This window comes from Sphingopyxis sp. UBA6723 (assembly GCF_002454115.1).
GTDB lineage: Bacteria > Pseudomonadota > Alphaproteobacteria > Sphingomonadales > Sphingomonadaceae > Sphingopyxis.
Map to the genome: position 1 here is coordinate 301,295 of NZ_DKIH01000011.1, position 113,917 is coordinate 415,211.

At 64.6% G+C, this 113,917-nt stretch carries 108 protein-coding genes and 1 tRNA gene (2 of these 109 cut by a window edge); 62 read left to right on the forward strand and 47 right to left on the reverse strand.

Annotated elements, in window-relative coordinates; genetic code table 11:
• The 5 genes from B4F07_RS12475 to B4F07_RS12495 all read right to left on the reverse strand — a co-directional run.
• A protein-coding gene (locus B4F07_RS12475; protein ID WP_293700208.1) for an autotransporter domain-containing protein crosses the window boundary here: on the reverse strand, positions 1-2,708 show its 5' portion. The gene continues 718 nt to the left of window position 1, outside the view; only the first 2,708 of its 3,426 coding nucleotides appear in the window; the start codon lies at positions 2,706-2,708; its stop codon lies off the left edge, out of view.
• A gap of 279 nt (positions 2,709-2,987) precedes the next feature.
• Positions 2,988-3,482, reverse strand: a complete 495-nt coding sequence (gene rpsI / locus B4F07_RS12480) for a 30S ribosomal protein S9 (RefSeq protein WP_293700207.1) — start codon at positions 3,480-3,482, stop codon at positions 2,988-2,990.
• Positions 3,482-3,961: a 50S ribosomal protein L13 gene (rplM, locus tag B4F07_RS12485; protein WP_293700938.1), complete on the reverse strand. Its 480-nt coding sequence runs from the start codon at positions 3,959-3,961 to the stop codon at positions 3,482-3,484. Before rplM ends, rpsI begins: the two co-directional genes overlap by 1 nt.
• A 181-nt stretch (positions 3,962-4,142) precedes the next feature.
• Positions 4,143-4,946 (reverse strand): hypothetical protein, encoded by an 804-nt coding sequence (locus B4F07_RS12490; RefSeq protein WP_293704825.1) that lies wholly within the window; start codon positions 4,944-4,946, stop codon positions 4,143-4,145.
• Positions 4,943-5,992, reverse strand: a complete 1,050-nt coding sequence (locus tag B4F07_RS12495) for a COX15/CtaA family protein (protein WP_293700204.1) — start codon at positions 5,990-5,992, stop codon at positions 4,943-4,945. Before B4F07_RS12495 ends, B4F07_RS12490 begins: the two co-directional genes overlap by 4 nt.
• 105 nt (positions 5,993-6,097) lie before the next feature.
• Here B4F07_RS12495 and B4F07_RS12500 point away from each other — a divergent pair, with 105 nt between their 5' ends.
• The 6 genes from B4F07_RS12500 (at position 6,098) to galU (ending at position 11,024) form a co-directional block, all read left to right on the forward strand.
• A complete protein-coding gene (locus B4F07_RS12500) occupies positions 6,098-7,090 on the forward strand; it encodes a M48 family metallopeptidase (protein WP_293700203.1) in 993 nt (330 codons plus the stop codon).
• Between the two features lie 53 nt (positions 7,091-7,143).
• Complete coding sequence (gene msrA / locus B4F07_RS12505) at positions 7,144-7,680, forward strand: peptide-methionine (S)-S-oxide reductase MsrA (protein ID WP_293700201.1); 537 nt, start codon at positions 7,144-7,146, stop codon at positions 7,678-7,680.
• A gap of 172 nt (positions 7,681-7,852) precedes the next feature.
• On the forward strand, positions 7,853-8,365 hold the full coding sequence (locus tag B4F07_RS12510; RefSeq protein WP_293700200.1) for a YfiR family protein: 513 nt from the start codon (positions 7,853-7,855) through the stop codon (positions 8,363-8,365).
• Entirely contained in the window at positions 8,362-9,579 is a 1,218-nt protein-coding gene (locus B4F07_RS12515; RefSeq protein WP_293700198.1) for a diguanylate cyclase domain-containing protein, read from the forward strand. The genes B4F07_RS12510 and B4F07_RS12515 overlap by 4 nt, the downstream gene beginning before the upstream one ends.
• A gap of 16 nt (positions 9,580-9,595) precedes the next feature.
• Positions 9,596-10,096, forward strand: a complete 501-nt coding sequence (locus B4F07_RS12520; RefSeq protein WP_293700196.1) for an OmpA family protein — start codon at positions 9,596-9,598, stop codon at positions 10,094-10,096.
• A 64-nt stretch (positions 10,097-10,160) separates the two neighbouring features.
• A complete protein-coding gene (gene galU, locus B4F07_RS12525; protein WP_293700194.1) occupies positions 10,161-11,024 on the forward strand; it encodes a UTP--glucose-1-phosphate uridylyltransferase GalU in 864 nt (287 codons plus the stop codon).
• Positions 11,025-11,061: 37 nt separating this feature from the next.
• Here galU and aqpZ read toward each other — a convergent pair whose 3' ends face one another.
• Together aqpZ and B4F07_RS12535 are read right to left on the reverse strand one after the other, a co-directional pair.
• Entirely contained in the window at positions 11,062-11,787 is a 726-nt protein-coding gene (aqpZ, locus tag B4F07_RS12530; RefSeq protein WP_293700192.1) for an aquaporin Z, read from the reverse strand.
• 98 nt (positions 11,788-11,885) lie between these two features.
• Positions 11,886-13,163: a methyl-accepting chemotaxis protein gene (locus B4F07_RS12535; protein WP_293700190.1), complete on the reverse strand. Its 1,278-nt coding sequence runs from the start codon at positions 13,161-13,163 to the stop codon at positions 11,886-11,888.
• Positions 13,164-13,368: 205 nt separating this feature from the next.
• On the opposite strand from B4F07_RS12535, the gene B4F07_RS12540 reads away from it, so the two are divergent.
• Positions 13,369-13,674: a hypothetical protein gene (locus B4F07_RS12540; RefSeq protein WP_293700188.1), complete on the forward strand. Its 306-nt coding sequence runs from the start codon at positions 13,369-13,371 to the stop codon at positions 13,672-13,674.
• Between the two features lie 152 nt (positions 13,675-13,826).
• On the opposite strand, the gene B4F07_RS12545 is transcribed toward B4F07_RS12540, so the two are convergent.
• On the reverse strand, positions 13,827-14,495 hold the full coding sequence (locus tag B4F07_RS12545; RefSeq protein WP_293700186.1) for a S24 family peptidase: 669 nt from the start codon (positions 14,493-14,495) through the stop codon (positions 13,827-13,829).
• 127 nt (positions 14,496-14,622) lie between these two features.
• Between B4F07_RS12545 and B4F07_RS12550 the strand changes: the two genes are divergently transcribed.
• Both B4F07_RS12550 and B4F07_RS12555 read left to right on the forward strand, forming a co-directional pair.
• The gene (locus B4F07_RS12550; RefSeq protein WP_293700184.1) at positions 14,623-14,886 is read left to right on the forward strand and encodes a hypothetical protein; all 264 of its coding nucleotides are present in this window, start codon (positions 14,623-14,625) and stop codon (positions 14,884-14,886) included.
• Entirely contained in the window at positions 14,883-15,209 is a 327-nt protein-coding gene (locus B4F07_RS12555) for a hypothetical protein (RefSeq protein WP_293700182.1), read from the forward strand. The genes B4F07_RS12550 and B4F07_RS12555 overlap by 4 nt, the downstream gene beginning before the upstream one ends.
• Positions 15,210-15,220: 11 nt before the next feature.
• Here B4F07_RS12555 and B4F07_RS12560 read toward each other — a convergent pair whose 3' ends face one another.
• Complete coding sequence (locus tag B4F07_RS12560) at positions 15,221-16,048, reverse strand: hypothetical protein (RefSeq protein WP_293700181.1); 828 nt, start codon at positions 16,046-16,048, stop codon at positions 15,221-15,223.
• Between the two features lie 59 nt (positions 16,049-16,107).
• Positions 16,108-17,316, reverse strand: a complete 1,209-nt coding sequence (locus B4F07_RS12565; protein ID WP_293700179.1) for a TIGR04063 family PEP-CTERM/XrtA system glycosyltransferase — start codon at positions 17,314-17,316, stop codon at positions 16,108-16,110.
• A gap of 65 nt (positions 17,317-17,381) precedes the next feature.
• Between B4F07_RS12565 and B4F07_RS12570 the strand changes: the two genes are divergently transcribed.
• The 8 genes from B4F07_RS12570 to B4F07_RS12605 all read left to right on the forward strand — a co-directional run bounded on the left by B4F07_RS12570 (position 17,382) and on the right by B4F07_RS12605 (position 23,977).
• Positions 17,382-17,537 (forward strand): hypothetical protein, encoded by a 156-nt coding sequence (locus B4F07_RS12570; protein WP_293700177.1) that lies wholly within the window; start codon positions 17,382-17,384, stop codon positions 17,535-17,537.
• Positions 17,530-18,912 (forward strand): putative O-glycosylation ligase, exosortase A system-associated, encoded by a 1,383-nt coding sequence (locus tag B4F07_RS12575; RefSeq protein ID WP_293700175.1) that lies wholly within the window; start codon positions 17,530-17,532, stop codon positions 18,910-18,912. The genes B4F07_RS12570 and B4F07_RS12575 overlap by 8 nt, the downstream gene beginning before the upstream one ends.
• Positions 18,913-18,949: 37 nt before the next feature.
• The gene (locus B4F07_RS12580; protein WP_293700173.1) at positions 18,950-19,960 is read left to right on the forward strand and encodes a DNA topoisomerase IB; all 1,011 of its coding nucleotides are present in this window, start codon (positions 18,950-18,952) and stop codon (positions 19,958-19,960) included.
• An 88-nt stretch (positions 19,961-20,048) separates the two neighbouring features.
• Positions 20,049-21,191 carry a mechanosensitive ion channel family protein gene (locus B4F07_RS12585; RefSeq protein ID WP_414711704.1) on the forward strand — a complete coding sequence of 381 codons (1,143 nt, stop codon included), beginning with the start codon at positions 20,049-20,051 and terminating at the stop codon, positions 21,189-21,191.
• A gap of 94 nt (positions 21,192-21,285) precedes the next feature.
• Positions 21,286-21,744 carry a MaoC family dehydratase gene (locus tag B4F07_RS12590; protein WP_293700170.1) on the forward strand — a complete coding sequence of 153 codons (459 nt, stop codon included), beginning with the start codon at positions 21,286-21,288 and terminating at the stop codon, positions 21,742-21,744.
• 160 nt (positions 21,745-21,904) lie between these two features.
• Positions 21,905-23,086 (forward strand): acetyl-CoA C-acyltransferase, encoded by a 1,182-nt coding sequence (locus B4F07_RS12595; protein WP_293700168.1) that lies wholly within the window; start codon positions 21,905-21,907, stop codon positions 23,084-23,086.
• A 1-nt stretch (position 23,087) separates the two neighbouring features.
• Complete coding sequence (locus B4F07_RS12600; protein WP_293704826.1) at positions 23,088-23,672, forward strand: carboxymuconolactone decarboxylase family protein; 585 nt, start codon at positions 23,088-23,090, stop codon at positions 23,670-23,672.
• Between the two features lie 17 nt (positions 23,673-23,689).
• On the forward strand, positions 23,690-23,977 hold the full coding sequence (locus B4F07_RS12605; RefSeq protein ID WP_293700164.1) for a putative quinol monooxygenase: 288 nt from the start codon (positions 23,690-23,692) through the stop codon (positions 23,975-23,977).
• Between the two features lie 210 nt (positions 23,978-24,187).
• On the opposite strand, the gene soxR is transcribed toward B4F07_RS12605, so the two are convergent.
• Positions 24,188-24,658, reverse strand: coding sequence for a redox-sensitive transcriptional activator SoxR (gene soxR / locus B4F07_RS12610; RefSeq protein ID WP_293700162.1), 471 nt, complete (start codon positions 24,656-24,658; stop codon positions 24,188-24,190).
• A 167-nt stretch (positions 24,659-24,825) separates the two neighbouring features.
• Between soxR and B4F07_RS12615 the strand changes: the two genes are divergently transcribed.
• On the forward strand, positions 24,826-25,272 hold the full coding sequence (locus B4F07_RS12615) for a VOC family protein (RefSeq protein WP_293700161.1): 447 nt from the start codon (positions 24,826-24,828) through the stop codon (positions 25,270-25,272).
• A gap of 57 nt (positions 25,273-25,329) precedes the next feature.
• On the opposite strand, the gene B4F07_RS12620 is transcribed toward B4F07_RS12615, so the two are convergent.
• Positions 25,330-26,109: a transglutaminase-like domain-containing protein gene (locus B4F07_RS12620; protein WP_293700159.1), complete on the reverse strand. Its 780-nt coding sequence runs from the start codon at positions 26,107-26,109 to the stop codon at positions 25,330-25,332.
• A gap of 132 nt (positions 26,110-26,241) precedes the next feature.
• Between B4F07_RS12620 and B4F07_RS12625 the strand changes: the two genes are divergently transcribed.
• On the forward strand, positions 26,242-27,492 hold the full coding sequence (locus B4F07_RS12625; protein ID WP_293700157.1) for a TCR/Tet family MFS transporter: 1,251 nt from the start codon (positions 26,242-26,244) through the stop codon (positions 27,490-27,492).
• On the opposite strand, the gene B4F07_RS12630 is transcribed toward B4F07_RS12625, so the two are convergent.
• Positions 27,465-28,226, reverse strand: coding sequence for a competence/damage-inducible protein A (locus B4F07_RS12630; RefSeq protein ID WP_293700156.1), 762 nt, complete (start codon positions 28,224-28,226; stop codon positions 27,465-27,467). The genes B4F07_RS12625 and B4F07_RS12630 overlap by 28 nt on opposite strands.
• Positions 28,227-28,330: 104 nt before the next feature.
• Here B4F07_RS12630 and B4F07_RS12635 point away from each other — a divergent pair, with 104 nt between their 5' ends.
• Positions 28,331-28,966, forward strand: a complete 636-nt coding sequence (locus B4F07_RS12635) for a glutathione S-transferase family protein (RefSeq protein WP_293700154.1) — start codon at positions 28,331-28,333, stop codon at positions 28,964-28,966.
• A 110-nt stretch (positions 28,967-29,076) separates the two neighbouring features.
• Here the strand turns inward: B4F07_RS12635 and B4F07_RS12640 are convergent, their stop codons facing one another.
• Entirely contained in the window at positions 29,077-29,973 is an 897-nt protein-coding gene (locus B4F07_RS12640; protein WP_293700153.1) for a DUF2785 domain-containing protein, read from the reverse strand.
• A 77-nt stretch (positions 29,974-30,050) separates the two neighbouring features.
• Positions 30,051-30,779: a Bax inhibitor-1/YccA family protein gene (locus B4F07_RS12645; RefSeq protein ID WP_293700152.1), complete on the reverse strand. Its 729-nt coding sequence runs from the start codon at positions 30,777-30,779 to the stop codon at positions 30,051-30,053.
• Between the two features lie 139 nt (positions 30,780-30,918).
• Between B4F07_RS12645 and thpR the strand changes: the two genes are divergently transcribed.
• The gene (gene thpR, locus B4F07_RS12650) at positions 30,919-31,533 is read left to right on the forward strand and encodes an RNA 2',3'-cyclic phosphodiesterase (protein WP_293700937.1); all 615 of its coding nucleotides are present in this window, start codon (positions 30,919-30,921) and stop codon (positions 31,531-31,533) included.
• Here the strand turns inward: thpR and B4F07_RS12655 are convergent.
• Positions 31,443-31,925, reverse strand: a complete 483-nt coding sequence (locus B4F07_RS12655; protein WP_293700150.1) for a low molecular weight protein-tyrosine-phosphatase — start codon at positions 31,923-31,925, stop codon at positions 31,443-31,445. The genes thpR and B4F07_RS12655 overlap by 91 nt on opposite strands.
• A 107-nt stretch (positions 31,926-32,032) precedes the next feature.
• On the opposite strand from B4F07_RS12655, the gene B4F07_RS12660 reads away from it, so the two are divergent.
• Positions 32,033-33,628 (forward strand): spinster family MFS transporter, encoded by a 1,596-nt coding sequence (locus tag B4F07_RS12660; RefSeq protein ID WP_293700148.1) that lies wholly within the window; start codon positions 32,033-32,035, stop codon positions 33,626-33,628.
• Between the two features lie 28 nt (positions 33,629-33,656).
• Here B4F07_RS12660 and B4F07_RS12665 read toward each other — a convergent pair whose 3' ends face one another.
• A complete protein-coding gene (locus B4F07_RS12665) occupies positions 33,657-34,229 on the reverse strand; it encodes a superoxide dismutase family protein (RefSeq protein WP_293700146.1) in 573 nt (190 codons plus the stop codon).
• 154 nt (positions 34,230-34,383) lie between these two features.
• Between B4F07_RS12665 and B4F07_RS12670 the strand changes: the two genes are divergently transcribed.
• Positions 34,384-34,911 (forward strand): Imm26 family immunity protein, encoded by a 528-nt coding sequence (locus tag B4F07_RS12670; RefSeq protein ID WP_293700145.1) that lies wholly within the window; start codon positions 34,384-34,386, stop codon positions 34,909-34,911.
• Positions 34,912-35,177: 266 nt separating this feature from the next.
• Here B4F07_RS12670 and B4F07_RS12675 read toward each other — a convergent pair whose 3' ends face one another.
• The 4 genes from B4F07_RS12675 to B4F07_RS12690 form a co-directional block, all read right to left on the reverse strand.
• On the reverse strand, positions 35,178-35,603 hold the full coding sequence (locus tag B4F07_RS12675; protein WP_293700143.1) for an ExbD/TolR family protein: 426 nt from the start codon (positions 35,601-35,603) through the stop codon (positions 35,178-35,180).
• Positions 35,604-35,638: 35 nt separating this feature from the next.
• Positions 35,639-36,160, reverse strand: a complete 522-nt coding sequence (locus B4F07_RS12680; protein ID WP_293700141.1) for an ExbD/TolR family protein — start codon at positions 36,158-36,160, stop codon at positions 35,639-35,641.
• 122 nt (positions 36,161-36,282) lie between these two features.
• The gene (locus B4F07_RS12685) at positions 36,283-37,095 is read right to left on the reverse strand and encodes a MotA/TolQ/ExbB proton channel family protein (RefSeq protein ID WP_293700139.1); all 813 of its coding nucleotides are present in this window, start codon (positions 37,093-37,095) and stop codon (positions 36,283-36,285) included.
• 60 nt (positions 37,096-37,155) lie between these two features.
• Complete coding sequence (locus tag B4F07_RS12690) at positions 37,156-37,809, reverse strand: energy transducer TonB (RefSeq protein ID WP_293704827.1); 654 nt, start codon at positions 37,807-37,809, stop codon at positions 37,156-37,158.
• 267 nt (positions 37,810-38,076) lie between these two features.
• Between B4F07_RS12690 and B4F07_RS12695 the strand changes: the two genes are divergently transcribed.
• The 3 genes from B4F07_RS12695 (at position 38,077) to B4F07_RS12705 (ending at position 41,282) form a co-directional block, all read left to right on the forward strand.
• A complete protein-coding gene (locus B4F07_RS12695; protein ID WP_293704828.1) occupies positions 38,077-38,958 on the forward strand; it encodes a hypothetical protein in 882 nt (293 codons plus the stop codon).
• Between the two features lie 111 nt (positions 38,959-39,069).
• Positions 39,070-40,389, forward strand: a complete 1,320-nt coding sequence (locus B4F07_RS12700) for a homoserine dehydrogenase (RefSeq protein WP_293700137.1) — start codon at positions 39,070-39,072, stop codon at positions 40,387-40,389.
• 59 nt (positions 40,390-40,448) lie between these two features.
• Entirely contained in the window at positions 40,449-41,282 is an 834-nt protein-coding gene (locus B4F07_RS12705; RefSeq protein ID WP_293704830.1) for a hypothetical protein, read from the forward strand.
• Here B4F07_RS12705 and B4F07_RS12710 read toward each other — a convergent pair.
• Positions 41,279-41,680, reverse strand: a complete 402-nt coding sequence (locus B4F07_RS12710; RefSeq protein ID WP_293704832.1) for a hypothetical protein — start codon at positions 41,678-41,680, stop codon at positions 41,279-41,281. The genes B4F07_RS12705 and B4F07_RS12710 overlap by 4 nt on opposite strands.
• 136 nt (positions 41,681-41,816) lie before the next feature.
• Between B4F07_RS12710 and glpX the strand changes: the two genes are divergently transcribed.
• Positions 41,817-42,788: a class II fructose-bisphosphatase gene (glpX, locus tag B4F07_RS12715; RefSeq protein ID WP_293700132.1), complete on the forward strand. Its 972-nt coding sequence runs from the start codon at positions 41,817-41,819 to the stop codon at positions 42,786-42,788.
• Positions 42,789-43,008: 220 nt separating this feature from the next.
• On the opposite strand, the gene B4F07_RS12720 is transcribed toward glpX, so the two are convergent.
• Positions 43,009-43,497 (reverse strand): flavodoxin family protein, encoded by a 489-nt coding sequence (locus B4F07_RS12720; protein WP_293700130.1) that lies wholly within the window; start codon positions 43,495-43,497, stop codon positions 43,009-43,011.
• 65 nt (positions 43,498-43,562) lie between these two features.
• Here B4F07_RS12720 and B4F07_RS12725 point away from each other — a divergent pair, with 65 nt between their 5' ends.
• The 10 genes from B4F07_RS12725 to B4F07_RS12770 all read left to right on the forward strand — a co-directional run bounded on the left by B4F07_RS12725 (position 43,563) and on the right by B4F07_RS12770 (position 57,244).
• Complete coding sequence (locus B4F07_RS12725) at positions 43,563-45,524, forward strand: alkyl/aryl-sulfatase (RefSeq protein ID WP_293700128.1); 1,962 nt, start codon at positions 43,563-43,565, stop codon at positions 45,522-45,524.
• Between the two features lie 158 nt (positions 45,525-45,682).
• Positions 45,683-46,213, forward strand: coding sequence for a PH domain-containing protein (locus B4F07_RS12730; RefSeq protein ID WP_293700127.1), 531 nt, complete (start codon positions 45,683-45,685; stop codon positions 46,211-46,213).
• Positions 46,210-47,733: a PH domain-containing protein gene (locus tag B4F07_RS12735; protein WP_293700125.1), complete on the forward strand. Its 1,524-nt coding sequence runs from the start codon at positions 46,210-46,212 to the stop codon at positions 47,731-47,733. The genes B4F07_RS12730 and B4F07_RS12735 overlap by 4 nt, the downstream gene beginning before the upstream one ends.
• Positions 47,730-49,499 (forward strand): single-stranded-DNA-specific exonuclease RecJ, encoded by a 1,770-nt coding sequence (recJ, locus tag B4F07_RS12740; protein WP_293700124.1) that lies wholly within the window; start codon positions 47,730-47,732, stop codon positions 49,497-49,499. The genes B4F07_RS12735 and recJ overlap by 4 nt, the downstream gene beginning before the upstream one ends.
• Positions 49,500-49,591: 92 nt before the next feature.
• Positions 49,592-49,667, forward strand: a tRNA-Glu gene (locus B4F07_RS12745).
• A gap of 455 nt (positions 49,668-50,122) precedes the next feature.
• On the forward strand, positions 50,123-52,849 hold the full coding sequence (locus B4F07_RS12750; protein WP_293700122.1) for a TonB-dependent receptor plug domain-containing protein: 2,727 nt from the start codon (positions 50,123-50,125) through the stop codon (positions 52,847-52,849).
• Positions 52,850-52,970: 121 nt separating this feature from the next.
• Entirely contained in the window at positions 52,971-54,533 is a 1,563-nt protein-coding gene (locus B4F07_RS12755; protein WP_293704834.1) for a sodium:solute symporter, read from the forward strand.
• Positions 54,526-55,422, forward strand: coding sequence for an N-acetylmuramic acid 6-phosphate etherase (locus B4F07_RS12760; RefSeq protein ID WP_293700118.1), 897 nt, complete (start codon positions 54,526-54,528; stop codon positions 55,420-55,422). The genes B4F07_RS12755 and B4F07_RS12760 overlap by 8 nt, the downstream gene beginning before the upstream one ends.
• Positions 55,419-56,162, forward strand: a complete 744-nt coding sequence (locus tag B4F07_RS12765; RefSeq protein ID WP_293700116.1) for a GntR family transcriptional regulator — start codon at positions 55,419-55,421, stop codon at positions 56,160-56,162. The genes B4F07_RS12760 and B4F07_RS12765 overlap by 4 nt, the downstream gene beginning before the upstream one ends.
• Entirely contained in the window at positions 56,159-57,244 is a 1,086-nt protein-coding gene (locus B4F07_RS12770; RefSeq protein WP_293700115.1) for an acyltransferase family protein, read from the forward strand. Before B4F07_RS12765 ends, B4F07_RS12770 begins: the two co-directional genes overlap by 4 nt.
• An 11-nt stretch (positions 57,245-57,255) precedes the next feature.
• On the opposite strand, the gene B4F07_RS12775 is transcribed toward B4F07_RS12770, so the two are convergent.
• Positions 57,256-58,626: an FAD-binding oxidoreductase gene (locus B4F07_RS12775; protein ID WP_293700113.1), complete on the reverse strand. Its 1,371-nt coding sequence runs from the start codon at positions 58,624-58,626 to the stop codon at positions 57,256-57,258.
• Between the two features lie 89 nt (positions 58,627-58,715).
• Between B4F07_RS12775 and B4F07_RS12780 the strand changes: the two genes are divergently transcribed.
• Genes B4F07_RS12780 through B4F07_RS12790 form a run of 3 tightly spaced genes read left to right on the forward strand, consistent with a single transcriptional unit; the run spans position 58,716 to position 61,923 of the window.
• Complete coding sequence (locus tag B4F07_RS12780; protein WP_293700112.1) at positions 58,716-59,729, forward strand: SIS domain-containing protein; 1,014 nt, start codon at positions 58,716-58,718, stop codon at positions 59,727-59,729.
• Positions 59,726-60,862, forward strand: a complete 1,137-nt coding sequence (gene nagA / locus B4F07_RS12785; protein WP_293700110.1) for an N-acetylglucosamine-6-phosphate deacetylase — start codon at positions 59,726-59,728, stop codon at positions 60,860-60,862. Before B4F07_RS12780 ends, nagA begins: the two co-directional genes overlap by 4 nt.
• Complete coding sequence (locus B4F07_RS12790) at positions 60,859-61,923, forward strand: beta-N-acetylglucosaminidase domain-containing protein (protein WP_293700109.1); 1,065 nt, start codon at positions 60,859-60,861, stop codon at positions 61,921-61,923. Before nagA ends, B4F07_RS12790 begins: the two co-directional genes overlap by 4 nt.
• Here B4F07_RS12790 and B4F07_RS12795 read toward each other — a convergent pair.
• The 3 genes from B4F07_RS12795 to B4F07_RS12805 form a co-directional block, all read right to left on the reverse strand.
• Positions 61,895-62,776, reverse strand: a complete 882-nt coding sequence (locus B4F07_RS12795) for a BadF/BadG/BcrA/BcrD ATPase family protein (RefSeq protein WP_293700107.1) — start codon at positions 62,774-62,776, stop codon at positions 61,895-61,897. The genes B4F07_RS12790 and B4F07_RS12795 overlap by 29 nt on opposite strands.
• Positions 62,773-63,906 (reverse strand): anhydro-N-acetylmuramic acid kinase, encoded by a 1,134-nt coding sequence (locus B4F07_RS12800; protein WP_293700106.1) that lies wholly within the window; start codon positions 63,904-63,906, stop codon positions 62,773-62,775. The genes B4F07_RS12795 and B4F07_RS12800 overlap by 4 nt, the downstream gene beginning before the upstream one ends.
• 210 nt (positions 63,907-64,116) lie before the next feature.
• A complete protein-coding gene (locus B4F07_RS12805; protein ID WP_293700105.1) occupies positions 64,117-64,452 on the reverse strand; it encodes a hypothetical protein in 336 nt (111 codons plus the stop codon).
• A 200-nt stretch (positions 64,453-64,652) separates the two neighbouring features.
• Between B4F07_RS12805 and B4F07_RS12810 the strand changes: the two genes are divergently transcribed.
• The 4 genes from B4F07_RS12810 (at position 64,653) to B4F07_RS12825 (ending at position 68,542) form a co-directional block, all read left to right on the forward strand.
• Positions 64,653-65,021: a hypothetical protein gene (locus B4F07_RS12810; protein WP_293700104.1), complete on the forward strand. Its 369-nt coding sequence runs from the start codon at positions 64,653-64,655 to the stop codon at positions 65,019-65,021.
• A 110-nt stretch (positions 65,022-65,131) separates the two neighbouring features.
• A complete protein-coding gene (locus B4F07_RS12815) occupies positions 65,132-66,337 on the forward strand; it encodes a hypothetical protein (protein ID WP_293700102.1) in 1,206 nt (401 codons plus the stop codon).
• Positions 66,327-67,787: a UbiA family prenyltransferase gene (locus tag B4F07_RS12820; protein WP_293700101.1), complete on the forward strand. Its 1,461-nt coding sequence runs from the start codon at positions 66,327-66,329 to the stop codon at positions 67,785-67,787. The genes B4F07_RS12815 and B4F07_RS12820 overlap by 11 nt, the downstream gene beginning before the upstream one ends.
• A gap of 101 nt (positions 67,788-67,888) precedes the next feature.
• Positions 67,889-68,542 carry a response regulator transcription factor gene (locus B4F07_RS12825; protein ID WP_293700100.1) on the forward strand — a complete coding sequence of 218 codons (654 nt, stop codon included), beginning with the start codon at positions 67,889-67,891 and terminating at the stop codon, positions 68,540-68,542.
• A 172-nt stretch (positions 68,543-68,714) separates the two neighbouring features.
• Here the strand turns inward: B4F07_RS12825 and B4F07_RS12830 are convergent, their stop codons facing one another.
• Together B4F07_RS12830 and B4F07_RS12835 are read right to left on the reverse strand one after the other, a co-directional pair.
• A complete protein-coding gene (locus B4F07_RS12830) occupies positions 68,715-69,767 on the reverse strand; it encodes an ACP S-malonyltransferase (protein WP_293700098.1) in 1,053 nt (350 codons plus the stop codon).
• 145 nt (positions 69,768-69,912) lie between these two features.
• Positions 69,913-72,114, reverse strand: coding sequence for a dehydrogenase E1 component subunit alpha/beta (locus tag B4F07_RS12835; protein ID WP_414711758.1), 2,202 nt, complete (start codon positions 72,112-72,114; stop codon positions 69,913-69,915).
• Positions 72,115-72,293: 179 nt separating this feature from the next.
• Between B4F07_RS12835 and B4F07_RS12840 the strand changes: the two genes are divergently transcribed.
• From B4F07_RS12840 to B4F07_RS12875, 8 genes are all read left to right on the forward strand, one after another.
• Positions 72,294-72,998 carry a DUF4129 domain-containing protein gene (locus B4F07_RS12840; protein WP_293700095.1) on the forward strand — a complete coding sequence of 235 codons (705 nt, stop codon included), beginning with the start codon at positions 72,294-72,296 and terminating at the stop codon, positions 72,996-72,998.
• Positions 72,995-74,230, forward strand: a complete 1,236-nt coding sequence (locus tag B4F07_RS12845; RefSeq protein WP_293700093.1) for a DUF4350 domain-containing protein — start codon at positions 72,995-72,997, stop codon at positions 74,228-74,230. The genes B4F07_RS12840 and B4F07_RS12845 overlap by 4 nt, the downstream gene beginning before the upstream one ends.
• 82 nt (positions 74,231-74,312) lie before the next feature.
• The gene (locus tag B4F07_RS12850; protein WP_414711703.1) at positions 74,313-75,182 is read left to right on the forward strand and encodes an AAA family ATPase; all 870 of its coding nucleotides are present in this window, start codon (positions 74,313-74,315) and stop codon (positions 75,180-75,182) included.
• Positions 75,183-75,326: 144 nt separating this feature from the next.
• The gene (locus B4F07_RS12855; RefSeq protein ID WP_293700092.1) at positions 75,327-76,643 is read left to right on the forward strand and encodes a DUF58 domain-containing protein; all 1,317 of its coding nucleotides are present in this window, start codon (positions 75,327-75,329) and stop codon (positions 76,641-76,643) included.
• A complete protein-coding gene (locus tag B4F07_RS12860; protein ID WP_293700090.1) occupies positions 76,640-77,677 on the forward strand; it encodes a stage II sporulation protein M in 1,038 nt (345 codons plus the stop codon). The genes B4F07_RS12855 and B4F07_RS12860 overlap by 4 nt, the downstream gene beginning before the upstream one ends.
• Positions 77,674-78,549 (forward strand): RDD family protein, encoded by an 876-nt coding sequence (locus tag B4F07_RS12865; RefSeq protein ID WP_293700088.1) that lies wholly within the window; start codon positions 77,674-77,676, stop codon positions 78,547-78,549. The genes B4F07_RS12860 and B4F07_RS12865 overlap by 4 nt, the downstream gene beginning before the upstream one ends.
• Positions 78,536-79,225, forward strand: coding sequence for a nitroreductase (locus B4F07_RS12870; protein ID WP_293700087.1), 690 nt, complete (start codon positions 78,536-78,538; stop codon positions 79,223-79,225). The genes B4F07_RS12865 and B4F07_RS12870 overlap by 14 nt, the downstream gene beginning before the upstream one ends.
• Positions 79,226-79,227: 2 nt before the next feature.
• Positions 79,228-79,734, forward strand: coding sequence for a hypothetical protein (locus tag B4F07_RS12875; protein WP_293700086.1), 507 nt, complete (start codon positions 79,228-79,230; stop codon positions 79,732-79,734).
• Between the two features lie 129 nt (positions 79,735-79,863).
• Here B4F07_RS12875 and B4F07_RS12880 read toward each other — a convergent pair whose 3' ends face one another.
• Complete coding sequence (locus B4F07_RS12880) at positions 79,864-80,310, reverse strand: hypothetical protein (RefSeq protein WP_293700084.1); 447 nt, start codon at positions 80,308-80,310, stop codon at positions 79,864-79,866.
• Positions 80,311-80,416: 106 nt separating this feature from the next.
• On the opposite strand from B4F07_RS12880, the gene gyrB reads away from it, so the two are divergent.
• From gyrB to B4F07_RS12895, 3 genes are all read left to right on the forward strand, one after another.
• A complete protein-coding gene (gyrB, locus tag B4F07_RS12885) occupies positions 80,417-82,993 on the forward strand; it encodes a DNA topoisomerase (ATP-hydrolyzing) subunit B (RefSeq protein WP_293700083.1) in 2,577 nt (858 codons plus the stop codon).
• A 19-nt stretch (positions 82,994-83,012) separates the two neighbouring features.
• The gene (locus B4F07_RS12890) at positions 83,013-84,554 is read left to right on the forward strand and encodes a cryptochrome/photolyase family protein (protein WP_293700082.1); all 1,542 of its coding nucleotides are present in this window, start codon (positions 83,013-83,015) and stop codon (positions 84,552-84,554) included.
• Positions 84,555-84,658: 104 nt separating this feature from the next.
• The gene (locus tag B4F07_RS12895) at positions 84,659-85,048 is read left to right on the forward strand and encodes a septal ring lytic transglycosylase RlpA family protein (RefSeq protein WP_293700080.1); all 390 of its coding nucleotides are present in this window, start codon (positions 84,659-84,661) and stop codon (positions 85,046-85,048) included.
• Positions 85,049-85,051: 3 nt separating this feature from the next.
• On the opposite strand, the gene B4F07_RS12900 is transcribed toward B4F07_RS12895, so the two are convergent.
• Positions 85,052-85,945, reverse strand: a complete 894-nt coding sequence (locus B4F07_RS12900; RefSeq protein ID WP_293700935.1) for a glutaminase — start codon at positions 85,943-85,945, stop codon at positions 85,052-85,054.
• 109 nt (positions 85,946-86,054) lie between these two features.
• On the opposite strand from B4F07_RS12900, the gene B4F07_RS12905 reads away from it, so the two are divergent.
• The 4 genes from B4F07_RS12905 (at position 86,055) to B4F07_RS12920 (ending at position 93,265) form a co-directional block, all read left to right on the forward strand.
• Positions 86,055-88,463, forward strand: coding sequence for a ligase-associated DNA damage response DEXH box helicase (locus B4F07_RS12905; protein ID WP_293700079.1), 2,409 nt, complete (start codon positions 86,055-86,057; stop codon positions 88,461-88,463).
• A gap of 78 nt (positions 88,464-88,541) precedes the next feature.
• A complete protein-coding gene (locus B4F07_RS12910) occupies positions 88,542-89,588 on the forward strand; it encodes a retroviral-like aspartic protease family protein (protein ID WP_293700077.1) in 1,047 nt (348 codons plus the stop codon).
• 40 nt (positions 89,589-89,628) lie between these two features.
• Entirely contained in the window at positions 89,629-90,342 is a 714-nt protein-coding gene (gene pdeM / locus B4F07_RS12915) for a ligase-associated DNA damage response endonuclease PdeM (RefSeq protein WP_293700075.1), read from the forward strand.
• Between the two features lie 160 nt (positions 90,343-90,502).
• Positions 90,503-93,265, forward strand: a complete 2,763-nt coding sequence (locus B4F07_RS12920) for a TonB-dependent receptor (RefSeq protein ID WP_293700074.1) — start codon at positions 90,503-90,505, stop codon at positions 93,263-93,265.
• 202 nt (positions 93,266-93,467) lie between these two features.
• Here B4F07_RS12920 and B4F07_RS12925 read toward each other — a convergent pair whose 3' ends face one another.
• The 4 genes from B4F07_RS12925 to B4F07_RS12940 form a co-directional block, all read right to left on the reverse strand.
• Positions 93,468-93,809 carry a hypothetical protein gene (locus B4F07_RS12925; protein ID WP_293704838.1) on the reverse strand — a complete coding sequence of 114 codons (342 nt, stop codon included), beginning with the start codon at positions 93,807-93,809 and terminating at the stop codon, positions 93,468-93,470.
• Positions 93,810-94,518: 709 nt separating this feature from the next.
• Positions 94,519-95,073: an LPS assembly lipoprotein LptE gene (lptE, locus tag B4F07_RS12930; protein ID WP_293700071.1), complete on the reverse strand. Its 555-nt coding sequence runs from the start codon at positions 95,071-95,073 to the stop codon at positions 94,519-94,521.
• A 132-nt stretch (positions 95,074-95,205) separates the two neighbouring features.
• The gene (gene leuS / locus B4F07_RS12935; protein ID WP_293700069.1) at positions 95,206-97,755 is read right to left on the reverse strand and encodes a leucine--tRNA ligase; all 2,550 of its coding nucleotides are present in this window, start codon (positions 97,753-97,755) and stop codon (positions 95,206-95,208) included.
• 51 nt (positions 97,756-97,806) lie between these two features.
• Positions 97,807-98,268 carry a DUF3576 domain-containing protein gene (locus B4F07_RS12940; RefSeq protein ID WP_293700068.1) on the reverse strand — a complete coding sequence of 154 codons (462 nt, stop codon included), beginning with the start codon at positions 98,266-98,268 and terminating at the stop codon, positions 97,807-97,809.
• Between the two features lie 280 nt (positions 98,269-98,548).
• Between B4F07_RS12940 and B4F07_RS12945 the strand changes: the two genes are divergently transcribed.
• Complete coding sequence (locus B4F07_RS12945; protein WP_293704840.1) at positions 98,549-99,262, forward strand: hypothetical protein; 714 nt, start codon at positions 98,549-98,551, stop codon at positions 99,260-99,262.
• Between the two features lie 90 nt (positions 99,263-99,352).
• Here B4F07_RS12945 and B4F07_RS12950 read toward each other — a convergent pair whose 3' ends face one another.
• A complete protein-coding gene (locus tag B4F07_RS12950; protein ID WP_293700064.1) occupies positions 99,353-99,991 on the reverse strand; it encodes a thiamine phosphate synthase in 639 nt (212 codons plus the stop codon).
• A gap of 56 nt (positions 99,992-100,047) precedes the next feature.
• Here B4F07_RS12950 and B4F07_RS12955 point away from each other — a divergent pair, with 56 nt between their 5' ends.
• Positions 100,048-100,710 (forward strand): YggS family pyridoxal phosphate-dependent enzyme, encoded by a 663-nt coding sequence (locus tag B4F07_RS12955; RefSeq protein WP_293700063.1) that lies wholly within the window; start codon positions 100,048-100,050, stop codon positions 100,708-100,710.
• A 7-nt stretch (positions 100,711-100,717) separates the two neighbouring features.
• On the opposite strand, the gene B4F07_RS12960 is transcribed toward B4F07_RS12955, so the two are convergent.
• The 4 genes from B4F07_RS12960 to argH form a co-directional block, all read right to left on the reverse strand.
• A complete protein-coding gene (locus B4F07_RS12960; RefSeq protein WP_293700061.1) occupies positions 100,718-101,506 on the reverse strand; it encodes a precorrin-2 dehydrogenase/sirohydrochlorin ferrochelatase family protein in 789 nt (262 codons plus the stop codon).
• Positions 101,507-101,665: 159 nt separating this feature from the next.
• Entirely contained in the window at positions 101,666-102,925 is a 1,260-nt protein-coding gene (gene lysA / locus B4F07_RS12965; protein ID WP_293700059.1) for a diaminopimelate decarboxylase, read from the reverse strand.
• A 17-nt stretch (positions 102,926-102,942) separates the two neighbouring features.
• Complete coding sequence (locus B4F07_RS12970; protein ID WP_293700058.1) at positions 102,943-103,194, reverse strand: hypothetical protein; 252 nt, start codon at positions 103,192-103,194, stop codon at positions 102,943-102,945.
• A complete protein-coding gene (gene argH, locus B4F07_RS12975; RefSeq protein ID WP_293700056.1) occupies positions 103,194-104,597 on the reverse strand; it encodes an argininosuccinate lyase in 1,404 nt (467 codons plus the stop codon). Before argH ends, B4F07_RS12970 begins: the two co-directional genes overlap by 1 nt.
• Between argH and B4F07_RS12980 the strand changes: the two genes are divergently transcribed.
• A complete protein-coding gene (locus tag B4F07_RS12980; protein WP_293700055.1) occupies positions 104,569-105,192 on the forward strand; it encodes a TlpA family protein disulfide reductase in 624 nt (207 codons plus the stop codon). The two genes, argH and B4F07_RS12980, sit on opposite strands and share 29 nt — an antisense overlap.
• A gap of 185 nt (positions 105,193-105,377) precedes the next feature.
• On the opposite strand, the gene B4F07_RS12985 is transcribed toward B4F07_RS12980, so the two are convergent.
• The 7 genes from B4F07_RS12985 to B4F07_RS13015 all read right to left on the reverse strand — a co-directional run.
• A complete protein-coding gene (locus tag B4F07_RS12985; protein ID WP_293700053.1) occupies positions 105,378-105,716 on the reverse strand; it encodes a hypothetical protein in 339 nt (112 codons plus the stop codon).
• Between the two features lie 123 nt (positions 105,717-105,839).
• On the reverse strand, positions 105,840-106,841 hold the full coding sequence (locus B4F07_RS12990; RefSeq protein ID WP_293700051.1) for an NAD(P)H-dependent glycerol-3-phosphate dehydrogenase: 1,002 nt from the start codon (positions 106,839-106,841) through the stop codon (positions 105,840-105,842).
• A gap of 149 nt (positions 106,842-106,990) precedes the next feature.
• Positions 106,991-107,926: an alpha/beta fold hydrolase gene (locus B4F07_RS12995; protein ID WP_293700049.1), complete on the reverse strand. Its 936-nt coding sequence runs from the start codon at positions 107,924-107,926 to the stop codon at positions 106,991-106,993.
• A gap of 122 nt (positions 107,927-108,048) precedes the next feature.
• Positions 108,049-108,894, reverse strand: coding sequence for an alpha/beta hydrolase (locus B4F07_RS13000; protein WP_293700047.1), 846 nt, complete (start codon positions 108,892-108,894; stop codon positions 108,049-108,051).
• A 1-nt stretch (position 108,895) separates the two neighbouring features.
• A complete protein-coding gene (locus B4F07_RS13005) occupies positions 108,896-110,347 on the reverse strand; it encodes a DUF3336 domain-containing protein (RefSeq protein WP_293700045.1) in 1,452 nt (483 codons plus the stop codon).
• 149 nt (positions 110,348-110,496) lie between these two features.
• The gene (locus B4F07_RS13010) at positions 110,497-112,074 is read right to left on the reverse strand and encodes a wax ester/triacylglycerol synthase family O-acyltransferase (protein WP_293700044.1); all 1,578 of its coding nucleotides are present in this window, start codon (positions 112,072-112,074) and stop codon (positions 110,497-110,499) included.
• A 138-nt stretch (positions 112,075-112,212) separates the two neighbouring features.
• Positions 112,213-113,917: the 3' portion of a glycerol-3-phosphate 1-O-acyltransferase gene (locus tag B4F07_RS13015; protein WP_293700042.1), read on the reverse strand. Its footprint extends 635 nt past the window's final position; the window shows 1,705 of its 2,340 coding nt (coding positions 636-2,340); its start codon lies off the right edge, out of view — the gene reads right to left on this strand; its stop codon occupies positions 112,213-112,215.

A 113,917-nucleotide genomic window follows, 5' to 3' on the forward strand; every position in this document is an offset into this window, starting at 1 on the left:
ATACCGCCCGCCAGATAGAAGCCGTCGAACTGGTCGCGGCTGCCGCCCGGCAACGCACTGGCCATCGGACGGCTGTCGCCGTCGAGATAACCACCCGCCAGGAAGGCGCTGGTATCTTCGGGCAACCGGCCCTGCTGCACCGTCACCGCATCACTGTCCGAGCGTACCGCCATCATGTCGGCGCCGACCGACGTCATGTTGAGCTGCGCCAGCTGCACCGGACGGCCGATCATCGACAGGGTGCCCCCCATGTCGCCGGCATCGAGCTGGAGCAGGCGATCGCGCGTGAAGCGCGACATATTGTCGATCGCCACGGTCGCGAGCGAGCCGCGCAGCGTTTCCGTCCGCGGCGCCCAGCTTTCGAGCGTGGCGCGGATCGTCGCGGCATTCTGCAGATCAAGCGGGCCATAGACGCTGGCGAGACCCGCGGTGCCGCGCGATTGATCCAGCAACTGGGCATAAGCGCCCTGGACCGCGGTTGCGGCGACCACGTCGCGATAGAGACCAGCCTCTATTTCGAATGACACGCTGTTCAGATTATAGGTCAGGCGCGGGGTCAGGATCGCCGAAATCGCCGATGCCGATCCAAAAGTACCGGTCACGCCGCCCGCCGCGGTCAAAAAGGTGTAGCGATCGCCCGCGGTCACCTGATGACCCGCCACCGGCGAGAAGCTGACCGCGCCGCCCAGTGTCGCCGAACCCGTCAAGGTGCCGTTCGGCACCACCGCCAGCACGTCAGACGTGCCGTTCGGCCCGAAGTTGATGAACAGATTGTTGCCGGATGACAGCACCAGATTGCCGCCGACGGTCAGTGTGCCGATCGTCGTCGGCGTCCCGGGCGCGACTTGGCCGAGTACGCTGGTCAGGAACGGCGCATTGATCCGTCCTGACCCCATCAAACCGCCGCCGAACAGGCTGTAGTCACCCACAGAGCTGAGCGTCCCGTTGACCGTCACCATACCCGCGAGCTGGTTGACGTTGATCAGCGAAGACAGCGATGCACCCGAATCGATCTGAAGCGCCGCGCCCGCGGTACCGATCGTCAGCCGATCGACGGTGACATTGGCGCCCGACAGGGTGGTGAGCCCGGTGGCGCTGAGCGTCACGTCGAAATAGCGCGGCGCAGTACCGGCCGTGCGCACCGGATCAACATTGTTCGGCACGAAGTTCATTGCCCCCGGCAAACCGTTGGCAAGCGTCGCGGCGGGCAGCGGAATGGCCGCCGCTTGCGCCTCGGGCTGCACGCCGGGGATCAGCCCATCGCGCGCCGCGGTCGCCCCCGCTGCGATCTCGGCAATCGAGGCTGAACCGGCATTGTCATCGGAGGTACCGATCGGCCGGTTTTCGACGACCCCGACCCCGGTTCGGGTGTCGAAGCATTCGCTGACCCCAGCGCTTTGGAAACAGATCTGCCCGAAATCGCCGCTCGTCCCATCCTTTTGCTCACCGGTCAGCGTTGGAATGCCGTTGACCAGTTGGCCGCCCGATTCGATCATGTACGACGGATCGATCGTCGATACCCAATGGCTGGGATCGGTCCACGACCCGTTGCCCGCCTTGGCCGACACATAATGATAGGGATTGTTCGCCGCGATCCAGTCCCAATAGAGGTAAAGCGGCTGGTAAAAGGACACGGTGCCATAGCTGTTCGCGGGCTGCGGCGGCCCAAAGAAGCGGGTGTAGCCGCCCGACAGGACACCGATAACGACTTGGCGCGCAAACGCGTTCTGCAGAATCAGCGGCCCCCCCGAATCGCCCTGCGACGTAATGCCTTCCAGCGATGCACCGTTCGGATTGGTGCGCGCATTGTCACGGAACGCATTGAAATCGAACGGGCTGGCGCCCGTCATGCCGCGCCGCGGATCGTCGAAATCCAAGAAATACAGATTCTGGGTGAGGCCGTTGGGAACGCCGCCGAACAGAAAGCCTTCGAACGTCTGGAGATCAGTCAGGGCGCCGAGGATGTTTTCGGCCGAGCGGCGGCGGAAGTCGCTACCCGCAGCGCCGGTCTGACCCGTGCCGTTCTGGCCATAGCCGACGATGCCCACATCATAGCCGGTTCCCGATGCCCCGATCGTGCCGGTGTTGGTCAGCGGCGAGAAAAGCAGTGCCCAGGTCGGGATATTGGCCGCTGGCGTGTCGAGCGCTGCAATAGCGACATCGCCGTACAGAAACCCCCGCGACGCCGGTTCGAGCGACAAGGGATTATAGTTGAGCCAGTTGGAATTGTAGAAAGCCTGCGCCGTATTGGTCTGGTAGCGACCAGCGCCGCCAGCACCGCCGAGCAGCCAGCGCACCAGTTCATCCGTCTGACCCGGCGCGTTCGCACGGGTATTGGTTTCAAAGCCGAAGGCGATCGCGGTGCCGCCCGAATTCGCGCCATAAGCGGTCGCGGCGCGCGTATTGACGCAGTGCGCCGCGAACAGGACTGTGCGCGGGTTGATCAAAGTGCCGGTGCAAAGGCCGACTGAACCGCCACCCGCATCGACGACCATCTGGCCGATGCCGGTGATGTTGACCGGGTCACGCGCCGTTGTCGGCGTCCCCGGATTGGCGATCAGGATTTCGGGTTCGGGGGTGATCTGCTGGATCGTTGGCCCAGCGATCGACACCAGATCGGCCTGCGGTTCGGGCTGGGTGGCGGCAATATAGCCTTCGCCGCCGGTCGGCGCGACGCTGGCGTCCGCCTGCGCCAGGGCCGGCGTCATCTGTAACAAGCCTGCAACGCACACCGACGCCAACAGGCCTCCGCGGCGCACGCGCCGCGAATTACGATCAAAAGTCATAAACTACCCCCGTAGTATTAGAGTTCGCCGCATCCGGGTCAGAGACTTGGCGCATAGGGATAGCCTAACCATGCGCGGCAATTAAACAATGCCACATTTATCGATATTTAACTCCGTTCGTCGCGTTCGCCGACGGCACGAAAAAGGGCGGCCCGTCGCCGGACCGCCCTCCTCTTCTCCACCCGTCGGTGGAAAAAGCTCTTAACGCTTCGAGAACTGGAAGCTGCGGCGGGCCTTGGCCTTACCGTATTTCTTACGCTCGACGGCGCGGCTGTCGCGGGTCAGGAAGCCAGCCGCCTTGACCGGGCTGCGCAGCGCCGGTTCGAAGCGGGTCAGCGCCTGCGCGATGCCGTGCAGCACTGCGCCTGCCTGACCCGACAGGCCGCCGCCCTTGACCGTGGCGACAATGTCATAGCTGCCGACGCGGTCGGTCAGACCGAAGGGCTGGTTGATCACGAGGCGCAGCGTCGGACGTGCGAAATACATTTCCTGGTCGCGGCCGTTGATCGTGATCTTGCCCGTGCCGGGCTTCAGCCACACGCGGGCAACGGCGTCCTTGCGGCGGCCGGTCGCATAAGCGCGGCCCTGCTTGTCGACGATCTTTTCGCGCAGCGGCGCGGTCGAAACCGGAGCGGCGGTGCCTTCGACGGCGCCACCAAGGTCCTTGAGATCGGTCATGGTCTGTTCGTCAGCCATTATGCACCCACCTTGTTCTTGCGGTTCATCGACGCGACGTCGATCACTTCGGGGTTCTGCCCTTCATGCGGATGTTCGCTGCCGGCAAAAATGCGCAGGTTGCGCATCTGCTGACGGCCAAGCGGGCCACGCGGGATCATGCGTTCGACGGCCTTTTCGAGCACGCGCTCGGGGAAACGGCCTTCGAGGATCTTCGCGGGGCTGGTTTCCTTAATGCCGCCGGCGTAGCCGGTGTGCTTGTAATAACGCTTGTCCTGCAATTTCTTGCCGGTGAACGCCACCTTCTCTGCGTTGATGACGATGACATTGTCACCGCAATCGACGTGAGGGGTGAACGACGGCTTATGCTTGCCGCGCAGGATGCTGGCGATGATCGATGCAACGCGGCCCACAACGAGACCCTCGGCGTCGATCAGCACCCATTTCTTTTCGACCGTGGCGGCGTTCGCCGATACGGTCGTCTTGGTCAGCGCCTTCATCATGGCACGCTCCTTGACAGATGGGACTGGGCGATGGAGCAATGCCCCAACGCCCGAAACAAACCGCGCCGCCTGATCCATGATGGACGCAGCGGCGCTTCGGAGCGGGCCAATGACCGCAAGCGGGCGGAAAGTCAAGCAATGCGCGGCTTTGCTGACGGGTATTATGATACCTTGGGCTTCACGGAACCGCCTCAAGCGCCCGCACCCGCTCTTCGACCAGCGTTCGTTCGCTGCCATCATCCGCGACAATCCAGCTTTGCCGCCGCTCCTGAACCAGCAGTCCGGTGACAGTATCAATCGTCCAGCGGTGGTCGATTTCGAGCGTCTGGGTGCGACCTCCCGCTGCGGTCGAACTGCGCTCAACCTTTGTGATCGTGCGCAGCGCAGCGTTTTGGACAATCGAAACCTTCGCGTCATTCCGCGCCGCCTGGGTGGGGATCGCGGCGTTCGCAGGGACGACAAGAGCGCGCACGTCGGCCGTCGCCAACCGGTCCCGTTCGGCGGTCGGCAGGGCGGCAATCGCCTGCGCCAACTGCCTGGCCTCGGCGCGCCCGCCATCGGCGCCCGCGGTTTCGATCCGCACCGTCGCCCGCTCCCACAGGCCTTCGGGATCGACCAAGTCGATGCGGCTGCCATCGGGGGCGACCAGATAGGCCAAAGCTTCGCCGACGAGCGGCTGGATCATAAGGGTCAGGGCGCGGGTCACTGCGGGCGGCGCATCCGAGTCGATCCGCTGCAACACTGCTTCGAGTTGATAGCCGCGGCCGATCCGCTGCCATTGCAATCCATAGACGAGCGAGAAATTGATCAGCGACCCGTCGCGGCCGATGCGGCGCGTCGTGATGCGATAAGACATCGGACGGCCGACCGGAGGGGCAAACTGGATCGGCGCGATGACCGGCGTCGGCGATGCATCGGCTGGCGCGGGTGGAGGTTGAAGGACCAGCAGCAGCACGCTGCCGAGCCCGCAAAGCAGCATCATAGAGTCGCGCGGCCCAGCCGGTGGAGCGCCGCGGCGGCGATGGCGACCAGGATCGCCCCCACCACCTGATGCGCGACCGCGACCCACATCGACACGCCAGACACCACGGTCCAGATACCCAGCAGCATCTGTACCGCGACGACCGCGACCAGCAGCGTGGCTTCGCGCTTTGCACCAAGCCGCAACAGGGCGCGCGCGAGCCATAGCAGCGCTAGTGCGGCGATCCATGACCACCAGCGATGCAGGAAATGGATCAGAAAGGGGTCGTTGGTCAGCGCCAACCATGCACCGCCGGTCCAGTCGATGCCCTCTGGCACGACATGGTCGTTCATGAGCGGCCACGTGCTCGATACGAAGCCCGCATTGAGCCCCGCCACCCACGCGCCGAGCAAGAGCTGGACAAACAGGATGGCGATCACGGCGACGGCGGCGCCGGTCAGCCGTGCTGGCCGCGCCGCCGGGTCACGCGCCAGGGCATCAAGGTCGCGCGCGGTCCACACCAAACCGGCAAGCAAAAACAGCGCGGTCAACAGATGCGCCGCCAGCCGGAAATGGCTGACGTCGGTGCGATATTCGAGTCCCGACGCGACCATCCACCAGCCGATCGCCCCCTGCAAACCGACGAGCGACGTCAGCGCAATCAGGCGTACGCCATAACCCGCCGGGATCTCGCGGCGCCAAGCGTACCAGGCCAATGGCAGCACCATGGCCATGCCAACCACCCGACCCAGGATGCGATGCAGCCATTCCCAGAAGAAGATCGCCTTGAACCCCGCCAGGGTCATGCCGAGGTTGATTTCCTTATATTCGGGGATCTGTTTGTACTTCTCGAATTCGGCAATCCAGTCGGCCTCGTTGAGCGGCGGCAGCACCCCCGATACGGGCCGCCATTCGGTGATCGACAATCCCGATTCGGTCAGGCGAGTGATCCCGCCGACGCCGACCACGATGACCACCAGCAACGCGACCGCCCACAGCCAGCGCGCAAGCGCCGCGGGGCGTGGTTGGCGGGCGGCGGGCGGAGACAAGGTTGCGGCTTGCGTCATCGCTCCGTCCTATCGCCGCTTGGCCGTCGATAGGCAAGCGTCCGGCAAAAAACCGACGTCAGGAAATTCATGGCAGTGACAGGGGTGCGTTGATAAGCGGAGCCGATGCACCATCATGCGTCCATCCTGCTTGCCGTCCTGTCGCTGCTGACCGCGACCCCCGCAAACGCCGCAGCGTCCGGTGATCCGTCACCCTATGAGGGACTGGCGGCGCTGGAAGCGCGCGTCGCGGCTATCGGGTTTCGTTTGACCACCGCCAACGCGGCATGGTGCCGCATGCAACAGCCGCAATTTGGTTGGATCTGGGGTGACCCACGGCTTTACGCTGCGGATCGAAGGCCCGCGGCGCTGGCCGCCTATGGCGCTTCGGATCGCGACGCACCCTTTGTTGCCGCCATTGCACCGACGTCGCCCGCCGCCAAGGCCGGGATGCGCGTCGGCGCCGCCGTTATCGGGATGCAGGGTCGTGGTGCGCCGGAGGGCGCGGACGCCCACCCCTTTGCGCGGATCACCGCGATCGAGACAATGCTCACGGCGCTGCCGCCCACCGCCCCGCTCTTGCTCGACACGGGTGAGGTCGGCGCGCTGACCCTGATGCCCGTGGCCGGTTGCATCAGCGATTTTCGCGTGGAGGCCAGTGACAGGGCCGCCGCGGTCGCCGACGGGCGGATGGTGCTGGTCCATCAGGGCCTCGCCAAATTTTTACGCGACGATGACGAACTGGCCGCGGCGATCGCTCACGAGCTGGCGCACAACATCCTGCGCCATCGTGCCCGCCTTGATGCCGCAGGCGTCGATCGCGGGCTGGGCAAGCAATTCGGGCGGAGCGCCCGGTTGTTCAAGCAGACCGAGATCGAGGCGGATCGGCTGTCCGTCTGGTTGCTCGCCGGGGCCGATTATGACCCTGGCGCTGCCGCCCGATTCTGGCAGACATTCGGTCAGCGCCCGGGCCGCCCGATGTTTCAGGCGGCAACGCATCCCGCGTGGCGCGACCGTGTCGCCTCGCTTCAAGCCGAAGCGGCGCTGATCGCCGCGGCGCGCGCAGCGAACCAGCCACTGCATCCGCCGCTGATCGACGCCCCGCCGCCCTTGGAATAATCGCCGCCGACCCCTATCTGTACAATTCCCCTCCCCGACAAAGGATCGACCCGATGACGCATGAAACCGCCATTTTTGCCGGAGGCTGCTTTTGGTGCACCGAAGCCGTGTTCCAATCGCTCGCGGGGGTCGCGACGGTCGAAAGCGGCTATATCGGCGGCCATGTCGCGAACCCGACTTACAAGCAGGTGTGCGGCGGCGATACCGGACATGCCGAGGCGATCCGCATCACCTTCGACCCCGCGGTCATTACCTATGATGACCTGCTCGACGTGCATTTCGCAACGCATGATCCGACGACGCTGAACCGCCAAGGCAATGACGTCGGCACCCAGTATCGCAGCGCGCTGTTTCCGCTCGACGCCGCGCAGGGCGATGCCGCGCGCGCCGCGATCGAGCGGGCGCAGGGCGACTGGCCGACACCGATCGTCACCACGATCGAGCCGGTGTCGGACTGGTATCCGGCCGAGGATTACCACCAATCCTATTGGGACGGCGAAGGCCAGCGCAATCCGTACTGCATGGCGGTTATTCCGCCAAAGCTGGCGAAACTGCGCAAGGGTTTCGCCGACCGGTTACGCACCGAATAAACGGCCGACGTACCACCGACCGACTGTTGCCAAATGGTCGCATGACGTCACTTTTCATTGACTTTCCAATCCTTTTGGCTAGCGGACGCCCCCGCGCTGGGGCAGACTAGAGTCAAGCGCAGTTGGGGGTCGCTGCAAAGTGCTGGCATCGCTGTTTCTGATAGGCGCGTCGTTGACGACGCCCCAGATGTCGGTTCAGGCCGCAAGCCAGACGATCGTCGAGGACAGCGACGACGGCATGGCGCGCGCGGTGAACCGGATGGTCGGCGGCATCGTCAGCTATGCCCGCTGGCCCAATGGCCCGGCCGATTCGGCGCGCGTCATGTGCGTGGTCGGCACACCGCGGTTGACCAACCGCATGGCCCCCGACGTCCCGGGCGCGGGATCGGTGCTGGTGCGCCGCTTGAGTGCCGCCGCGGTGATGGGTCGTTCTGAATGCGACATCCTGTTCCTTGGCCGCATGGCGGTGGCCGACCGGCGACAACTGATTGCATGGGTTCGCGGCCGCCCAATCCTGACGATCACCGACGACGATGCGGCGTGCATGTACGGCGCGATGTTCTGCCTGAGTAGCCGCGCGGCCAGCCTCAGCTTTTCGGTCAATCTGGACGCCATCGGGCGCGGGCCACTGCGTATCGACCCGCGGGTACTCAGCATCGGTCGCAGCGTGGGAGGCTCATCATGACGGGCCCGACATCCGAACGGATCGGCGCGCGCACGACGTTGCAAAAGCTGCTGTCGCGCTTTCATTTCGGTATCACTTTGTTCGCGGTGGCGCTGTCGGGTCTGACCATCCTCCTCGCCGGAGTGTCGGCGCTGCGCGGTTATGCCGATCGCAATATGGAGCTGGCGGCACAGCTTGGCGCTTACGGTGTCGAACCGGCGCTGGTGTTCAACGATCCGCAGGCGGCGCGCGAAGGGCTGGAACCGCTGACGCGTATTCCCGGGATCGCGCGGCTGCGCGTGCTGGACGACGTCGGTCGGCCGCTGACCCAATGGACGTCGCCGATGGCGGACCCGGCGCCATTGCTGACCCGCCTGTTTTTCCCGCGGCCCTTTGCCGTAGCCGTCGAACGCAATGGGTCGGCGATCGGGACGATCGAGGTCTGGGGCGATAGCTCGACCCTGATCGACTATGTCCGCATCGGCCTGCTCGCCGGGCTCGGCTGCCTGTTGATCACCGCATTGGGGACGATCTTTCTGGCGCGGCGGTTCGAATATGAGCTGGTCAAGCCGCTCAACGAAATTGCGACCGTGGCGCATGACGTGCGGCTGCATCGCCGGTTCGACAAGCGAGTCAAGGCCTTGGGGATTGCCGAACTCGACCGGTTGGGCGGCGACATCAACGCGCTGCTCGACGAATTGCAGGGGTGGCAGGGCCATATGGAAAGCGAGCGGGCCGTGCTGGCGCACCGCGCATCGCACGACGCGCTGACCGCGTTGCCGAACCGGGAATCCTTTGACCAGAAACTGGCGCAGCGCATCGCGGCAGCAGGCACCCCGGACGACCGCTTTGCGTTGATGTTCATCGATGCCGACAATTTCAAGGCGGCCAACGACAATTACGGCCATGCGGCAGGCGACGCGGTGCTGGTTGCCCTGTCGCAGTGCATTCGGGACGCGTTGGGGCCAGAGGATTTCGCCGCCCGCATCGGGGGCGATGAATTTATCGTCGTCGTCGATCGCATCGCCGCCGAAACCGTTCGTGAGGATCTGGCGCGCAATATCCGCGCTTGCGCCGCGCAGCCTGTCACGCTGCCCGGCGGCGAAACCTATTCCGCCTCGGTCAGCGTCGGGGTTGCCATCTATCCCGACGACGGCACCGACGCGACCGCGCTGCTGACCGCCGCCGATGCGGCCATGTATGCCGACAAATTGAGCAACCGTTCCCGGACATAACCAACGGAGTGACACCGTGATCCAGACTGCCCCCGCCACGATCAGAAGCCTTTTCGTGATCGCTTTCGCCTCGCTGCTCGCTGCGTGCCAGACGGTGCCGCCGCAGACCGGATTCACCCCCGAGCAGGTGGCTGTCCTGAGCGCCGAGGGCTTTGTCGATCAGGGTTTCGAATGGTCGCTCAACATGCCCGAGCGCCTGCTGTTCCAGACCGACGAAAGCGCGATTTCTGCGGAACTGCAGGCGCATATTGCACGGATCGCGGCGCGGCTGGTGGGGGTCGGCATCACAACGGCGCGGGTCGAGGGACACACCGATTCGGTTGGCGCAGCCGATTATAATGTGAAGCTGTCGAAAGCCCGGGCCGATGCCGTCGCGGCGCCGATGCAAGCGGCCGGATTGCCGCTGTCGCCTGATCGGATCGTCGGCCGCGGCGAGGATTTCCCGATATCGAGCAACGACAGCGCGGACGGACGGCAGGACAATCGCCGCGTCGTCATCATCGTGTCCCCCGAGTAAGCGTCGGAGCGCTCTGCCAAGCGGGCTCTTTTCTTGCTCACGCCTGGCGGCTAAGCCGCAGCCCATGAAACCGATCCGCAAAGCCGTTTTTCCCGTTGCCGGTCTTGGCACGCGCTTTTTGCCGGCGACCAAGGCGATCCCCAAGGAGATGCTGCCGATCGTCGATCGGCCGCTGATCCAATATGCGGTCGATGAGGCGCGCGAGGCGGGGATCGAGCAGATGATCTTTGTCACGGGCCGCGGCAAGAGCGCGATCGAGGATCATTTCGACATCGCCTTCGAGCTGGAAAAGACGATGTCCGAACGCGGCAAGGATCTGTCGGTGCTGGAGCCGACGCGGCTTGGCCCCGGCAATTGCGCCTATGTCCGCCAGCAGGAGCCGCTCGGGCTCGGCCACGCAATCTGGTGCGCGCGCGCGATCGTCGGCGACGAGCCCTTTGCGATCTTCCTGCCCGACGAGTTCATGCACGGATCGCCCGGCTGCATGAAGCAGATGGTCGATGCCTACCATCAGGTCGGCGGCAACCTGATCTCGGTGCTCGAAGTGCCGCGCGACCAGGTCTCCTCCTATGGCGTTATCGCCCCCGGCGCGCGCGACGGGGCGCTGACTGAAGTCACCGGGCTGGTCGAGAAGCCGTCGGTGGCCGACGCGCCGTCGAACCTGATCATCTCGGGCCGCTATATCCTCCAGCCCGAAGTGATGCGCGTGCTCGAAGGGCAGGAAAAGGGTGCGGGCGGCGAGATCCAGCTGACCGACGCGATGGCAAGCATGATCGGCAGCCAGCCGTTCCACGCCGTGACCTTTGATGGCGCGCGGTACGACTGCGGATCAAAGGCGGGATATATCCAGGCCAATCTGGCGGTCGCACTGCAGCGTCCCGACATCGCCGCCGAGGTCCGTGCGTTTGCGATCGACTTGTTGAAGTAAGACCGGCGGAGGCGACGCGCCCCCGCCGGATCGGCGATTATTCGCCCTCGATATTCGGTTTCGCGAAGGTGTCGGCGCCCAGCGTCTTGTAGAGCAGGCCGCCGACCGCGCCGCCGATCAGCGGGGCGAGCCAGAACAGCCACAGTTGCTGGATCGCCAGCCCGCCGACGACCAGCGCCGGGCCGGTGCTGCGCGCCGGATTGACCGAGGTGTTGGTGACCGGGATCGAGATCAGGTGGATCAGCGTCAATGCCAAGCCGATGGCGAGCGGCGCGAAGCCCGCGGGCGCGCGGCCGTCGGTCGATCCCATGATGATCCACAGGAAGAAGGCGGTCAGCACGATTTCGATCAGGAACGCCGACCAGATGTCATAGCCGCCGGGCGATCCGGCATCGAAGCCGTTGGCGGCGAGACCATTGGTCGCGAGGTCATAGGCGGGATTGCCGCTGGCAATGTAGAACAGCAGGAACGCCGCGATGACCGCGCCGACGACCTGCGCGCCGACATAGAGCGGGATGTCGCGCGCCTCGAAGCGCCCGCCCGCCCACAGGCCGACGGTGACCGCGGGGTTGAGATGGCAGCCGGATATATGGCCGATCGCATAGGCCATGGTGACGACCGTCAACCCGAAAGCAAGCGACACGCCGAGCAGGCCGATGCCGACATCGGGAAACGCCGCCGCCAGCACCGCGCTGCCGCAGCCGCCAAAGACAAGCCAGAATGTGCCGATCAACTCGGCCAAGCCTTTTTGCATATTCGTCATATGACCCTCCTCCCCACCGGCGGCCATGGACGCCCCCGGCGCGGGGTCATCCTATCAGGGCTGGGCGGGCGAGCAAGTCTTTGCGGTGACGCCGGATTTCAGGCGGCGGCGACCGCTTCGACGAAGTGGCGCGCGCGTTGGTCGAGCGAGCGTGCAGCCTCCGACAGTCCTGCCGACAACTCGCCCAACGCCTGCGCGCCATCGCCGACCGCACTGGCGCCCTGCCCGATTTCCTGGACGCGATAGTCGATCTCGCGGCCCGCCGACACCGCCTGCTCGACGTAGCTCGCGATCATCAGCGTGGTCGCGCTTTGGCCATCGACGGCGCGGTCGATGGCATCGGAGAAACCATTGTTAGCGTCGATCGCCTTTTCAACCTCGGCAAAGCCTGCCGCCACCTGACCGACGATGTCTCGAATTCGGTCGACATATTGGGTGATGTCGCCTGCCGCCGACCGCGTCTGGCTGGCCAGCGTCTTCACTTCCGCCGCCACCACGGCAAAGCCGCGCCCGGCCTCTCCCGCGTGCGCCGCTTCGATCCCGGCGTTGAGCGCCAGCATGTTGGTGCGGCTCGCCATGTCGATGATCAGTGCCAGCATCTGTTCGATCGACTGGCTCGCCGCCTTGAGCGCCTCGGCCCGCTCGCCCGCCTGCTGGACCTTGCGATGCGCCTCGCCGCGAATGGCGCGGGCGCGCGAGCCATCGTCGACGATCTTTGCCATGGTTGCCGCCAGCGCATGGCCGCGGTCGCCGAGCTCGTGCAGCCCTGTCAGTGTTTGCGCCGTGGCCCCCGCCACCGTCACCGCGTCACGCCCCGTCTGCCGCGCACGATCGGACAGGGTGGCGGCAAATGATTCGACCTGATGCGCCATGTCAGACAACACCGCGGTAAGCGCCGTAATCTCTTGTTGAAACCGGCGTCCGGCGTCGTCAATCTTCGTCGCCCGCGCCGCGCCCTCGCGCGCCAGTTCGACATCGCGCAACATCGCCAGCTTGGCGAGCTGGCCGCTGTCGAGGGTCTCGACAAAGCGGCCGCGATCGACAAGAATCAACTCACCGCGCCCCTGCCCATCTGCAGCGATGCGCAGCAGGTCGGCGGTCGATTTCGCCAGATCGGCGGTTGGGCAGGGTTCGATCATCGACGCGATCGATCCACCGATCGTCGGGTTCTGCATCAGCGAGAACCAGAAGGGGCAAAAGAGCAGTTCGCGCACCCGCTGTTCGCGAATGACACCGATCGGGTGCGCATTCGCATCGAGCACCGCCAGCGCGCGCAGATCGGGATTGCCGCGGAACAGGTCGATGACCTCTGCCATATGGGCGTCGGCGGCGACCGCAGCGGCGTGACCCGATGATGGTAGCAGGATGTTATCCATGGAAGGCGGGGTCTCTCTTGGCGCGGCGATTGGTCGTTCACCGCTCGACCTAAGCGAAGTCGGTAAACACCGCTTTGACCATTTGTTTCAATGTTATGACACCGGGCCGCATGGCGGCGGCGAGATATCGCAATATCCTGTTCAGATCGGGCCAGCTATGCGAAGAGGCGGTCGGCCACCCAGGTGGCGGGGTCAGGAGAATTTTATGCGTACCATGATCATCGCCCTGGCGACGCTCCCGTTGCTCACCGGCTGCTTCAGTGCGGTGAAAACGGTCGTCACCGCACCGGTGAAAGCGGTCGGACAGGTCGCCGACTGGACGACCACCAGTCAGGACGAAGCCGATCGCAACCGCGGCCGCGAGATACGCCAGCGCGAAGAACAATTGGGCAAGCTGTCGCGCCAGCGCGACAAGGCGGCTGAAAAATGCCGCGATGGCAACGCCGAGCAATGCCAGCGCGCCGAAGTGCTGGACCATGAAATCGAAGCGGTGATGGCTGAGCCTTATTGATTTGAAGATGGCCGAGGTTCTCAGCCGTTCCTCAAATTCCGTTCGTGTCGAGCGAAGTCGAGACACCTTTCGACGCAGCGCCTAGCCCGAGGGGTGTCTCGACTTCGCTCGACACGAACGGGGATAGAGGGGGCACACCCCCAATGTCGCCGCTACCGCACCCGCCGCCCGGTCCACACGACGCGGCCGACCAGTTGCACCGACGTCATCGGCAGATCGTCCCAGCTGCGATAATGCGGATTGTCGCTGATTACTGAAATCCGCCCCGGCCCCGGCGCACGGGCGATGCGTTTGACCATCAGCACATCGTCCATGCGCAGCACATAGATGCCATCGCGCAGCCGCGCCGCGGCGTCGCCGCCATCGACCAATATGTCGTCACCGTCGTCCAGCGTCGGCGCCATCGAGTCGCCCTCGACCCGGATGATGCTGAGTGCGCGCGGATCGGCGCCGAGGTCGCGCAGCCATTTCGGATCGAACGCCACCTCGCCCTCGACCGGTTCGCCCTCAACGCTGGACCCCGCGCCCGCCGAGGCACCGATAGCCAGCTTCGGGACGAGGATCATCCCCGGACCGCGCATCCGAGCTGGCGTCGCTACGCGCTGCACCGGCCCGCCGAGCAGGGCTTCGGACACGCCCAGATAGGCAGCGATCCGCGCGCGATCCTGTTCGGCAAGCCGCCGCGGCGAGCCGCGCTTGATATATTGCTGGATATAGGCGGGGTTGCGCCCGATCACCTGCGACAGGCGCGCATAGTCGATGCCCTTGTCGGTCAAGAGACGGTCGAGCGCGGCGCGCGGATCGGCAACATGGTCGCTCATGGACTAGTCCTTCCTATTTCGTTCCTAGCAAGCGGATTTTTCCTAGACAAGTAGGAAAATGAGCATCAGATAGGAATTATCCTATCGGGTGAGTCGCCCGGTTGTCGACGCAGTCAGGGAGGAATTTATGGAGCGCACCTTGTTGCAACGGATCGATGCCTTTTTGAAGGAATCGGCGATGCCGCCGACCGTGTTCGGCCGCGCCGCGGTGCGCGATCCGAAGCTGGTGAGCGACCTGCGCGGCGGTCGCGAACCCGGCGTCCGGCTGATTTGCCGTGTGGAACATTTCATGAACATATGGCGCGCCGAGCGTCATGCGGGTCGTATTGCGCCGCAAGGTGACCGGCGGACACGGTCCTTTCGTCAGTCGGCCAAGGGAGCGCAGGCATGACGCGCTGGTCGCCCGCACAGTCGCGCCGCCCCGGCTGTCCGCACCGCCGTTTGCGTCACCTACTCGCGGGCGCGCTGCCGACGGGGATGACGATGGGTGCCTCGACATTCCGGCCGTGGGCGAGCGCGAATTTTGTCGGGGCGCGCCACATCTTTCCGTGCGCGCTGGCGGAGGGTGACGCCGAAGCGGTTCGCGCCGCGCTACAGAGCGATTTGAGCGCGGCCGAATGGGCGCTGCCGGGTCATGTCGTCGCCGACGTCGTGGTCGAATGCGGCGAGGCGCCCGACGCATTGCAGATCGAAATTCTGACGGTGGAGGATTGAGCGTGGGGACGCTAGCCCACCGACTGGCGTGTCATCCGTTGCAGGGTGCTGAGCGCGGCTTCGAGGGCGAAGTCGACTTCGGGGTCCGGGTCGACGGCGGCGCCTTCGGGCGCAGTCGCGTCGTCGGTCGCGGTCGGTTCACGGCGGCGGGCCAGACCCGCTTCGAGCCGCGCGACCATCGCGCCGAGCGAATTGTCGGAGGCGGCGGACAGCGGCTTTGCCGTCATCTCGGCGGGTTGCAGCCAAGGTTCCTCGCCTTCTGCCGGCTCCTCAGGCGCGAGGTCGGCGAGCACCAGCTCGTCGGTATTTTGCTCGGCAAATTCGTCGAGCCACAGATCGGCTTCGGCGCTGTTATCCGCAACCTCGGCGTTCAGCGGCCCCAGACCGCCCGCGGGGAGATCGCGGCCAGCGCGGATCGGCGGGCGCAGAGGATCGTCGGGATGCAGGTCGACGCGGCGGCGGCGCGTCCAAAAGACGTCGCTATCCTCGTCGAGATCCGCAGCGGCTTCGCGGCGGAAGCGGCCGCGCAGCGAGGAAAGACCCGCCGCTTCGGGCTGCGCGATCAGCAGTGCGACCAGTCCGGCGATCAGCGAAGCGATTGCGGCCATGCCAAACGCCAGGATCAGCCGCGCAGCATTGCCGACCGGCGGCACAAAATAGTCCGACAGGCGGTCGAGATAGAGGTTCCAGGCGATCCCCGCGACCCACGACATCGGCATGACGGCAGCAAACAGGAAGGTCAGCGCCGCGGCGCCGATTACCGCGGGCATGGCGGGGCGCAGCGCGCGAAGGAGCGCGCTGGCTTTGCCATGGCCGGGGTTGTCGCTGGTCTCGTCCATATCGTCCAATTCCGTGCGGCCCGCGCGGGGCCAAAATCTCGTTTTTTCGGGCAGCGCGCTCAGGCCGCGCCGCGCAGCAATCGCTGGTAAACCGGCTCGTAACGTAAAATGTTTGATGACCAGTTACGATGGGTTTCGACAAAAATACGTGCGGTGCGCCTTCGATCCGCCCAAATATCGCGATTTTCGAGCAGGTTCGCCAGCGCATCGGCGATCGCTTTGGGATCGTCGGGGGCAAATAGCGTGCCGGTGACGCCATCTTCGACCAGCTCGCGGTGGCCTCCGACATCGGACGCCGCGACCAGCTTGCCCTGCGCCATCGCTTCGAGAGGTTTGAGCGGGGTGACGAGGTCGGTCAGCCGCATTTTCTTGCGCGGGTAAGCGAGGATGTCGATCAGCGAATAATAGCGCTCGACCTCTTGATGCGGCACGCGGCCGACGAAATGGATTTGCGGAGCCGCAGAGGACGCGGCGGCCTGCGCCTTCAGCGCCGCTTCCATCGGCCCGCCGCCGACGAGCAGCAGCCGCGCCTTGGGCTGCGCCGCGACCAGCGCGGGCATCGCCGCGATCAGATCATCGATCCCCTCATAATCGTAAAAGCTGCCAATATAGCCGATCACGGCGTCGTCGGCAGCAATCCCGAGCGTGTCGGCCAGCGCGTCGTCGCGCGGCGGCGGATCGCCGAACAGGTCGAGATCGACACCGTTCGGCGAGACGGTGATCTTGGCGGGGTCGATGCCGCGCGCGATGAGGTCGCCGCGCAGCCCTTCGCAAATGACCGCGACGGCATCGGCCGATTTCACCGCATGGGTTTCCAGCATTTTGGTGACTCGATAGCGCAGGCTGCCTTCGCGTCCGGTCCCGTTGCCGACCGACGCATCCTCCCAAAAAGCGCGAATTTCGTAGATCACCGGGATGCCGAGTTTCTTGCCGACGCGCAGCGCCGCGAGCCCGTCGAGCACCGGCGAATGGGCGTGCAGCACATCGGGCTTCCAATCGCGCGCCAGCGCCTCGACCCGCTGCGCCAGCGCGCCGATTTCGCGCCATTCGTTGATGACCGGCATCGCGGGCGCGATCGGCGGGGTGCGATAAAAGGTCAGCCCGTCGACGGTTTCGCCGTCCGGTCCGGGTTCAGGGTGGCGCACCCCGGTGACCCCGGCGACGTCCCAGCCCTTCGCCACCTGCGCCTTCATCAGCGCGCGGGTGCGAAAGGTATAGCCGCTGTGCGTCGGCAGGCTATGATCGAGGACGTGGAGGATGCGGGTCATGGGCTAGCGCTTTGACATACTAGCCTTAACGCAGCGTCAACCCCGATCGCGTAGCGGGAGCGGACATGGTCGACAATTTTTCCATTGGCCTGACGCACGTCTTGATGGCGATTGCGCTCTGGCGACTGCTGCACCGCGACGATCTCGACCGCGAGGTCAGCCCGCGCGCGCAGTGGCAGCAACGCCGGGAAGCCGAACCGGACGACCACCGCGATGCGTGACATTGCGTTCGTCGCCTTTCTCTTCGCGTTCATTGGGCTCGGTTTCCGCAAGCCGTTCCTGTTCGTGCTGTGCTTTTGTTACATCGACATCGTCGCGCCGCAGCGGCTGAGCTATTTCCTGATCAATTCGATCCCGATTTCGCTGATCGTGTTCGGGCTGGCGATTGTGGGGTGGCTCGCGATCGACGACAAGCGCGATACGCGCTGGTCGGGGCGACAAGTCCTGCTCGTCCTGCTGCTCGCCTATTGCGGCATGACCACGATGTCGGCCGATTTTCCGGTCGAGGCCGCCGATAAATGGAGCTGGGTGTGGAAGGCGCTGATCTGGGCGATTTTCCTGCCGCTGACCTTGCGCACCAAGCTGCGGATCGAAGCGCTGGCGCTGATCATGCTGCTTTCGGCGGCGTCGATCGCCATTGCGGGCGGCCTCAAGACCGCAGCGGGCGGCGGCGGTTACGGATCGCTGCAATTGCTACTCAACGAAAATTTCGGGCTATACGAAGGGTCGATCATGTCGACCGTCGGCATCGCGATCATCCCGTTGATCCTGTGGTATCGCCGCCACGGCACGATCTTCACCCCCGACTGGCGCGTCTCGCTGTTCTGCTTCGCGCTTTGTTTTGCCTGCATGCTGCTGCCGGTGGGGACGCAGGCGCGAACCGGGCTCGTCTGTCTTGCGGTGCTGGCGGTGCTGTCGCTGCGCGCGGTCAAGCACCGTGTGCTGTATATGGTCGGCGCGGGTCTGCTGGCGGTCGCTGCGGTGCCGTTCCTGCCGCAAAGCTTTACCGAGCGGATGGAGACGATCCAAGGTTACAAGTCCGATCAGTCGGCATCGACGCGCGTCGCGGTGTGGGCGTGGACCTGGGATTATGCCAAGGAAAACCCGTTCGGCGGCGGGTTCAACGCCTATATCCAGAACCGCCTGCGCGTCGAGACGACCGGGTCGGGTTATGATCCCGACCGGCCGCAGCCGGACGGCCCGACGGTCCATGAGGACGCGGCCCGCGCCTATCATTCCAGCTATTTCGAAATGCTGGGCGAACAGGGTTATCCGGGGCTGGCGCTGTGGTTGCTGCTCCACATTGTCGGCATTGCGCAGATGGAGCGGCTGCGCCGCCGTTATCTGACCACCCGGCGGGCCGAGGAGCTATGGATCGCGCCGCTGGCGACGGCGCTCCAGCATGGCCATATCATCTATATGGTCGGGTCGCTGTTCGTCGGCATCGCGTTCCAGCCCTTCATTTACATGATGCTGGCGCTCGAAATCGGACTGTCGACCTATTGCCGCCGCCGCGAACAGGAGGCCGGATGGCGCCCGTTGATGGCACGTCCGGCGCAGGTTCCGACGCGGCATTCGCTGCCCGACGCGCGCTGACGCGGAACCAAAGGGCGGGGCAGCGCGCTGTTGCCTTATGCCCGCCCCCCGCCTGATCCATGTCGACGACGGCCTGCCCGGCATCTCGCGCGAACGCGTTGGCGACATTTGGCGGTATCGCGACACCAAGGGCCAGATCATCCGCGACCGCGACGAGATCGCGCGGCTGAACGCGATCGCGCTGCCTCCGGCGTATGAGGATGCCTGGTTTTGCCCCGCCGCCAATGGCCATATCTTGGCCACCGGATATGACGCGCGCGGGCGCAAGCAATATCGCTATCATCCCGATTTCCGGCTTGCGCGCGAGGCCGACAAATATGATCGCTGCGCCGCGTTCGGCCACGCGCTGCCGCTGCTGCGCGTCCGACTGGTCGACGATCTGGCGCGGCGGACGCTGTGTCAGGAACGCGTCGTCGGTGCAGTGGTGCGCCTGCTCGACCTCGCGGCGCTACGGGTTGGGAATGAGCAATATGTCGCGGCGAACAAGAGCTTTGGCGCGACAACCTTGCGCCAGCGACACGCGAAGCTGAGCGGCCAGACGCTGCGGCTGAGTTACCGGGCCAAGGGCGGTGCGCAGCGGCTGGTGACGATCAGCGACCGCAATTTGACGACGTTGGTGCGGCGCCTGCAGGATCTGCCGGGGCAGAATCTGTTCCAATATGAAGATGATGGCGCCGTCTGTACCGTCGGGTCCGAAGACGTAAACGCCTATATCCGGGGCGCAATGGGCGACGAATTCAGCGCCAAGCATTTCCGCACCTGGTCGGCGAGCGTCGAAGCCTTTTCGTTTCTCTATGACGCCCCCGAGCCACCAACGCTGAAAGCCATGCTCGAGCATGTCGCCGACCGGCTGGGCAACACCCCGGCCATCGCGCGCAAAGCCTATGTCCACCCGGCGATGATCGCGGCGGCGCAGGAGCGCGGCGACTTTGCCGCGGCCGCCGGGCCGTTGCCGCGCGTGGCCAAATATCTTTCGCGTTACGAACGCGGATTTTTGGCCTATCTGGAGCGCGCGCCCGCCGCCGCGGCGTTGCTGCAATCCGCCTGACCTGCGACCCAAGAGGACCGACGTGACTTTCTCTATCCTTGCTGCCGCCCAGACCGCTGCCACCAAGACGGCGGTAAAGGCCGCGCCAGTGCGCAACGATCCGATTGCCGACCTGCGCGACTGGTGGGACAGCAGCGTCGCCTGGGTGAACAGCCACTGGTTGCAGATCGGCATCGCGATCGCGGCGGGTCTGGCGATCTATTTCCTGCTGTCGATGATCCGCGGCTTTGCGCTGAAACGCGCGCAGGCGACGCCGGGCGAATTCACCCTGACCCACATCGTCGGGCGGGTGATCCACAAGACCAAGTCGTTCGTGCTGGCGATCATCGCGGTCCGCATGGTCGCGGGCTATGCGCAGCCGCCCGCTGTCATCCTGCACATCATCCAGCTGGTGTTTACCGTTGCGGTGGTGTTGCAGGTCGCGATCTGGGCGCGCGAAATCATCCTGGGCCTGATCCAGCGCCGCGCCTCGGACGGGCATAACGAGACATTGTCGAACGCGATGGGGATCATCCGCCTGTTGATCAGCGTCGCGCTGTTCGCCATCGCCGGGATCGTCATCCTCGACAATATGGGGGTCAATGTCACCGGGCTGGTCGCGGGCCTGGGCATCGGCGGTATCGCCATTGGCCTCGCCGCGCAGGGCATTTTTTCGGACCTGTTCGCGTCACTGTCGATCATTTTCGACCGGCCGTTCCGGGTCGGCGAGACGATCAAATATGACACCAGCACCGCGACGGTCGAGCGCATTGGTCTCAAAAGCACGCGGCTGCGCTCGCTCAACGGCGAATTGCTGGTGATTTCGAACACCAATTTGCTGGGCAAGGAGATCACCAATTTCGCGCATCTCCACCGCCGCCGCATCACCTTTACCATCGGCGTCATTTATCAGACGACCCCGACGATGCTGCGCGACCTGCCCGCGCTGCTCGAGGAGCAGGTGGTCACCGCGGGTCAGGAGTTCATCCGTTCCAGCTTCCTGACCTTCGGCCCCTCCAGTCTGGATTTCGAATTGCTGTTCGACGTGTTCAGCGACGAATTCGATGTCGTCGCGGCGGCGCGCACCGATGTCGGCATCCGCGTGTTCGAGGCGATGGCGAAGGCGGGTTATGAATTTGCGTACCCGACCCAGACCACGTTCACCGCCGCCCCCGACGGCACGATGATCATGCCCTATGCCGAGTCCGCGAAACCCAAGGCGAGCGCGGCGAAGACTGCCAAGCCAGACTGACGCTACGGCGCCTTGGCATGATGGCTTGGGCCTTGTGCAACGTGTCCAGACAGGCCTAGAACGCGCGCCGAACCAATGATCGAGGGGATGAGCGATGGCCACAATCACGCCGCAGGAATTGCAGACCAAGGTCGGTGAGCATCTCGGGACATCCGATTGGGTGCTGGTCGATCAGGAGATGATCAACAAGTTCGCCGACGCCACCGGCGACCACCAGTTCATCCATGTCGACGAGGAAAAGGCCAAGCTGACGCCGTTCGGCGGCACGATCGCGCACGGCTTTTTGACCCTGTCACTGATGCCAATGCTGGGCCAGAGCACCGACGGCCCCAAGGTCGGCGGCGTCAAGATGGGGGTCAATTACGGCTGCAACAAGGTCCGCTTTTTGTCGCCCGTCCGCTCGGGCAAGCGCGTGCGCAGCCACATCAAGCTGCTCGAGCTGGAGGAAAAGCGCCCCGGCCAGTGGCAACAGACCAATGAAGTGACCGTCGAGATCGAGGGCGAGGAAAAACCCGCCCTGATCGCCGAATGGATCAGCCAGTTTTTCGTTTGAAGTGACTAAGCCCCTCCCCTTCAGGGGAGGGGTTGGGGGGGGGGTCCATCGACCTTGCGCAAGGCCGCTGGACCCCACCCGTTGCGACTAGGCAGCAAGCTGCCAAGTCTCGCTGCCCTCCCCTGAAGGGGAGGGATTTGGGATTGTTAGGAGAAATATCATGCGTGACGCCGTCATCGTTTCCACCGCCCGCACCCCGCTGACCAAGGCGGGTCGCGGATCGTTCAACAACACGCTGTCGCCGACGCTGGGCGCTTACTCGGTCAAAGCCGCCGTCGAGCGCGCAGGCCTCGAAGGCGGCGAGATCGACGACGTCGTGTTCGGCGCCGCCATGCAGCAGGGATCGCAGACGATGAACGTCGCGCGCCTGATCGCGCTGCGTTCGGGCCTGCCTGTCACCGTCCCCGGCATGTCGATCGACCGTCAGTGCTCGTCGGGCCTGATGACGATCGCGACCGCGGCGAAGCAGATCATCGTCGATCGTCAGGACATCTGCGTCGCCGGCGGCATCGAAAGCATCTCGAAGGTCAGCGGCAGCGGCAAGGTGTTCGTCGAGACCGACGCCGAGCTGATCGCGATGCACAAGGACACCTACATGCCGATGATCGGCACCGCCGAGGTCGTCGCCAAGCGGTACAACATCAGCCGCGAAGCGCAGGACGAATACTCGCTCCAGTCGCAGCAACGCACCGCCGCCGCGCAGGCCGCGGGCCTGTTTGCCGATGAAATCATCGCGTGCAACGCGACGATGGCCGTGATGGACAAGGAAACCAAGGAAGTCTCGTTCAAGGACGTGACCGCCGACAAGGACGAGTGCAACCGCGCCGATACCACGCTCGAAGGCTTGTCGAGCCTGAAGCCCGTGATGGGCGAGGGCCACACGATCACCGCGGGCAATGCCAGCCAGCTTGCCGACGGATCGTCGGCGTGCGTCGTGATGGAAGCCAAGGTCGCCGAGAAGCGCGGGCTCCAGCCGCTGGGCCGTTATGTCGGCATGGCGGTCGCGGGCACCGAACCCGACGAAATGGGCATCGGTCCGGTGTTTGCGATCCCCAAGCTGCTCGAACGCTTCGAGCTCAAGATGGACGACATTGGCCTGTGGGAACTCAACGAAGCGTTCGCGGTGCAGGTGCTTTATTGCCGCGACAAGCTCGGCATTCCGAACGAGCTGCTCAACGTCAACGGCGGCTCGATCTCGATCGGCCACCCGTTCGGCATGACCGGCGCGCGCTGCGTCGGCCACGCGCTGCTCGAAGGCAAGCGCCGCGGCGTCAAATATGCCGTCGTCACGATGTGCATCGGCGGCGGCCAGGGCGCAGCGGGCCTGTTCGAGGTCTTCTGATTTGCGCCTGAACGCTCCGCGTATCGAGCCGGTCAACTTGGACCGGCTCGATGCCGACCAGCGCACCGCGCTCGAACCCTTCCTTGCCTCCGACGGGGGCAAGGTCGGGGGCGGCAAGATCCTCAACATCTTCCGCACCCTGGCGCATGCGCCGAAAGCGCTGACCGCCTTCCTCAGCTGGGGCAATTATATCCTGTCGAAGCGCAACGCGCTGAGCCCTCGGAATCGCGAACTCATCATCCTGCGCACCGGCTATAATTGTCGTTCGGGCTATGAATGGACGCAGCACAAGCGCATCGGGCTCGACTGCGGGCTGACCGCGGACGAGATCGCGCGGATCAAGGCGGGGCCGGATGCGGATGGCTGGAGCGCGATCGACCAAGCGATGCTGCGCGCAACCGACGAGCTGACCAGCGACCATTTCGTCACCGATGCGACCTGGACGGCGCTCGCGCCGCTCGGCGACAAGGGGCGCATGGACCTGGTGATGACCGTCGGCCAGTACACGCAGGTTTCGATGATTTTGAACAGTTTTGGCGTCCAGGTCGAAGACGGCTGGGACGTCGATCCCGACCTTCGCAAATAAACCAAGGAGAGAGAAGCATGGCCATCGGCATCATCGCCACGCTGCGCGTGCAGCCCGGCAAGGAAGCGGAATTCGAAGGCGTGTTCGCCGAGTTGGCGTCCGCGGTCGCGGCGAATGAACCCGGCAACAGCTATTACAAGCTGTTCCGCGCCCACGAGGCGGGCGTCTACAAGGTGCTGGAATGTTATGATGACGAGGCGGCGGTCGACGCGCACCGCGCATCGGACCATTTCCGTAGCCTTGGCGCGAAGCTGGGTCCGTGTTTGGCGGGGGCGCCTGAGATTGAGAATTTGAGCGGGGTTTGAGGGCGGAAACGGCGGCTAACGACCGGAAGTGGGCATAGCCGATCCTCCCCCAACGGGGGAGGGGGACCACCCGAAGGGTGGTGGAGGGGCACAGGCGGTTTACGTGGCGCCGGACAAAAAGCACTGCTTCAACGGCGACCGTTCGGCGGTGCACNNCCTCCCCGTTCCGGGGAGGATCAGCTAAGTCCGCGCCCCACCCCAAAGCCGACCTCACCCCACCTCCGCAATCTCCGTTGCCCGGTCGCCCAGCACATAGCGCGGCCCTGCCCCGCGCTGGGCAGCCTTGTCCTGCGGGTTGTACAGCCCGCATTTCTTCAGGCTCAAACACCCGCAGCCGATGCAGGTGCCGAGCAGTTTGCGCGTCCGTTCCAGCGCCGCGATCTGCCCGTCGATCCGTTCCCGCAATCCGGTGCTGATCCGCGTCCAGTCGGCCGCATTGGGTGTGCGTCCGGCGGGTAGCCGTCGCAGCTCAGCCGCAATCTCCTCCAGGCTCAGCCCCAGTTGCTGCGCTATCAAGATGAACGACACGCGGCGGATGTCGGCGCGGAGGAACCGGCGCTGGCCGCCACGGGTGCGCAGCGCCTCGACCAGCCCCTTCGCCTCGTAAAAGCGGATCGCCGACACCGCGACGCCGGTGCGCGCAGCAAGTTCGCCGATCATAATCAGGTCGGTGCGATGCATCGATTGCTCCCTGTGCCGCCTTGCGACCCGAGCGAAACCAAGGCGGGTTACGCCTGATGTGGATCGCCGCGTCGCCTCACTCCTCGCCATGACAACATTACTGCTTGATCTAAACCTCACTTGAGCTTCCAAAAACAGCTGCGTCAACCCGAATCAGGAGTCAGAAATTGACGCATCCCTTTATCGAGCATGTCAACGTGACGGTCAGCGACCCCGATCGCAGCGCAGCGTTGCTGGCCGCCATTTTTGGCTGGCGCGAACGTTGGCGGGGTACGGCGCATAACGGCGGGCCGGTGATCCATCTGGGCAGCGACAGCGCCTATGTGGCGCTCTACACCGGGCCGGACGGCGAACATCGGGGGGTCGCCCATGGCAAAGGCGCCCCGCTCAACCATATCGGCGTTCAGGTCGAGGATCTGGACGCCATTGAAACGCGCGTCATCGCCGCGGGTCTCGTCCCCCACTCACACGGCGACTATGAACCCGGTCGCCGCTTCTATTTCTTTGACCCCGACGGCATCGAATATGAAGTCGTCAGCTATGCCGAACGAACAACCGTGCCTTACGACGCGGCACATGAGCGGCTGTCGCATTTGCATCTTGTTCTGAAATAATCGGACCAACGCGCGCGATGTGATGGACCGGGCGGCGGGCCGCTCCGGCGCTGACCGCTACCCGGCCGCGGCCACCGTCACCCGCTGGTTCAGCATCTCGATCTCGCCATAGGCGGTCAAAAAGCTGATGTCGGCGGCGTCACGGCCGACGGCGATCTTGGCCATCTCGCCTGCTTTCGCCATGCCCGTGGGATCGACCAGATGCCAGGAGCCACCCAGGAACACTTCAGCCACCGCATGGAAATCCTGCGGCTCGACGCCGAGCGCATAGACGCTGACGATACGCGCCGGGATGGCCGCGGCCCGCGCCAGGCTGACCATCACATGCGCATAGTCGCGGCACACCCCCTGCCGTTCGACAAAGCTGTCGAGCGCGCCCGTTTCGGCGTCGCTCGACCCCGATACATAGGTGAAATGCGTTTCGATCCAGTCGCGCATCCGACCGATTTTGGCGCCGCCCTCGACATCGCCAAACTCGTCCTGGACGAAGTGGATAAATTTGTTCGCCGGGCAATAGCGCGATTCATTGAGATACTGGACCGTCTCGCCGGGCAGGCGGTGCATCGGCACCTTGTCCAGCGTGCGGTAATCGGTGAGGTCGCGCTGGATTTCGACCGTCGTGCGATAGCGCACGTTGAGTTCGCCGCCGCGGCGCAGCCAAATGCGGTCGCCGATCATGTCCTGCGCCGGAACGCGCGCGAAATACTCGCAGTCGCCGACGTCGAGCACGGCGTTCAGGATCAGTTGTTCGGGGATCGCCGCGGCTTCGATATGGAGCATCAGATCGACCGGATCGCCAAGGCGATAGTCGAGCGCGGCGGTGATTTCGAGTTTCATCGGTGGGTAACGCTCCAGAAAGGGATCGGTGCCGCTAAGGCGATAAAAACCGCCGCGCAACGGAAAAGCATTGGCGCGATTGGGGGGCCGCGCGTTATGAGCCGCCGACACGTTCACCCGGGGGGATATTTTGTGACCGCATCGCGCACCATCCCCTTCATCGTAGCCACCATCTTTATCGATGCGGTCGGCTTCGGCATCATCATGCCGGTGCTGCCGCAACTGGTGATGGAGGTCGGGCGCATCGACCTGCCGCAAGCGATCGAAGTCGGGGCGTGGATCGGGCTGGTGATGGCGGTCGCGACCTTTCTGGCGTCGCCGGTGCTTGGCAATCTGTCTGACCGCTTCGGGCGGCGGCGTGTGTTGCTGTTGTCGCTGGGCGGGCTGGCGATTGATTATGCGCTGCTGACGATTGTTCAGACATTGCCTTGGCTTTTCGTTGCGCGCGCCCTGTCCGGAGTCTTCGGCGGCAGCTATGCTGCGGCGCAGGCCGCCATCGCCGACATCACCCAGCCCGCGGAGCGCGCGCGCAATTTCGGCTTCGTCGGCGCGGCGTTCGGGATCGGTTTTGTCGCTGGTCCGGCGATCGGGGGCTTTCTCGGCGAGATCGGCCCGCGCGCGCCGTTCGTTGCCGCCGCAATCCTCGCCGCCGCCAACATGCTCTATGGCCTGTTTATCTTTCCCGAAACGCTGCCGCCCGAGCGCCGCCGTGCCTTCAGCTGGCGGCGCGCCAATCCGCTCGGCGCGCTCCAGACGATGCGCGGCCTGCCCGGGATGGGCGGGGTCGCGAGCGTGCTGACGCTGTGGCAGATCGCCAGCTTGGTCTATCCGATGACATGGAGCTTTTATTGCATCGCGCAGCTCGGCTGGACCCCGGGCATGATCGGCGCCAGCCTGGCGGCGGTGGGGGTGATGATCGCGCTGGGCCAGACATTTGTTGTCGGGCCGATGGTCGCGCGCTTTGGCGAGCGCGACGCGGCGACGATCGGCATCCTTATCGCCGTGGCCAACTATCTGGGCTATGCCTTTGTCAGCTCGACCTGGGGCGCGTTCCTGTTGTTGCTGCCGATCGCGTTGCAGGCACCGGTGCAGCCGTCGCTCAACGCGCTGATGTCACGGCGCGCCACCGCCGACACGCAGGGCGAGGTGCAGGGGATTTCGGCGATGGCGATGGGGCTGGGCCAGCTGGTCGCGCCTATCGTGCTGACCGGCACCATGGCCTATTTCACCGCGGCCAAGGCGCCGGTACATTTTCCGGGCGCCGCGTTCATCGTGGCGGCGATCTTTGGCCTGCTCGCGATCGTGATGCTGCGCCGCTTGCCGCGGGTGACCCGGACCAGCGACGACGCGGGCGATCAAATGCCGCCGTCGGTCACCGCATAGCCCGCGGACTCAAGCCCCGCCGTCAGCATTGCGACACAGGCGGCGACGTCCGCCGCCGACGTTGAGCGGATCACGAAATTGGCGCCGACCTTGCCATCGCGGAAAAAGGGATAGCTGCCGATCACCACCCCCGGATGATCCTTTTCACCCTGCCGCAGCAGGTCGGCGACCTCGCTTTCGGGCGACCAGGCACCGATCGTGTGCGCGACCAGCGGCGCGCCGCCTTCGAGCTGCCCGGTCAGCGCGTCCAGCATACCCGCGGTGATATGCGGCACCCCCGCCATCACAAACAGATTGCCGATGCGGATACCCGGCGCCCCCGACATGCGGTTGGGGATCAGCTCGGCGCCGTCGGGGGTGCGCGCCATCCGCAGCCGCGCCTCGGTCAGTTCGATCCCACGCCCGCCATAATAGCGTTCGAGGATCGCACGCGCCTCAGGATGGATGATCACCCCGACGCCCAGCGCCTTCGCGACCGCATCGACGGTGATGTCGTCGTGGGTCGGGCCAATGCCGCCCGTAGTGAAAACATAGTCGTAGCGCGCGCGCACCGCATTCAATGCATCGACGATCTCGTCCTCGACGTCGGGGACGACGCGCACTTCGCGCAGGCGGATGCCCTGGACATCAAGCCAGGTCGCGATCTGCGCGATATTCTTGTCTTGGGTGCGGCCCGAGAGAATCTCGTCGCCAATCACCAGCACGGCGGCTGTCCAGATGCGTTCGTCGCTCATCGCTTTGCCTTAGCCGGACGCCGTGACAAAACAAGTCCGGTGGACGGGCATCTTTGTTCTTGTTATGTTCCCATTTGACCCGCAATGTCCAAGGGAGAGCCGCGATGGCCGATGCAATGATTTTTTATACCAACCCAATGTCGCGCGGCCAGATTGTCCGCTGGATGCTCGAAGAGGTCGGCGTGCCGTATGAACCACGCATCCTCGATTATGGCACGACGATGAAGGACCCCGCCTATCTGGCGGTCAATCCGATGGGCAAGGTTCCGGCGATCGTTCATGGTGACCGGGTCGTGACCGAATGCGCGGCGATCTGCGCCTATCTGGCCGATGCGTTTCCCGATGCGGGGTTGGCGCCCGCCCCCCCCGATCGCGCCGATTATTACCGCTGGCTGTTTTTCACCTCGGGTCCGGTCGAGCAGGCGATCACCGCCAAGCATTTGGGCGTCGAGCCCGATGTCGACCAGCAAAGGTCGGCGGGGTTCGGTTCGCTGTCCGCGGCGCTCGACGCGCTTGAGACGGCGGTGGCGGGTAAGGCGTTTGTCGCGGGGGACCGATTCACCGCCGCCGACGTCTATGTCGGCAGTCAGATCGACTGGGGCCTGCAATTCGGCACCATCGCGTCGCGCCCCGCGTTCGAGGCCTATGTCGCGTCTTTACGCGAGCGGGCGGCATACCGGCGTGCGAAGGACATCGACAACGCGTTGATCGCCGAGATGCAGGCGGCGAATCCCAGCTAATTTCTCGATCCAGAATTCCGTTCGTGCTGAGCTTGTCGAAGCACCGCTCTTCTTTGCAACGCCGCCAAGAAAGAACAGCCCTTCGACCAGCTCAGGGCGAACGGTTTTTGTTAGGGCAGCGACTTCAGCAATCCCGCAGCCAGCGGCGCCAGGCGACGCACCTGCGGATCCAACGATTCGCTGGCAGCGACATAGACGGCGTCGCCAAAGGCGCTGTTATTGTGGACCGCGGCCAGCCCTTCGGCGCTGCCATAGGGCGCTTTCCAGCGCACAGCATCGTTCGGATGCAGCGCCTGAAACCATGCCGCCCACGCCGCATCGTCGATGTCGGTGCGTTTCGCCAGAAACAATAGCGGTCGCGCCAGCCGCCGTGCCTCGCCATGGACATAGGCGTGTGATCCCGCAGGCGCGACCTGCGCCGCGATAGCGCCGAGCAGCAGATCGGCGTCGGCGCGCGTCAGCCGCGGGTTGAGCGCAAGCTGCATCAACAGGTCGGCGCCATGCGCGACGCCGTGCCGCCAGCCCTGCCCCGCGACAAAACCGCGATAATCGGTCACGCCGCGCAGATAGGTCGCCCCGGTTTCGGCCAGCGCGTGCAATTCGGCGTCGGTCAAAAAGGGCTCGACCCGGTCGGCCCGCGCCACTTCGGCCAATGCGAGCGCGGCGAAAGGCCGGGTAAACCCGGCCGCATCGTCGGGCGCGGCGAGAACCGCCGTCAACCGCTGCATCGCATGGCGGAGGCCGTCGGGTTTCAGATGCTGGCCGCGCAGCCCCTGCACCCATAGCGTCAAGGCGAAATCGTCGCGAACGGCGGGGTCTGGGCTGCCCAGACAGGCGATCAGCGCATCGATCGCCGCGTCATTTGCCGCTGCGAAATAGCGCGCAGAATATGTCTTAAGATTGCCATCGGCAGGACGCTCGACCGCGCAGCCCGCGCTCGCCTGTGCCGGCCCCGGCATCGCGGCCAGCAGCACCACGGCGCCAACCGCATCCCATATCCGCATCATGGCCGCCCTTCCCCCCAAAGAAAGAGCCCGGTGAATTGCTTCGCCGGGCTCCCGTATTTCGTGTCTGTCCGTTCCGCTTATTCGCGGCTGCCCAGCAGATTGAGCAGGAAGGTGAACATGTTGACGAAGTCGAGGTAGAGCGTCAGCGCGCCCATCACCACCGACTTGCCGACAAAGTCGGTCCCGCGGACATAGAAATACATGCTCTTGATTTTCTGCGTGTCATAGGCGGTCAGGCCAGCGAACACGAGCACGCCGACTACGCTGATCACCAGGCTCAGCACACTCGACTGAACGAACAGGTTGATCAGCATCGCGACCAGAATGCCCACGACACCCATGATCAGGAAGGTCCCCATGCCGGACAGATCCTTCTTGGTCGTGTAGCCATAAAGGCTGAGACCAAGGAAGGCCGCCGCCGTCGCGAAGAAGGTCGTCGCGATCGAGGTACCGGTAAAGGCGATGAAGATCGTCGACATCGACAGACCCATCACCGCGGCATAGACCCAGAAAAGCGCCTGCGCCGCCGTCGTCGATAGCTTGTTGATGCCAAAGCTGAGCACCAGCACAAACGCTAGCGGTGCCAGCATCACCACCCACATCAGCGGGGTGCCGACCATCGAAGCAGTAAAGCCCGACTGGAAGGCGAGCAGCGCGACGATACCCGTCAGCAGCACGCCCGACGCCATATAGTTGTAAACCGACAGCATGTACGACCGCAGGCCGGCATCGACGGCCTGGTCCATTGCGTTCGCGCCGGCCCCAAAACCGGAAGCCGCCATATTGGGGTCGTTCCAATTCGCCATTGTCATTACTCCATCACCGGTCAGCCCATACCGACCGTAGGCAGCAATATCGTGATTTTCTTTCCGGCTTTCAAGCGAAACCGGAAATTTGCCAAGTTTCGGTGGTGGCGGCCGCGCGAGCCATTATGCTGCCCGCATTATGTCGAGCCACCGCCTGTTCGTTGCGCTGCGCCCGCCGCGCCCCGTCCGCGACCTGCTGCGCACCGCCATGCACGGCATTTCGGCGGCGCGCTGGCAGGACGATGACCAGCTGCATCTGACGCTGCGCTTCATTGGTGACGTCGACCGGCATCGCGCCGAGGATATCGCCGCAGCGCTAGGCGCGCTTCACGCCCCCGCGATCAAGGCGCGAATCGCCGGGGTGGGAATGTTCGAACGCAGGGGGTGGCCGCACACCGTCTGGGCCGGGGTCGAACCGGCTGCGGCACTGGCCGGGCTCCATCGCAAGGTCGATCAATTGCTGGCGCGGGTTGGCATCGCCGCTGAGACGCGCGCCTTTGTGCCGCACATCACGCTGGCGCGGTTTAACCGATCGGCAGGGCCGGTCGCCCCATTCCTGGCGTTGCACAGCGATCTGGCGAGCGCGCCCTTCGCCTTCGATCATATCATCCTGTACGAAAGCGAAATGGGCCATGGCGGGTCGCGCTATCATCCCGTGGCCCGCTATCCGCTCGACCTTTCGGCAACCAGCACCGCGGCGACCGCACTGACGTCGGCCCAGGTTTCGGCGAAACCATCGTCGGCGCCGAAATAGGGATCGGTCACGCTCTCGCCCTGCCGTCCCGGCACAAGATCGAGCATCAGCCGCAGGCGCGCGGTCGCATCGGGCGGCGCGAGCGCGCGCGCCTCGCGCAGATTGTTCGCATCGGCGGCGAGGATCAGGTCGAAGCGGTAGAAATCGTCCACCGTCAGCTGGCGACCGCGCAGGTCCGAAATGTCCACGCCGCGGCGCCGCGCCTCAGCCTGCGCGCGCTTGTCAGGCGGATGACCGATGTGCCAGTCGCCGGTTCCCGCCGAATCGAGCGTGGCATCGATGCCGGCGTCGGCGAAGGCGGCGCGCGCGGCACCTTCAGCGAGCGGGGAGCGGCAAATATTACCCAGGCAGAGGAACAGGATCGCCGGGCTGGTGTGCCTATCGTTGCGCATCGGACTCCTCTTCGCGGCAAAGTTGAACCGACTTTCAACTTGCGCCATTTTACGGCTCTGCTAGCCATGGCTCATAACAGATAGTGGGTCAGGGAGAGAGTTGCCAGATGGCCGAGACCGCCAGCCAAACCGCCGCCGCCGCAGCGCCGGAATTTCAGGAACCGAAAGCAACTGGCTATAGCTGGTACGTGCTGTCGGTGCTGGTCGTCGTCTATATCCTGAACTTTATCGACCGGCAGATTCTCAGCATCCTCGCGGTCGATATCAAGGCCGACCTTGGGTTGACCGATGCCGATATGGGCTTTCTCGGCGGCGCCGCCTTTGCGGTGTTTTACGCGCTGTTCGGTATCCCGCTCGGGCGGCTCGCCGACAATTGGAGCCGGGTGAAGCTGCTGTCGATCGGCCTTGCCCTGTGGTCGACGATGACCGCCTTGTCCGGCTTTGCACGCGACCAGATGACGCTGACCTTTGCCCGCATGGGGGTCGGCGTCGGCGAAGCGACCGCAAGCCCGACCGCTTATTCGCTGATTTCGGACTATTTCCCCAAAAAGCAGCGCGCGACCGCGCTCGCGATTTACTCGTCGGGGCTGTATATCGGCGGCGGCGTGTCGTTGTTCATCGGGGCGCTGATCGTCAAGGCTTGGAACACAGCCTATCCGGGCGGCGGCCCGCTAGGGCTGGTCGGCTGGCAAGCGGCGTTTCTGGCGGTCGGCATTCCCGGGCTATTGGTGGCGTTGTGGGTCGCGTCGCTGCGCGAACCGGTGCGCGGCGCGATGGACGGCGTGGCGAGTCCCAGTTCGCCCGCCCCGTTCCGCCAGTTCGCACAGGATTTGTCGACGATCGTGCCGCCCTTTACGCTGATTGGCGCGTGGCAGCGCGGCCCCGCAGCGCTGGCAATCAACATCGGTTTTGCGGCCGCGATCGCCGCCTTTGCCTGGTGGATGATCGAATTGACCGGCAATCTGCCGCAATGGTCGGCGGTCGGGCTGGGCTATTATGCCGTTTTCTCGTGGGCTTGCACGCTCCGCGCGCGCGATAGCGCGACCTTTCGCCTGATCTGGGGCACTCCGGCGTTTATCTGCACGACTTTGGGTTACGGGCTGGTGGCGCTCGCGGCCTATGCGCTCGCCTTCTGGTCGGCGCCTTATGCCGAAATCGTGCTGGGGTTGCCCAAGCAGGAGCTAGCGTTTTGGCTGGGCGCCAATGGTGCGATCAGCGGTTTTGTCGGCGTGATTCTGGGCGGGCGCATCGCCGACGCGCTGCGCGCGAAGAATCCGGCTGGGCGCATCCTGATGATCATCTTTGGCGTCGTCGCCCCGATCGTGCCAATCTGGGTTGGGTACACCACCGATAATACGACCCTATTCTATGTGATGAACTTTCTGGCGGGGATGTTTGGTGCGACGGCGCTGGGCGCCGCGGCGGCGACGACGCAGGATTTGGTGCTGCCGCGGATGCGCGGGACTGCGACGGCTGCCTTCTTCCTTGGAACGACGCTCGTCGGGCTGTCGTTCGGTCCCTATATGGTCGGGCAGATTTCCGATCTGGCCGGGACGATCGTCGACGGCAAGCCGGTCGGCGACCTGCGCACCGGCATACTCTCGCTGATCGGCGTGGCGCCGATTGCGCTGATCCTGCTGCTCTACGCCTATCGCGCGGTGCCGCAGGCCGAAGCGACGATCGTCGAGCGCGCCAACGCCTAACCGGCGCCGTCGCTTGATCGGTGGGCAATCAACCCGCGGGCGCGGCCATAATCACGCCGCAGGCGATGCGGTCGCCGCTGTTGCCGCTGGGGTCGGTCTTCATGTCGTCGGGACCCGCATGAATAACGAAGGCCGCACCGTCGGCGTCGAGCATCGCGCCGTCGCCGGTCAGCCGCGTGCCAACGAGTTGCAGCGTCGCACGGCCGATCGTTTCAGGTTCGACGACCAGATTGGGCAGATCGCCGTGGTGCGCACCCATCGGATTTTCGCGGCCATGCTGTGCCCCGGTCGGGTTCCAGTGCGGACCTGCGGTTGTAAATTTGGGGGCGTCGCACAGGCCGGTCGCGTGGACGTGCATCCCATAGGTACCCGCGGCAAAGCCGCGCGCGACCAATTCGAGCCGCAGCCCGCTGCCATCCTTGAAGATATCGACACGGCCGCGGTCGGCGCCGCGCGCGTCGACCAGATTGGCATAGGCATCGGGAACCGGCAGGTTGGAAGTGGGCGTCTTTTTCATATTGGCGCAGCCCGCAAGCGCCAAGGCGCCAAGCAATGTGGTGGCCGGGATCGTCCAGCTTTTCGCATATAGTGGCTTGATCATCTTCTGCTCCCCGAGTGGCGGTTTGGACATAGAACGCCGCAACGGCGTTCGCGATCCCTTCGCGGGCGACGATGCCCGGATTCGACCCGAGTTCCAAGCCTGTATGTCGGTTTTGGGGTGGGGAGCGGACGCAGGAGAGGATAGGGTCGCAGCTATGGTAGAGAAAACTCACCGGCGGAAACGCGTCAAATTGTCTGAGGGTGACATTTTCGAGATGCCCCTCCCCGACGGAAAACTTGGCTATGGGATCATTCTCCGACGGGGCGGCTTAACCAGTGGCGGAACGCCCTATATTGGGATTTATCATGCCGTTCACAGCGAACGCCAGGACGCGACTAGTATCGTTTGTGGAGAGATTGTTCTTGCAGGGTGGACAACTGACTCGCTCATACATCATGGCAATTGGACGGTGACTGCGGGCGGTATGCCGCTTCCGAGCGTGCCCTTTCCCAACTTCAAAGTGGCCGTCGAAGGTAAAATGTACGTCACAGACGTGGAAGGGCAATTGCTCGATGAAGCCACTGCAGCCGAACGAGAGTTGCTCGACTATCAGTTCAGCCGGACAGCCACTTGCTACCAAGACGCCTTTGAGGCTCTGAACGGTTTCCGAAATTGGGACGTGAACTATGAGAAGTTGACGCCTGCTTATTCGGCGGCGCGAGTCACGAGGCCTACGTCTTAATCATCCGTGTCCGCAACCGGTCGCTAGCTATCATTTCCTTTCTTCGTCATCTGAGACTTGATCCGGGAACCATAGCTGCACTGTCGTCATGGATCCTGGATCAAGTCCTAGATGACGATGAGAAGGCCATCGTCCCGCTCAAGCAGCGATGGGGAGGTTGTCACGGCGAGAGGCGGCCGCAGCGGCAACTGCGCGCGCCCAAAAGAAAAGGGCCGCGAATTGCTTCGCGGCCCCCATCATTTTTGCCGGACGGCTTTGATCAAAGATCAGAAGACGCGGGCATATTGTTCGTTGCCGACGAAGCCCAGCTTGCCGACGCCGCTGCGCTTGATCACCGCCAACACGCGATCGACGACAATGTAACGCGCATAGGGATCGGGCTGAACCTGCAATTCCGGTTCGACCGGCAGCGCCTTGGTCTGTTCCAGATATTGCGCCAGCTGCGCCAGATCGACCGGTGAACCGTTCCAGGTGATCGTCCCCGCGGGGTCGATCATGACCTTGTTCTTTTCCGGATCCACATTGCTGGTGCTGTTGTCAGCAATCGGCAGGTCGATCTTCACTGCATGAGTCTGGACCGGGATGGTGATGATGAACATGATGAGGAGCACGAGCATGACGTCGATCAACGGCGTCGTGTTCATGTCCATCATCGGTTCGTTTTCGTCCCGTTCTCCAACTGCCATGGACATGGGTCTATTCCTTTTTATCTATGCGGGAGGCGCCGTTAGAGGCGGTTCACCGCGATCGAACCAGCGGCCGGTTCGGAAATGAACCCGATTTTCTGGAAGCCCGCGAACTGCATCGTGTAAATCACGCCGCCAATACACTGATAGGGGGTGTTCACGTCGCCGCGAATATGGACTTCGGGGAAATTATCGTCGTTGATATTTTCCGGGCCGCCAATATCCTCGATCAGCTCTTCGAGTTTCTTCTGTCCCCGCTCCAGCAACTGCTTCGAATCGATCGGGGTCTGCCCCCAATAGACTTCGCATGATGCGCTGTCGGCGTTGGGCAAGCCATCGCCGTCGGTATCGGCCGAGCGAATCGACAACAGCACATTTTCAGGCTTGGTCGTCGTCACTTCGAACGCCACGTCGGGAAGCTCGAGATTCACCGTCTGCACCACCACGGGAACCGTGATGAGGAAGATGATGAGCAGCACGAGCATGATATCCACGAGCGGTGTCGTGTTGATCTCGGACATCGGGGCATCTTCGCCCCCCTTGTCGCCTACACTCATCGACATAGGATCTTATCCTGTCACAAAAATTCATGTCACGGACATCGGGTTGACGGGCCATTGACCGTGCACCCTGTCCAGCGGACCCCGCCCCCGCCCAAAGACGGGCAGCGGGGATCCAGAGAAGCTTAGGCTTTTTTCGGTGCCGCGACCGGAGCAGCAGCCTTCGGCGCCGGACCAACCGGAACCGGCTTTACCTGGCCGTTCGACATGATCGAACCGAGCACATCGTTCGAGAAGGTCGACAGGCGGCGGGCAATCGACTTGTTACGGCTCTGGAGCCAGTTGAACGCGAGCACCGCGGGAACCGCCACGATCAGACCGATGGCCGTCATGATCAGCGCTTCACCGACCGGGCCGGCCACGGTGTCGATCGACGCCTGACCCGACGCACCGATCTTCACGAGGGCGCGCAGAATGCCGATAACGGTACCGAACAGGCCGACGAACGGTGCGGTCGAACCCACGGTTGCAAGGAAGGCGAGGCCGCTGTTCAGCTTTGAGTTGATGTGGTTCTGCGAGCGTTCCAGCGTCCCGTGCATCCAGTCATGCGCTTCGACAGGGTCGGTGAGCTTGTTATGCTCTTCGTTGGCGCGCAGGCCGTCTTCGACGACCTGACGATAAGCGCTGTTCTTTTCGAGCTTTGCCGCACCTTCGGCCAGCGTCGGAGCGCGCCAGAAATTGGCATCGACGGCCTTGCCCTGGTTCATCACCTTATTCTGTTCGAACAGCTTGGTGAACAGGATATAGAGCGTGCCGACGAACATGATCAGCAGGACGAGGAAGGTCAGCTGGCCAACGATACCGCCGTCGCAGAGCGCCGGGATCATGCCGTAAGGGCTGGCGCCTTCTTCTTTCACGCACATCGCCGCAGGCATCAGGGTGAGCCCTACGTCGTGGGCCGGTGCCGCAGCAGCGGCATTTGCGATCAGATTAAACATAATGGATATTCCCTCTCAAGAAATTCGGTAAAATTCGAAAACAGTCAGCCGCGCGCTGAATCAGCGCGGGATCTGCCACCGGATACGATTGCTGTACGTGCCACCCGTCGGGTTGCCTGCGCGGTCCTTGCCCGGGTTGAACCGGCCACGGCGCTGAATAAGCTTGCAGGTTTCCGCATCGAGGTCGGCATGACCGCTCGACGAGGTGACATCGCACGACGTGATCCGACCATCGGTCCCGTAAGTGACGCGGAAACCCGTCGTCCCTTCACGCTCTTCGCGCATGGCGCGGGCCGGATAGTCGTCGTTCGTTGCCCAACGCCCCGGGTTGCCCCGCGGGGTACCGGCGGCGCTGAGATCAGGCGTCGGCGGCGGAGGCGCGGGCGGCGCCGGCGGGATGTACTGCGGCGGCGGAGGCGGCGGCACTTCGCGCACAGCCTGAACCACGTTCGGGCTGGGCAGTGCGATCGGCGGCCGCGGAATCACAACCGGCGGCGGCGGCGGCAGGACATTGTCCGGCGGCGGCGGCGGCGGCGGCTCTTCCGGTGGCGGCGGCTCTTCGACGTCCACCACATCCAATTTTTCTGCGATCGTTTTGACGATGCTGATGTTCAGGCCGTTGACGAGCCCATAGCCCATCACCGCCGTTAAAAAGCCCACCAAAGCGATCGAGACCACCCTGCTTTTAGGGTCGACATTATCACCATAAGCCATTCAGGGACGACGCTCCTTGCTAGATCATCCTGACACCAATTCCCACCCGACGGGTCCCGTTGCCAAATGCCCGGATGATTCCGATGCGTTCCACAGACCCGGCGGAGCTACGTTCGGTTTATTATGTTCTGACCGGACGCTTCATCGCCCGTCCTATCGCGGTGGCGCCGAGTTCGCAAACCCTTTATCAGCGGTTAATGTGGGTTGTCCCATGATGGGGACCATGCCGCCGCCACTGGCGTCAACCTTGATGGAAAGTGATGAATCATGCGCGTGTTTCAGTCGGCAGCGATCGCCGGACTTTTGGCCCTGAGCCCCGGATTCGCCAGCATTTCTGCGATGCAGACGGCGGCACCAGCGGCGACGGCGAGTCCGTACAGCTATGCCGACATCGCCGATCTGGCGACCGCGGCGCCGATGGCGCTGCACGCGCGCATTCACAGCAGCGTGGCGCTGAAACCAGCGCAGGCGCCGGGCGTCGCCGCGGGGCAGAGCCGATTCTATGTCGAGGCCGATGTTGTCAGCCTGATTCGCGGCGCGGGTCCGCTGGCGTCGCGCATTTCCTATCTCGTCGATCTGCCGCTGGACGCCAAAGGCAAGCCGCAGAAGCTGAAAAAGAAACAGCCGGTACTGCTGTTCGCGCGGCCGGTCGCAGGCGCCACCGCCGGTAGCAGCAACACGGGCAGTGTCCGGCTGGTCGCCCCCGACGCGCAACTGCCATGGGATGCGGCGACCGAAGCACAATTGCGCGCGGTGCTGACCGAACTTGTGAAACCCGGCGCGCCGCCCGCGATCACCGGCATCGCCAATGGCTTCCACGTCCCGGGCACCCTGCCCGGCGAAGGGGAAACGCAATTGTTCCTGAATACCAGCACGGGCGAGCCGGTGTCGCTGACCATATTGACCGCCGCCGACGGATCGCGCCGCTGGGCCGCGGCGTTCGGCGAAATCGTTGACGGGTCGGCGGCGGTCCCGGCGCGAGGGACGCTCGCCTGGTACCGACTCGCCTGCGGCCTGCCGCGCCAGTTGCCGCTGAACAAGCTGGCGGGGACCGCGCCCGAAGATCGTCGCAAAGCGGCGTCGGACTATGGCGTGGTGCTGGGCGCGCTTGGCCAGTGCACCCGGACGCGCAAGCCGCCGATGGGCTGATAAAGATTTGCTTCGGCGCCGCTAAGCCGCGCCGGGGTTGTTTCCATGGCAAAAGCCGATAGGGCGCTCGCACCGGCGGGGCGTGGCTCCGCGCCTTGCACGGAGTCCCGCATGTCGCCCCATCCCGCCCCGACCGCTCCCCGCCCGCCGCTGCGTGTGGCGCTCGCGGGAATCGGGGTGGTCGGGGGCGGCGTCGTCCGGCTGCTCGAAACCAACCGCGAGCTGATTGCGCGGCGCGCCGGACGCGCGATCAAGATCGTCGCTGTGTCGGCGCGCGACCGGCACAAGGACCGCGGCATCGACCTCAGCTCCTATCGCTGGGAAGATGATATGGAGGCGCTGGTCGCGGCGGATGATGTCGATGTGGTGGTCGAAATGATCGGCGGCGCCGACGGATCGGCGCTCACCCTCGCCCGCCACACGCTGGGCGCGGGTAAGGCGCTGGTCACCGCCAACAAGGCCATGATCGCGCATCATGGGCTAGATCTGGCGCGACTCGCAGAGGAACGCGATACGCCGCTGAAATATGAAGCCGCGGTGGCGGGCGGCATTCCGGTGATCAAGGCGATCCGCGAAGGCGCGTCGGCAAACGAGATCGCGCGCGTTTATGGCATCCTCAATGGCACCTGCAATTATATCCTCACACAAATGGAACGGAACGGGGCGAGCTTTGCCGACGCGCTCGCCGCGGCGCAGACCGAGGGCTATGCCGAGGCCGACCCGACCTTCGACGTCGACGGCATCGATGCCGCGCACAAGCTGTCGATCCTCGCGGCGCTGTGTTTCGGCACGAGGCTCGATTTCGGGGCGGTCGCCGCCGACGGCATCCGCGGGCTGATCGCCGCCGACATTCGCGAGGCCGAGGCGCTGGGCCACCGTGTCCGCCTGATCGGCATGGCCGAACGCAATGACGCCGGACTTTACCAGCATGTCCAGCCGTGTCTGGTCCCCGCCGACCATCCGCTCGCCTATGTCCCCGGCGCGCTGAACGCGGTTGTGGCCGAGGGAAATTTTGTCGGGCGGCTGTTCTTTGAGGGCGCGGGCGCGGGCGCCGGCCCGACCGCATCGGCGATCGTTGCCGACATCATCGACATCGCGCGCGACGAATATGGCCCCGCCTTTGCGATGCCGGTCGATTCGCTCGACGCCGCGCCGGTCGCCGACGCAGGCGCGCGGGTCGGCAAACATTATGTCCGCCTGATCGTCGAGGACCGCATCGGCGTGCTCGCCGAAATCGCTACCGCGATGCGCGATGCGGGCGTGTCGATCGAAAGCTTTATCCAGCGCGGCACCGACGAGGAGGATGGCGTGGTCATCGTGCTCGTCACCCACGAAGGTCCGGCGCGCGCGATCCATGCGGCGCTGGCGATCCTGGCGGGGTCGGACCATGTCGTCGGCGCGCCGATACTGATGCCGATCCTGGCGCTTTAACCCCGCTTGATATTGCCGCGCGCTTTGTTACCCCGTTGACCGGGAAGCAGGGGGCAAAGATGGACATCCATATCCGGCGCGGACTGGCCGAAGCATGGGCGCTGGCGGGCGCGCATCGCAATATGCTGGTGGCCTATGTCGCCATCGGGGTGATCGTCCCCTTTCTGCTGCTGTCGAGCGAGCCGATCTTCAGCCTGCGCACGGTGATGGCGATCCTCTCCGATCCCTGGTCGTACCAGGTCGGCGGGTCGTTCACCGGGCCGCTATACCTGCTTGCAATCGTCGCGGTGATCGTCGCAGGGGCGATGCAGGCGGCATGGAACGGCCTGTTTGCCGAGATGCGCGAGGGCTATTTGTCGGAGATCATGTTCGGCATGGTTGCCGGCTTTGCCTATCTGCTGGCCAATCTAGCGTTAGCGATCAGTTTCGCCCTGATCGCAGCGCTGCCCTTGTTCATCCTTGGACCGCAGGCGATGCTGGGCGGCAGCGACGCAATGATGGCCGTCCTGGCAATCTACCGACTGGCCATCACCCTTGTCGGCAGCTGGGTCGCGGCGCGCTTTTGTCTGGCGGGCGCGATCATGGGCAGCCGCGGCAGCCTGGAACCGGTGTCGGCGTTCGTCGAATCGTGGCGCCGCACCCGGACGGCCCAAGCCCGCCTGTTCGGCTTTTACCTCCTCTATGGCCTGCCCTATGGCATTGCCGCGGGCGCGCTGATCGTTGTGCACGGCGCGGTCATCCTGAACAATGCCCCGGGCAGTTTTGCCGAAACGCTGATGAGCCTTGGCTGGATTTTGTTGTTCGCGCTCTATTTCCTCGGCCAGATCCTGATCCCCGCCGGCTTTTATCGAACGAGCGAGCCCGCCGCGACGGCCAGCGAGATCTTCGCCTAACGCTCCGGTTCCGGCGGCGGGGGCTGTCCCGTTTCGGGGTCGGTCGCGCGCTTTGCCTGTTCATACAGGGCGTTATATTCGGGACCCGGTGCATAGCGGCCGCCGATCGACATCCAGTTGTAGGGCAGCTTGTCGAGGCTCATCGCCTTTGCCTCGGCGCGCGGCAGCTTGGGCGGCGCCTCGCGACCCTCCTGCGCGATGGCGCGCAATTCGGGGGTCAGGCGGTGACGCTGAGTATCGGTGCCACACACATTGATCGAACCGTCGTCGGCGGGTTTGCAGCGACGGATCGGGTCGACCAGCTCCTTGGCATTGGCCGCTGCGGTTTCGGCGTTGCGCGGCGGGGGCGGGGCGGGCGGTCCCTGTACCTGTGCCAGAGTCGGCACGGTCGCTGTCACGGCGATGACGCACGATAGCGCGACAGCAGCTCCGAATCGGGCGAAGCGTCCTCGACAAGCAGTGCGACCGGCCATATGGCGCGCACCATGCCCGACCGGGGCGGCAAGGCAAGACCAAAGACGGAGATCAGCGGACATGACGACCAGCGGCAGCAACCTCGACCGGGTGCTCGTACTCGAAATGGTGCGCGTCACCGAAGCTGCGGCGATTGCGGCGGCCAAGCTGATCGGGCGCGGCGACGAGAAAGCCGCCGATGCCGCCGCGGTCGAAGCGATGCGCGCCGCGTTCAACACGCTGTATATGGACGGCACCATCGTGATCGGTGAGGGCGAACGCGACGAGGCGCCGATGCTCTATATCGGTGAAAAGGTCGGCAGCGCGCCGGGCAAGGGACCGAAGATCGACATCGCGGTCGACCCGCTGGAAGGCACGACGATCACCGCCAAGGCCGGTCCCAACGCGCTCGCGGTGCTGGCGATCGCCGAGGAGGGCTGCCTGCTCAACGCCCCCGACGTCTATATGGACAAGCTGGCGGTCGGCCCCGGCTATTCGCCGAACATCGTCAATTTCGACAACAGCATCCGCCAGAATGTCGAAGCTGTCGCACGCGAAAAGGGCTGCACCGCCGCCGATGTCATGGTCTGCGTGCTCGACCGCCCGCGCCATGAAGCGATGATCGCCGAGCTGCGCGCACTCGGCTGCGGCGTCGCGCTGATCCCCGACGGCGATGTCGCCGGGGTCATCGCGACAACCAATCCCGACACCAATGTCGACATCTATATGGGCAGCGGCGGCGCGCCCGAGGGTGTGCTGGCCGCCGCGGCGCTGCGCTGTGTCGGCGGCCAGTTCAAGGGCCGCCTGCTGTTCCGCAACGACGACGAGCGCAAGCGCGCCGCGAAATGGGGGGTCGAGGATCTCGATCGCGTCTACGACCTCGAAGATCTGGCCAAGGGCGACGTGATCTTTGCCGCCACCGGGGTCACCGACGGATCGCTGCTGCGCGGCGTCAAGCACCGACGCGACGGGGTGATGACCACCGAGACGGTGGTGATGCGCGCGTCGTCGGGGACGGTCCGCTGGGTGAAGGGCGAGCACCGCGCGGGGTGAGGGTTTTCGCGCTGCGGCCGGCCTTTATTTCGTCGCCATCCGGGACTTGATCCGGGATGACGAAGGTTTGGAAGCGACCAGAAGTGGCCATACCACTATCGTCATCCCGGCGTAGGCCGGGATCTCGCCGGTGCGGAAAACCGATAGGGTGAGATCCCGGCCTTCGCCGGGATGACGAATAAGGGAAGGTCGGGAATCCACCCCTAAGCCGCCATTGGCGTCAAAATATACCCGCCGCCAGCCCCTCCGCCAGCGCCGCGCCCAGATCGCGGGCTTCGGCGAGCCGGTTCTTCGCGATCGTCTTGGGCGCCAGGATCGCTTCCGGCGTCTGCGCGGCGGTGTTCACGATCATGGCATCGGCGACGCGTTTCAGGCGCCAGCCGGTTGCGATGCGGTCGAGTTGGCGCTCGGCGTTTTCGCCGTCGGATCCCGCGCAGATGATCGTCGCATAGGGGCGGCCTTCGAGCTGGCCGAGGCAGGGGTAATAGCAGCGGTCGAACATCTCCTTCATCGCGCCCGACAGCGCGGCAAGGTTTTCGGGGCCGACGAACAGATAGCCGCCCGCTGCGATCAGGCGGTCGGGCGTGACGTCGTCGGCGTGGACCAGCTGCCCCGCCTCCCCTGCGCCTTCGGCGGCGGCGCGCGCGAGCGCTTCGCTGCCGCCGGTGCGGCTGTGCCAGACGATCAGGAACGCGGGGGCGTCGGTCATCCGCCGATGCTTGCCAAGCGGCGGACTGCGGCGCAAGCTGCCACGAAAATATGGGGGAGAATGACATGCGCCGATTGACCGCCCTGCTGCTCGCCAGCACCCTGCCCTTTGCCGCCGTCGCGCAGGACGCCGCGAGCGAAGCGACGCGCACCGCGCAAGCCGAACTCGCGAAACGCCTGCCGCTCGATGATCCGCGCGACGAGGCCAATGTGATGCGCGGCAAGCTCGCCGAGATTCCGGGCGGGGTGATTTTGGACAAGGACGGCAAGACGGTGTGGGACCGGCGGCCCTATGCCTTTCTCGACACCAAGGTAGCGCCAGACACGGTGAACCCGTCGCTTTGGCGGCAGGCGCGGCTGAACGCGGTGCATGGCCTGTTCGAAGTCGTCCCCGACAAGATCTGGCAGCTGCGCGGCTATGACATTTCGGTGATGACGATTATCCGCGGCAAGAGCGGGTGGATCGTCGTCGATCCCTTGCTGTCCGAAGAAGCGGCGGCGGCGGGGTGGAAATTGTTCGCCGACACGGTCGAAGCCAAATCGGGCCAGCGGCCGATCAAGGCGGTGATCTTCAGCCACAGCCACAGCGACCATTTTGGCGGGGTCGGCGGGATCGTCACCCCCGAGCAAGTCAAGAAAGACAAGATCCGCATCATCGCACCGCACGGTTTTTCGGAAGAAGCGACCGCCGAGAACGTCCTCGCGGGCACCGCGATGGGGCGGCGCGCCCTGTATATGTTCGGGGCAATCCTGGCCCCCGGACCCGCGGGGCAGGTCGATACGGGGCTGGGGCCGAAGCTGTCGTCGGGGACGATCGGTTATATGGAGCCGACCGAAACCGTTAGCGAAACGGGCGGTACGCTGACTATCGACGGGCTGGCGTTCGATTTCCTCGACGCGGGCGGGACCGAGGCGCCGTCGGAGTTTGTGTTCTACATTCCCGCGTACAAGGCGCTGCACACGACCGAGGTCGTCACCCGCACGCTGCACAATGTGCTGACCCTGCGCGGGGCGCAGGTGCGCGATGCGCTGCACTGGTCGAAGGTGATCGACGCGACGCTGCTGAAATGGGGTGGGCAGGCCGAGGTCGCGCTGGCGTCGCATCATTGGCCGACGTGGGGGGCTGGCGAGGTCAGCGCGCTGCTGGCGAACCAGCGCGACGCCTATCGCTATGTCCACGACCGCACGCTGTTCCTCGCCAACCGCGGCGCGACCTTGCACGAACTGGCCGATGCGACGCCCGAAGCGCCGGTACAGGGGGGCGATTTTTCGACGCGCAATTATTATGGCACGCTCAATCACGACATGAAGGCGGTGTATCAGCGCTATTTCGGCTGGTGGGACGGCAATCCGGCGAATTTCAACCCGCTGGCGCCCGAACAATCGGCGCCCAGATATGTCGCGCTGGCGGGCGGCGCCGACAAGCTGCTGGCGGCGGGCAAGGCGGCGATCAAGGCGGGCGAGTATCGCTGGGCGGCAGAATTGCTGAACAAGCTGGTGTTTGCCGAGCCTGACAACCAAGCGGCGCGCGCGGCGCTGGCGTCAGCCTATGACCAGCTCGGCTATCAGGCCGAATCGGGGGCGTGGCGCAACTATTATCTGGCGGGGGCGGCGACGCTGCGCGGCAATGCGGTGCAGAGCCTGTCGGGCAATGGGCAGAGCCGATCGTTCGTCAGCGCGATCCCGACCGCGGTCTTTTTCGACGCGCTGGCGACGCGTTTCGATGCGTCCAAGGGATCGGCGCTCAAAGGCACATTCCAATTCGTGCTGCCCGACAGCAAGGAGACGGTGGCGGTCGTCGTCAGCGGCGGGGTGGAGGTGCCGCGTTACGGCGTCAGCGACGCGGCGCCGACCGCGACGGTGACGCTCGATCGCAAAACGCTCGACGATGTGATGCTGGGGCAGGCGCAGTTTCCGGCGCTGATGCAGTCGGGGGCGATCCGGATCGAGGGGGACCGGATGGCGTTCCTGTCGTGGTTCGCGCTGCATCCGCCGGCGGACCCGCGCTTCAATGTGGTGGTGCCGTAAGCGTCTGCGCCGGACACCGGCTTAGAACTCCGTTCGTGTCGAGCGAAGTCGAGACACCCATCGATCCTGCTTGCCTTCACGGTGTCTCGACTTCGCTCGACACGAACGGGATTAGATATTGGTTCAGTCCCGACCGATCACGTTCTAAAGGTGGTGGCATGACCGACACCCTCGCCATCCACGCGACCGATCCCTTCGACCCCGAGGCGCTCAACGCCGCCGTAGGGCTCGATCCGGTCGATCCCGCTTATGTCCAAGTGCTGCGCGTCGCGACGGCGCTCAACCTGATCCCGCTCGCGATCGGGGCGAGCGTGTTCGATTATCTGCTGATCCGCCATATCGAGGGTCCCTACGGACTGATCACCGCGCTCGCCTGGCTGATCGCAATTACCGTCATCATCACCTTTCCGTCGCGGCGGGTGTCGCGCTGGGGCTACAAGATCGGCGACGGACAGCTGCGTGTCGCGCGCGGCTGGCTGTTCCGCACCGACACCATCGTGCCATTCGTGCGCGTCCAGCATATCGACGTTGGACAAGGGCCGGTCGAACGCTGGTTCGCCCTGTCGCATCTGATCGTCCACACGTCGGGCACGCACAACAGCACCGTCACCCTCCCCGGGCTGCCTGCCGACCTGGCCGCCGCGATGCGCGAGACGATCCGGCGGCACATCCAGACCGATTTCGCATGAGCGACACCGCCGCGGCTGCGGCCGCACCGCCCATCGACGACGACGCGAACTGGCAGCGATTGCATCCCGCGACGCTGGCGCTGGCGATCGTCAAGCTGGGGCCGCGCAGCCTGAACTTCCTGCCCGCGGTCGCCGCGCTCGGCTTCACCGGCAACTGGGTCTATATCGTTCCGGCGATCCTCGCCTTCCTGCTGTTCTCACTCGTCGCTGCATGGTTCCACTGGCTGCGGTTTCGTTTTCTGGTCGGCGACGACGAGATCGTGATCGAAAGCGGGGTGTTCTCACGCCAGCACCGCACCATCCCGTTCGACCGCATCCAGGACGTCAGCATCGAACAGGGGCTGGTGTCGCGCGCGCTGGGGATCGCCAAGGTCGGGTTCGAAACCGGCGCGGGCGGCAAGGAGAATGACGGCGACCTCGACGCGATCGGACTCGACGCGGCGCAGGCGCTGCGCGCGACGATCCGCGCGCACCGCAGCGGGGAAGTGGCGGCGCCCGTCGCGGCCCACGCACCCGAAGCGGCAGCGGTCGCCGAAGACCGGCTGCTGTTCGCGATGACGCCGCGCCAGTTGCTCGTCGCGGGCCTGTTCAACTTCTCGCTCGCCGCGCTGGCCGTCGTCGGCGCGGGCATGCAGTTTTTCGACGATCTGCTGCCGTTCGATTTCAACGTCTTCAACCCGCGCGACTGGATCGACCTCGCGGGCCAATATGGGCTCGACCAGTGGGTCATCGCGCACCGCTGGATCGCGGGGGTCGGTGCGGGCGTCTCGCTGCTCTTCATCGGCTTCGCGAGCGGGATTGCGACGATGTTTTTCGCCAATTGGGATTTTCGCCTGACCCGCGAACCGCGGACGCTGCGCCGCACCCGTGGGCTGACGACGCGTACCGACGTCGCGGTGCCGGTAAAGCGCGTACAGGCGGCGATCCTGCTGACCGGCTGGTTCCGCCGCCTGTTCGGCTGGCACGAGCTGCGCCTGCAAAGCCTGGCGAGCGACGGCGAGAAGGAGCGCGACCATCAGGTCGTGCCGTTCGCGCGGCTGGATGCGATCGATCCGGTGCTGGCCGAGGTGGCGATCGCGCGGCCCGACGACGGCGTTCGCTGGCAGCAGAGCCACAATGTCATCGCGCTCGGCGGGCTGATCGGCGCACTGGGGGCGACCACCGGCGGACTGGTCGCGGTCAGCTTCGGACAGGCGCTCGGCTGGTTCGGGCCGGTCATCGGCGTGTTGATCGGCGCCGCATCGCTGTTCGGCGCGCGCTTCCATCGCTGGACCGACATGGGCGACCAGATCGCGATCCGCCGCGGCTGGTGGAAACCGCGGCTGACGCTGTTGCCGCACGCATCGGTGCAGAGCGTCGATCTAAAGACCGACTTTGTCCTGCGCCCGCTGGGCCTGGCGACGCTGGTGTTTGGGGTGCCCGGCGGCAGCGCGCTGGCGACGCATGAGGTGCCCGCGATCCCGCTGGCGACCGCCCAGGAACTGCGCCACCGGATCCTCGCCGCGGGGCTGCGCCGATGAGCGACGCCGCTCTCGGAATCACCCGCTCGATCCTCGGCCAGCCTTGGCACTGGCGGCGCGCCAGCGCCGATATGGCAGCCGAAAATCTCGCCCCCGACGATCTGGTCACCCAGCTGTTGCTGGCGCGCGGCGTAACCCGCGACGACCTCGACCGCCAGCGCACCCCGACCCTGCGCGGCTTCATGCCCGACCCGTCGCTGTTCCGCGACATGGACGCCGCCGCCGCCCGCCTCGCCGATGCGGTCGAACGGCAAGAGGCGGTCACGATCTTTGGCGATTATGACGTCGACGGCGCGACCTCGGCGGCTTTGCTCGTCCGGCTGCTGCGCGGGCTCGGGCTGCCCGCCGGCGCTTACATCCCCGACCGGCTGATGGAGGGTTATGGCCCCTCGGGCGCCGCGCTGGTCAAGATCGGCGAGGCGGGATCGAAGCTGGTCGTCACCGTCGATTGCGGCGCGCAGGCGTTTGAAGCCATCGCCGAAGCCAATGCCGCGGGGGTTGAGGTGATCGTCGTCGATCATCACCAATGCGCAACCACCCTGCCCGCGGCGCTGGCGCTGGTGAACCCCAACCGGCTCGACGAGGCGCCCGATGCCGCGATCCACGGCAATCTGGCGGCGGTCGGGGTCGCCTTCCTGCTCGGTGCTGCGCTGCTCCGCACCCTGCGCGCGCGCGGCTTTTTCGTGGGCCGCGACGAACCGGCGCTGATCGACCTGCTCGACCTCGTCGCGCTCGGCACCGTCGCCGACGTCGCGCGGCTGACGGGGTTCAACCGCGCGCTGGTGACGCAGGGGCTGAAGGTGATGGCGCGGCGCGGCAACACCGGGCTCGCGGCGCTGATGGACGCGGCGCGGCTGACCAAGCCGCCGACCGCGAGCGACATGGGCTTTGCGTTGGGGCCGCGGATCAACGCGGGCGGGCGCGTCGGCAAATCGGACCTTGGCGTACGCTTGCTGACGACCTCGGACCCGCAGGAAGCGGCGGATATTTCGCAAGAGCTCAACCGGCTCAACGAAGAACGCCGCGCGATCGAGGCGGTGGTGCTCGACGAAGCGATGACCGCCAGCACCGCATGCGGTAACGCGCCGGTCGCGATCGTCGCCGGGCAGGGCTGGCACCCCGGGGTGATCGGCATCGTCGCCGGGCGGCTCAAGGAACGGCTGCACCGCCCCGCGATCGTCATCGCGGTCGATGAGTCGGGCGTCGGCAAGGGATCGGGCCGCTCGATCAGCGGCGTCGACTTGGGCGCGGCGATCCTCGCCGCCAAGGAAAGCGGACTGCTCGTGGCGGGCGGCGGCCATGCGATGGCGGCGGGTTTGACCGTCGAAGCCGACAAGGTCGATGCGCTCGGTGCCTTCCTCAACGACCGCCTCGCCGCCGACGTCGAACGCGCGAGCGGCGACAAGGCGCTGCTGATCGACGCGGTGCTCGCGCCGCGCGGGATTTCGCCGCTCTGGTGCGAGGCGATCGAGAGTGCCGGGCCTTATGGCGCCGGCTGGCCCGCGCCGCGCGTCGCGACCGGGCCGGTGCGGATCGTCGAAGCGGGGATCGTCGGCACCGACCATGTCCGGCTGATCGTATCGGGCGACGACGGCGGACGGTTCAAGGCGGTGGCGTTCCGCAGCGCCGAAACCGAGCTCGGCCAGACCTTGCTCCACGCGCGTGGCGGGCGGAAATTATGGCTGGCGGGGCGCGCCAAACGCGACGATTGGGGCAGCCGCCCCGCGGCGGAACTCCACCTGGAGGACGCGGCTTGGGCCGATTGAAACCGCCCCGCGCAAGTTTTTTGCGCACGGGGGGCGCCAGCGCGCTTGACCGTATGGATATGCGAGTCTAATGCGCCGCTTCACCGAACGACGGCCCCTTCGTCTAGCGGTCTAGGACGTCGCCCTTTCACGGCGAAAACACGGGTTCGAGTCCCGTAGGGGTCACCATCGGCAAAGGTCTGCGGCTCAGCGCGCGGACGGGAAAGCCGAAGCGGCCATTTCCTCCCGATGGCACCCCCCACATATGTTTCTAGCCAAGCTGAGCGGCCCAATTTCGACATCGAAATCACCGCCACCCGAACGGCGACGTCCAGGGCGATTCGGAGAGCGATATCCACGCGCAATTCGATACGCCCGGATCATTCGGTGGAGACCGGTCATGCCCACACAACGGACATCGAATGGCCGCCGCCGTGCCAAGGCGGCTCAAGACGAGGTTTGAGGCAATTTGGCCGCGGGCGGACAGGCACGTCGCGGCGAAAAATCGAGTTTTCAACGGCCTTCGAGGGCACAAAGCGGGCGTTGCAGATCAACATTGGTATTAAAGTGGTATTGCATATGTCTTACCATTGTGTTACGCGCGGTGAAATTGACAGAGGGCGTCAGTCGGAAGGGGTTTGGGCATGAGAGGGAAAACTTCGAAATTATTATATGGCAGCTCTGCGGTCCTTGGGCTGATGGCGGTGACCACACCGGCCAGTGCTCTGGCGCAGGATGCGTCCGTCGCGGCAGAGGATGACGGCGCGATTATCGTTACCGGCTCAAGGATCAGGAGCGCGGGCCTTTCGTCCACCAGTCCGATCAGCACGCTTGAGGGCGAGCAGATCCAGCTGCAGCGCGCCGTCACCATCGAAGATATTTCGGTCAAGATTCCGCAACTTGCCGGGGGTGTGAACTCGACATCGGTCGGCAGCGACGCCTTTGGTGCGCAGACCCTGGACTTGCGCAATCTTGGGCAGAACCGAACGCTGGTTCTAATCAACGGGACGCGGGCATTGCCGTTCAGCTTTCGCAACGCCGTCGATGTCAATTCCATACCTGCCCCGCTTCTGAAGCGCGTTGATGTTCTGACCGGTGGCGCAGCCGCGGTGTACGGCGCCGATGCGGTCGCAGGCGTGGTCAATTTTATTATCAACGACGATTTCGATGGGCTGCAAGCGAACATCAACTACCGCGCCGTTGCCGGTGGCGGGTCGCAGAAAAGCGGCCATTTGATGGGCGGCATGAAGCTGGGGGATCGGGGCAGCATCGTCGGCTATCTGGAATATACCGATCGTGACGCGCTGCTTGCCGGCAACCGCCGCTTTGCGCGCAATGGCGCCGCCACCCTGCCGATCGGCGGCAACTTCACCGATGTCGCAAGCGGGCGTACATTTTCGTACGATGCCAATGGTGCCTTCACGCTGACACCGCAATCCACGGACTATACGCCGCTGTTTCTGCTGGCGCAGCCGCTCCGCCGGTTCAACGCCAATGCGTTCTTCAAATATGAGCTGATTGACGGGGTCGAAACCTACGGCCGGGTCATGTATTCCAAAGTGGAAACGCAAGGGGGCACGCGCTCGGGGCAAAATCCTCCGACGACCGGCACCGCGGGCATCAATGTCCAGATTGCCGAAACCAATCCCTTCCTCGATCCGCAGGCGCGGGCGCAACTCACCTTCGTGAACGGCTTTGCCACCGTCAATGTCCGCCGTTCGCTTGGCGAACTTGGGCCGACCTTTGCCGAGAACGAGCGGGACAATATCCAGGCCCAGATTGGTTTCCGCGGCGAAATTACGCCTGCCATCAGCTGGGATGCCTATTATCAATATGGCAGATCCAAGGAATCCATCACAGTCAAAGGAGATGGCCTGCGGTCGAGTTTCGCGGGCCTGGTGAACACCACCGATATTTTCGGCCCGGGCGGCGATTTCACCAGCGTGCTGCGGGATTTCGATTTTGGCGATCGCAAGCGCACCCAACAGGTGGCTTCGGCTTATATTGCGGGCGACACGAGCGATTTTTTCAACGGTTGGGCGGGACCGGTCGGATTTACGGTCGGCTATGAGTTTCGCAAGGAAACCGGACGCTTTGCCTATGGTTCCGATCTTGGGACTTCATTCAATCAGGGCGCTGAATCCGCGCCACCGATCCCGCCGTTCGTCAAGGTCAACGAACTGTTCGGCGAGTTGGTCGTACCGTTGCTGTCCAACGTTCCACTGATCCAGCAATTGAATGTCGAAGGTGCCTATCGGAAATCCTGGTACGCAAAGTCCGTGGGGCCTGACCGCAGCTATGATACCAACAAGTTGGGCATCAACTGGACGGTGAGCGACGATCTGCGCTTGCGGGCAACGCGCCAGACCGTCATTCGCGATGCCAATATCGGCGAGTTTGCCAACCCGGTGTTTTCGATCCCCTTCGCAAATCTGCGTACCGTTGCCCGGTTGTTCCCGCGTTATGCGGGTGATCCGTGCGTCGGCGCGACGAATGCCGCGACGGTCACCCAATGTACCGCGCAAGGATATCGCGCGGCGTATGACTCGAACAATCCGGCCAATCTGACGGGCGGGTACTTCTTTGGCGGCAATGCGAATATCGCGGCGGAACGCGGCAAAACCTACACTGTCGGAGGGATATTCACACCGCGTTTCATCCCGGGTCTCAACCTCTCGGTCGATTGGTACAAGATCAATATCCGGGATGCCGTCGGCCAGATCCAGCCGATCGACGCGATCACCAGTTGCTATGTCACCGACCCGCGCGCCGACAACCCGTTGTGCGCCGCGGTCACGCGCGATCCGGTGACCGGTTTCATCAAGGACGCTTTCGTCGATGACAGGAACCTCGCCTCGATCAAGCAGGAAGGTATCGATGTCGATTTCAAATATGCGTTCGATGTCCCGTTCGGCCTGCCGGGCGACAATTGGAGCCTGGGCTATCAGGGCAGCTTCGTCACCGACTATACGATCCAGCGTAACGCGGTGCTCACGCCGGTCGATTGCAAGGCCCGTTATGGCGCGCCCTGCTCCTCCGATCTCGTCACACTGGTGGTGCCCGATTACCGTCACCGCGCCACCTTTACCTGGGACAGCGAGCCGCTGACCGTGCAATTCGGATGGAAGCGGATCGGATCGGTCAAAGACAGCACGGCGGGCAGCGTAGGCAAAATCGATGCGTTCGATTATTTCGATTTGAACATCGCGCTTCGCCCCCCCATCGAAGGGCTTTCGCTGACTTTCGGTGTCGATAATATCTTTGCCAAGAAGCCACCAATTGCGGTCAATCCGGGCGCATTCAATACATTCCCCGATACCTATGACGTGCTTGGCAGGACTTTCGGATTTTCACTGACCATCCGCAGATAAGCGGTTCGCGGAGGAGCGAATGATCGGTTCGCTCCTCCGCTGATCCGCCGCCGAAACCTTCATTCATCATGACATTCGCCTGGCTGGCATTTACTCTGCCGAGAATGGGGAGATTTGGCGAATGACGCCACTGCAGTTCACGGCGCTGGATTGGGGCATATTGGCTGGTTATGTTGGCATCCTTGCGGCTGCCGGCTATTTTTCGACCCGGCGCAATATGCAGAATGCCGACGATTATTTCCTTGCCAGCCATCACGCGCCAACCTGGCTGGTGGCGGTGTCGGTACTGTCGACGGTCCAATCGGCAGCGACATTTCTGGGGGTACCCGACAACAGCTTTCGGGGAAACTATACCTATCTCACCAGCACGATCGGCGCGTTGCTCGCCGCCTGGTTCGTTGCCCAAGTGCTCATTCCCCGATTTTATGCGATCGGCGCCACAACCGTTTATGAATTGCTCGAACAGCGTTTCGATGTGACCGCGCGCCGCGCGGCTGGGGCCATGTATCTGGTCGGCCGTATCTTCGCGAGCGGTGCGCGGCTGTATCTGGCGGCCATAGCTGTCTCGATGATCATGTTTCTTGATGTCGAACCACAGCATATCGTGATTGCGTCGTTCACGCTGCTGATGTTCGGCCTTGCCTTCACGTTCATGGGCGGACTGAATTCCGTGATATGGAGCGATTTGGTGCAGGTGGTGCTCTATGTCGGGGCAGCCGTCATGGTGCTGGTCTTTCTGCTGGTCAAAATACCGGTTCCCCTGCCCGAAATACTGGACAGCCTGACCATGTCGCCGTTGGGCGACAAGACACAGGTCATCGACTGGTCCTTCAACCTGACGGCGCCTTTTTCGATATTTGCGGCTGTGACCGGACTCGTTCTGCTGAACATCGGCAATTCGGGTCTCGATCAGGACACCACGCAGCGCCTGCTCGCCTGCGACAATGCCAAACATGGGAGCCGCGCGCTCTATGCGTCGGTCTGGGCTTCCATCCCGGTGATCCTGCTGTTTCTGGTCATCGGCTCGCTGCTGCACATATTTTACGAGCGTCCCGATCTGATGGGATCCAGCGGCCAAGACGTCGTCCAGACGTTTCAGGGCGAAAAAATCACGGTGTTCATGCATTTCATACTCAGCGAAATCCCGCCGGGTCTCCGGGGGCTGGTGACGGTGGGCGTCATCGCGGCGGCGGCCATCAACTCCGGCCTGATCTCAATGGCGGCCGTGCTGATCAACGATTTCTATCGGCCGTGGAAAGAACGGCGCGGCGCTGCCAGTGAAAAGCACTTCATTCTGGCGGGACGTGTGACCACCGTGTTGCTGGGGCTGGCGCTCTTCATCATGTCGATCCTGTGCTACTATTGGCAACGTTACAGCAGTCTGCCGCTGCTGGAATTCGTGCTGGGGGTCATGGCTTTCGCTTATTCCGGATTGCTCGGTGTCTATTTTACGGCACTGTTCACAAAGCGTGGATCGTCGGCCTCTGTCATCGGGGCGCTGATCGCAGGCTTTCTTACCATTGTCGCCTTTCAGGGATATGTCGTCGATATGCTGGGCCTGCCCGCCGCAATGAAAACGATCGCATTCCCCTGGCAGCTGTGCGTCGGGACGGCCGTTGCGACGGTCGTGTGCCTGATGGGCTCTCAATCGAAATCCGTTACACCGAGTATTGCAAATGCCTAATACCGAAAGCCTCAACCCGCGATTTGCCGACATCGACAGCTGGCCGACCATAGAAGCCGTTGAAGCCATGCTCGAAGGCCAGATGGCTGCCATCGCTTCGTTAAAGAGCCAGACCCCGCACATCGCCGCCGCCGCAGAGGCGGCCGCGGCGCGGCTTCAGAAAGGCGGTCGGCTTGTCTATGTCGGCGCCGGAACGTCGGGACGGGTTGCGGTTCAGGATGGGGTCGAGCTGGGGCCGACCTTTGGATGGCCAGCCGAGCGTTTGGTATATCTGATGGCAGGCGGCATCGACGCGCTGGTCCATAGCGCCGAAGGCGCCGAAGACGACGCGGACGATGCCATATCAAGGATCAGCGAATCCGGCGTCAACGCGGATGATGTTGTCATTGGCGTGGCGGCCAGTGGTCGCACGCCCTTTACCATCGCGGCGCTGACCGCAGCAGAGGAAGCCGGCGCACTAACGATTGCCATCGCCAATAACGCGGAAACCGCACTGCTTCACGCGGCGCACCATGGCTTATTGGCCGCAACGGGCAGTGAAACCATTGCCGGGTCGACGCGGATGAAGGCCGGAACCGCGCAAAAAGCCATCCTCAACCTTCTCTCCACCGCGATCATGCTGCGGCTTGGCCGCGTGTATCGCGGGCTGATGGTGGATATGGTCATTTCCAATGACAAGCTGCTGAACCGGGCCTTTGGGATCGTCAGAGCTTTAAGCCATTGCAGCGAGGCTGTGGCCATTGAGGCCGTGCATCTTGCCGGAAATGACATCAAGACGGCGGTGCTGATCGCCCTCGGGAAAGACCCGTCGGAAGCAGCAGCACTGCTGCGCGACCATGGCGGCATATTGCGCGATGCGATCAAGGCCATGAACGGAAACGCACCGTGAAATCGGCTTCGGCCCATAGCAGCGAGCACAGCAATTCGCCGATCTACATCAAGCTCGCCCATCGCTTGCGGCAGCAGATAGAGGATGGCGCGATCAGCGCAGGCGAGGCGCTTCCATCCGAGCGTGATCTTTGCAAGATCATGGGCGCGTCGCGGGTTACCGTGCGCAAGGCGACCGAACTGCTGATCGAAGAAGGCTTGCTGTCGAGACGCCAAGGGTCGGGAACCTATGTGACGCCGCGCATTCAGGCACCAGGCTCGTTTCTCAGCAGTTTCAGCGAAGACGCCGAGGCGCGCGGCGAAGCGACGGACACGATCTGGATCATGAAAGCGATCGGTTCGGCGACCGAAGAGGAAACCCGGATCCTGGAGTTGCCAAAAGGCGCCGATGTCGCGCGGCTCAGCCGCGTTCGCATGGCCGGCGGCGAGCCGTTGGCGATCGAGAATGCGGTCGTGCCGGCCGACATGCTGCCCGACATCACGCATTTGGGAAATTCGCTTTACCAGGCGCTCGACCAGCGCGGCAACCGGCCCGTGACCGGCCAGCAGAAGATCCGCGCGGCGCTGGCGGGGTCAACCGAAGCCAGCCTGTTGTCCATCCCGGAGAATAGTGAAATCCTGCGGATCGAACGGCTTACTCGCCGGGCAGACGGACGGCCGGTCGAACTCACCCGGTCGGCTTATCGCGGCGAACGCTATGAATTCGTGAGCGAACTGCGCGGGCCTTTTGTGGTCTTGTGAGCAAGGCTGTACCCGATCGCGATCCATCGCTCGACAGCTTTCGCGGCATCGACGTGCTCTTGATGATATTGGTGAACATACAGGGAGATGGGGCGGCCGCATTTGCGACGCTCCGGCACGCCGAATGGAACGGCCTGACATTTGCCGACCTGGTATTTCCGATATTCCTGTTGATCGTCGGGCTGTCGGCGCCGTTGGCACTCGACAAGCCGGGCCATGTTTTCAGCTGGACGGCGATTGGACGTCGCGCGTTTCTGCTCTTCCTTATCGGCGTCCTGTTGAGCTGGCTCATCAGACCGACACTCGATCCTGAACTGATCCGGTGGACGGGCGTATTGCAACGTATCGCGATCGTCTATCTGATCTGCGCCGCAGTCATTGTCATCAGGCGCAGCGCCGTGCTGCCCCTGCTCATCGCCGGGTTGCTGCTCTTATTTCACTCATGGATGCTGCTGACGGCCGGAACACCAGCAGGAGCGCCGCCCAGCATGGAACCGGGCAAGGGGATCAGCGGGTGGCTCGATCAAAATCTCATCCCGGGCCGGGTGTTAAGGCAAAGCTGGGATCCCGAAGGCGTGTTGTCGACGCTGAGTGCGGCGGCCAATGGCTTGATCGGCGTTGCGGTGATGCGCTGGATCAAGCGCCATGTCGTTTCCAACACGCGCCTTGCGCTGGCGGGTTTGCTCCTGCTGGCCGCAGGGCTGGCGCTGACGCCTGTGTTGCCACTGAACAAAAATCTTTGGACCGCCAGTTTCGCGCTCGTTACCTGCGGCATCGGAATTCTGTTCTGGGCATGCCTTAAAGCGATATGGTCCTCCATTGGCGGGAACAGGATCGCCCAGTGGACGGCAAGTCTGGGCCAGGCCGCGCTTACGCTCTATATCATTCATATGGTGCTGATCGCGATCATCGTCCGCGAGCTGCCGAGCGGCGCGACGATATGGGCGGTGACATATCAGGGTCTTGCCCGCGCCGGATTGCCGACGCCGATCACATCTCTGCTCTACGCCATTCTGGCCGCGGCGATTTCCTGCGCCATTCTTCCGTGGCTCCGGCGGCGCGGGTGGGTGCTCAAGGTTTAGGGTCAGAACCCCTAATCCAGAAATATCTTGCCGGGGTTGAACAGGCCTGACGGGTCCAAGGCATCCTTGATCCGCCGCATTGTCGCAACGCTTTCGGTACCATGTTCGCGCTGCATCGCCTGTCGTTTGCCCAGCCCGATACCATGTTCCCCTGTGCATGTGCCGCCCACCGAGAGTGCGTGGTCGATCATGGCTTCATTGATGATGCGGGCTTTGTCCCAGCTGGCCCGATCGTCAGCCTGCAATATGAAGAAGATGTGGAAATTGCCGTCGCCGACATGGCCAAGGATCGGTGCAAAGAGGCCCGACGCTTCGATGGCGGTTTTGGCGCGGGTGATTGCATCGCTCAGCTGGCTGATCGGCACGCATATATCGGTGATCCAGGCGACCGCCCCGGGCACCATATTTTTGGCAGCCCACAGCGCCTGGTGGCGCGCCTTCCAGAGCGCATTGCGATCTTCGGTCGCGGTCGCAAACTGAAGCTGGCCGCCGCCATTCCCCTCGCCGAAAAGCCGAACGAGGGACAATTGGTCGGCCACACTGGCCTCCGATCCGTGAAATTCCAGGAACAGCATCGGTTTTTCCGGCAGCCCCAAAGCGCTTTGCCGGTTGCAGGCGCGGATGGCCGCCTCGTCCAGCAATTCCATCCGCGCGATCGGCACGCCCGACTGAATGGTTGCGATGACCGTATCAACCGCACCCTCCACCGTGCCGAAGTCCCATGTGGCAGCGAGAATTTTGTCTGGCTGGCCATGCAGCCGCAAGCTTGCCTCGACAATCAGGCCAAGCGTCCCTTCCGCCCCGGTAAACAGATGGGTGAGGTCATACCCCGAGGCGGACTTGCGCGCGCGCGTTCCCGTCGAAACGACACGACCATCGGCTGTCACCACTTTCAGCGCCATGATATTGTCGCGCATGCTGCCGTAGCGGACGGTGGTCGTCCCCGAAGCACGCGTCGAAATCATGCCGCCGAGCGAGGCATTGGCACCGGGATCGACGGGGAAAAACAGCCCGGTGGCGCGGATGTCTTCGTTCAGCTGCTCGCGGGTCACGCCGGGTTCGACGACGCACAAAAGATCGGCGGCGCTGACGTCGAGGATGCGTGCCATGCGGCTGAAATCCACGCAAAGACTGTCGGCGTGGGTTATCGCCGCGTTGCCCTCCAGCGACGTTCCTGCGCCAAAGGCGACGATCGACCAGTTTTCTTTGGCGGCTGTTTTCACCAGCAGCTGTACATCTTCGACCGTCTCCGGCTGCGCAACCAGCGACGGCGTTCGATGCGCGTGATGACCTTCGCTCTGGGCATATTGCGCCCGCGCCGAAGGTGCGGTGATAAGGCGCGCACCAAACCGGTCAGCAAGTGCGTTTACAAGCCTGTCCATATCGTCTCCCCGACCCTGATAGCAGCCTTGCATCCATCCGTAAATTGGTATTATATAGGTATTATATGAGAGAGCCAAGCCAAACAGCGATGTACCGCGAAGCGTCGCAAGCCAGCGAAGTTGCCGCCCGGCAATATGCGTCGAACGCCGCGCTGATACGTGACCTTGGTCAAAGGCTGCGCGCGCTCGACCCGCAGATCATCTTCACATGCGCGCGCGGCAGTTCGGATCATGCGGCGACTTATGCCAAATATCTGATCGAAACCCGGCTTCGGGTTCCCGTCGTGTCGCAGGCGCCGTCAATCAGTTCCATTTATGGCGCGCCGCTGCTCCATATGAAAGATCAGCCGTTCATCCTCATCTCGCAATCGGGCAAAAGTCCTGACCTCCTGTTGTCAGCAGAGGCGGCGCGAAAAGCCGGGGCGCTGGTTATCGCATTGGTGAACGATATGGACTCGCCGTTGGCCGACCTTGCCGAAATTGTCGTGCCTTTACATGCGGGGCCAGAGAAAAGCGTCGCCGCGACCAAAAGCTATATCGCGACCCTCTGCGCATTGGCGCACCTTGTCGGTGAATGGACCCGGTCGGCCGAGACGCAGGAAGTCGTAAAGACGCTTCCCCGGCTGTTGAATGCGGCTTGGGCCGATGACTGGGGTGCGGGGGCCGAAATGCTTCGGGATGCCGAAAGCATGTTCGTCCTCGGCCGCGGCCTGACGCTCGGCATCGCGCAGGAGGCTGCGCTCAAATTCAAGGAAACCAGCGGGATCCACGCGGAAGCATTCAGTATGGCCGAGGTCGTGCACGGCCCGATGGCACTCGTAAAGTCCGGCTTTCCGCTGCTGATATTTCCGCCGCTGGACAAGGCTGCGGCGGGATTGGAGACTATTGTGGAACAGTTTCTTGGTCGCGACGCCCGAATAGCGGTTGCGGGTCGCCAATTTGACGGCGCTGTATCGCTCGGGCTTCCCGAGGAGGTCGATAGTGTCACCGCCCCGATCGCGATGGTCCAGAGCTTTTACGCAATGGTGAATGCCATATCGGTGCAGCGAGGCTATGATCCGGATCGTCCGCCGCTGCTGCAAAAGGTGACCGAGACGATATGACCGAGACGGCATTGGTGGGCGCCCGCATATTTGCGGGCGAAACATGGTATGACGAGTACGCGCTTGTCATGAGCAATGGCCGCATCAAGAGGTTGCTGCTCGCAAAGGCGTTGCCGGACAATATGCCGGTACAGATGCTTGATGGCGGCGTTCTCCTGCCCGGCTTTGTCGATACGCAGGTGAATGGCGGCGGTGGCGTCCTGTTCAACGACGAGCCAAGCGTGGACGGCATAATTTCGATCGCCGAGGCACACCGAAAATTCGGTACTACCGCGATGCTGCCCACTTTGATCAGCGACGATCTTGACGTCATTGCCAAAGCCATCGGGGCGGTCGATGATGCCATTCAGGCGGGCGTTCCGGGGATCGTCGGAATTCATATCGAAGGGCCGTTTCTCAATCCCGGCAAACATGGCATTCACGACGCCAAGAAATTCCGGTCCCTGGATGCCGACACCGTCGCGCTTTTGTCGTCGCTGAAACATGGCAAAACCCTGGTCACACTGGCGCCCGAGCTCGCCCCAGAAGGCGCCATCGCCGCACTGGTGGCAAAAGGGGTTGTCGTCGCCGCTGGGCATACATTGGCGAATTATGACGACATGCAGCAGGCGATCGGAGAGGGGCTTTCGGGCGTCACGCATTTGTTCAACGCCATGACGCAGATGGAGAGCCGGGCGCCGGGTGTCGTGGGGGCGAGCATGGACGGCGGTCTGATCTGCGGCATCATTGCGGACGGACATCATGTCCATCCGGCATCGCTGCGCGCCGCATATCGCGCAAAAGGCAGCAAGGAACTGATGCTTGTCACCGACGCCATGCCAACGGTTGGTTCGGACATCACGTCCTTCACGGTCGGAGGAACCGCGGTGACGGCGCGTGAAGGAATGCTGCGATCGGATGAAGGTACGCTCGCGGGTTCGGATCTTGATATGACCAGCGCATTGAAAAACTGCGTGGCGTTGATGCAGGTCGATCTAAGTTCGGCTTCGCAAATGGCGAGTGCGACGCCTGCCGAATTCATCGGCATTGGGAACGCTTATGGCCGGATATCGGAAGGCTATCGGGCCGACCTGGTCCATCTGGACGACTCGCTGAACATGCAGAATGTCTGGATTGCAGGCGACATGGCATGATGCCGGAACTGGGCGTCATCGAGGGCTATTTTGGCCGGGCCTGGAGCTGGGACGAGCGTGGCGACGTCATCGACCGGCTGGCACCGGCTGGCTATGCGTTCTTCCATTATGCGCCCAAGATCGACGGCATATTGCGCCGCGACTGGCGCCAATTGCATGATGACGCGGAAACGCAGAATCTGCGGCAATTCGCGCGCCATTGTGCAGCCCGCCAGATGCGGTCGGGCATCGGGCTGACGCCTTATGGCGCGCATCTCGATTTTGACCGTAGCGCGCGCGAAGAATTGAAAGCCAAGATCGCTCATCTCGACACGATCGGTATCGACGATCTGGTCATTCTGTTCGATGACATGCGCGGCGATTTTGTTGATCTGGCGGAGCGACAGGCCGAAATCGTCGATTGTGCCATCGGGTCCAGCAAAGCGTCGCGTTTTTTCATGTGTCCGAGCTATTATTCGGATGACCCGCTGCTGGACCGCGTGTTCGGGCAACGCCCCGAATCTTATCTGGAAAAGCTCGGCAAGCTGCTCGACCCTGCAATTTCGGTTTACTGGACTGGCGAAGAAATATGCTCGCGCGAATTCAGCATCGGCCACTTGGCGAGCGTCGCCGACCGCCTTGGCCGCAAGCCGTCGCTTTGGGACAATTACCCCGTCAATGACGGACCACGCATGTCGAACCACCTGCATTTGCGGTCATTCACCGGGCGCCCGGCTGCCATGGAGCCATATCTGGCGCATCATGCCATCAACCCTGCGTCGCAGCCAATCCTGAGCTGCATCCCGGCACTGACCTTGCCGTCATGCTATGCCAAAGGCGACGCCTACCGCTACGCCTCCGAATTCCTGGACGCAGCGACCCGGATCTGTGGCGCCGAATTCGCGCTCATGCTTCAGTGCGACCTCAACGCGTTTGAGGATCGCGGTCGATTGGGGATCGCCGATGAGGTTACGGAATTCTGCCGCAAATATGCGGCCTTCGATACCCCTGCCGCCCGCGAGATTATCGACTGGTTGACCGGCGGTTATGTCATCACAGGCGAGATGCTCCGGACCCAATAGGGCGGCCTGCCAGGATCAGGGCGCCGTCGAGCGCATCCCCCAAAGCATCCTGCAATTGCGCCACAATCCGGACGCGCAACCACGGCTTCATTCGCTCGGCCAGCCCGCCCATCAGCACGCATCGCGGTGCTCCGCGCGATAGGATGGTTTCAATAAATCGTTCGACGTGCAGCGCTGCGTCGCGGACAATCGACAAGGCGATCTCGTCGCCAAGGTCCGCATAATCCATAACCAGCGGCGCAAAGCTTGCGTAATCGCCCGGCGCTGCGTCGTCCATCCACGCTATCACCCGGGGAATTGCGTGGTCGAATTGCTTGGTCACAGCCTGGCTTAACGGTGAAGGCCTGGTCCGCCCATCGAGCGCGCGCAGCGCATGGCGGATGGCACTCAGGCCAAGCGCCGCGCCGCTGCCTTCGTCGGATATCGGAAAGCCGTAGCCGCCGATGCTGAAACTGTCTTCGCCGCGTTTGACCAGGCCGACGCTGCCGGTGCCGATAATCAGGATTGCACCGTCGTCGCCCATATGGGCGCCCAGATTGGCAATCATCGCGTCGCTGGTGAGCTGGACGTTTGCAAATGGAAAGGTCAGCCCCTGAATCTTTTGCTTCATGCCCATGCGGGTGATCCCTGCGATTCCCATGCCGCAGCGGATCTTGCCGGCATCTTCGGCACTCAGGCCGGCGGCCCGGATCGCCTGCATCGAAACATCGAGCAATGTGGCGTGGAGAGCATCCAGGCCAATGCGGGTATTGGCCGGTCCCGCATGACCCGAACCCAGGATATTGCCATCCTCATCGGTCAGCCTGGATTTGCTCGAGGTGCCGCCAGCATCGATTCCGAGAAACAGCGTCATGCCGGGATTTTTCCCGCAGCGACCCGGTCGGGCTGTGTCAAAACGCCCCCCGACATCGGCTCTGCCACGCCGGTGGTACCGGGATATGTGATCGGCAAGCCGTGGAGACAGCGATACGCCAGATAGGCAAATCCCTGCGCTTCGACAGCGTCGCCGTCCCAGCCCAGATCGTCCGTAAGGACCGTCGGAATCCCGGAATATCTCTCTATCATCTTGAGCATCGTATCATTCTTGCGTCCTCCACCGCAGACAATCAAGCGTTGCGGGCGAACAGGAAATTGCCGCAAGCCCAAGGCGGCGGCCTTGGCAGAAAATGCCGTTAAGGTGGCAGCGCCGTCCGGTGCCGAGAGGCGTTCCACCATATTGAGCCCAAAATCTTTACGGTCCAATGACTTTGGCGCTGGTGCAGAAAAGAACGGATGATCCAGCATCGCCTGCAATGCCTTTTCGTCGATCGTGCCACGCGCTGCCAATTCACCGCCTGCGTCGAACGGATAATTGGTTTTTCGGCCCATCCAGTCGTCGATCAACGCGTTCGCCATTCCGCAATCAAATGCGATCAGCTCGCCGTCGGTGCCGATGAAGGTGAGGTTTGCGACGCCGCCAAGATTCAGCACCGCCACGGGCTGCGAGGCATCCGAAAACAGCGCACGGTGAAAGACGGGAATGAGCGGCGCCCCCTGACCGCCGAACATGACATCGAAATGGCGCATGTTCGACATCACCGCTATGTTCAGCCGGTTCGCCAAAAAATCGGGCTTGCCGATCTGCCAGGTCCAGCCCAGATCGGCGCGATGCGCGATCGTATGGCCGTGGAGTCCGATTGCCGCGACGTCGTTCGCCGATACACCGGCCTTGCGCAGCAACATTTCGGCGGCCGCCAGATGGCGCCGGTCCAACAGCATTTCACATTCGTCTATCGACTGGTGGGGTACCCGCTGTGTACTCGCCATTGCCAGGTCGCACGCTTCGGCAATGCGGTCTTTCAGATCGTCGGGATAGGGTTCAAATTGAAAGGCAACCGGTTCGACGGAATTGAGGCCGTCCGTTTTGATCAGCGCCGCATCAACCCCATCGCGCGAGGTTCCCGACATCAATCCTATGACATATTGCATTGCGATGCTGCCCATCCAAGATTGGTATTGGATTGGTATACAACATATGGTGCCTTTGGTCTAGGCCAATGTCAGACGGGACCATGGCCCGTGCCTTCTCCCACACCGGCAAAGCGCATTTGTCATGGGATCGCCGCATATCCCGCGTTTCCGAAGGCAGGCGAGACGCGAAAGACGGTTCGTCTGCGGATACGGTATCGCCCCAGGCGGCCCGCAGCCGCTATGTCAGCGCAGCCATCCCGCAGCCTGGGCCAAGGCGCGCGTTTCAGTGCAGTGGCGCTTGCGCTGTTCTTCATCGAGGCGCGGCAGGACGCGGGCGTAGCCGCGCAGTTGCAGCGCGATAAGATCGGGACTCAAATCGGGAAGCTTGGCCGCAAGGAGCGCGCGGATCGCTTTTTCATCGACGCGGAACCCGCACAGATCCTGTGACGCGATCGCGATGGTCGTGCCGTTGAGGATATCCTCCTCGCTGTAACGGGGCGGGCTGTCGGCGCCGACGGGCGTGGCAGACAGCGCGGCGAAACATAGGGCGAGACTGGCATGGGCTGGGCGCATAGGCATTGTACTTCGTTGGCGGCGCCATTTGGTTGGGCAATGGTGTTCCGCGTACTGGTACATTTCAGATCGCCCCATGGGGCCAGCGGCAACACCCCGTCCAACCGCGGACGCACAAGGATTTCGCTCGACATTCCTGCCAGAATTAACCTTATCTTGAAGCGCCGCGCCTAGTGGCAGACCGCGGATAGACCGAAAGATCGTCGATGACATTGCGTCTGTTTCTTCTCATTCTGGCCAGCGTCAGCCTGTCGGCGCTGGCGCAGCTGGCGCTCAAGGTCGGGACCACGGCGGCGGCTGGCGGACGATCGACGGGGATCGGCGGCGAGATTGGCGGCTTGGCCCAATCGCCGATGATTTTGCTCGGCCTCGGCCTTTATGGCGTCGGGGCGCTACTTTGGCTGTTCGTGCTTGGCCGTGCGCCGCTGTCGCTGGCGTATCCCTTCGTCGGCATCGGTTTCATATTGACGATGCTCGCCGGTGCCTACTGGCTCGACGAAAGCCTGAGCGCCGCGCGCATTGCCGGAACCCTGATGATCGCCGCCGGCTGTGTGCTGGTTGCGCGCTCCGCGTAATCCGTGCCGCGGCGCTCCGAAATCAACCGATGACCGCGCGCGCACCCATTCTTGAACGCTTGCCATCGACGCTTTCGCCGCGAACTTGCACGGCCCTGCTCGTTGCCATCATGGTTCTGGCCATCGCGCTCCGACTGGCCGGCGCATGGGCATTGCAACATCCGCTCGAAAGCGACGCGCTCGCCTATTTCACCATGGCCGAGGGATTGGCGGAACGCGGCGAGCTTGCGGACCATTACGGGCAGCACGCTTTCTACAGCGCGGGGTATCCGCTGCTGCTGACGCCATTCTTCATGATCCTGGGAAGTTCGGTGGGTACGGCCATCGCGGTCAACCTGCTCCTGTGCATCGCGAGCATCTGGCTCATCTACCGGCTCGGCCTGGCGCTGTCCGCCCACCGCGACGCGGGGCTGCTTGCCGCCGCCCCCTATGCGCTTTGGTTGCCCGGGCTGTGGAATGCGACGATGCTGGCGAAGGAAAATCTGACCACGCCCTTGCTGCTCGGGATTGCCCTCAGCGCAATTGCGATAGCGCGCGACCAGCGCCCGATCGCGGCTGCGACGGTCGCGGGTCTATTATGGGGCGCGGCATTGGTCACGGGCGGATCGGCGCTGCTGCTCTGCCTGGGCGTGGCGGCCGCGCTGCTGATCCTCTGGCGCGCGCGCGGCAGTTTTAGACCGGCCTTTGCTGCGGGGCTCTGCTTCATCGCCGGGGCGGCGGTGCTGCTGGCCCCCTGGCTGTATGCGACCAACCAGATGGTCGGGCGCCCGGTGCTGACCACCAACGCCGCCTTCAACCTGTATCTCGGCAATAACCCCGCCGCGACGGGCAAGTTCGTCAGCATCGCCGACACGCCGCTGGGTCAGGACTGGAACACGACGCGCGTAAGGCTAGGCGAGGTTGACAACGCAGATCGCCTGCAAGCCGCGGCGATTGACTGGATCAGGGCAAACCCCGGTCAGGCGGCCAAGCTGGCGGCGCTCAAACTGGCCTATTTCTGGGCGCCCAATCTTCCCGACGCCGAGGATATGGCTGCTTCAAAGGCGCTCGCTGCGATCCGGCTGGTCGAGGTCGTGCAATATGGCTTGATCCTGTTGCTCGCGCTGCTCGCCTTCGGTGCGCGGCGGGCCGCGCGGGACGGCAAATGGATCTTTGCGGCGATGATTGCGGGGTTCTGGCTGGTCCACGCCGCCGCCTATATCATCGTCCGTTACCGCGATCCGGCGATCCCGCTGTTGATTGTTTTGGCCGCTGTACCGGTCGCGGCGTGGATCGAACGACTCGCGGCGCGAAAGGGCTTGCCCGATGCTGCCTGATCCGCCTGTCATAGCCGACAAGCCCGTACCGCTGTTCGTCGACGTCGATGGGACGCTGACCCGCGCCGATCTTTCGCTCGAAAGCTTTGTGCGGATTGCGCGATCGGGCGTCGCCGCGTTGATCGCGGTCCTGACCTGGCTGGTCGCCGGACGCGCCGTCGCCAAAACGATGGCGGCGCGGCGCGATCGCATCGACGCAGCGCGACTGCCGTACCGGCTGGAAGTGCTCCACCTGATGGAACAGGCAAAGGCCGATCGCCGTCCGGTCATCCTGGCGAGCGCCAGCCACTGGCGCCATATCCGCCGCATTGCCGATCATCTGAAGCTCCCGGATCCGGTCATCGCGACGCGCGGTCGTTCCAACCTCAAAGGTCAGGCGAAACTTGCCGCCATCCGCGCGCGCATCGGCCCCGATGCGCCGTTCGACTATGTCGGCGACAGCCGCGCCGACACCTGCCTGTGGAACGAAGCGCGCCATGGCTGGTCGGTCGGCCATATCCCGGCGCGATCGTCGGTCCAGCCGCTCGGCGACGCGCGGCCATCTCCTGCCCGGGCGATCATCAAGGCGATGCGGCCGCACCAATGGGCGAAGAACGCGCTAGTGATCGTTCCCGCTTTTACGTCGGGCGAATTCACCAAACCCACGGTGCTGCTGACGGCGGTAGCAGCCGCGGTATTCATGTCGCTGATCGCCTCGTCGATCTATCTGCTCAACGACCTGCTCGATCTCGACGCCGACCGCGCGCATCGCACCAAATGTAAACGCCCGCTGGCGCATGGCGACCTGACCATTCCCGCCGCGCTGGGGCTATCGCTGCTGCTGGCAGCGATCGGGCTGGCCGGGGGGTGGTGGCTCGGCGGGCCCGAACTCATGCTCTGGTTTGTGGCCTATATGGCGATCACCACCGCTTATTCGTTCCGGCTGAAGGCCGTGATGGTCGGCGATGCGATTGTCCTTGCCTCGCTTTACACGATCCGCATCTGGATCGGCGCAATCGCGATTGGCGTTCCCTTGAGCTTCTGGTTGCTGCTGTTTTCGGTCTTTCTGTTCCTGAGCCTTGCGTATCTGAAGCGCTATGTCGAAATGCGCGACGCGATCGAGCCGGGGCGGCTGCTGAGCGGACGGGGCTATGTCGGCGGCGATCTGGATGTCGTGATGATGTCGGGCATTTCCGCGGGGATGGTCGCGATCCTGGTGCTCGCGCTTTTTGCGCATGATCCGGCGACCGCCGCCCATTATGCGCTGCCCGAAATGCTGTGGTTGCTGTGCCTGCCGCTCCTCTATTGGCTCAATCGGATCTGGATCATGGCGCGGCGCGGCGAAGTGGAGGGCGACCCGGTTGCCTTTGCGATCAAGGACCGGCGCAGTCTGCTCGTCGGCGCGGTGACGGCCTGTATCTTTGTCGTCGCGCTCTATGGACCGGCGGCGGTTCAGCTGATCACCGGTTGACCGCACAGGTCGCCGCAAGCAGCGGACAATTGCTCCGGAACGGCGCCGCCGCGGATCAGTAGGTTCTGGCCGCACGCGTGCGGTGGGGGCAGCAAGATCGGGTGAGCGATGTTGCGGACCATATCCATCTGATCCTGCCCGACCCGACCGAACGCGCGGCCTGCTTTCGCGCGCTGGCGCCGGGCGGTCGCCGCGTTGTTCGTTGCTTTGCCAGCGCCGACGATTGGCTGGCGGGCGAAGGCGATAGCAGCGGTGCGATCCTGCTCTTTCGCTGGCACCAGCCGGGGCGGATCGGCGGCGCGGCGTTGCTGGACCGGATCGCGGGGCGCGCCGATATTGCGGCCTTTGTTGCTGCCGCGCAGCTGAGCATCGCCGAATCGCGGGAGATCCTGCGCAGCGGCGCCCGCGATCTGCTGCCTGCGCCGCTCGATCCGCAGCATGTGCGCCGCGTCATCGACGCTGCGCTGGACGAGTGGTCCGTGCGGCAAGCGGCAGTGAACCGGCACCGCGAGGCTGAGGCGCGACTGGCAGCACTGACCCCGCGCGAGCGCAGCATCTTGGATGCGATTGCGGCGGGGCTGGGCAACAAGGCGATCGCGCGGCAGCTGGATTTGAGCCCGCGCACGGTCGAGGTGCACCGCGCCAATATCATGCGACGCGCCGGGGCGGGCAATGTCGCCGAGCTGCTGCGGTGGCAGTTCATCGCCGAACAGGCGCGCAGCGCGCCCGTCAATCGGGTCCATTTCGGTGCATGATCGCGCCGCCGCGCGGACAATATCGGCGCGCTCGACCTATAAGGATCATGAACGGCGCACCGCCCTTGAGTTGGTCCCCATGGGCGCTGCCGTTCATCCGCGCGGGGTCAACCCCACCTGATCGCGCGCGACCGACAGGGTCGGCAGGGGAATGTTCCTTCCCCTGCCGGCCCTATTCGCGTCCGGTCACGAGCGCGCGCTGCTCGGCGCGGCCCATCGACAGCAGGATCGGGTCGGATGCCTGCCGTGCGGCGAAATCAGCCTTGCTGGCGATCCCCTGCCAAGTGATGCCGATTAGCGATTGCGCAATCGCGCCGCCCAGCGTGTCGCCGGGGCCGGGCAGAATGATCACGTCGGGGGCATATTCCCTGACCGCGACCCGCACCGACAGCGCGAAGTCATAGGGCTCCAGGATCTGGTGACCGAAGGTGTAATCCCAGACCGCAGCGGGGTCGCTGGCGAAGCGGCGCCAGACATGGCCGCGGCCATCGACCAGCGGGATCGCGGGCGCACCGAACAGCGAAGCGGGCAATTCGGCCTTCGCCTTGTCCGAACTACCGAACATCAGCGGAGTGTGAAACGGCCCGTGGCCCGCGAGACGCAGCGGATCGCGGCCCGGGGTCGGCGGCGCCTCGGCGAGCAGCGCTGCGAGGCCCGCTTCATTGCCCGCAAACACGAGCATCCCGGCGAGGTCGATCGACAGCGCGAGCGCGTGGTCGGGGCGTGCCGCGATAGCATCGACCAGCACCAACAATGCATCGCGCAAGCCCGGAACCGGGCGCCAGTCCTCATCGACGACTTGCAGCAAGATCTGGCCGCCGGGGCCGTGGGTCTGGCTGTTGAGGCCCATCGCGTTGCTGATGCGGAAACCGTCCTCGACCGACACCGCGCCGCCCAAAGCGAGCGCGCTGTACCAACCCATCGAATTGCCCGCGACCGCGGCGATGTCATATTGTTCGCGATCGATGCTCAGGAAGTCGAGGGCGGTCGCGGTGTAGATCAGCGGCGCCGCGACGTCGCCGCGCATATGAGTCGCGACGCTGAAGCGCTCGGCGCCGTCGAGTTCGCTGACCGTCGGCTGGCCGCGGTCGCGGCGCTGGGCGTCGAAATTGGCGATGAGATCCGCGAAGCGCGCCCCGTGCAGCCGCGCGATGCTCCCGAGTTCGCCCTTGCCATAGGTGCCGCGGCCGGGGGCGACGACGAGGGCGGTCTTGCGGGTACTCATGCCCAACGCCCCCTCAGGACAGCGTCGTGCCCCTGCGAAGGCAGGGGCCCATCACCCTCCCTCGCCGCATTTGGCAAAGCGGGCAGGAAACCGATAGCGCCGGTGATGGGCCCCTGCCTTCGCAGGGGCACGGCGGCCTGGAAACTCATGCCAACAGCTCCTTCGCAGCAGCGTAGATCGAATCGCGGCTGGGCAGGGTCAGCGTCGCCGCCCTGCCCAGCGGAATAAAGCTGTCGTCGGCGGCAATCCGCGCCAGCTTCTTGCCCGGCGTGCGCTCCACAAACGTCGCCATCAGCGCCTCGCTCTGCGATCCGGTGATGCGACATTCGTCGACGATCAGGATGTGCTTGGCATCGCCAACCGCGGCCACCAACTTGTCCTCGTCAACCGGGCCGAGCCAGCGCAGGTCGATCACGCGCGCCTTGACGCCGTCGGCGGCGAGCAGTTTCTCGGCCTGGCGCGAAAGATAATATCCGTTGCCATAGGTGACGATCGCAAGCTCGGTGCCGTCGCCGTGAACGCCCACGTCGCCGAAAGCGATCGGCAGACCCTCGCCAGGCGCCTCATAGACACTCGTCCACAGGCCATCGCCCGCTTCGTGAAGATCGCGGGTCATGTAGAGCGCGATCGGTTCGACAAAGACGACGACGCGCTGTTCCTCGCGCGCCAACCGGACGCATTCGCGGAGCATCGCCACCGCGTCGCGCCCGTTCGACGGCACCGCGAGAATGACGCCCGGAATGTCGCGGAAGATCGCGAGGCTGTTGTCGTTGTGGAAATGGCCGCCGAAACCCTTCTGATACCCCAGCCCCGCGATGCGGATCACCATCGGATTGGTATATTGGCCGTTCGAGAAGAAGCTCAAGGTCGCCGCCTCGCCGCGGATCTGGTCCTCGGCATTATGGACATAGGCGAGGAACTGGATTTCGGGCATCGGCACGAAACCATTATGCGCCATGCCGATCGCGAGCCCGAGGATCGCCTGTTCGTCGAGCAAGGTGTTGATCACGCGCGCCGACCCGAAGCGCTGGTGCAGCTTTGCGGTGACATTATAGACCCCGCCCTTCGGCCCGACATCCTCGCCCATCACGGCAATTTCGGGATAGGCTAGCATCAGGTCGGCAAGCGCCCAGCTGAGCAGCCGCGCCATATGCTGCGGCTTGTCCATCGCGCCCGCATCGCTGCCGAACATCGTGGTGCGGTCCTCGTCCGAGGGCGTGTTGGCGCGGGCAAGGTCGCGCTTGGGCGGCACGATGCTCTGCATCACATGCGCGGGCGTGGTGATCTTGGGGCGCAGGATCGCGGCCTCGGCCTGCCGCGCGAGCGTCGCGCCGATGTCTTCATAGACGTCGGCGATCTCGGCGGGGGTCATCCAACCCTGCTCGGCCATCAGCGCCGCGCCCGCGAGCAGCGGGTCGCGCGCTTCGTCGGCCTCGATCAACGATTTGGGCAGATAGGCGCCCTGCACGTCGGACCCGGCGTGACCATAGAGCCGCACCGTCGCCATGTGGAGGAACACCGGCTTGCGATACCGGCGCGCATAATCGGCGGCCTCGCACGCCCCCGCATAGGCCGACACGAGATCGCTGCCGTCGCATTGGATATAATGCAGCCCGGCGCGGTGGCGGAACTGCGCCTCGATCCAGCCGGTCGGGGTGCGCGTCGAAATGCCGATGCCATTGTCCTCGCACAGGAAGATCAGCGGCATCGGCGAGCCCTGGAACGCCGCCCAGCCCGCGGTGTTGAACGCGCCCTGCGCGGTCGAATGGTTCGCCGAGGCATCGCCGAAACTGGTCAACACGACGGCATCGTCGGGCAGCGGCAGCCCGGTCATGCCGAGGCGGCGTGCGATGCCGATCGAGAAGGCGGCGCCGACGGCTTTGGGCAGGTGCGAGGCGATCGTCGAGGTTTGCGGCGGGATATTGAGCGGTTTCGACCCGATCACCTTGTGGCGGCCGCCCGAAATCGGGTCTTCGCTCGACGCGGCGAAGCTCAGCAGCATGTCCCAGGTCGGGGTCTGCCCCGGCACCTGCCGCGCGCGGTGGAGCTGGAAGGCGTTCGAGCGGTAATGGAGGAACGCCATGTCGGTGACGCGCAGCGCCGCTGCGACCGCGGCATTGCCCTCATGCCCCGACGATCCGATCGTGTAGAATCCCTCGCCGCGCGCCTGCAGGTGGCGCGACAGCCGGTCCATCTGGCGGCTGGTCAGCTGCGACAGGAAAATATCGGTGGCGTCGGCGCGCGACAGCCCGATCGCGCCAGGATCGGGGGCATCGGCGCGGTCCGGCAAGCGGCCACCCGCGAGCGCGGCGAGGAATTTTTCATGTACTGCCTGCGCCGCGTCCACCGACATCCTCCCTTTCGGTCCTGCCCTTTCTGGCTACCGGCCGCACAAGCGACCATCGGACCCATGCGGCAGCGCGCTATAACGGGGCAGGTCGGCGCGCAAGCATCTCTTGCCTTGGCGCGCCGCCTCGCGCTACGCGTTGGCGCGATGATGATGCACGGCGGAACAGTCTTTTGGGCATGATGTCGCTGTGGATCGCCCAGGCGTCGACGGCCGCCGAAGCGCCGGGCGCCGGTGGCGGCTGGCTGATCGATCCCGAACTCGTCGATCCCGCCTATAGTCAGACGATCGCAGGCGGCGAAATCCAGACGGTGTTTCCGCCGCCGCCACCGCCGCCGCCACCCACTCCCGAATGGCTGAGATCGCTGTTCGATGGGATTGCCAACTTTTTCCAGTGGAGCGCCGCCGCCGCCAAGCCGTTGCTGTGGATCGGCGTCGCGCTGCTGGCGCTGTTCTTGCTCTATCATTTCGTTCCCGCCTTTGCGCGCTGGGTCGATAATCTGCCGTTTCGGCGGAAGGCGAGCGATGACGAGGAGGCGGACGATGTCGGGCTGGCCGAAGCGGGCGCGGCGCGCGCGTTGCTGAGCGAGGCCGATGCGTTGGCCGCGGAGGGCCGCTTTGCCGAGGCGGTCCACCTGCTGCTCTATCGCAGCGTCGAGGATATCGAGGGCCGCCGCCCCGGGCTGGTCAAGCCCGCGATGACGTCGCGCGACCTGGCCGAGGCGCGCGACCTGCCCGGGGTCGCACGCGACGCGTTCAGCCGCATCGCGCGCGCGGTCGAGATCAGCCTGTTCGGCGGGCGGTCGATCGACGCGAGTGCGTGGCAACAATGCCGCAGCGCCTATGCCGAACTGACGGTGCCGAAGAATTGGGCGCGGGCGTGAGCGGGCCAGCAACCAGCGACGGCGGCTTCAACCCGCGCCTGATCGCGGGGGTCGTGGCGATCGGGGTGATCGCGTTCATCGCGCTCTGGGCGCTGATCGCGCTCGGCCCGCAGCTGAGCAGCGGCAATGACGGCGGCGGCCACGCGCTGTCGAAAGCCGCACCGGGCTATGCCGGGATCGTCGATCTGCTCGAACGCAGCGACGCGGTGGTGGACCTCCGCCGCCGCGAAGAGGCGCCAGCGCTCGAAGATCCCGAACTGCTGATCCTGACCCCCGGCCATACCACCAAGCCCGATGATCTCGCCCGCCTGATCAGTGAACAGCGCGGCGGTCCGGTGCTGATCATTTTGCCGAAATGGCGCACCGGCCGCCACCCGTCGAAAGCGGGCTGGGCGGCAGACGGCTTTGCTTCGGCGCCATCGCGCAAGATGCTGCCGCCTGCCGCCGGACGCATCGAAAAAATCGGCAGCGAGCCCAACGCGCGCGGCGCGCAGGCAAGGGGCTATCTAGGCGGCTATCCGATTGCGCTGACGCTGCCGAACCTGCGCACCCAGGTGCTGACCGCGCCTGATCTGGAGACGCTGATCGCCTTTCCGCACGGCGGCGCGGTGCTGGCAAAGCAGCCCGATGCGCCAATCTACATCCTGTCCGATCCCGATTTCGTCAACAATCTGGCCTTTGCGAGCCGCGACCGCGCCCGCACCGCGGCAATACTGATCGATGCAGTGGCCGAAGATGCCGGGGCGTATAGCGTCGCGTTCGACGTGACGCTGAACGGCTTTGGCAGCCAGCGGTCGTTGCTGCGCTTTGCCTTTGTGCCGCCGTTCATCGGCATCACCTTGTGCCTGATCGCCGCGGGGCTGCTCGCATTATGGCAAGCATGGATGCGCTTTGGCCCGGCGCTGAAACCGGCGCGCGCGATTGCGGTGTCGAAGGCGGCGCTGATCGCCAATAGCGCCGACCTGATCAAACAGGCACGCCGCGAGCTGGACGGCGCAGAGGCCTATGTCCGCAGCCAGCGCAGCGCGATTGCGCGGCGGCTGCATGCGCCCGGCGGGCTCGACGACGCGGCGACCGACCGCTGGATCGACAAGCATCTGCACGGCAGCGGCGAAACATTTTCCGCGCTCGCACGGCGGCTGCCGCTCGCGCGCAATACCCATGAATTTTTGGCAGACGCGCAGGCGCTGCACGACATCAGGAAGGATTTACTGCGTGACAGCCAACAATGACATCGCGAGCGTTCAGGCGCTCGGCGCCGCGATCGAGGCCGAGGTCGCCAAGGTCGTGTTCGGACAGGGGCCGCTGACCCGCATGGTGACGATCGCGCTGCTCGCGGGCGGCCATGTGCTGCTCGAAGGCCCGCCGGGAACCGCCAAGACATTGCTGGCGCAGGCGTTCGCGCGCGCCACCGGGCTCGATTTCGGGCGCATCCAGTTCACCCCCGACCTGATGCCCGGCGACATTTTGGGGTCGAACCTGTTCAATTTCCAGACGTCGAGCTTCACCCTGACCAAGGGGCCGATCTTTACCGAGCTGCTGCTCGCCGACGAAATCAACCGCACCCCGCCCAAGACGCAGGCGGCGCTGCTCGAAGCGATGCAGGAGCGCCGCGTGACGATTAATGGCGAGGCGCATGTGATGAGCCCGCGCTTCACCGTGCTCGCGACGCAGAACCCGATCGAACAGCAGGGCGTCTATCCACTGCCCGAGGCACAGCTCGACCGCTTCCTGTTCAAGCTGGTCGTCGATTATCCCGCCGCTGACGAGGAACGGCGGATCGTTGCCGATCATGGCGGGCGCTTCAAGAGCCCCGCGGTCGGTGATTTCGGGGTGACCGAGGTTGCGAATGCGGCGACCATCGAGGCGGCGATCGACACGATCGCGACGGTGCGGCTGGCCGACGAGATTGTCGACTATATCGTCCGCCTCGTCCGCGCGACGCGCGAGAGCGCCGATTTGGAGTGCGGCGCTTCCCCCCGCGCCGCGACGCTACTGGCGCGCGCCGCCTGCGCCGCCGCGGCGCTCGACGGACGCGACTATGTGATTCCCGACGACATCCAGCAGCTGGCATCAGGGGTGCTGCGCCACCGCGTCATCCTGTCGGCGGCGGCTGAAATTGAGGGGCGCAGCGTCGAACAGGTGGTTGCGGCGCTGCTCGACCGCGAGGAAGTGCCGCGGTGATTTGGATTTGTTATAGATCCTCCCTGTCGCGCAGCGATGGGGAGGGGGACCGTTCGCGAANNGCGACGTTTGCGCCAAAGCCCCTCCGTCAGCCCTTCGGGCTGCCACCTCCCCATGGCTTCGCCACAGGGAGGATCGATTGATATGATCTACCCGACCCGACGCGCGATCTATCTGCTGCTGCTCGGCGCGCCGATGGCGCTCGCGCTCGGGCTGGTGCGGCCCGAGCTGTGGCTGGTGGCGCCCGGGTGGATCGGGGTGATTTTGGCGTGCCTGATCCTCGACACGATTGCGGGCGCCAGTCCGCGCCAGCTCAACCTCGACGCGCGCTTTCCGCATCAGGTCGGGGTGGGCGATCCCTTTGACCTCGCACTCGCCGCGACCGGACCCGCGGTGCCGCCGCGCGCCGAACTCGCGCTCGCGCTCGACGAACGCTTTGTCGAGGGCGGACGGCTCGCGGGCGATATGCGCCGGACGAACGCGGGCGAGGCCTTGACCCGCACCCTCTCGCTCACCGCGTCGCGGCGCGGTCAGGCGGCGATCGAGGCGCTGTGGGTGCGCTGGGCGGGACCGCTGGGGCTGGTCTGGAAACAGCGCCGGTTCGCGATCGACGGCGCAATCCGCGTCGTCCCTAGCCTGCGCGCGGTGACCGACGAGGGCAGCCGATTGTTCCAGCGCAACAGCTGGTTCGGGTTGCGTCAACAGCGCCTGCGCGGCGAAGGCACCGAATTCGAGGCGCTCGCCGAATATCAACCAGGGATGGACCGCCGCGCGATCGACTGGAACGCGTCGGCGCGCCACGTCAAACTGCTCGCCAAGGAATATCGCGTCGAGCGCGATAACCGCGTGGTCCTTGCGATCGATAGCGGGCGCACAATGGCCGAGCCCGTCGGCGGGATGCCGCGCGTCGACCGCGCGGTGTCGGCGGCGCTGCTGCTCGCCTATGTCGGGCTGAAACTGAACGACCGGATCAGCCTGTTTTCGTTCGCGGCCAAACCGCACACGCTGACCCCCGCCTATATGCACACACAGGATTTCCCGGCCCTCCAACGCGCCGCGAGCCTGATCGATTATGCGCATGTCGAAAGCAATTTCACCCTCGCGCTGACCACGCTCGGCGCGCAGCTCAACCGCCGGTCGCTGATCATATTGTTCACCGAATTCACCGACGCGACGAGCGCCGACCTGATGATCCGCGCCGCCGGACGGCTGGTGAAGAAGCACCGGCTGCTGTTCGTCGTCATCCGCGACGAAGAGGTCGAGAGCGAGGAGCGCCGACGCCCCGAAACCGGCGCCGATGTCACCCGGTCGAACGTCGCTGCGGCGATGCTGCGCGACCGGCAACTGGTGATCGCGCGGCTCCAGCGGCTCGGCGCCGACGTGATCGAAGTGCCCGCCGATGCGATGGGGGCGAGCGCGGTCGAGGCCTATCTGGGCATCAAGCGGGCGGGCACATTATGATCCCTGCGGCGGTCCCCACCCGCGCGCTCGATGCGCCGAGCTTTTCGACGAGCCGCTTTCGCGCCGAGCGCGAGGCCGACTGGATCGCGTTCGACCTGCTGCTCACCAAGCTGGAAAAGAAAGGCGCCAAGGCGCTGACAAGCGACGAGCTGTTGCAACTGCCCCTGCTCTATCGCGCCACCCTGTCGTCTTTGTCGATCGCTCGCGCGACGAGCCTCGACAAGGCGCTGCTCGACCATCTTGAGGCGCTGTCGATCCGCGGCTATTTCCTCGTCTATGGCGTGCGCGAGACGCGCTGGAGCCGCATCCGCCGCTTTTTCCTCTACGACTGGCCCGCCGCAGTGCGGTCGGTGTGGAAAGAAACGATCATCATATCGCTGATCATCCTGCTGGGCGCGATCACCAGTTACTCGCTCGTCGCCAGCAACCCCGAATGGTATTATAATTTTGTCGGCGAAGACATGGCGGGCGGCCGCGATCCGCGCGCGACCGCCGAATATCTGCAATCGACGCTCGGGCATGGCAAGGCGGCAAGCGAGAGTGAAAGCGGGCTGCACGTCTTTGCGACCTATCTCTTCACCCACAACAGCCGCGTATCGATCCTGTCCTTTGCGCTGGGCTTTGCCTTTGGCGTGCCGACGATGATGCTCGAATTTTATCAGGGCATTGGCCTCGGCGCGATGATGGCGGTGTTTGCGGGCAAGGGGCTGGGTTTCGATTTCGGCGGCTGGCTGTTCATCCACGGCACCACCGAGCTGTTCGCCGCCGCGCTGTCGGGCGCCGCCGGGCTGCGCATCGGCGCCGCGGTCGTCTTTCCCGGCGCGCGCAGCCGGTTACAGGCGGCAGCGGAAGCGGGACGCACCGCGGGCAAGGTGATGGTCGGGGTCATCTTGATGCTGTTCATGGCCGGGCTGCTCGAAGGGTTCGGGCGCCAGCTGATCACCGACACGATGCTGCGCTATGGCATCGGGTCGCTGATGCTGCTGTTCTGGATCGCCTATTATTACATCCCGCGCCGCGAGGATGTCGCATGAGCGCCGCCGCCGCCCAGGCCAATGCGAAGTCGCGCGCGGCGCGGGCAAAGAAGGTTCGCCAGTTCATCACCCCCGAGGGGGTCGATCTGGAGCTGCGGATCGCGAGTTCGGGCTTGCGCTTTGGTGCGCTGTTGATCGATCTGATCCTGATCGTGCTGGCGCTCGTCCTGTTCTCGCTCGTGATGCTGTGGATCGGCTTTGCGTCGCAATCCGACATCACCATGGTCGTCTGGATGCTCGGCGCCTTTCTGCTCCGCACCTTCTGGTTCATCGGCTTCGAGCTGGGCTCGCGCGCCGCGACCCCGGGCAAACGTCTGATGGGCATCCGCGTCGTTGCACGCGACGGCGGCCGCCTGACCGCCGATGCCGTGGTCGCGCGCAATTTGATCCGCGAGCTGGAGCTGTTCCTGCCGCTGATGATGCTGGGCGTGGGCGCGGCGGAGGATGCGGTGTCGGGGTGGACCATGGTAGCGGGGGTGCTCTGGTCGCTGACGCTCAGCCTGTTCCTGCTGTTCAACCGCGACCGGATGCGGATGGGCGACCTGATCGCCGGGACGTGGGTGGTGATGGCGCAGCGGGTGAAACTCGACGCCGACATCGCGACCGACGGCGCGGGCGACACGATGATCTTCAGCGAAGCCGAGCTTGCGGTCTATGGCATTTTCGAGTTGCAGGAGCTCGAACGGGTGCTCCGCGCCAAGGATGCGCGCTCGATGCGCGAGGTCGCCGACACGATCCGTGCCAAAATCGGCCGCCCGGTCGCCGAAGAGGATGACGTCTTCCTGCTCAGCTACTACCGCCAATTGAAAGCCCGGCTCGAACGCAAACTGCTGTTCGGCAAACGGCGAGAGGATAAACATGCCAGTGACTGACCCGCTTTCCGTAACCGCCGCCCTGCACCAGCGGCGATCGATCCGAAAATTCACCGACCAGCCCGTCGATCCCGCGCTGCTCAAGGATATTTTCGCCGCAGCGCAGCGCGCGCCGTCGGGCGGCAACCTCCAGCCCTGGCAGGCGACGGTGCTCACCGATAAACCCTGGCAGGCGGTGAAGGACGCGGTCGCGGCGCGACTCGCGATGGGGCGCGAAGGGTATCAGCCCGAATATGACATTTATCCCAAGGGGCTGACCGATCCGTGGGAAGCGCGCCGCTTCGGCGTCGGCGAGGGGCTTTATGCCGCGCTCGGTATCCCGCGCGAGGACAAAGCGGGGCGACTCGCTCAGTTCGTGGAGAATTACCGGGGCTTCGGCGCACCGGTGATGCTTTTTCTCCACTGCTCGCGCATCATGGGGCCGCCGCAATGGTCGGACATGGGCATGTGGCTGCAATCGGTGATGCTGCTCCTCGTCGAGGCCGGGCTCGCCAGTTGCCCGCAGGAATGCTGGGCGATGTATGGGAAGACGGTGCGCGAGACGCTGGCGCTGGGCGACGACCAGATTTTGTTCACCGGCCTCGCGATCGGCTATGCTGATGAAGGTGCCGCGGTGAACCAGTGGCCGGTCCCGCGCGTAGGACTGGACGAAGTGATCGATTGGCAGGGATTTTGAGTATGAAGCGGCAAGCGATGTGGACACGATACGGGCTGATGGTGCCGGTGATGCTGGCGGTAGCCGGTTGCGCCGCGGTGCCGACCCCCGCGCCGCCGCCGCCGCGCCCCGCGCCGGTTGCCGCCGCGCCAGCCCCTGCCCCGCTACCGACCCCGACCCGCGGCTGGGAGGAACGCGCCGTCGATGCGGGTAGCTGGCGTTATGACGCGGGCAGCCGCGCCGCGACCTTCGTGCCAACCGGCAGCGCCAATCCGCTTCTCACCATGACATGCAGCGGCAGCGCGATCCGCCTGACGTCGGCGCTGGTCGGCGCGGTTAGCCTGCGGACCAGCGCCGGGACGGACCAGATCCGCTTCGATGGCGGCAGCGCGACGCTGCCCAACCGCGACCCGCGGCTCGACCGCATTGCGTTCAGCCGCGGGCGGTTCGCGCTGGAAACGCCGGGTGGTGGCGCGCTGACGCTGCCGGTACAGTCGGAAATCGGGCGGGTGATCGAGGATTGCCGATAGCGTGATCCCCTCCCCTTCAGGGGAGGGGCAGCGAGACTTGCCAGCTTGCTGGCTTAGTCGCAGCGGGGTGGGCCTAAGGCCGCAAACCCCACCCCAACCCCTCCCCTGAAGGGGAGGGGCATAGGCAAGCTAACTCCCCAGCTGCACCGTTCCGCCGCGGATCCAGCCCCAGCGGCACGGACCCTGATATTCGCGCGCGTCGCGCACCGATTTGCCGACCCCGCACATGTCAGGATCGGTGCCGGGGGCCGCGAAGACTACCCCGAACCATGCATCATTCTCAGCCGCTTCGCATAGCGACACATTGGCGCCGCCCGCCAGCTTTGCCTTGACCGCGCGCGTTTCGCCCGGTGCCCAATATACGTCCGTGCCGCCCGCCTTGACCCGGCTGATGCTCGAACAGGCGGGCAGGCTTGGCCCTTCGGTGCCGATCATCACCGCGCGCGTCGCGAGCGGTTCGCCCGCCACGGCGGGAGCGTTTTCGGTGGGCGGTGCGGGCTGGCTGCACGCGGCGAGCGGCAACGCCAGGACGGCAAACAACGACAGTGTTCCATGCGGGGGGATGAGGGTTTTCATGCCCCGAATCTAGCCGTCGCGGCGTGACCATGCAACGCTCGTCGCGATAACGCCAAGACCCGCATTTTCGCTTGGGTTTTGCCGCCTGCGACCCTATATAATCGGCATGACGGACACCCCTGAAAATGCGGCGCCGAGCGCCAACGCCAACCTTCCCAATGCCAATGCTTATGGCGCTGATTCGATCAAGGTTCTCAAGGGCCTGGATGCGGTACGCAAGCGCCCGGGCATGTATATCGGCGACACCGACGACGGGTCGGGGCTGCATCACATGGTGTTCGAAGTCAGCGACAATGCGATCGACGAAGCGCTCGCGGGGCATTGCGACCTTGTCCTGATCACGTTGAACAGCGACGGATCGGTCAGCGTCGAGGACAATGGTCGGGGCATTCCGACCGGCATTCACGCCGAAGAAGGCATTTCGGCGGCCGAGGTCATCATGACCCAGCTCCACGCCGGCGGGAAGTTCGAGAACACCAGCGACGACAATGCGTATAAGGTGTCGGGCGGCCTGCATGGGGTCGGCGTCAGCGTGGTCAACGCGCTGTCCGAATGGCTTGAGCTGACGATCTGGCGCGATGGCGAGGAGCATTGGATGCGCTTCGAACATGGCGATTCGGTCGCCCCGCTCAAGGTCACCGGCCCCGCCCCGGCAGGCAAGAAGGGCACGCGCGTCACTTTTCAGGCATCGACCGAGACCTTCAAGAACGTCCTCGAATTCGATTTCGAAAAGCTGGAACATCGTTACCGCGAGCTCGCGTTCCTCAATTCGGGGGTACGGATCAAGCTGGTCGATGCCCGCCATGCCGAGCATCAGTCCCACGATCTTTATTATGAGGGCGGCATCGGCGCCTTCGTCAAATATCTCGACCGCAACAAGAATGCGCTGCTGCCCGATCCGATCGCGATCAGCAGCGAACGCGACGGCATTGGCATCGAGGTCGCGCTCGAATGGAACGACAGCTATTATGAAAATGTGCTGTGTTTCACCAACAACATCCCGCAGCGCGACGGCGGCACCCACTTGGCCGCGTTCCGCGCCGCGCTGACGCGCACGATCAATGGCTATGGCGACAAGTCGGGCATCCTGAAGAAAGAGAAGGTCTCGCTGACCGGCGACGACATGCGCGAGGGGCTGACCGCGATCGTGTCGGTCAAGCTGCCCGACCCGAAATTCAGCTCGCAGACCAAGGACAAGCTGGTCAGCAGCGAAGTGCGCCAGCCGCTCGAAAGCCTGATGGCCGACCGAATGACCGAATGGCTCGAGGAAAATCCCGCTTATGCCAAGGCGGTGATCCAGAAGGTCATCGATGCCGCCGCGGCGCGCGAAGCCGCGAAAAAGGCGCGCGAGCTGACGCGGCGCAAGGGCGCGATGGACATCGCCAGCCTGCCCGGCAAGCTCGCCGATTGCCAGGAGCGCGACCCCGCCAAATGCGAACTCTTCCTCGTCGAGGGTGATTCGGCAGGCGGGTCAGCCAAGCAGGGCCGCGACCGCAAGGTTCAGGCGATCCTGCCGCTGAAGGGCAAGATCTTGAACGTCGAACGCGCGCGCTTTGACCGCATCATTTCGTCGAAGGAAGTCGGGACGCTGATCCAGGCGCTCGGGGCCGGGATCCGCGACGAGTTCAACATCGAAAAGCTGCGCTATCACAAGATCGTGATCATGACCGACGCCGACGTCGATGGCGCGCATATCCGCACGCTGTTGCTCACCTTCTTCTATCGCCAGATGCCCGAGATCATCGAGGGCGGTTATCTCTACATCGCGCAGCCGCCGCTCTACAAAGTCGCCAAGGGGCGCAGCGAAGTCTATCTGAAAGACGATACCGCGCTGGAAAATTATCTCGTCGACGGCGGCATTGACGCGCTGATGCTCGAAACCACCGGTGGGGCGCGCTCGGGCAACGACTTGCGCGATCTGATCGACCATGGCCGCCGCTTGCGTGCGCTGATGCGCTATGTGCCGCGCGGCCACAATTACGAGTTGGTCGAGGCGCTGGCGTTGAACGGTGCGCTCGATCCGGCGCTCGACAGCGCCGGGCGCACCGCCGCCGGGGTCCGCGCCGCCGAATGGCTCAACGCCGCCGAACGCGCGCTCACGGGCGGGATCGAGGCGAAATGGACGATCACCGCCAGCGATGGTGGCTATACGCTAGAGAAGCGGTGGCGCGGGGTCAGCGATCATCATGCGATTGACGCCGCGTTCCTGGCGAGCCAGGAGGGGCGCCGCCTGCACAAGCTGGCGACCGAACAGGCCGAGACCTATGCCCACCCCAGCCGGTTGGTAAAGGGCAGCAGCGCCGCGGCAATGGCCGCCGACGCCGCCGCGCTGGCCGCGGCCGAGGCCGCCGCAGACGATGCCGAAGCGAGCGACAGCGACCTGCCCGCCGCCAGCACCGGCAAGGTCACCCCGATCACGCGTCCGTCCGAACTGCTCGAGGCGATCTTCGCGCACAGCCGCAAGGGGCTGGCGATCAGCCGCTACAAGGGGCTGGGCGAGATGAATGCCGAGCAACTCTGGGAAACCACGCTCGATCCATCGAATCGCTCGCTGCTGCGCGTCGAAGCCGAACAGGCCGACATCGCGCACGAAATCTTTGAGCGATTGATGGGCGACGAGGTCGAACCGCGGCGCGAATTCATCCAGACCAACGCCTTGTCCGTCGCCAATCTCGACGTCTGACGGCGCGGCCGCGCATATCATGGCCGCCGACACGCTGATCCTGCTGCTCGGCGACCAGTTGAGTGCCGAGATCAGTAGTCTGGCTGGCGCCGATCCGGCAACGTCGGTCATCCTGATGGCCGAGGTCTCGGCCGAGGCCGACTATGTCTGGCATCATCGAAAGAAACTGGCGTTCGTGTTCAGCGCGATGCGCCATCACGCGGCGGCGTTGCGCGGCGCGGGCTGGACGGTCGATTATATCCGCCTCGACGATCCGCACAACAGCGGCAGTTTGCAGGGCGAGGTCGCACGGGCGCTAGCCCGCCACGGCGCCGGTCGCGTGGTCGTGACCGAAGCGGGCGAATGGCGGCTGCGCGAAGAGATGGCCGGCTGGGCCGCCGCGCTGCAAGTGCCGGTGGACATTCGCCCCGACGACCGCTGTTTCGCCAACGAGTCCGATTTTGCTGCCTGGGCAGAAGGCCGCAAGGCACTGCGCATGGAGTATTTCTACCGTCAGATGCGTCGCTCGACCGGATTGCTGATGGAGGGTGACGATCCGGCGGGCGGGCGGTGGAATTTCGATGCCGAAAACCGCAAGCCCGCAGCGCGCGACCTGTTGATGCCGCGGCCACGGCAATCCGCGCCCGATATGATCACGCAAGACGTGTTGGCCATGGTCGCGGCGCGCTTTCCCGATCGCTTCGGCAGTCTCGACGCATTCTGGTTCGCGGTGACCGCCGCGGATGCCGAGGCGCAGTACGACGCGTTTGTCGCCGACGCCCTGCCGCGCTTTGGCGATTATCAGGACGCGATGCTGGTCGGCGAGCCGTGGCTCTATCACAGCGTCATCGCGCTTTATCTCAACATCGGCCTGCTCGACGCGCGCGCCGTGTGCTGGCGCGTCGATGCGGCGTGGCGCGCAGGCGACGTGCCGATCAACGCCGCCGAAGGCTTTATCCGGCAGATTCTGGGCTGGCGCGAATATGTGCGCGGCATTTATTGGCGCGAAGGCCCCGATTATGGGCAGCGCAATGCGCTGGCGGCGCATCGTCCGCTGCCCGATTTCTACTGGAGCGCCGACACCGACATGGCGTGCATGCGCGCCTGCATCGAACAGACGCGCGACACCGCTTATGCCCATCATATCCAGCGGTTGATGGTGACCGGCAATTTCGCGCTGCTCGCCGGGATCGATCCGCATGCCGTCCACCTGTGGTATCTGGCCGTCTACGCCGATGCCTATGAATGGGTCGAACTGCCCAACACGGTGGGGATGAGCCAGTTTGCCGACGGTGGGCTGCTGGCATCGAAACCCTATGCCGCGAGCGGGGCGTATATCGACCGCATGTCGGATTATTGCCGTGGCTGCCGTTATGACGTGAAGGCGAAAGCGGGCAGCGGCGCTTGTCCGTTCAATCGCCTCTATTGGCCGTTTCTGATCCGTCACCAGCGGCTGATGAGCGGCAACCCCCGCATGGCGCCGATGTACCGCACGCTCGCGAAATGGGACGCCGCGCGCCGCGCTGCCCTCGTGGCCGATGGCGAGAACTGCCTTGCCGAATTGGGGATTGCTGGCGCTTGAAATCATACATTCGACCGCAATTTCGGCGCGGCGTGTCGCTGCCCGCTTGCATAAAGGGCAGCCGCGACGAAGAAGCGGGCGCAGAATTTTGGGGGACATTATCCATGCGCCGTCTTGTCGCAATCACGCTGCCGCTGTTGCTGGCCATTCCGGCCGCCGCGCAGGAATTGCCGGTCGACCAGGCCGCCGAAAATAGCGAAATCGGCAGCGGCATGGCCAGCTATTATGGCCGCGAACTGGCGGGCAACCGCACCGCCAGCGGCGAACGCTTCGATCCGGCGCAGCTCACTGCGGCGCACCGGACGCTGCCCTTCGGCAGCCTGGTCCGCGTCACCAATACCGCCAATGGCGATAGCGTGGTCGTGCGCATCAACGACCGCGGCCCCTTTTCGCACGGCCGCGTGATCGACGTCAGCCATGCCGCCGCGCGCGAGATCGGAATGCACCGCAGCGGCACCGCTCGGGTGAAGCTGGCGCTGCTGAACGACGATTGAGAATCAGTCAAACACCGACCACCCCGCCGCATAGGCAAAATGTTCGAGCGCGGCGGCGCCCGCCAGCGACGTCCCTGCTTCATTGAGCCCCGGTGACCATACCGCGATCGAGCCCTGCCCCGGTGCGATGCAGAGGATGCCGCCGCCGACGCCGCTTTTGCCGGGCAGGCCGACGCGGAAAGCGAATTCGCCCGAATTGTCATAATGGCCGCACAGCATCATGATCGCGTTGATGCGGCGCGCGCGGTGCGCTTCGATCAGCTGCTCGCCGGTCAGCGGATCGCGGCCCTCCATGGCGAGGAACAGTCCGGCGCGGGCGAGCTGGCGACACGACATCGCAATCGCGCATTGGCGGAAATAGACGCCGACGACGGCTTCGACCGGGTGTTTCAAATTGCCGAAGGCGTCCATGAAATGCGCCAGACTGCGATTGCGCGCGCCGGTTTCGGATTCGGACGATGCGACGTCGAAGTCGATCGCGACACTGTCATCGCCCGCGCGGGCGCGCATGAAATCGAGAATTTCTTCGGCGACCGCATCGCCATCGCGCCCGTCGATCAGCCGGTCGGTCGTGGCGATCGCGCCCGCGTTGATCAGCGGGTTGCGCGGGATGCCGTGCTCGCTTTCGAGCTGGACGACCGAATTGAACGCGCTGCCCGACGGCTCGCGCCCGACGCTGGTCCACAGGTCGCTGCCGACGCGGCGCAGCGCGAGCGCCAGCGTGAACACCTTGGACACCGACTGGATCGAAAAGGCTTCATCGGCATCGCCCGAGGTGTGGACGGTGCCGTCGGGCAGCGCGAGCGCAAAGCCGAGCTTGTTCGGGTCGACCTTGGCCAGTGCAGGGATGTAATCGGCGACGCGGCCCTGCCCCAGCTGCTCGTTCGCTAGCAGCATGGCTTCATCGATATGATGGCGGAGGTTCTCGGTCATCCGCGATGCGTACCGCAGGAGCGCCGAACGGGAAAGGCTTGCCGCCGCCTCATCGCGGCCCCACCTTCTCCCTATGAACCTCCCCGCCCCTTTTACCGACTGGTTCGCGACGCGCGGGTGGCAGCTGCGGCGGCATCAGGCCGATATGCTAGGCGCGGGCGCCCGCAGTGAGCATGCCTTGCTGGTCGCGGCGACGGGGGCGGGCAAGACGCTGTCGGGGTTCCTGCCGACGCTGGTCGATCTGACCGCGCATCCCACCGACCGGCTGCACACGCTCTATGTGTCCCCCCTCAAAGCCCTCGCCGCCGACGTCGAGCGCAATCTGCTTGGCCCGATTGCCGAGATGGGGCTCGACATCAGCGTCGAGAGTCGCAGCGGCGATACGTCGTCGGACAAGAAAGCGCGCCAGCGCAGCCGGCCGCCGAACATCCTGCTGACGACCCCCGAGTCCTTGTCGCTACTGATCTCCTATCCTGACAGTTTCACCATGTTCGCCGATCTGAAAACGGTGGTGATCGACGAAATCCACGCCTTTGCGCCGGGCAAACGCGGCGATTTGCTCAGCCTCGCGCTGGCAAGGCTGCAACAGATTGCGCCTGGGCTGCGCCGCGTCGGGCTGTCGGCCACGATCGCGGACACCACCGCCTACCGCGCATGGCTGGCGCCCGACAGCGATGCCGAGAGCGTGACGCTGGTCGAGGGCGAAGCGGGCGCCGATCCGGACATCCAGATCCTGCTGCCCGAAGGCGCGGTGCCGTGGGCCGGGCATTCGGGGCGCTATGCGGTGCATCAGGTGATGGCCGAGGTCGCAAAGAACCGCACGACGATCATCTTCTGCAACACCCGCGGGCTCGCCGAGCTGATCTTTCAGGAATTGTGGAAGGTCAACGACCTCAGCCTGCCGATCGCGATCCACCACGGCAGCCTCGACCGCGAGGCGCGCCAGCGCGCCGAGGCAGCGATGGCCGAGGGGCGCTTGCGCGCGCTCGTCGCGACCTCCAGCCTCGATCTCGGGCTCGACTGGGGCGATGTCGATTGTGTGATTCAGATGGGGGCGCCGAAGGGATCGTCGCGGCTGCTCCAGCGCATCGGCCGCGCCAATCACCGGCTCGACGAACCGAGCAAGGCGCTGATCGTGCCCGGCAACCGCTTCGAATATCTCGAGGCGCAGGCGGCATTGGATGCCGTCGAGGCAGGCGAGCGTGATGCCGACCGCTTTCGCCCCGGCGCGCTCGATGTGCTGGCACAGCATGTGATGGCGCTCGCCTGCGCCGCGCCGTTCAAGGAAGACGAGCTGCTGGCGGAGATCCGTTCGGCGGCGCCCTATCGCTGGGTTGATGCGACGCTCTTTTCCCGCCTGCTCGGCTTTGTCCGCGACGGCGGTTACGCGCTCAAAAGCTATGACCGCTTCCGCCGCCTCGCCCCGGACGGGCAAGGCGGCTGGCGCATCGCGCATCCGCGGCTGGCGGCGCAGCACCGGCTGAACGCGGGGATCATCGTCGATGCGCCGACGCTCGACGTGCGGTTCAGGAACGGGCGACGGCTGGGTACGGTCGAGGAGTATTTCGCGAGCACGCTCAGCCCCGGTGATACTTTTGCCTTCGCCGGGCTGAGCCTGGAGGTCGAGGGCATCCGCGATACCGACGTGCTGGTTCGCGCGACGAGCAAACCGGCGCGCATCCCCTCCTATGTCGGCGCGCGCATGGCGCTCTCGACACGGCTTGCCGACCGGGTGCGCGGGTTCCTCGCCGACCCCGCGAGCTGGGCGCGCTTTCCCGCCGATGTCCGTTTCTGGCTTGAGATGCAGGCGCTGCGCTCAGTGCTGCCGCGGCCCGGCGAGCTGCTTGTCGAAACCTTCCCACACGAGGGCATTCATTATCTGGTCGCCTATCCGTTCGAAGGCTGGAACGCGCATCAGTCGCTCGGCATGCTGATCACCAAAAGGATGGAGCGCGCCGGATTGCAGCCGCTGGGCTTTGTCGCCTCCGATTATGCGCTCGCGATCTGGTCGCTGCGCCCGGTGACCAATCCGGCGGCTTTGTTCGACCCCGCGATCCTTGAGGAGGAATTTGTCGAGTGGGTCGAAGGGTCGCACTTGCTCAAGCGCGCCTTCCGCGAGGTCGCGGTGATCGGCGGGCTGATCGAACGCCAGCATCCGGGCAAGCGCAAGACCGGCAAACAGGTGACCTTTTCGACCGACCTGATTTTCGACGTGCTGCGCAAATATGAGCCCGATCATCTGCTGCTGGAGGCGGCGTGGGCCGATGCGCGCGAGCGGCTGACCGATGTTGCGCGGCTGGGCGACCTGCTTGATCGCGCCGCGGGGACGATGCTGCACCAGAAGCTCGACCGGATCAGCCCGCTGGCGATCCCGGTGCTGGTGCTGATCGGCCGCGAAAGCGTCGCGGGCGCCGACGTCGACGATGCGCTGCTGGGCGAGCTGGCCGATAGTCTCGCCGATCAGGCGATGGGATCACCATAGCGATGCCATTCGGCGTTTTGCTTGCTGCAAGCTGGGATGAGGCGTAGATTGCGCAAAAATATATAGAGGATGCCCGCGATGACCCACCTTTTCAGGCGGTCGATGTTCTGGACGGCACTACTCGCCGCGCCGGTGCTGATCGGCGCCAGCCAAACACCCCCGGCGCCGCCCGTTCTCGCGGCTCCATCGAGCCCTGGCCCAGCCGAGGTCGTGATCGAGCCGGGGACGGTGAGCGAGGTCGTCCCGTTCATCCAGCCGTTCGATCTCGATGCAACGCGGCGCATGGCGGTGAACGTCATGGTCGGCGGACAAGGGCCGTTTTCCTTCCTCGTCGACACCGGCGCCGAACGCACCGTGATCGCGCGCGAGCTGGCCGCCCGGCTGGGGCTGGTCGAAGGCGCCAAGCTTCGGCTCGCAACGATCGGCGGGTCGGCGACGGTGCCCAGCTTCCGGATTGCCGCGCTGCAAATGTCGGACCTGCATCTGGCGTCGGTCGATGCGCCCGCCTTTCATGGCCGTCACATCGGTGCCGCCGGACTGATCGGCGTCGATATGCTCGAGGAACGGCGGGTACTGATCGATTTCCGCAAGGAAAGGATGCAGATTCTGGAAACCCGCCGCCGCGCGCCATCGCTGATCCGGGACGATGACGCGATCGTGGTCACGGCGCGCAATTCGGCCGGCCGGCTGATCCTGACCGACGCGCGGCTGCACGGCAGGCGTATCGATGTCATCGTCGATACCGGAGCGCAGACCAGCGTCGGCAACATGGCCCTGCAGAAGATGGTCGCCGACCGGCGCGCCAATCGCCTACCCTTTTCCGCGACCGAGCTCACCGCAGTGACGGGCGAAGATGTCCCCGCCCTGCGCACCGCGATCAAGCGCATCGTGATCAACGGGCTGGACATCAACGACCTGCCGGTCAGCTTTGCCGACAGTCAGGCGTTCCGCGTGCTGGGGCTCCACGAACGCCCCGCGCTGTTGCTGGGCATGGACAGCCTGTCGCTATTCGACCGGGTCGAGATTGATTTTCCCAACAAACGCGTCGTGTTCGACCTGCCCGACGGAGCGCAGCGGCGGACGGGGCAGCAGATGGCGTTGACGATGGCGAGGCACGGCGGATAGCAGGCTTGCCGGTAGCGGAGCGCGGCGCCATAGCGGCGCGATGACCGCCGCCACCGCCTTTGATTTTGCCGGCCATCAGTTTGTCGCGCTGGCCGACCGCGCCTTGTTCTGGCCGCGGCACGGGGCGCTGATCGTTGCCGACCTGCATCTGGAAAAGGCGAGCTGGTACGCGGCGCTCGGCCAGCCGCTGCCACCATATGACAGCCACGATACGCTGGACCGGCTGGCGAGGCTGGTCGCCGAAACCGGCGCGCAGGCGATCTGGTGCCTGGGCGACAGTTTCCATGACCGTGACGCCGCAAGCCGCATCGTCCCGGCGGTTGCCGAACGGCTGCGAGCGCAGGCGGCGGCGACCAGGCTGCTGTGGATCGCGGGCAACCATGACGGGCTGAGCGGCGGCGCGTGGGGCGGCACGGTCGCCGACGAACTGCTGATCGACGGGATCGTGCTGCGCCATCAGTGCGACCGACGCGAAACGCGCCCCGAAATGTCGGGTCATTTTCACCCCAAATTGCGACTGAACGTTCGCGGGCGCAGCGTTGCGCGCGCCTGCTTCGCGGTCGATGAGCGGCGCCTGATTTTCCCGGCCTTTGGCAGTCTCACAGGTGGCCTGGACGTCGGCGACCCCGCCATCGCCTGTAATTTTGATGGAGATTACTGCGCGAAGCTGGTGGCGCAGGGTAAGTTAATTTCTTTTCCATTCCGCAACGGACAGGAAAATGACGTTACGGCAACCAGCGCCATCGTCGGCTGAGCTCGCCTAAACCACCGCGGCCATCCACTTTTCGCCTGTGGCGCAAAAGCATCACTTGCCCGAAGAATCGCGAAAAAGCGGGGCTTTGGCTGGATTGGCGGCGCATTTCGGCTATGAATCGCGGTCTAAAAATAACGAAATCAAGAGAGGAGTGCCCGACATGAAATCAACTTCCCTTCGTGCTGCCCGTTTTATGCGTACCAGCGCGCTTGGCGTTTCGATCGCCATGGCTGTGGTGGCGATGCCCGCTTTCGCGCAAGAATCGACCGCCGATGAAGCCGCTGATGACAGCGACAACACCCCGATCATCGTCACCGCGCAGGGCCGATCGCAGCTTTTGTCCGACGTGCCGGTCGCAATCTCGGCGGTGAACGCCGAAACGCTCCAGAACAGCGGCGCGAACGACATTCGTCAGCTCAACCAGGTCGCCCCCTCGCTGCTCGTGTCGTCGACCGGTTCGGAAGCCAATGGTTCGGCGCGTATCCGCGGCATCGGCACCGTCGGCGACAACCCTGGCCTCGAAAGCTCGGTCCCGGTGTTCATCGACGGCGTGTACCGTTCGCGTTCAGGCATCGGCCTGAACGAACTCGGTGAAATCGACCGCGTCGAAGTGCAGCGCGGCCCGCAGGGCACACTGGGCGGTCGCAACTCGTCGGCCGGCCTGATCAGCATCTATTCGAAAAAGCCCGAGTTCGATTTCGGCGCCAATGGCGAAATCACGTACGGCAATTATGATTTCCTGCGCTTCACCGGCAGCGTGACCGGCCCGATCAGCGAAACGATCGCGGCGCGGATCGACGGCGTCTACGTCCAGCGCGACGGTTTCTATCGCGACACGACGAACGACACCGACGTCAACACTCGCGACCGCTATTTCCTGCGCGGCCAGATCCTGTTCGAACCGACCGACGCGCTGTCGATCCGCCTGATCGCCGATTACACCTATCGCGACGAGAAATGCTGCGCCGCGACCTATGTCGACAACAGCGTCAATCCGTTCATCGGCAATCTGAACAATCCGTCGACGCCGCTGGCGCCATTGCAGGCCAATGGCAACAACATCATCAACGTGCTGCGCGATCTGGGCCAGCCGCTGTCCGCGTTCAACCAGGGCTATGCCCGCGACATTTCGGTCAGCCCCGGCCGCAGCTTCGCCGGACAGACCAAGGATTACGGCTTTTCGGGCCAGATCGACTATGATTTCGGCGGCGCGACGCTGACCTCGATCACCGCGTACCGGGAATATCGCTCGGGTCAGGCGGGCGACGTCGATTACGGCTCGGTCGATATCCTCTATCGCGGCGAAAGCGACGACGCCTATCGCCAGTTCCACACCTTTACCCAGGAACTGCGGTTGCAGGGCGAAGCATTCGACGGAACGCTCGACTGGCTGGTCGGCGGTTTCTACGCCAATGAAAAGCTGACCGTGCAGGACAATCTGCGTTTTGGCAGCCAATATGGCCGCTTTGCAAATTGTCGCATCGTATCGGGCGGCGCGCTGGCCGCCGGTTATTCGCCGACCTCGCAAAGCTGCCTTGCCGCGCCGGTTCGCGGCCTGATTGCCAGCGGTGGTTCGGCGCTCGGCGCCGGCGGCCCGGCCATCCTTGCCGCACTCGACCGGCTCGACACGCTGAACGATCGCGGCAGCACGATCGACCGTTATTTCCAGGACGGCACCAACTGGGCGCTGTTCACGCACAACATCATCCACATCACCGACCAGCTCGATCTGACGCTGGGGCTGCGGTACACCAACGACAAGAAGAAGTTCGACGCGACTTTCGGCAACGACAACAACATCTGCACCGCCAACCAGGCGGCGCTCGCGCCGCTGCTGACCGGCGCGTTGGCCGCCACCGCAGGCGGTATCATCGGGCTGTCGTGTCAGGGCAATTCGACCGCAGAGCTCAACGGTGTGTCGATCAATGACGAACGGAGCGAGGACGAATGGACCGGTACTGCGATCCTTTCGTACAAGCCCACCGACGATCTGCTGCTCTATGCCAGCTTTGCCCGTGGGTATAAGGCGGGCGGGTTCAACCTCGATCGTTCGGCGCTCAAGAACCCGGTGGTCACTTTTGCCTCGGTCGGCGGCGCGCAGGCCGTTGTCGGTAATCTGCAGTTCGACCCCGAGCTGGTCGACAGCTATGAAGTCGGCGCCAAATACTCGACCGGTCCGTTCAGCTTGAGCCTGTCGGGCTTCCGGTCGGATTTCAGCAATTTTCAGCTGAATACCTTCAACGGCACCGTCTTTCTGGTCGCGACCGTCAACGGCTGCGACAATCTGGTCGGCGGATCCGGGGCCGATAGCGACCTGAGCAACGCGACGGGTGCATGCGCGCCGGATGATGTGACTTATGGCGTACGTACGCAGGGCGTCGAGATCGAAGCCCAGCTGGTTCCCGCCCCCAACTTCCGCCTTGCGGCCGGGCTGACCTATGCGCGCACGAAATATCGCGACGACCTGATCGGCAACAAAAATGGAACGCCGCTTGACCAGGCGCTGCGCAAGCTGCCCGGCGACAATCTGTCGAATGCGCCCGAACTGGTCGCCACTGGCAGCGTCACCTGGACCCCCGACATCGGCAGCAGCGGGCTGACCGGCCTGGTCTATATCGATGGCCGCATGACCAGCGATTACAACACCGGGTCCGACCTGTTCCCGCAAAAGGGGCAGGATGGTTATGCGCTGTTCAACGCCCGCCTGGGTGTGCGCGGTCCCGACGAGAAATGGGGCATCGAATTTTGGGCGCAGAATATCTTCAACAAAAACTATGCGCAGGTTGCGTTCAACTCGCCGTTCCAGGCGGGCACAACGTCGGCGCCCTTCGTTGATCCCCAATATCCGGGCGGTCGCCAGATCTTTTCGCAGTTCCTGGCGGAGCCGCGGACCTATGGCGTGACCCTGCGCGGCAAATTCTGACCGCGTAAGACGAACCAAGAACCGCCCGCTCGCTTCGGTGAGCGGGCGGTTTCTTTTTGGGCGGGCCTGCGCTCTCGCGCAGGCAGGAGCTTGCGGCGGGCTCTTGGGTTGCGGAGGTGCTTCGCTTCATTTTGCGCAATGGCGATTCGATCAATGTCATCGCCCTGGACCCGGCCCGGATCAGCGTCGAGGTGGACGCCCTTTACCGCGCCCTCGCCGCCTGATGCGCGATGTCGGTCATCAGCTTGCGGAACAACACCCCGCCGGGTGTCCCCGATGATTTGAGCGCGCGTTCGCAATCGATCAGGCGGCTCATCAGCCGCGCAACACGCACCGAATCCCAGATGCGCAGTTGCGCGGTCACCGCATCGCGTTCTTTCCAGAAAATGCCGCTGGTGCGCGCCGCGACGACGGTCGCCGGATGCGCCCCCGCATCGACCTCGGCACGCAGCCGCGCGAGTGCCATCGCGCGGATCGCCAAGGCGCGGATGATACGGATCTCGGCGACGCCGACCGCGGTCGCCTTCGCCAGCATCGCGGGCATCTCGCGCACCTTGCCGCCCAGCGCGACGTTGATGCACTCGCTGACGTCTTCCTCATGCGTCGCGGCGCCCAGCGCGGCGATGTCGGCGGCGGTGACCTGCCNNGGTGCCCTGCCGCTGGCGATCGGCGGCGGCGTCGAGGTACAGCGCCATTTTCTCGATCTCGCGCCGCATTAGCGCCTGATCGCCCGACACCAGGTCGATCAGCAGTTGCGCCTCGGCATTCGCCAGCCGCAGCCCTTGGTCTTCGGCGGCGCCCATCGCGATGCCGACCAGCGCGCGGCGGTCGGGCTGGTAACAAATTGCGGCGACGGCGTAGTTCGATCCTTCGACCAGCTTGACGAGTTTCGATTTGGCGGTGACCGACGCGCCGGTCGCGATCACTGGGTTGATGACGGTGTCGGCAGCCAGCAGCGCCTCGACCGCGGGGACGCTGTCGTCGCCGCTGCCGGTGAGTTCGAGGCGGATGATCCGCGCTGACGAAAACAGCGACATCGATGCGGCTTCAGCGGCGAGCAGCGAGGGATCCTGCGCCAGCTGCGATCCGGACAGGTCGAGCCGTTCGGCATCCTTGCCCGCGAGCCCGACCAGATGGTTAGCGACCGCGGCCATCGTCGCTTCGTCGGGGCCGGTCAGCAGGGTGAAACGAAGCGCGGGGTCGAGGCGCGACTGGCGTTCGAGGTCGGCGGGCTTGACCGTCTTCATCGCCGGTTACTGGGTCGGCGCGGGCGTCGCCGCTGGCGCCTCGGTCGCGGTCCGGCCGCCGCCGCGATCGGCGAAAACGGCCAACCGCGTGACGATCTGGTCCGAAATTCCCGAAGCAAGCCGTTCGAGCGCCGACGATTCGGCGGCGATCGTCGCATATTCGCTGCCGACGACGTCGATCCCGGCATCTTGTGCTGCGGTCGCGTCGAGCAAGACTTCGCCGCTCGCGGCATCGACCAGCTGGTAACGCGCGCGCAAGGTGCGGCGTTCGCGAGTCACGGCATCGTCGGCGCGGACGCCAAAACCGGTGATCGAATCCTCAAGCCGGACATCAAGCCGCAGCCGCTTGCCCGCACCCTGCCCGCCCTGCGTCGCCTGCAACCGGTCGCGCAGCGCGTTGCGGACCAGCCAGCCCGAATGCCCCTCGATCGGCGCAACATCGACATCGGCGAGCACTGTGGCCACCGCGCCGCGGCTGCCGTTCGCATAGAGCGGACGCAGCCCGCAGCCGCCAAGGGTCAGCGAGGCGGCGATGAGCGAGGAGAGGAGGAGGTTACGCATCGCGGACACTATTGACCCTTATCCCCGTTCGTGTCGAGCGAAGTCGAGACACCCCGAAGGCGCGCACGAACGATGGGCATCTCGACTTCGCTCGATGCGAACGGAAGTGGGAGATGCGTTAGAATTCATTTTCTAAGGTACGATATTCACCAAACGGTCGGGGACCACAATCACCTTCTTCGGCGTCGCACCGCCCAGAAGTTCGGCAATACGCGGGCGCGCGAGCGCGGCGGCCTCGATCGCATCCTTGTCGAGTCCCTTGGCGAGCGTCATCGTATCGCGCAGCTTGCCCGCCATCTGAATCGCGATCGTCACCTCGTCATCGACGAGCAGCGCCGGATCGGCGGTCGGCCATGCGGCATCGGCGACAAGCGTGGTCGCGCGCTGTCCGGCAGGCAACGCGGCCCAGGCTTCCTCGGCCAGATGCGGCATCATCGGCGCGACGAGGCGGATCAGCGTCAAACACGCTTCCGCGCGCGTCGCCGAGGGTTTTGCCTTTTCGATGTCGTTGGCGAGCGCATGGATTTTGGCGACCGCCTTGTTGAAGCCGAGCGCTTCGATATCGGCGCCGACCCCGGCGATCGCCTGGTGCAGCTTGCGCGCGAGCGCTCTGTCTTCACCGCCGTCGCCGACATTTTCGGTGTCACCGAACAGGCGCCACAGGCGCTGGACAAAGCGCCACGCGCCCTCAATCCCCGCCTCGCTCCACGGCAGGTCGCGCTCGGGCGGGCTGTCGGACAGCATGAACCAGCGCGCCGCGTCGGCGCCATATTGGTCGAGAATCGCGTCGGGATCGACGACATTCTTCTTCGACTTCGACATCTTGATGACGCGGCCGACTTGCACCGGGGCGGCATCGGCGGTGAGCGTCGCGCCGTCGGCGCTGCGCTCGATCTCGTCCGGCGTGAAATAGAGCGGCGGCAGGCCTTCGCCTTGCTCGCGGCTATAGGTCTCGTGGGTGACCATCCCCTGCGTGAACAGGCTGGCGAAGGGTTCGACGATGTCGATCATCCCCATCTTGTGGAGCGCTCGCGTCCAGAAGCGCGCGTAGAGCAGGTGGAGGATCGCATGTTCAACGCCGCCGATATATTGGTCGACCGGCAGCCAGCGGCGGATCACCTCGGGATCGAACGGACGGTCGCTCGGCGAGCTGGCGAAGCGCAGGAAATACCAGGACGAATCGACAAAGGTGTCGAGCGTGTCGGTTTCGCGCACCGCATCGCCGCCGCACGAAGGGCAGCGAACGTGCTTCCACGTCGGATGGCGATCGAGCGGATTGCCGGGGATCGAGAAATCGACGTCTTCTGGCAGCACGACGGGCAGCTGGTCCTTCGGCACCGGCACCGTGCCACACGCGTGGCAGTGGATGAACGGGATCGGCGTCCCCCAGTAACGCTGGCGCGAGACGCCCCAGTCGCGCAGGCGCCACACGGTGGTGCCCTTGCCCCAGCCCTCATGCTCGGCGCGCGAGACGATCGCGGCCTTCGCTTCGTCGATGGTCATCCCGTCGAGGAAGTGGCTGTTCACCAGCTTGCCGGGGCCGGTATAGGCTTCGTCGCCGGTGAAATGCTGCGCGGTCTCGTCGCCATCGGCGATCACCCGGTGGATGGGCAGCCCATATTTGCGCGCGAAATCCAGGTCGCGCTGGTCATGCGCCGGGCATCCAAAGATCGCGCCGGTGCCATAATCCATCAGCACATAATTCACGACCCAGACGGGCAAGTGCAGCGCGGGGTCGAGCGGATGCTCGACGGTCAGGCCGGTGTCGAAGCCCAGCTTCTCGCCGGTCTCCAGCTGTTCGGCCGACGTTCCCTGGCGGCGGCATTCGGCGATGAAGTCGGCCAGCTCGGGCGCGTCCTGCGCCATGCGTTCGGCCATCGGATGATCGGGCGAAATCGCCGCAAAGCTGGCGCCGAACAGCGTATCGGGGCGCGTCGTGAAAACGTCGAACCCCGCAGCGCCGCCGACGAGCTTGAACGAAAACTCCAGCCCCTGCGACTTGCCGATCCAGTTTTCCTGCATCAGCCGCACCTTGTCGGGCCAGCTGTCGAGGCCGCCCAGGCCTTCGAGCAGTTCGTCGGCGAAGTCGGTAATCTTGAGAAACCACTGCGACAGCTTTTTCTTTTCGACCAGCGCGCCTGATCGCCAGCCGCGGCCGTCGATCACCTGTTCATTGGCCAGCACGGTCATGTCGACCGGATCCCAATTGACGTAGCTTTCCTTGCGCGTCACCAGCCCCGCCGCGAACAGGTCGAGGAACAGCGCCTGTTCCTGCCCATAATAGTCGGGATCGCACGTCGCGAGCTCGCGGCTCCAGTCGATCGCGAGTCCAAGCCGTTTGAGCTGACCACGCATCGATGCGATATTGTCGCGCGTCCAGCCGCCCGGATGCACGCCCTTTTCCATCGCAGCATTTTCGGCCGGCATCCCGAACGCGTCCCAGCCCATCGGGTGGAGCACGTCGTGGCCGGTCATCTTCTTGAACCGCGCGAGCACGTCGCCCATCGCATAGTTGCGGACATGCCCCATGTGGATGCGCCCCGACGGATAGGGGAACATCTCGAGGATATAGGCCTTGGGCTTGTCAGCACTGTCGGTAGTGGCAAAGCTGTTCGCCGCCTCCCACGCCTTTTGCCAGCGAGCGTCGGCGGCGAGGGCGCCAAAGCGCGGTTCGCGGGTCATTCGTCGGTTACCCCGTTTGTCTGTGTGTCGGCGCGAACCCGCGCCGCCGGATTAGTCCTTGAAGGCGCTGCGGCGCAGATCGCGGGCGCGGGTGAGGATGATTTCCTCCAGCTTTTGCACCGTCGCCGCCTGGACCGGCGCATCGACCCAAGCGGCGCCCTGCGCGACCTGACGCGAGGCGGCGACGCGCAGCGCATCGGCGCGCAGATCGCGGTCGAGGATCGACACCGTCACCTTCATCCGCTCGCCCGGGTTGCCCGGGTTGGCATACCAGTCGGTGATGATCACCCCGCCCGACGAATCGGCCTGCAGCAACGGCATGAATGACAGCGCATCGAGCGAAGCGCGCCACAAATAGCTGTTCACCCCGATCGTCGTCACCTGGCTGGCAGCGAGGTCGGCGCGCGGCCGGTCTTTGCTGGCACACGCCGAAAGCCCGAGCGCCGCGAGCCCGAGCAGCGCGAACGCGATCGGACGACGGCCGCGCGAAGCAAGGACAGAAAGCTGGGACATGCCGATAACACCTTATATATTGGGCACTGCCGGATCCAAAAATCCGGGCCGCGCAGAACGATATTGCCAGCGTCTCTATCGCCCTTGCCGCCGCCCCGCAAGCGCGGCAATTGCCCCGCTGCTGCGGTTCAGATTCTGGTCAGATTTGCGGTCGACTGTGGTGATCGCGCAACAATTTCGGCCAAAAGCAGTTGTGCTGTAATAATTTACTGGGATTCGCTGGAAAAATGGTCACAGGAGGACTATCTCCTGAATCACTTGGGGTTGGAGTCGCAGGGATATGACGCGGAAACCGCGGCATTTTTGGAAGGGTAGCCTCACCGCTTTGGCGGTGGTTTCGCTTGCCCTGCCGCCAGCGCTCGCTGCGATGTCGCGCTCTGAACGCATTCGCGACACCGCGTTGTCCGAAACCCTGCTCGGCCAGTTCACCCCGGCGTCGGGCGATCCACGCCTGATCGCGCGCTACGCCAAAATGTCGGCCGAACAGCGCCGCAGCTTCAGCTTCACGCCTGCGCTGACCGATGACAACCGGAAGAACCGCGCGATCACCGTCGTGATTCGCGCCCGTGATGACGCATCGAGCGCCGCCCGCACCTCGGCCATCGCCGCGGGTCGCACTGCGCCGATCGCGATCACGCCGGTCGCTTATAATCTGGGCGCGTCGGTCGGGTTCGAGAAATTCGTCACCCCGGCGCTGCCGCGCGGCACCGACCTTCGCAACCTGCCGGTCGCCAAGGCGCCCGAACAGGCCGAGAGGAAATCGCGCTTCGCAACGCGGATGATCAATCGTCCCGCGGACCCGAGCGGCGCCACCGATCGGATTACTGCGCCCGGCGATGCGCCCGCAGTCGATGTTGTCAGCAGTTATCGCCTGACCAAGAATATCGATGTCACCGCCGGCGTCCGCTATCGCAGCGACGATCGCGTCGAACCGCTGACCGATGCCCGCCGCGATAGCCAGGCGGTCTATGTCGGAACCGCCTTCCGCTTCTAGGCTGCATCGCTATTTGGGCCATAGCGGCCTGCAAATGGCGACCTTCCGCGCTTCCGGTGCTCACGCACATTAAGTGCGCTGCGCGCCGGGTCACGGAACGCCGCCATTTTCGACTCGCTCTGACCCAAATAGCGACGCAGCCTTTGCCCGGCACCGCGCGGCCTTTTGCTCCCACGCATCGATTGCAGCCCAGCCGGGTTTGATCCCGCTCGGGCGATTGAGCGCCTGCGCTCGCCGTGGTGTCATTCCGCCGAGCGCGATCGGCTGGCTGCCCGCGAGCCGCGCCAGCCGCAGCCACGCGGCCAGACCCAGCGCCTTGGCCCCGGGATGCGACCGAGTTGCGTGGAGCGGCGAGATGAAAACGCCATCGGCCTTCGCGCGGCGCGCGCGGCGGGCTTCGCGCGCGTCATGCACCGGCATCGTGACGATCAGGCCCAGCCGGTGCGCCTGCGCGGCGCGGCGCGCGTCTAGCTGGCGCAGATGGACGCCGTCGGCGCCCCAGCGATGCGCCGTGTCGGGCGCACCCGCTATCAGCACGGTCAGGCCGCGCGCCCGAGCCACGCGGACCAGCCGCCGCAACAGGCGCCAGCGCGCGCCACGACGCAGGCTATCGTGGCGGAGAACGATCCCGCTCCCCGGCGGCAGCAGCAACGCCAGCCGAACGACCCCGACCGTCAGCCGTTCGTCGCTGAACAGCCATTGGCGCGGCAGGGGGTGGCGTCGGACCATCGCCCTTCCTATAGGCGCGTCGTGGGCGCACGCAACGCGCCGGGATGGGAATAAAGATGAGCGACGCAGCAGACAGATTGAGCGACGTGCGCGCAAAGATTGCCGACGCGGCCACGCGGGCGCAGCGACGCGGCGACGATATCTGCCTGATCGCGGTGTCGAAAACGCATGACGCGGCGGCGATCCGCCCGCTGATCGCCGCAGGCCAACGCCATTTCGGCGAGAACTGGGTGCAGGAGGCCGCGACGAAATGGCCCGAATTGCGCGCTGAAACTCCCGACGTCAAACTCCACCTGATCGGCCAGCTGCAATCGAACAAAGCCGACGAGGCGGTCGCGCTGTTCGACGCGATCCATTCGGTCGATCGATCATCGCTGGTGCAGGCGCTCGCGAAATCCTGCGACAAAGCGGACAGGCAGCCGCAGCTGTTCGTACAGGTGAATATCGGCGACGAGGAGCAAAAGGGTGGCTGCAAGGTCCCAGACCTTGCCGCTTTGCTGGCCGAAGCCAAGGGCGCCGGGCTGATCATCAGCGGCCTGATGGCAATCCCCCCCGCAGACATCGAACCCGCGCCCTTCTTCGCACTGCTCGATGAGTTGGCGGAGCGAAACGGGTTGTCTGAGCGCTCAATGGGGATGAGCGGCGATTATGAAACCGCCGTGATGCTGGGCGCGACGCATGTGCGCGTCGGAACGGCGTTGTTCGGGGCGCGCGGGTAGCGACCCGCTACCTGCAGCTCGTTACCGCCGGTATGTCCAGCCACAGCGACAGGCCCCCGGGCGGGTCGGTAGGCGGCGCGTCCGTCACATGCCGCACGGCATCGGCGCGGGCGCGAGCGAGGATGGCGGCGGGCGTCGCCGCCGGGTAGAAAATATGATCGGCTTCGCCCAGCAGGCGCGCAGCGCGGAGGGTCAGCTCGTCGGGGTCGGCGCCGGTCAGATGGATCGTTTCGAGGCGGGACGGCTGGGTGACGGTGTCGCCGGTCAGCCAGGCATCGACCTTGTCCGCCGCTGCGTCATCGAGCGGGTCGAGCGCGCCGCCGCTGGCCAGCGCGGCGTCGATGGCGCGGCGGCGTTCAGCGGGGGTGGGCCAGCGGGCCTTCATTGCGTCGCGTGCGGCGTGGAGCGCCAATGCTAGCGCGCCGAGGCGGGCGGGGAGCAAAGCTTCGATGCGCTGGCGAACGGCTTTCGCCAGCCCCGCCGACGCGCCGCCGGTGCCGATTGCGATGGTCACCGGAGCGCGATCGACGATTGCGGGGGTGGTGAAGTCGCACAATTCCGGACGGTCGACGACGTTGACGAGCAGGCCGTGGGCGCGGAGTTCGGTGGCGGCGGCGCGCGCTGCGGCCTCGTCGTCCAGCGCGACAAAGGCGATGGTCGCACCTTGCTCCCACCCGGGGACGATGCAGCCGCCGGCGCGTTCGATCAGGCGGGCCTTGGCGTCGGCAGCCTCCCCCTCCCCGACCAGCACGACGGTGCGGCCGGTGAGGTTCAGGAAGATCGGGAGTTGGTGCATGGGCAGGCCTTAAAGCATACGCATCGAGATAAAAAGCCGCGCGCTCCCGCGAAGGCGGGAGCCCATCACCGATCGGCGCGAAATGGCACGGGTCGGTGATGGGTCACCGCCTTCGCGGGGGACACGCAACTTACTTAGCTAGATCGATGCGTCGACTATTCAATCAATCCAGTCCGGCACGCGTTCCGCCGCCATGATCGTGCCGGCGGCGATGCGATCGGCGACGACGACATAGCGGTCGCCATCGACCAGCACTTCGGGAACCAGACTGCGGCTGTTGTAGGTCGACGCCATCGTCGCACCATAAGCGCCCGCAGTGCGGAACACCGCGAGGTCGCCGGGTTCGACCGCGTCAGTCACGCGGTCGCGCGCGAAGGTGTCGCCGGTTTCGCACACCGGGCCGACGATCGATGCGGTCATCTTTTCGCCAGTCGGCTTGACCGCGACAAAGTCGTGATAGGCGTCGTACAGCGCAGGGCGAGCAAGATCGTTCATCGCAGCATCGACGATCACGAAGGGGTTAGTCGCGCCGGGCTTGACCCACAGCACCTCGGTCAGCAACACCCCGGTGTTGCCCGCGATGACGCGGCCGGGTTCGAACATCAGCGTGACGTCCCAATCCTTCGTCACCCGCGCGACCATCGCGCCATAGTCGGCCATGCTCGGCGGGTTATCGTCAGCCTTGTACGACACGCCGAGACCGCCGCCGAGATCGACATGGGTGATGCTGTGTCCGGCGGCGCGCAGATCCGCGACGAGGCGGCCGACGCGGGTGAACGCGGCTTCGAGCGGGTCGAGGCTGGTCAGCTGGCTGCCGATGTGCACCGCGATCCCGCGCATCTGCAGCCCGGGGAGCGCCGCAAGGCGGTCGAACATCGCGGGCGCGACGTCGATGCCGACGCCGAACTTGTTGTCGGCCTTGCCGGTCGAAATTTTCGCGTGGGTTCCCGCATCGACGTCGGGATTGACGCGCAGCACCGCGCGCGCGGTCATTTCCTTGGCGAGTGCGATTTCAGCGAGTGCGACGCCTTCGGCCTCATGTTCGATATTGAACTGGCCGATGCCGCGGTCGAGCCCCAGCGCGAGCTCGGCGCGGGTCTTGCCCACGCCTGAAAAGACGATGTCGTCGGGCGCCATGCCCGCGGCAATCGCGCGTTCGAGCTCGCCGCCCGACACGACGTCGGCGCCGTAGCCCTGCCGCGCGAGCACGCGCAACACGCCGAGGTTAGGGTTGCTCTTGATCGCAAAGGCGAGGTGCTTGCGCGGCACATCCTTCAGTCCGTCGCGAAATTCCTGCGCGTGACGTTCGAGCATCGCGCGCGAATAGACATAGACGGGGGTGCCGACTTCTTCGGCAAGGCGCGGCAGCGGAATGTCTTCGGCGTGAAGGACGCCGTCACGAAGTGCAAATTGATCCATTGTTTTAGTCCTGAGGCTCAGCCCGGGGGCGGCAAATCGAAATCGTCGGGTTCGCGGCGTTCGGATCGTTTGAGAAGTTCGTCGCTGCGCGCGGGGCGGGCCTGCGCGTCAGGCGTCGTGAGCTCCTCCGTGGTCGGGGCGCGGGTCGCGCCGACGGGAACGACCGCGGCGGGCTGGCCCGCCACGGGCTTCAGATCTTCCTTGCTGCCGCAGGCGCCGAGCAGCGCCGATGCAGCCAATGTTGCGATGATGAGGCGCTTCGTCGCCATCAATTATGTCCTTCCAGCGCCGCGCGGGCCGCAGCGATGGCCAGCCTTACCCGTTCGGGAGCGGTGCCGCCATAGCTGGTACGACTGGCGACCGATGCCTCGACGGTCAGCGCTGCGAGCACGTCGGATGTCACCGCCGGGTGGATCGCCGCAGCGTCCGCAGCGGGGAGCGCCGACAGCTCGACGCCCAGTTCCTCGGCGCGCTTGACGCAGGCGCCGACGACATGATGCGCCTCGCGGAACGGCAGGCCATTTTCGCGTACCAGCCAGTCGGCGAGGTCGGTCGCGGTCGAATAGCCCGACGCAGCGAGCGCGCGCATGCGGTCGGTGCGGAAGGTCAAGGTTTCGACCATACCGGTCATCGCGGCGAGCGACAGCGCGAGCGCGTCGAAAGCACCGAACACGGTTTCCTTGTCGTCCTGCAAATCCTTGGAATAGGTTAGCGGCAGGCCTTTGACGATCACCGCGAGCCGCTGGAATGCTCCAAGCAGCAGGCCGGCGCGGCCGCGCACCAGTTCGGCGGCGTCGGGGTTGCGCTTTTGCGGCATGATCGAGCTGCCGGTCGACCACGCGTCGGGCAGGCTGATGAAACCGAAGGGCTGGCTGGCCCAGATGACAATTTCTTCGGCCAGCCGCGACAGGTGGATCGCAGCGATCGACGCCGAAGCGCAAAATTCGAGCGCGAAGTCGCGGTCGGACACCGCGTCGATGCTGTTCGCCATGGGACGGTCGAAATCGAGCGCGGATGCAGTGGCGGCGCGGTCGATCGGAAAGCCGGTGCCCGCGAGCGCGGCGGCGCCTAGCGGCGATTCGTTGAGGCGGCGGCGCGCGTCGGCAAAGCGGCTGCGGTCGCGGCCGAGCATTTCGACATAGGCGAGCAGATGATGGCCGAGCGTCACCGGCTGCGCGACTTGCAAATGCGTAAAGCCGGGCATGATGCTGTCCGCATGCTCGTCGGCGCGCGCGAGCAATGCGGCCTGCATCGCGGCCAGCCCGACGTCGATGCGCTCGCATGCGGTGCGCGTCCACAGGCGGAAGTCGGTCGCGACCTGATCGTTACGCGAGCGTGCGGTGTGGAGGCGCCCTGCGGCTTCGCCGACAATCTCCTTCAGCCGGGATTCGACGGTCATGTGGATGTCTTCGAGCGCGAGGTCGACGGGGACGCCGTTCGCGGCAAATTCTTCCGCGATCTGGGCAAGGCCGCGGTCGATCTGGACCGCATCGTCGGCGCCGATGATGCCGGCGGCGCCGAGCATCGCGGCATGCGCGCGACTGGCGGCAATGTCTTCTTCCCACAGCCGCTTGTCGACGGGGATCGAAGCATTAATTTCTTGCATGATCGCGGCGGGACCGCCACCGAAGCGGCCACCCCACATGCTGCTCTTGTCCGGAGTATCCGTCATTCGCCGCGTCCCAAACCCGTATCTAGCGATCCTCGCCCTGCTGCTGGCCGGATCAATCGCGGGCTGCGATAGGGAAAAGCAGTCGGACGGGCAACCCGCAGACGGCCAAGCAAATATTTCGGCGGGCCAAGCGAAGGGCGTCGGCCAGTTCGAATATATGATCGACCGCAGCCACAAGGGCGAAGCGGCACCCACCGCAACCTTCACCGGTCCCGATGACGCGCCGGTGACGCTGGCGGCGTTTCGTGGGCGTCCGCTGCTGGTCAATTTGTGGGCGACGTGGTGCGCGCCGTGCGTCGCGGAGATGCCGACGCTCGATGCCTTGGCGGCCAAGCGCGGCGAGGCGATGACGGTGATCGCGGTGGCGCAGGATCTGCAAGGCGCCGAGGTGGTCGATCCGTGGTTCCAGAAGGCGGGGCTGAAGGCGTTGCAACCCTATCTCGATCCCGAAAACGGGTTGCTCGATGCCGCCAACAGTGCATTGCCGACGAGTATCTTTTACGATGCCGAGGGGCGCGAAATCTGGCGCGTGGTCGGGGCGATTGACTGGCAGGGCGCCGAGGCGAAGGCGTTGCTGGCGGAAGGCGGCGGTTAACTAACATTGTGCTCCCGCGAAGGCGGGAGCCTATCACCGGACCGCGTTATTTTGAACCGGCCGGAGATGGATCCCCGCCTTCGCGGGGAAACAAATATGGTTGGGACGCAATGCAAATATGAAAAGGGCGAGCGCCCCATGACGCCTGCCCTTCCCTTGCGACCCGGAAGCTGCTCCGGGGGAACTTAGCCGCCGACGGTTACCCGGCCGACGCGATAACCTTTCTTGCGCATTTCCTTCACATAATCCTTGTCGGCGTCGATGACTTCGGTTTCCCATTCGTCCCACGCATCCCAGCGGTCCTCGCGATCGGTCGCGCGGCGAAGGTCGCTGGTCAGCTCCTTTTCCGCCTCGAGAATGTCGGTTTTGTAATTATACCATTGCTGGTTGACGACGCCCGCGATCGGCCGCTCGCGAATGGGCGGCGCTTCAAAGCCCGGCGGCATCGATTTATAGGGAACGGCAGCAACCGCGGCGGTGGCGGGGAGCGCCAGAATGACTGCAAGGGTGGTCCATTTTTTCATCGTCCATCTCCTGATTGTCCGTCCGTCGCCGGGCGGTCAGGGGAGTCAACGAAGCAGGTGGCGATTTTCTTCCCGGCTAAACGGAGATTCGGCACGGCTGGCGGTGGATTTAGCGCCGACGGGTCAGCCGGGGTGTGCTTCGTCGCCGACCGCCGAGCGGAGCAGGCCGCGGAACACGTCCTGCGCGCTGCGTTTGCCCTGTGTCACGTCATACACGTCGCGCGCGATCGGCATCGCGATGCCGTGCTGTTCGGCGAGCGCGATGACGGTGGGGGCGCTTTTGACGCCTTCGGCGACCATGTTCATCCCCGCGATGATCTCGTCGATCGGGCGGCCCTTGCCGAGTTCGACCCCGACATGGCGGTTGCGGCTCAAGGGGCTGGTGCAGGTGGCGATCAGATCGCCCATGCCGGTCAGCCCGGCAAAAGTTTCGGGCCGCCCGCCCATCGCGACGCCGAGCCGCGTGATTTCGGCCAGCCCGCGCGTCATCAGCGCCGAGCGGGTGTTGTCGCCTGCCCCCAGCCCGTCGCCCATGCCGACCGCGATCGCGATGATATTCTTGAGAACCCCGCCGAGTTCGCAGCCGAGCAGGTCGGTGTTGGTGTAGACGCGGAACAGCCCCGAATGGAACACCGGCTGGAGCGCGCGGACGACGATCTCGTCCTCCATCGACAACACGCTGGCCGCCGCCTGTCCGGTCATGATTTCGCGCGCGAGGTTGGGGCCGGTGAGGACGCCGACGGGGTGGCCGGGCAGGACTTCCTCGATCAGTTCGGTCATTCGCTTGCCCGAGGAGAGTTCGAGGCCTTTGGTCAGGCTGATGACGGGAACCCAAGGGCGGAGGTGCTGGCGTGCTTCCTCGAGCACGGCGCGAAAGCTATGCGAGGGGACGCCCATGATGAGCACGTCGGCGCCGGCGACGACCTCGGCCATGTCGCCGGTCGCGCGCAGCACTGTCGGCAGCTTGATGCCAGGAAGATATTTGCGGTTCTCGTTGTCGCGGTTGATGCCCTCGACCGTCTCGGCATCGCGCGCCCACAAGGTGATTGGCGCGTTGCGCGACACCACCGCCGCGACCGTCGTCCCCCAGCTGCCCCCACCGAGCAGGCCGACCTTCAGGCGCATAACTCTCTCCCCGTGTTTAGTGGGGAGAGTGGCGGGGGAATGGCGGGTTGGCAAGCGACGCTTATCCCATTCGTCATGTCGGACTTGATCCGGCATCCATCGCCGACATGGCGTCGTGGACCCCGGATCAAGCCATGGTTGACGGGGCTTTAGGACTGCTTGGCCAGAAACGCCTTCATCACCGCCGCGGTCGCCTTCGGATCCTCGATCATCGGGACGTGGCCGACATGTTCGAAGATGTGGCTCTGGCTGCCCGCGATGCCCGCTTCGAGCACCGGAACGCAGCTGACGTCGAGCAGGCGGTCGTGGCGGCCCCAGATGATCAGCGTCGGCACCTTGACCTCGCCGAGCCGGTCGTTGAGCGGAAAGTCGCGGCCCTCGTTGGCGATGACCCAGAAAATGCCGTCGAGCTGGTCGCGATATTTGAGCGCGTCGGCGTAGAGCACGGGTTTGAGGCGCGCCGGGATATAGGGCGGTTTGTGGACGACCATCCCGACCAGCCGGTCGGCGTCCTCCAGCCCCGCGAGGACGAGTGGGTTGTAATCCTCGTTTGCCGCCTGTTTCTGGAGGTCGCTTTCGTTGGCACCGTTCACCCCGGCGTTGTTGAGCAGGATCAGGCTGGCAAGCGCGTCGGGGTAGTCGATCGCATAGCGCAGCGCGATCCAGCCGCCCATGCTGTTGCCGCCGACATGCGGGCGGTTAAGGCCGAGGGTGTCGGCGAATTGCTTGAGCCGCGCGGTCTGCGCGCCGAGATCATAGGCAAGGTCGGGGTTGCGCTCGTTCTCGCCGAAGCCGGGCAGATCGGGGGCGATGACATGATAGTCGCGCGTCAGGTAGGGCGCGATCATTGACCAATTGTCCTTGTCCCCGGCAAAGCCGTGGACGAGCAGCAGCAAGGGTTTCGCCGGGTCGCCGCCCTCCAGATAGGGCCAGCTGCGGCCGTCGACGGTGACGCTTTTCTGCACCATCCGCCCGCGCTGGCGCAACAGCGCACGCCCGAGCGCCACGAGGCGGCCGGGGAAGACGAAATACATCAGCGCCAGCGCGATAAGCGGGGCGAAGAGGAGAATGAGGAGGATTTTCATGTTGATCTAACGCCAATATCCCAATTCGGTTCGCCCTGAGCTTGTCGAAGGGCCGTACTTTCTGTTGACGCTGCAAGAAGAAGAACGGTGCTTCGACAAGCTCAGCACGAACGGATGTTTTTTCATGGTTTCGACACGCGTGCGTCGAACCAGGCGATCAAATCGTCCAGTACGGCATCCTGTTCCGGCTCATTGTAAATTTCGTGGAACAGGCCCGGGTAGATTTTGAGAGTTTTGTCGGCTGAGCCGACATGGTCGAACAGATATTGCGATCCCGCGACCGATGCCAAACTGTCGTCCGAACCATGCTGAAACAGGATCGGCAGCGTGATTTTCGGTGCGCCTGCCTGCGCCGCGGCCATCGCGTCCATGAACTCCTTGCCCAGCCGCGCGCCGATCTTGCCGGTGTAAACGAGCGGATCGGCCAGGTACGCCGCGACCACTGCCGGATCGCGGCTGACGCCGTTGGCGTCGAGCGACAGCACGCCAAGGCGCGGGAAGAAGCGCGACAGGAAGCGACTGATCCAGACGGTAAAGCGCGAGGGCGGCGCGGCGGGGACGATCGCGGGGCCGGAGAGCGCGGCGGCGGCGAACGCCTGCTGGCGCTCGATGAGAAACAACGTCGAAATCAGCCCGCCCATACTGTGGCCGAGGAGCAGGCGCGGGGTGGTGCCGTGATTGACTTCGACCAAGGTGAGCAGTTCGGCCATGCCGTCGGTGAAGGCCGAAAAGCGCGGGACAAAGCCGCCCTCGCCATCGGACAGGCCATGCCCCCAATGGTCGATCGCATAGACCGCGTAACCCGCGTCGGTCAGCCGCTTGGCGACATGGCCATAACGCCCTGCATGTTCGGCATAACCGTGCGCGAGCAGCACCACGGCTTTGGGCAGGCCCGCGGGCAGCCAGTGGGTGACGTGGAGTTTTGCCCCGGCGCCGGTCGATCCCGCGGGCAGGATCACCGCCGCCATGTTAGCGCACAGCCTTCTTCAGCGCCGCAGTGCTGCGGTGGCCGGGGCCGTCGTCGCCCGCGCGATCGATCCGGGCCAAAATGCCTTCGAGCGCGCGGCTGATTGCGGTCTGGGTGCGGACCATTTCGACCTTCGGCCAGGCGGTGCGCTCGCCGGTGTCGATCAGTTCGTCGATATCCTCTTGCCCCAGATCGCTCAGGATTTTCGCGGGCGACCAGAATTTGGGCGGGCGGATGATGTTGATGTCGCCGGTATATTCCTGATTGATCACCGACCGCGCCATATTGGCGAGGCTGTTCAAGGGCGGCACCCATTCGAGCGGTTTCTGGAAGATGATCATATTGGCGTTCAGCCACGCTTTGAAGGTCGCCATCGACGCGTGTTGAATCGCCTCGATCGGCGCCATCTGCTTGCGCGTGTCGGTCGCGAAGGGCAGCGCGATCGGGTTCGCCTGGCTGACGATATGGTGGTTGACCCCGTACAGCCGTTCGAGCCGCTTGGTCGGGATGTCGTGGGTGACCGACCCATCGACCCAGCGCCGGTCGGGCTGGTACGGGATGCGGTTGCCGCTGTCGTCGCGCGCCATCAGCATCACCGGCGGGAAGACGCCGGGAACGGCGCATGACGCGAGCACCGCCTCACGGATCAACACGTTGGGCGCGGTGATGGCGTTGAGCAGGCGGCCGTTCTGATGCTTTTCGGCGGGGGCGACCGAGACGTTGAGGTGGCGGCCGCTGATCTCGAACGCTTCCTGAAAGGTCAGGTCGGGGATCAGATCGGCGAGCCGGTCGCGCACCTCGTCCGACGCCAGCCGCTTCTGTTTGGGGTCGCGCGCGGGATTGGCGAGGCGTTCGCTTTCGAGCAGGGCGCCGATTTCGCTGTCCTTGCGGGTGCAGACGACCGCGGCGACGATCGACCCGCCGCTGGCGCCCGACATGATCGCGGGCAGCACGCCCTCGGACCACAAGGCTTTGACGACGCCAATGTGGAAAAACAGGAAGCTGCCCGAACCCGAGAGCAGGAGCGCCGAGCGGCCGTAGCAATGCTGGGCGCGGCGGAAGAAGTCGCGCTTTTCCTCGCGTGGGATGCTGCGCGCGGCGGCGATTTTGTCGAGCGAAGCGACGACCTCGGCGACATAATCCTCGATCAGCTTTTTGGTGCCGAAACGCGCCTTTTGGTAAAGGCGCTCGTGGCCCATGCCATCGATATTGCCGTGGATGCCTTCGTTGAGGACGAAGAGCAGCCCCTTGACGTCGCCCGCCGCCGACAGCTTGCGCAGCCGTTCGAGCCGGGCGCGGATCGCCTTATAATCGAAATGCTTGCTTTCGTCGGCGTCGCGCCACGTTTGCAACCCCGATTTTTTGTCATGCGCGCGCGCGGCCTTGGCCCAGGCGATGTAATCGGGTGCGGTCACGAGATCGCGGTCGGCGCTGAGCGTCGGGGTGAAGAGCATTCAGTGTTCCTGTTGCGCATGGTCAATTTTTTCGGAGTCTTGCGGGTTACGTTGCCTTTGGCAACTGTTTTGACAGCGCCCTTCCAGCCACGTCACCCCGGACTTGATCCGGGGTCCCGCTCGGCGACGTTGAAAAGCGGGATCCCGGATCAAGTCCGGGATGACGAAGACGGGGGCTTTTTCTTTCCATTTCCTGCCACCTTTGTCTTCCCGGCAGGTTTTGGGACAGCTTTCGCCTTCGCCTTGGGTTTTGGCGCTGCTTTGGCCGCCGGTTTCGGCGTTGCCGTAACGGTTTTCGGCTTTTCAGCTTTCGGCACTGCCGCCATCAGATCGGCGAAACTTTCCTCGATACATTCGCGGAAAAAAGCGATGTCGGGCATGATCGCGCGTTCGCAGATGATCGAAAAGGCGATGCGGCCGTTGTAGCTGGGGGTCGCGACGAACAGCCCCATATTGTTCGCCAGCGGCGCCATGCCGTGCTGCATGACGAGCTGCGCGCCCGCGAGATAGAGCGGCACCTGCGCGCCGGGGACGTTCGAGATGAACAGGTTGGTGCCGCGCACCGCGAACCGCTCACTCGTGACCAGCCGCGCGACCGCGGCCATCGTCGCGCCGGGGATATGCTGCGACAGGTCGGTCATGATCCGCGCGCTGACGCCAGCCTTCGCCTCTTTCGCCTCGACCGTGTAGTCGCGGATCGCCGCGAGACGCGCGAGCGGGTCGGCGATGTCGCTGCGCACCGGGACGCTCATGGCCGACACCTGATTGCCGGGGGTGCTGGCTTTGCCCGCGGCCTTTTCCTTGCCGCGCAGGTTGATCGGGGCGACCGCGACGAGGCTGTCCTTGGGCAATTCCTTGTGCTTGGCGAGATATTTGCGCAGCGCGCCGCCGACGGTGGTCAGCACAACATCGTTGACCGTCGCGCCCGGCACTTTTTTGCGGACCAGCGCGACATCGGCGAGCGCCACCGACGTCCCGTCGAACATCTTGTGCGGGCCGACGGGGACGTTGAAGCGCGTCTCCGGCACCCCGGCGGTCATCCCGCCTTCGGCCATCGCCTTGCGCGCCGACGAGATGATCGCGGGCGACATTTTCATCAGCGCGTTCATGAATTTGACCGGCGATTGCAGCGATGCCGACCAGGCGCGCGACAGCGTTTCGGCGCTCGACGGCGGATCGCCGAGATCTTCGACCGGCGGCGGTTCGGGAATCGCGGGGGTGCCCTTGGCATCGATGTCGCTCATCGCGATGAAGGCGTGTGCACCCGACGCGCCGTCGACCGCGGCGTGATGGACGCGGTGGAGCATCGCGAAGCTGCCCTTGGGAATGCCCGGGATCCGGTCGAGCCCCTCGATGATGTAAATGTCCCACAGCGGGCGGTTCATATCCATCGGTTTGGAAAAATAGCGCGCCACCGCGATGCATAACTGCCGCCAGTCGCCGGGCTCGGGCAGGCGCGCATGGCTCATATGCGCCTCGACATCGAAATGCTCGTCCTCGACCCAATAGGGATGGTCCATGTCGAATGGCAGGCGGTGGAGGCGGCGTTTGAATACGGGCGACGTGTCGACGCGGCTTTCGACGTGGCGGATGATGTCCTTGAAGCGCACGAAGCCGCCCGGCGCGGTCGAGGGGTCGTAGATATAGACCCCCATGATGTGGGTCAGATTGTTCGCGGTCTGGGTGTAGAGGAACTGGGCGTCCTGCGCGCTGAGCTGTTTGAGCATGTTAGGTTCCTTTACAGACATCGTCATTGCGAGGAGCCGACGGCGACGCGGCAATCTCCAGCTTTTGAGGTTGCGCGACTTCGATGGCTGGAGATTGCTTCGCTTCGCTCGCAATGACGAACTTAGGGTGCTGCATTGTCATTGCTCCGCCACCGGCAACCGATCCGCCAGCGCCACGGTCGACAGTCGCATCGTTTCCATCACGTTCGCCAACCCGCGCAGTTCCATCAGCAGCGCGCGGCGTGCGGCGAGGATGGCGGGCGTTGCCTCCTCGGCCAATCCCATATGGCGCAACAGCGACAGGCCGTTGGCGAACAACAATTTGCCGATCGCCGCCTCGCTGCTGATCCGGCGGAGCAGATAGGCCTGCTTGCCCTCGGTCAGCGCGGCGTCGAGCAAGGCCTTTTCATCGACCGCATCGCCCGGCTTTGCGCGCGCGAGCAGGTCGGCGACGACCGAGTAGGCCTCGGCAAAGGGCAGCAGAATCGCGTGGCCAACGACGGGCTGGCAACGGCGCAGCAGCTGCGCGATGCCGCGGTCGCCGCTGGCGAGGCGGCGGTCCCATACCGGATCGATGCGTTCGAGTTCGGCGCGCAGGGCCGCCATATGCTCGTCGCGCGGCGGATAGAAAAATTCGAATTTGAACAGGTCGCGGAGGCGATCGATCTTGTCCCAGAAGGCCGCGGTCGCATCGCCGCTGTCGGCGTCGCGCAATTCGAACAGCACCAGTTCGATCATCGCGCGGTCGAGGAAATGATGCGCGATGATGTTGCGGTAATAGCTCGCCATTGGATGTTTGGCGGGATCGATCGAATAGATATTTTCGCTGCCCGCTTCGTAACGGGTGAGCAGCCCGCTGGTGACGAGCGTGTCGACGGTGGCGGACAAAGCCGCATCGTCGCCGCTTTCGAGGTCGCTGCTGATCCGGATGCCGCGCGCCCGCGCCCAGTCGGTCACCGCGCCGATCGCCCCGAGCAGTTCGGCCGAGGTTGCCCCCCGCGGCGCCATGCCGAGCAGGATCAGGCACATCACCGAGGTGACGGTGAGCGGGGTGACGCGGTTCGCCTCGACCGCGACGGCAAAAGCGATGCGTTCGAGCGCGCGTTTGTCGTCGGCGCCCGGCGCAGTGTCGATCACCACCGGGTTGCCAATGTCGAGCCGGATGCGTCCCGAGGGTTCCTTCAGACTCTTCATATAGCCGATGAACCACGACAGGCTTTCGGGCTTTTTGCTGCGCCCGGTCTGTTCGGCGGCATATTCCTCGACATCGCGGATCAGGTCGAAGCTGGTGACGAATGGGACGAAATGGACGCCGCGGGTTCCTGTCGCATGCGCCGCGTCGAGGACATATTTCATCAGGCCATATTTGGGCGGCATCAGCTTGCCGAGGCGCGAGCGCGTCCCTTCGAACGCCCAGCTCAAGGGGAAGCGCTTGGCGAGCAGCCAGGCGATATAGTGGCGCAGCACGAGTTTATAGACCGGCTGATCCTGAAAGCTGCGGCGGATGAAAATCATCCCCGAGCGGCGGAAAAATTCGCCCATTACCGCGAAGTCGAGATTGGCGCCGCCGAAGCTGTGCAGCATCGGCATGTCGTTTTCGTAAGTGAGGCGGCTGGGCGTCGCGCCGTCGATATAGGTTTTGTGGGTGAAGAGGATCGCGGTCGGATGTTCGCGCAGGATCGCGCGCAGCCGCGCGAGCTCGGCGGCGTCGACCTCCATCTCGGGCGCGTAGCCGCCGAACATCATGCGGTCGAGCCGGGCGCGCAGATCAAGGAAAAGCGCGCTGGGCCGCGCAATGACCTCTTTCATCAGCGGGCGGGCTTCGCGGAACAGCTCGGCGACC

Coding starts and splice junctions, on each gene's coding strand:
- glpX (WP_293700132.1), top strand. CDS start 41,817: ATGACGACCAGCGGCAGCAACCTCGACCGGGTGCTCGTACTCGAAATG.
- B4F07_RS12635 (WP_293700154.1), top strand. CDS start 28,331: ATGGCCGATGCAATGATTTTTTATACCAACCCAATGTCGCGCGGCCAG.
- B4F07_RS12730 (WP_293700127.1), top strand. CDS start 45,683: ATGACCGACACCCTCGCCATCCACGCGACCGATCCCTTCGACCCCGAG.
- B4F07_RS12955 (WP_293700063.1), top strand. CDS start 100,048: ATGAGCGACGCAGCAGACAGATTGAGCGACGTGCGCGCAAAGATTGCC.
- B4F07_RS12685 (WP_293700139.1), bottom strand. CDS start 37,095: ATGTTTAATCTGATCGCAAATGCCGCTGCTGCGGCACCGGCCCACGAC.
- B4F07_RS12925 (WP_293704838.1), bottom strand. CDS start 93,809: ATGCCCGCGATGCTGGCGAAGGCGACCGCGGTCGGCGTCGCCGAGATC.
- B4F07_RS12555 (WP_293700182.1), top strand. CDS start 14,883: ATGACGCGCTGGTCGCCCGCACAGTCGCGCCGCCCCGGCTGTCCGCAC.
- B4F07_RS12995 (WP_293700049.1), bottom strand. CDS start 107,926: ATGAAAATCCTCCTCATTCTCCTCTTCGCCCCGCTTATCGCGCTGGCG.
- lysA (WP_293700059.1), bottom strand. CDS start 102,925: ATGGATCAATTTGCACTTCGTGACGGCGTCCTTCACGCCGAAGACATT.
- B4F07_RS12620 (WP_293700159.1), bottom strand. CDS start 26,109: ATGAAACTCGAAATCACCGCCGCGCTCGACTATCGCCTTGGCGATCCG.
- B4F07_RS12705 (WP_293704830.1), top strand. CDS start 40,449: ATGGACATCCATATCCGGCGCGGACTGGCCGAAGCATGGGCGCTGGCG.
- B4F07_RS12500 (WP_293700203.1), top strand. CDS start 6,098: ATGCACCATCATGCGTCCATCCTGCTTGCCGTCCTGTCGCTGCTGACC.
- B4F07_RS12680 (WP_293700141.1), bottom strand. CDS start 36,160: ATGTCGATGAGTGTAGGCGACAAGGGGGGCGAAGATGCCCCGATGTCC.
- soxR (WP_293700162.1), bottom strand. CDS start 24,658: ATGCATCGCACCGACCTGATTATGATCGGCGAACTTGCTGCGCGCACC.
- pdeM (WP_293700075.1), top strand. CDS start 89,629: ATGACCGCCGCCACCGCCTTTGATTTTGCCGGCCATCAGTTTGTCGCG.
- B4F07_RS12580 (WP_293700173.1), top strand. CDS start 18,950: ATGCCCGCCCCCCGCCTGATCCATGTCGACGACGGCCTGCCCGGCATC.
- B4F07_RS12830 (WP_293700098.1), bottom strand. CDS start 69,767: ATGAGTACCCGCAAGACCGCCCTCGTCGTCGCCCCCGGCCGCGGCACC.
- msrA (WP_293700201.1), top strand. CDS start 7,144: ATGACGCATGAAACCGCCATTTTTGCCGGAGGCTGCTTTTGGTGCACC.
- B4F07_RS12840 (WP_293700095.1), top strand. CDS start 72,294: ATGATGTCGCTGTGGATCGCCCAGGCGTCGACGGCCGCCGAAGCGCCG.
- B4F07_RS12640 (WP_293700153.1), bottom strand. CDS start 29,973: ATGATGCGGATATGGGATGCGGTTGGCGCCGTGGTGCTGCTGGCCGCG.
- B4F07_RS12645 (WP_293700152.1), bottom strand. CDS start 30,779: ATGGCGAATTGGAACGACCCCAATATGGCGGCTTCCGGTTTTGGGGCC.
- B4F07_RS13005 (WP_293700045.1), bottom strand. CDS start 110,347: ATGCTCTTCACCCCGACGCTCAGCGCCGACCGCGATCTCGTGACCGCA.
- B4F07_RS12540 (WP_293700188.1), top strand. CDS start 13,369: ATGCGTACCATGATCATCGCCCTGGCGACGCTCCCGTTGCTCACCGGC.
- leuS (WP_293700069.1), bottom strand. CDS start 97,755: ATGACCCGCGAACCGCGCTTTGGCGCCCTCGCCGCCGACGCTCGCTGG.
- aqpZ (WP_293700192.1), bottom strand. CDS start 11,787: ATGACGAATATGCAAAAAGGCTTGGCCGAGTTGATCGGCACATTCTGG.
- B4F07_RS12590 (WP_293700170.1), top strand. CDS start 21,286: ATGGCCACAATCACGCCGCAGGAATTGCAGACCAAGGTCGGTGAGCAT.
- B4F07_RS12905 (WP_293700079.1), top strand. CDS start 86,055: ATGAACCTCCCCGCCCCTTTTACCGACTGGTTCGCGACGCGCGGGTGG.
- B4F07_RS12860 (WP_293700090.1), top strand. CDS start 76,640: ATGATCCCTGCGGCGGTCCCCACCCGCGCGCTCGATGCGCCGAGCTTT.
- B4F07_RS12760 (WP_293700118.1), top strand. CDS start 54,526: ATGCCTAATACCGAAAGCCTCAACCCGCGATTTGCCGACATCGACAGC.
- B4F07_RS12880 (WP_293700084.1), bottom strand. CDS start 80,310: ATGAAAACCCTCATCCCCCCGCATGGAACACTGTCGTTGTTTGCCGTC.
- B4F07_RS12695 (WP_293704828.1), top strand. CDS start 38,077: ATGCGCGTGTTTCAGTCGGCAGCGATCGCCGGACTTTTGGCCCTGAGC.
- recJ (WP_293700124.1), top strand. CDS start 47,730: ATGAGCGACGCCGCTCTCGGAATCACCCGCTCGATCCTCGGCCAGCCT.
- B4F07_RS12810 (WP_293700104.1), top strand. CDS start 64,653: ATGACATTGCGTCTGTTTCTTCTCATTCTGGCCAGCGTCAGCCTGTCG.
- B4F07_RS12665 (WP_293700146.1), bottom strand. CDS start 34,229: ATGATCAAGCCACTATATGCGAAAAGCTGGACGATCCCGGCCACCACA.
- B4F07_RS12855 (WP_293700092.1), top strand. CDS start 75,327: ATGATCTACCCGACCCGACGCGCGATCTATCTGCTGCTGCTCGGCGCG.
- B4F07_RS12790 (WP_293700109.1), top strand. CDS start 60,859: ATGATGCCGGAACTGGGCGTCATCGAGGGCTATTTTGGCCGGGCCTGG.
- B4F07_RS12720 (WP_293700130.1), bottom strand. CDS start 43,497: ATGACCGACGCCCCCGCGTTCCTGATCGTCTGGCACAGCCGCACCGGC.
- B4F07_RS12550 (WP_293700184.1), top strand. CDS start 14,623: ATGGAGCGCACCTTGTTGCAACGGATCGATGCCTTTTTGAAGGAATCG.
- B4F07_RS12870 (WP_293700087.1), top strand. CDS start 78,536: ATGCCAGTGACTGACCCGCTTTCCGTAACCGCCGCCCTGCACCAGCGG.
- gyrB (WP_293700083.1), top strand. CDS start 80,417: ATGACGGACACCCCTGAAAATGCGGCGCCGAGCGCCAACGCCAACCTT.
- rpsI (WP_293700207.1), bottom strand. CDS start 3,482: ATGGCTGACGAACAGACCATGACCGATCTCAAGGACCTTGGTGGCGCC.
- B4F07_RS12655 (WP_293700150.1), bottom strand. CDS start 31,925: ATGCGCAACGATAGGCACACCAGCCCGGCGATCCTGTTCCTCTGCCTG.
- B4F07_RS12560 (WP_293700181.1), bottom strand. CDS start 16,048: ATGGACGAGACCAGCGACAACCCCGGCCATGGCAAAGCCAGCGCGCTC.
- B4F07_RS12990 (WP_293700051.1), bottom strand. CDS start 106,841: ATGCGCCTGAAGGTCGGCCTGCTCGGTGGGGGCAGCTGGGGGACGACG.
- B4F07_RS12920 (WP_293700074.1), top strand. CDS start 90,503: ATGAAATCAACTTCCCTTCGTGCTGCCCGTTTTATGCGTACCAGCGCG.
- B4F07_RS12515 (WP_293700198.1), top strand. CDS start 8,362: ATGACGGGCCCGACATCCGAACGGATCGGCGCGCGCACGACGTTGCAA.
- argH (WP_293700056.1), bottom strand. CDS start 104,597: ATGACGGATACTCCGGACAAGAGCAGCATGTGGGGTGGCCGCTTCGGT.
- B4F07_RS12725 (WP_293700128.1), top strand. CDS start 43,563: ATGCGCCGATTGACCGCCCTGCTGCTCGCCAGCACCCTGCCCTTTGCC.
- B4F07_RS12605 (WP_293700164.1), top strand. CDS start 23,690: ATGGCCATCGGCATCATCGCCACGCTGCGCGTGCAGCCCGGCAAGGAA.
- B4F07_RS12795 (WP_293700107.1), bottom strand. CDS start 62,776: ATGACGCTGTTTCTCGGAATCGATGCTGGCGGCACCTCGAGCAAATCC.
- B4F07_RS12660 (WP_293700148.1), top strand. CDS start 32,033: ATGGCCGAGACCGCCAGCCAAACCGCCGCCGCCGCAGCGCCGGAATTT.
- B4F07_RS12630 (WP_293700156.1), bottom strand. CDS start 28,226: ATGAGCGACGAACGCATCTGGACAGCCGCCGTGCTGGTGATTGGCGAC.
- B4F07_RS13010 (WP_293700044.1), bottom strand. CDS start 112,074: ATGCTCAAACAGCTCAGCGCGCAGGACGCCCAGTTCCTCTACACCCAG.
- B4F07_RS12800 (WP_293700106.1), bottom strand. CDS start 63,906: ATGGGCAGCATCGCAATGCAATATGTCATAGGATTGATGTCGGGAACC.
- B4F07_RS12670 (WP_293700145.1), top strand. CDS start 34,384: ATGGTAGAGAAAACTCACCGGCGGAAACGCGTCAAATTGTCTGAGGGT.
- thpR (WP_293700937.1), top strand. CDS start 30,919: ATGTCGAGCCACCGCCTGTTCGTTGCGCTGCGCCCGCCGCGCCCCGTC.
- B4F07_RS12780 (WP_293700112.1), top strand. CDS start 58,716: ATGTACCGCGAAGCGTCGCAAGCCAGCGAAGTTGCCGCCCGGCAATAT.
- B4F07_RS13000 (WP_293700047.1), bottom strand. CDS start 108,894: ATGGCGGCGGTGATCCTGCCCGCGGGATCGACCGGCGCCGGGGCAAAA.
- B4F07_RS12940 (WP_293700068.1), bottom strand. CDS start 98,268: ATGTCCCAGCTTTCTGTCCTTGCTTCGCGCGGCCGTCGTCCGATCGCG.
- B4F07_RS12495 (WP_293700204.1), bottom strand. CDS start 5,992: ATGACGCAAGCCGCAACCTTGTCTCCGCCCGCCGCCCGCCAACCACGC.
- B4F07_RS12970 (WP_293700058.1), bottom strand. CDS start 103,194: ATGGCGACGAAGCGCCTCATCATCGCAACATTGGCTGCATCGGCGCTG.
- B4F07_RS12805 (WP_293700105.1), bottom strand. CDS start 64,452: ATGCCTATGCGCCCAGCCCATGCCAGTCTCGCCCTATGTTTCGCCGCG.
- B4F07_RS12750 (WP_293700122.1), top strand. CDS start 50,123: ATGAGAGGGAAAACTTCGAAATTATTATATGGCAGCTCTGCGGTCCTT.
- B4F07_RS12575 (WP_293700175.1), top strand. CDS start 17,530: ATGCGTGACATTGCGTTCGTCGCCTTTCTCTTCGCGTTCATTGGGCTC.
- lptE (WP_293700071.1), bottom strand. CDS start 95,073: ATGCGTAACCTCCTCCTCTCCTCGCTCATCGCCGCCTCGCTGACCCTT.
- B4F07_RS12700 (WP_293700137.1), top strand. CDS start 39,070: ATGTCGCCCCATCCCGCCCCGACCGCTCCCCGCCCGCCGCTGCGTGTG.
- B4F07_RS12865 (WP_293700088.1), top strand. CDS start 77,674: ATGAGCGCCGCCGCCGCCCAGGCCAATGCGAAGTCGCGCGCGGCGCGG.
- B4F07_RS12900 (WP_293700935.1), bottom strand. CDS start 85,945: ATGCTGCTAGCGAACGAGCAGCTGGGGCAGGGCCGCGTCGCCGATTAC.
- B4F07_RS12820 (WP_293700101.1), top strand. CDS start 66,327: ATGCTGCCTGATCCGCCTGTCATAGCCGACAAGCCCGTACCGCTGTTC.
- B4F07_RS12945 (WP_293704840.1), top strand. CDS start 98,549: ATGACGCGGAAACCGCGGCATTTTTGGAAGGGTAGCCTCACCGCTTTG.
- B4F07_RS12895 (WP_293700080.1), top strand. CDS start 84,659: ATGCGCCGTCTTGTCGCAATCACGCTGCCGCTGTTGCTGGCCATTCCG.
- galU (WP_293700194.1), top strand. CDS start 10,161: ATGAAACCGATCCGCAAAGCCGTTTTTCCCGTTGCCGGTCTTGGCACG.
- B4F07_RS12535 (WP_293700190.1), bottom strand. CDS start 13,163: ATGGATAACATCCTGCTACCATCATCGGGTCACGCCGCTGCGGTCGCC.
- B4F07_RS12875 (WP_293700086.1), top strand. CDS start 79,228: ATGAAGCGGCAAGCGATGTGGACACGATACGGGCTGATGGTGCCGGTG.
- B4F07_RS12755 (WP_293704834.1), top strand. CDS start 52,971: ATGACGCCACTGCAGTTCACGGCGCTGGATTGGGGCATATTGGCTGGT.
- rplM (WP_293700938.1), bottom strand. CDS start 3,961: ATGAAGGCGCTGACCAAGACGACCGTATCGGCGAACGCCGCCACGGTC.
- B4F07_RS12490 (WP_293704825.1), bottom strand. CDS start 4,946: ATGATGCTGCTTTGCGGGCTCGGCAGCGTGCTGCTGCTGGTCCTTCAA.
- B4F07_RS12815 (WP_293700102.1), top strand. CDS start 65,132: ATGGTTCTGGCCATCGCGCTCCGACTGGCCGGCGCATGGGCATTGCAA.
- B4F07_RS12980 (WP_293700055.1), top strand. CDS start 104,569: ATGCTGCTCTTGTCCGGAGTATCCGTCATTCGCCGCGTCCCAAACCCG.
- B4F07_RS12910 (WP_293700077.1), top strand. CDS start 88,542: ATGACCCACCTTTTCAGGCGGTCGATGTTCTGGACGGCACTACTCGCC.
- B4F07_RS12565 (WP_293700179.1), bottom strand. CDS start 17,316: ATGACCCGCATCCTCCACGTCCTCGATCATAGCCTGCCGACGCACAGC.
- B4F07_RS12890 (WP_293700082.1), top strand. CDS start 83,013: ATGGCCGCCGACACGCTGATCCTGCTGCTCGGCGACCAGTTGAGTGCC.
- B4F07_RS12595 (WP_293700168.1), top strand. CDS start 21,905: ATGCGTGACGCCGTCATCGTTTCCACCGCCCGCACCCCGCTGACCAAG.
- B4F07_RS12735 (WP_293700125.1), top strand. CDS start 46,210: ATGAGCGACACCGCCGCGGCTGCGGCCGCACCGCCCATCGACGACGAC.
- B4F07_RS12960 (WP_293700061.1), bottom strand. CDS start 101,506: ATGCACCAACTCCCGATCTTCCTGAACCTCACCGGCCGCACCGTCGTG.
- B4F07_RS12850 (WP_414711703.1), top strand. CDS start 74,313: ATGGTGACGATCGCGCTGCTCGCGGGCGGCCATGTGCTGCTCGAAGGC.
- B4F07_RS12690 (WP_293704827.1), bottom strand. CDS start 37,809: ATGGCTTATGGTGATAATGTCGACCCTAAAAGCAGGGTGGTCTCGATC.
- B4F07_RS12675 (WP_293700143.1), bottom strand. CDS start 35,603: ATGTCCATGGCAGTTGGAGAACGGGACGAAAACGAACCGATGATGGAC.
- B4F07_RS12775 (WP_293700113.1), bottom strand. CDS start 58,626: ATGGACAGGCTTGTAAACGCACTTGCTGACCGGTTTGGTGCGCGCCTT.
- B4F07_RS12950 (WP_293700064.1), bottom strand. CDS start 99,991: ATGGTCCGACGCCACCCCCTGCCGCGCCAATGGCTGTTCAGCGACGAA.
- B4F07_RS12985 (WP_293700053.1), bottom strand. CDS start 105,716: ATGAAAAAATGGACCACCCTTGCAGTCATTCTGGCGCTCCCCGCCACC.
- nagA (WP_293700110.1), top strand. CDS start 59,726: ATGACCGAGACGGCATTGGTGGGCGCCCGCATATTTGCGGGCGAAACA.
- B4F07_RS12545 (WP_293700186.1), bottom strand. CDS start 14,495: ATGAGCGACCATGTTGCCGATCCGCGCGCCGCGCTCGACCGTCTCTTG.
- B4F07_RS12570 (WP_293700177.1), top strand. CDS start 17,382: ATGGTCGACAATTTTTCCATTGGCCTGACGCACGTCTTGATGGCGATT.